The 115,343-nt window shown below is 71.1% G+C and carries 103 protein-coding genes and 2 tRNA genes (1 of these 105 running past the window's edge); 63 read left to right on the forward strand and 42 right to left on the reverse strand.

Features of this window, described 5'->3' with window-relative positions; translation table 11 throughout:
* The 4 genes from CXY01_RS17785 to CXY01_RS17800 all read left to right on the forward strand — a co-directional run.
* On the forward strand, positions 1–1,503 hold a 1,503-nt coding region (locus CXY01_RS17785), incomplete at its 5' end, for a glycoside hydrolase family 43 protein (protein WP_146930142.1).
* A 103-nt stretch (positions 1,504–1,606) separates the two neighbouring features.
* Positions 1,607–3,094: a glycoside hydrolase family 10 protein gene (locus CXY01_RS17790; protein WP_146930145.1), complete on the forward strand. Its 1,488-nt coding sequence runs from the start codon at positions 1,607–1,609 to the stop codon at positions 3,092–3,094.
* A gap of 109 nt (positions 3,095–3,203) precedes the next feature.
* Complete coding sequence (locus CXY01_RS17795; protein ID WP_146930148.1) at positions 3,204–3,911, forward strand: VOC family protein; 708 nt, start codon at positions 3,204–3,206, stop codon at positions 3,909–3,911.
* Between the two features lie 128 nt (positions 3,912–4,039).
* Positions 4,040–5,698 (forward strand): alpha/beta hydrolase, encoded by a 1,659-nt coding sequence (locus tag CXY01_RS17800; protein ID WP_186813454.1) that lies wholly within the window; start codon positions 4,040–4,042, stop codon positions 5,696–5,698.
* A 9-nt stretch (positions 5,699–5,707) separates the two neighbouring features.
* Here the strand turns inward: CXY01_RS17800 and CXY01_RS17805 are convergent, their stop codons facing one another.
* A complete protein-coding gene (locus CXY01_RS17805) occupies positions 5,708–6,727 on the reverse strand; it encodes a zinc-dependent alcohol dehydrogenase family protein (protein ID WP_146930154.1) in 1,020 nt (339 codons plus the stop codon).
* Positions 6,728–6,865: 138 nt separating this feature from the next.
* Between CXY01_RS17805 and CXY01_RS17810 the strand changes: the two genes are divergently transcribed.
* From CXY01_RS17810 to CXY01_RS17820, 3 genes are read left to right on the forward strand one after another with little or no spacing between them, the layout of a single operon-like run.
* Positions 6,866–7,729: a helix-turn-helix transcriptional regulator gene (locus CXY01_RS17810; RefSeq protein ID WP_146930157.1), complete on the forward strand. Its 864-nt coding sequence runs from the start codon at positions 6,866–6,868 to the stop codon at positions 7,727–7,729.
* Positions 7,726–8,364 (forward strand): DapH/DapD/GlmU-related protein, encoded by a 639-nt coding sequence (locus tag CXY01_RS17815; RefSeq protein WP_307724408.1) that lies wholly within the window; start codon positions 7,726–7,728, stop codon positions 8,362–8,364. Before CXY01_RS17810 ends, CXY01_RS17815 begins: the two co-directional genes overlap by 4 nt.
* Positions 8,365–8,380: 16 nt before the next feature.
* The gene (locus tag CXY01_RS17820; RefSeq protein ID WP_146930160.1) at positions 8,381–9,286 is read left to right on the forward strand and encodes an alpha/beta hydrolase; all 906 of its coding nucleotides are present in this window, start codon (positions 8,381–8,383) and stop codon (positions 9,284–9,286) included.
* Between the two features lie 4 nt (positions 9,287–9,290).
* Here CXY01_RS17820 and CXY01_RS17825 read toward each other — a convergent pair whose 3' ends face one another.
* From CXY01_RS17825 to CXY01_RS17845, 5 genes are all read right to left on the reverse strand, one after another.
* A complete protein-coding gene (locus CXY01_RS17825) occupies positions 9,291–12,053 on the reverse strand; it encodes a glycoside hydrolase family 3 N-terminal domain-containing protein (protein ID WP_146930163.1) in 2,763 nt (920 codons plus the stop codon).
* Positions 12,054–12,159: 106 nt separating this feature from the next.
* Positions 12,160–12,507 carry a hypothetical protein gene (locus CXY01_RS17830; protein ID WP_146930166.1) on the reverse strand — a complete coding sequence of 116 codons (348 nt, stop codon included), beginning with the start codon at positions 12,505–12,507 and terminating at the stop codon, positions 12,160–12,162.
* A complete protein-coding gene (locus tag CXY01_RS17835) occupies positions 12,504–12,752 on the reverse strand; it encodes a DUF6406 domain-containing protein (protein WP_146930169.1) in 249 nt (82 codons plus the stop codon). Before CXY01_RS17835 ends, CXY01_RS17830 begins: the two co-directional genes overlap by 4 nt.
* On the reverse strand, positions 12,749–14,218 hold the full coding sequence (locus tag CXY01_RS17840) for a C2 family cysteine protease (RefSeq protein WP_146930172.1): 1,470 nt from the start codon (positions 14,216–14,218) through the stop codon (positions 12,749–12,751). Before CXY01_RS17840 ends, CXY01_RS17835 begins: the two co-directional genes overlap by 4 nt.
* Entirely contained in the window at positions 14,215–14,544 is a 330-nt protein-coding gene (locus CXY01_RS17845; RefSeq protein WP_146930176.1) for a hypothetical protein, read from the reverse strand. Before CXY01_RS17845 ends, CXY01_RS17840 begins: the two co-directional genes overlap by 4 nt.
* Positions 14,545–14,621: 77 nt before the next feature.
* On the opposite strand from CXY01_RS17845, the gene CXY01_RS17850 reads away from it, so the two are divergent.
* A complete protein-coding gene (locus CXY01_RS17850) occupies positions 14,622–15,080 on the forward strand; it encodes a VOC family protein (RefSeq protein WP_146930179.1) in 459 nt (152 codons plus the stop codon).
* On the opposite strand, the gene CXY01_RS17855 is transcribed toward CXY01_RS17850, so the two are convergent.
* Positions 15,067–15,723 (reverse strand): hypothetical protein, encoded by a 657-nt coding sequence (locus CXY01_RS17855; protein ID WP_146930182.1) that lies wholly within the window; start codon positions 15,721–15,723, stop codon positions 15,067–15,069. The genes CXY01_RS17850 and CXY01_RS17855 overlap by 14 nt on opposite strands.
* A 237-nt stretch (positions 15,724–15,960) precedes the next feature.
* Between CXY01_RS17855 and CXY01_RS17860 the strand changes: the two genes are divergently transcribed.
* The gene (locus CXY01_RS17860; RefSeq protein ID WP_146930185.1) at positions 15,961–16,584 is read left to right on the forward strand and encodes a DUF4126 domain-containing protein; all 624 of its coding nucleotides are present in this window, start codon (positions 15,961–15,963) and stop codon (positions 16,582–16,584) included.
* 15 nt (positions 16,585–16,599) lie between these two features.
* Here the strand turns inward: CXY01_RS17860 and CXY01_RS17865 are convergent, their stop codons facing one another.
* Entirely contained in the window at positions 16,600–17,457 is an 858-nt protein-coding gene (locus CXY01_RS17865) for an aldo/keto reductase (RefSeq protein WP_186813455.1), read from the reverse strand.
* Between the two features lie 184 nt (positions 17,458–17,641).
* Here CXY01_RS17865 and CXY01_RS17870 point away from each other — a divergent pair, with 184 nt between their 5' ends.
* Together CXY01_RS17870 and CXY01_RS17875 are read left to right on the forward strand one after the other, a co-directional pair.
* A complete protein-coding gene (locus tag CXY01_RS17870; protein ID WP_146930188.1) occupies positions 17,642–18,526 on the forward strand; it encodes a helix-turn-helix transcriptional regulator in 885 nt (294 codons plus the stop codon).
* Between the two features lie 244 nt (positions 18,527–18,770).
* Complete coding sequence (locus CXY01_RS17875; RefSeq protein WP_146930191.1) at positions 18,771–19,193, forward strand: flavodoxin; 423 nt, start codon at positions 18,771–18,773, stop codon at positions 19,191–19,193.
* A gap of 93 nt (positions 19,194–19,286) precedes the next feature.
* On the opposite strand, the gene CXY01_RS17880 is transcribed toward CXY01_RS17875, so the two are convergent.
* The 3 genes from CXY01_RS17880 to CXY01_RS17890 all read right to left on the reverse strand — a co-directional run bounded on the left by CXY01_RS17880 (position 19,287) and on the right by CXY01_RS17890 (position 21,596).
* On the reverse strand, positions 19,287–19,724 hold the full coding sequence (locus tag CXY01_RS17880) for a hypothetical protein (protein ID WP_146930194.1): 438 nt from the start codon (positions 19,722–19,724) through the stop codon (positions 19,287–19,289).
* Between the two features lie 173 nt (positions 19,725–19,897).
* Positions 19,898–20,560 (reverse strand): Type 1 glutamine amidotransferase-like domain-containing protein, encoded by a 663-nt coding sequence (locus tag CXY01_RS17885; protein WP_146930197.1) that lies wholly within the window; start codon positions 20,558–20,560, stop codon positions 19,898–19,900.
* Positions 20,561–20,621: 61 nt separating this feature from the next.
* Complete coding sequence (locus CXY01_RS17890; protein WP_146930201.1) at positions 20,622–21,596, reverse strand: helix-turn-helix domain-containing protein; 975 nt, start codon at positions 21,594–21,596, stop codon at positions 20,622–20,624.
* 236 nt (positions 21,597–21,832) lie between these two features.
* Here CXY01_RS17890 and CXY01_RS17895 point away from each other — a divergent pair, with 236 nt between their 5' ends.
* Positions 21,833–22,558, forward strand: coding sequence for an alpha/beta fold hydrolase (locus CXY01_RS17895; protein ID WP_146930204.1), 726 nt, complete (start codon positions 21,833–21,835; stop codon positions 22,556–22,558).
* A 48-nt stretch (positions 22,559–22,606) separates the two neighbouring features.
* Positions 22,607–23,419, forward strand: coding sequence for an alpha/beta hydrolase (locus tag CXY01_RS17900; RefSeq protein WP_146930207.1), 813 nt, complete (start codon positions 22,607–22,609; stop codon positions 23,417–23,419).
* A gap of 88 nt (positions 23,420–23,507) precedes the next feature.
* Here the strand turns inward: CXY01_RS17900 and CXY01_RS17905 are convergent, their stop codons facing one another.
* Positions 23,508–23,693 (reverse strand): hypothetical protein, encoded by a 186-nt coding sequence (locus CXY01_RS17905; protein ID WP_146930210.1) that lies wholly within the window; start codon positions 23,691–23,693, stop codon positions 23,508–23,510.
* 132 nt (positions 23,694–23,825) lie between these two features.
* Between CXY01_RS17905 and CXY01_RS17910 the strand changes: the two genes are divergently transcribed.
* Positions 23,826–24,206, forward strand: coding sequence for a VOC family protein (locus CXY01_RS17910; protein WP_146930213.1), 381 nt, complete (start codon positions 23,826–23,828; stop codon positions 24,204–24,206).
* Positions 24,207–24,258: 52 nt separating this feature from the next.
* Here CXY01_RS17910 and CXY01_RS17915 read toward each other — a convergent pair whose 3' ends face one another.
* Positions 24,259–25,287, reverse strand: a complete 1,029-nt coding sequence (locus tag CXY01_RS17915; RefSeq protein WP_146930217.1) for a LacI family DNA-binding transcriptional regulator — start codon at positions 25,285–25,287, stop codon at positions 24,259–24,261.
* A gap of 232 nt (positions 25,288–25,519) precedes the next feature.
* Between CXY01_RS17915 and CXY01_RS21330 the strand changes: the two genes are divergently transcribed.
* The 13 genes from CXY01_RS21330 to CXY01_RS17975 all read left to right on the forward strand — a co-directional run bounded on the left by CXY01_RS21330 (position 25,520) and on the right by CXY01_RS17975 (position 40,014).
* A complete protein-coding gene (locus tag CXY01_RS21330; RefSeq protein WP_281285332.1) occupies positions 25,520–25,645 on the forward strand; it encodes a hypothetical protein in 126 nt (41 codons plus the stop codon).
* A 131-nt stretch (positions 25,646–25,776) separates the two neighbouring features.
* A complete protein-coding gene (locus CXY01_RS17920; protein ID WP_146930220.1) occupies positions 25,777–28,857 on the forward strand; it encodes a glycoside hydrolase family 13 protein in 3,081 nt (1,026 codons plus the stop codon).
* Positions 28,858–29,122: 265 nt separating this feature from the next.
* Positions 29,123–30,163, forward strand: coding sequence for a serine hydrolase domain-containing protein (locus CXY01_RS17925; protein WP_146930223.1), 1,041 nt, complete (start codon positions 29,123–29,125; stop codon positions 30,161–30,163).
* A 93-nt stretch (positions 30,164–30,256) separates the two neighbouring features.
* Entirely contained in the window at positions 30,257–30,547 is a 291-nt protein-coding gene (locus CXY01_RS17930) for an ArsR/SmtB family transcription factor (RefSeq protein ID WP_281285336.1), read from the forward strand.
* Positions 30,544–31,026 (forward strand): SRPBCC family protein, encoded by a 483-nt coding sequence (locus CXY01_RS17935; protein ID WP_146930227.1) that lies wholly within the window; start codon positions 30,544–30,546, stop codon positions 31,024–31,026. The genes CXY01_RS17930 and CXY01_RS17935 overlap by 4 nt, the downstream gene beginning before the upstream one ends.
* Before the next feature lies 1 nt (position 31,027).
* Entirely contained in the window at positions 31,028–31,474 is a 447-nt protein-coding gene (locus CXY01_RS17940; RefSeq protein ID WP_146930230.1) for an SRPBCC family protein, read from the forward strand.
* A 244-nt stretch (positions 31,475–31,718) separates the two neighbouring features.
* Complete coding sequence (locus CXY01_RS17945; RefSeq protein ID WP_222594588.1) at positions 31,719–33,155, forward strand: DUF1996 domain-containing protein; 1,437 nt, start codon at positions 31,719–31,721, stop codon at positions 33,153–33,155.
* Positions 33,156–33,452: 297 nt separating this feature from the next.
* Positions 33,453–36,113 carry a discoidin domain-containing protein gene (locus tag CXY01_RS17950; RefSeq protein WP_146930233.1) on the forward strand — a complete coding sequence of 887 codons (2,661 nt, stop codon included), beginning with the start codon at positions 33,453–33,455 and terminating at the stop codon, positions 36,111–36,113.
* A gap of 207 nt (positions 36,114–36,320) precedes the next feature.
* A complete protein-coding gene (locus CXY01_RS17955) occupies positions 36,321–37,406 on the forward strand; it encodes a lytic polysaccharide monooxygenase (protein ID WP_146930236.1) in 1,086 nt (361 codons plus the stop codon).
* Between the two features lie 171 nt (positions 37,407–37,577).
* Complete coding sequence (locus CXY01_RS17960) at positions 37,578–38,024, forward strand: hypothetical protein (RefSeq protein ID WP_246125474.1); 447 nt, start codon at positions 37,578–37,580, stop codon at positions 38,022–38,024.
* 102 nt (positions 38,025–38,126) lie between these two features.
* Entirely contained in the window at positions 38,127–38,711 is a 585-nt protein-coding gene (locus tag CXY01_RS17965; protein ID WP_146930239.1) for a SigE family RNA polymerase sigma factor, read from the forward strand.
* Complete coding sequence (locus CXY01_RS17970; protein WP_146930242.1) at positions 38,708–39,676, forward strand: hypothetical protein; 969 nt, start codon at positions 38,708–38,710, stop codon at positions 39,674–39,676. The genes CXY01_RS17965 and CXY01_RS17970 overlap by 4 nt, the downstream gene beginning before the upstream one ends.
* A complete protein-coding gene (locus CXY01_RS17975) occupies positions 39,673–40,014 on the forward strand; it encodes an adenosylhomocysteinase (protein WP_146930246.1) in 342 nt (113 codons plus the stop codon). The genes CXY01_RS17970 and CXY01_RS17975 overlap by 4 nt, the downstream gene beginning before the upstream one ends.
* A gap of 37 nt (positions 40,015–40,051) precedes the next feature.
* Here CXY01_RS17975 and CXY01_RS17980 read toward each other — a convergent pair whose 3' ends face one another.
* The gene (locus CXY01_RS17980) at positions 40,052–40,405 is read right to left on the reverse strand and encodes a hypothetical protein (protein WP_146930249.1); all 354 of its coding nucleotides are present in this window, start codon (positions 40,403–40,405) and stop codon (positions 40,052–40,054) included.
* A gap of 258 nt (positions 40,406–40,663) precedes the next feature.
* The gene (locus tag CXY01_RS17985; RefSeq protein WP_146930251.1) at positions 40,664–41,542 is read right to left on the reverse strand and encodes a hypothetical protein; all 879 of its coding nucleotides are present in this window, start codon (positions 41,540–41,542) and stop codon (positions 40,664–40,666) included.
* A gap of 459 nt (positions 41,543–42,001) precedes the next feature.
* Here CXY01_RS17985 and CXY01_RS17990 point away from each other — a divergent pair, with 459 nt between their 5' ends.
* Positions 42,002–42,454 carry a hypothetical protein gene (locus CXY01_RS17990; RefSeq protein WP_146930254.1) on the forward strand — a complete coding sequence of 151 codons (453 nt, stop codon included), beginning with the start codon at positions 42,002–42,004 and terminating at the stop codon, positions 42,452–42,454.
* Between the two features lie 80 nt (positions 42,455–42,534).
* Here the strand turns inward: CXY01_RS17990 and CXY01_RS17995 are convergent, their stop codons facing one another.
* Together CXY01_RS17995 and CXY01_RS18000 are read right to left on the reverse strand one after the other, a co-directional pair.
* Positions 42,535–43,242, reverse strand: a complete 708-nt coding sequence (locus CXY01_RS17995) for a cation diffusion facilitator family transporter (RefSeq protein ID WP_146930257.1) — start codon at positions 43,240–43,242, stop codon at positions 42,535–42,537.
* Positions 43,239–43,568, reverse strand: coding sequence for an ArsR/SmtB family transcription factor (locus tag CXY01_RS18000; RefSeq protein WP_146930260.1), 330 nt, complete (start codon positions 43,566–43,568; stop codon positions 43,239–43,241). Before CXY01_RS18000 ends, CXY01_RS17995 begins: the two co-directional genes overlap by 4 nt.
* A 171-nt stretch (positions 43,569–43,739) precedes the next feature.
* Between CXY01_RS18000 and CXY01_RS18005 the strand changes: the two genes are divergently transcribed.
* The 3 genes from CXY01_RS18005 (at position 43,740) to CXY01_RS18015 (ending at position 45,295) form a co-directional block, all read left to right on the forward strand.
* Positions 43,740–44,282 (forward strand): GNAT family N-acetyltransferase, encoded by a 543-nt coding sequence (locus CXY01_RS18005; RefSeq protein ID WP_146930263.1) that lies wholly within the window; start codon positions 43,740–43,742, stop codon positions 44,280–44,282.
* Between the two features lie 125 nt (positions 44,283–44,407).
* Positions 44,408–44,611, forward strand: coding sequence for a hypothetical protein (locus tag CXY01_RS18010; RefSeq protein ID WP_146930266.1), 204 nt, complete (start codon positions 44,408–44,410; stop codon positions 44,609–44,611).
* A gap of 246 nt (positions 44,612–44,857) precedes the next feature.
* A complete protein-coding gene (locus CXY01_RS18015) occupies positions 44,858–45,295 on the forward strand; it encodes a protein-tyrosine phosphatase family protein (protein WP_146930269.1) in 438 nt (145 codons plus the stop codon).
* A gap of 150 nt (positions 45,296–45,445) precedes the next feature.
* Here the strand turns inward: CXY01_RS18015 and CXY01_RS18020 are convergent, their stop codons facing one another.
* Positions 45,446–45,628: a hypothetical protein gene (locus tag CXY01_RS18020; RefSeq protein ID WP_146930272.1), complete on the reverse strand. Its 183-nt coding sequence runs from the start codon at positions 45,626–45,628 to the stop codon at positions 45,446–45,448.
* A gap of 783 nt (positions 45,629–46,411) precedes the next feature.
* Here CXY01_RS18020 and CXY01_RS18025 point away from each other — a divergent pair.
* The 3 genes from CXY01_RS18025 to CXY01_RS18035 all read left to right on the forward strand — a co-directional run bounded on the left by CXY01_RS18025 (position 46,412) and on the right by CXY01_RS18035 (position 53,234).
* Complete coding sequence (locus CXY01_RS18025) at positions 46,412–50,638, forward strand: DUF7933 domain-containing protein (protein ID WP_146930274.1); 4,227 nt, start codon at positions 46,412–46,414, stop codon at positions 50,636–50,638.
* Between the two features lie 88 nt (positions 50,639–50,726).
* Positions 50,727–52,250, forward strand: a complete 1,524-nt coding sequence (locus CXY01_RS18030) for a SpaH/EbpB family LPXTG-anchored major pilin (RefSeq protein ID WP_146930277.1) — start codon at positions 50,727–50,729, stop codon at positions 52,248–52,250.
* Positions 52,251–52,370: 120 nt separating this feature from the next.
* Positions 52,371–53,234, forward strand: a complete 864-nt coding sequence (locus CXY01_RS18035; RefSeq protein WP_146930280.1) for a class C sortase — start codon at positions 52,371–52,373, stop codon at positions 53,232–53,234.
* Positions 53,235–53,278: 44 nt separating this feature from the next.
* On the opposite strand, the gene dnaB is transcribed toward CXY01_RS18035, so the two are convergent.
* The gene (gene dnaB / locus CXY01_RS18040; RefSeq protein WP_146930283.1) at positions 53,279–55,870 is read right to left on the reverse strand and encodes a replicative DNA helicase; all 2,592 of its coding nucleotides are present in this window, start codon (positions 55,868–55,870) and stop codon (positions 53,279–53,281) included.
* Between the two features lie 336 nt (positions 55,871–56,206).
* Here dnaB and CXY01_RS18045 point away from each other — a divergent pair, with 336 nt between their 5' ends.
* Positions 56,207–57,562: an MATE family efflux transporter gene (locus tag CXY01_RS18045; RefSeq protein WP_146930286.1), complete on the forward strand. Its 1,356-nt coding sequence runs from the start codon at positions 56,207–56,209 to the stop codon at positions 57,560–57,562.
* Between the two features lie 56 nt (positions 57,563–57,618).
* On the opposite strand, the gene rplI is transcribed toward CXY01_RS18045, so the two are convergent.
* From rplI to CXY01_RS18070, 5 genes are all read right to left on the reverse strand, one after another.
* Positions 57,619–58,068 carry a 50S ribosomal protein L9 gene (gene rplI / locus CXY01_RS18050; protein WP_055915966.1) on the reverse strand — a complete coding sequence of 150 codons (450 nt, stop codon included), beginning with the start codon at positions 58,066–58,068 and terminating at the stop codon, positions 57,619–57,621.
* 14 nt (positions 58,069–58,082) lie between these two features.
* The gene (rpsR, locus tag CXY01_RS18055) at positions 58,083–58,319 is read right to left on the reverse strand and encodes a 30S ribosomal protein S18 (RefSeq protein ID WP_028051084.1); all 237 of its coding nucleotides are present in this window, start codon (positions 58,317–58,319) and stop codon (positions 58,083–58,085) included.
* Between the two features lie 77 nt (positions 58,320–58,396).
* The gene (locus CXY01_RS18060; RefSeq protein WP_146930289.1) at positions 58,397–58,936 is read right to left on the reverse strand and encodes a single-stranded DNA-binding protein; all 540 of its coding nucleotides are present in this window, start codon (positions 58,934–58,936) and stop codon (positions 58,397–58,399) included.
* Between the two features lie 81 nt (positions 58,937–59,017).
* A complete protein-coding gene (gene rpsF, locus CXY01_RS18065; RefSeq protein WP_055915972.1) occupies positions 59,018–59,311 on the reverse strand; it encodes a 30S ribosomal protein S6 in 294 nt (97 codons plus the stop codon).
* Positions 59,312–59,531: 220 nt separating this feature from the next.
* The gene (locus CXY01_RS18070; protein ID WP_146930292.1) at positions 59,532–61,922 is read right to left on the reverse strand and encodes a transglycosylase domain-containing protein; all 2,391 of its coding nucleotides are present in this window, start codon (positions 61,920–61,922) and stop codon (positions 59,532–59,534) included.
* Between the two features lie 315 nt (positions 61,923–62,237).
* Between CXY01_RS18070 and CXY01_RS18075 the strand changes: the two genes are divergently transcribed.
* Together CXY01_RS18075 and CXY01_RS18080 are read left to right on the forward strand one after the other, a co-directional pair.
* A complete protein-coding gene (locus tag CXY01_RS18075) occupies positions 62,238–62,888 on the forward strand; it encodes a PadR family transcriptional regulator (RefSeq protein WP_146930296.1) in 651 nt (216 codons plus the stop codon).
* Positions 62,885–63,976, forward strand: a complete 1,092-nt coding sequence (locus tag CXY01_RS18080; RefSeq protein WP_146930299.1) for an inositol-3-phosphate synthase — start codon at positions 62,885–62,887, stop codon at positions 63,974–63,976. The genes CXY01_RS18075 and CXY01_RS18080 overlap by 4 nt, the downstream gene beginning before the upstream one ends.
* Before the next feature lie 157 nt (positions 63,977–64,133).
* Here CXY01_RS18080 and CXY01_RS20940 read toward each other — a convergent pair whose 3' ends face one another.
* From CXY01_RS20940 to CXY01_RS18100, 4 genes are all read right to left on the reverse strand, one after another.
* The gene (locus tag CXY01_RS20940) at positions 64,134–65,570 is read right to left on the reverse strand and encodes a hypothetical protein (RefSeq protein WP_186813457.1); all 1,437 of its coding nucleotides are present in this window, start codon (positions 65,568–65,570) and stop codon (positions 64,134–64,136) included.
* On the reverse strand, positions 65,563–66,108 hold the full coding sequence (locus CXY01_RS18090) for a sigma factor-like helix-turn-helix DNA-binding protein (RefSeq protein WP_246125475.1): 546 nt from the start codon (positions 66,106–66,108) through the stop codon (positions 65,563–65,565). The genes CXY01_RS20940 and CXY01_RS18090 overlap by 8 nt, the downstream gene beginning before the upstream one ends.
* A gap of 148 nt (positions 66,109–66,256) precedes the next feature.
* On the reverse strand, positions 66,257–67,699 hold the full coding sequence (locus CXY01_RS20945; protein WP_186813458.1) for a hypothetical protein: 1,443 nt from the start codon (positions 67,697–67,699) through the stop codon (positions 66,257–66,259).
* Positions 67,689–68,243 (reverse strand): RNA polymerase sigma factor, encoded by a 555-nt coding sequence (locus tag CXY01_RS18100; RefSeq protein ID WP_146930302.1) that lies wholly within the window; start codon positions 68,241–68,243, stop codon positions 67,689–67,691. The genes CXY01_RS20945 and CXY01_RS18100 overlap by 11 nt, the downstream gene beginning before the upstream one ends.
* A 147-nt stretch (positions 68,244–68,390) precedes the next feature.
* Here CXY01_RS18100 and CXY01_RS18105 point away from each other — a divergent pair, with 147 nt between their 5' ends.
* Together CXY01_RS18105 and CXY01_RS18110 are read left to right on the forward strand one after the other, a co-directional pair.
* Positions 68,391–69,695, forward strand: coding sequence for an MFS transporter (locus CXY01_RS18105; protein ID WP_146930306.1), 1,305 nt, complete (start codon positions 68,391–68,393; stop codon positions 69,693–69,695).
* The gene (locus CXY01_RS18110) at positions 69,692–71,380 is read left to right on the forward strand and encodes a SpoIIE family protein phosphatase (RefSeq protein WP_146930309.1); all 1,689 of its coding nucleotides are present in this window, start codon (positions 69,692–69,694) and stop codon (positions 71,378–71,380) included. Before CXY01_RS18105 ends, CXY01_RS18110 begins: the two co-directional genes overlap by 4 nt.
* On the opposite strand, the gene CXY01_RS18115 is transcribed toward CXY01_RS18110, so the two are convergent.
* Positions 71,355–72,863, reverse strand: coding sequence for a CCA tRNA nucleotidyltransferase (locus CXY01_RS18115; RefSeq protein WP_146930312.1), 1,509 nt, complete (start codon positions 72,861–72,863; stop codon positions 71,355–71,357). The genes CXY01_RS18110 and CXY01_RS18115 overlap by 26 nt on opposite strands.
* A 192-nt stretch (positions 72,864–73,055) precedes the next feature.
* Between CXY01_RS18115 and CXY01_RS18120 the strand changes: the two genes are divergently transcribed.
* The 8 genes from CXY01_RS18120 to CXY01_RS18155 all read left to right on the forward strand — a co-directional run bounded on the left by CXY01_RS18120 (position 73,056) and on the right by CXY01_RS18155 (position 83,190).
* Positions 73,056–73,610: an NUDIX hydrolase gene (locus CXY01_RS18120; protein WP_146930315.1), complete on the forward strand. Its 555-nt coding sequence runs from the start codon at positions 73,056–73,058 to the stop codon at positions 73,608–73,610.
* Positions 73,607–75,727 carry a DUF6049 family protein gene (locus CXY01_RS18125; RefSeq protein WP_146930318.1) on the forward strand — a complete coding sequence of 707 codons (2,121 nt, stop codon included), beginning with the start codon at positions 73,607–73,609 and terminating at the stop codon, positions 75,725–75,727. Before CXY01_RS18120 ends, CXY01_RS18125 begins: the two co-directional genes overlap by 4 nt.
* Positions 75,724–77,370: a murein biosynthesis integral membrane protein MurJ gene (gene murJ / locus CXY01_RS18130; RefSeq protein ID WP_146930321.1), complete on the forward strand. Its 1,647-nt coding sequence runs from the start codon at positions 75,724–75,726 to the stop codon at positions 77,368–77,370. Before CXY01_RS18125 ends, murJ begins: the two co-directional genes overlap by 4 nt.
* A 28-nt stretch (positions 77,371–77,398) precedes the next feature.
* Entirely contained in the window at positions 77,399–79,303 is a 1,905-nt protein-coding gene (locus CXY01_RS18135) for a hypothetical protein (RefSeq protein WP_146930324.1), read from the forward strand.
* A gap of 93 nt (positions 79,304–79,396) precedes the next feature.
* A complete protein-coding gene (gene trxB / locus CXY01_RS18140; protein WP_146930327.1) occupies positions 79,397–80,392 on the forward strand; it encodes a thioredoxin-disulfide reductase in 996 nt (331 codons plus the stop codon).
* The gene (trxA, locus tag CXY01_RS18145) at positions 80,389–80,721 is read left to right on the forward strand and encodes a thioredoxin (RefSeq protein ID WP_146930330.1); all 333 of its coding nucleotides are present in this window, start codon (positions 80,389–80,391) and stop codon (positions 80,719–80,721) included. The genes trxB and trxA overlap by 4 nt, the downstream gene beginning before the upstream one ends.
* A 96-nt stretch (positions 80,722–80,817) precedes the next feature.
* Positions 80,818–82,164, forward strand: coding sequence for an aminotransferase-like domain-containing protein (locus CXY01_RS18150; RefSeq protein WP_146930333.1), 1,347 nt, complete (start codon positions 80,818–80,820; stop codon positions 82,162–82,164).
* Positions 82,165–82,236: 72 nt separating this feature from the next.
* The gene (locus CXY01_RS18155; protein WP_146930335.1) at positions 82,237–83,190 is read left to right on the forward strand and encodes a D-alanine--D-alanine ligase family protein; all 954 of its coding nucleotides are present in this window, start codon (positions 82,237–82,239) and stop codon (positions 83,188–83,190) included.
* Between the two features lie 502 nt (positions 83,191–83,692).
* Here CXY01_RS18155 and CXY01_RS18160 read toward each other — a convergent pair.
* The 8 genes from CXY01_RS18160 to rpmH all read right to left on the reverse strand — a co-directional run bounded on the left by CXY01_RS18160 (position 83,693) and on the right by rpmH (position 94,815).
* Positions 83,693–84,889 carry a ParB/RepB/Spo0J family partition protein gene (locus CXY01_RS18160; protein WP_146930338.1) on the reverse strand — a complete coding sequence of 399 codons (1,197 nt, stop codon included), beginning with the start codon at positions 84,887–84,889 and terminating at the stop codon, positions 83,693–83,695.
* Positions 84,886–86,502, reverse strand: a complete 1,617-nt coding sequence (locus CXY01_RS18165; RefSeq protein WP_307724412.1) for an AAA family ATPase — start codon at positions 86,500–86,502, stop codon at positions 84,886–84,888. Before CXY01_RS18165 ends, CXY01_RS18160 begins: the two co-directional genes overlap by 4 nt.
* 370 nt (positions 86,503–86,872) lie before the next feature.
* Positions 86,873–87,547 carry a 16S rRNA (guanine(527)-N(7))-methyltransferase RsmG gene (gene rsmG, locus CXY01_RS18170; protein ID WP_146930340.1) on the reverse strand — a complete coding sequence of 225 codons (675 nt, stop codon included), beginning with the start codon at positions 87,545–87,547 and terminating at the stop codon, positions 86,873–86,875.
* A gap of 4,767 nt (positions 87,548–92,314) precedes the next feature.
* Positions 92,315–92,830, reverse strand: coding sequence for a Jag family protein (locus CXY01_RS18180; RefSeq protein WP_146930347.1), 516 nt, complete (start codon positions 92,828–92,830; stop codon positions 92,315–92,317).
* A 35-nt stretch (positions 92,831–92,865) separates the two neighbouring features.
* Positions 92,866–93,975, reverse strand: coding sequence for a membrane protein insertase YidC (yidC, locus tag CXY01_RS18185; RefSeq protein ID WP_146930350.1), 1,110 nt, complete (start codon positions 93,973–93,975; stop codon positions 92,866–92,868).
* Positions 93,976–93,996: 21 nt separating this feature from the next.
* Positions 93,997–94,293 carry a membrane protein insertion efficiency factor YidD gene (yidD, locus tag CXY01_RS18190; protein WP_146930355.1) on the reverse strand — a complete coding sequence of 99 codons (297 nt, stop codon included), beginning with the start codon at positions 94,291–94,293 and terminating at the stop codon, positions 93,997–93,999.
* A gap of 7 nt (positions 94,294–94,300) precedes the next feature.
* Entirely contained in the window at positions 94,301–94,666 is a 366-nt protein-coding gene (gene rnpA, locus CXY01_RS18195) for a ribonuclease P protein component (protein WP_146930358.1), read from the reverse strand.
* An 11-nt stretch (positions 94,667–94,677) separates the two neighbouring features.
* Positions 94,678–94,815, reverse strand: a complete 138-nt coding sequence (gene rpmH / locus CXY01_RS18200; RefSeq protein WP_010849920.1) for a 50S ribosomal protein L34 — start codon at positions 94,813–94,815, stop codon at positions 94,678–94,680.
* Positions 94,816–95,305: 490 nt separating this feature from the next.
* Here rpmH and dnaA point away from each other — a divergent pair, with 490 nt between their 5' ends.
* From dnaA to gyrA, 7 genes are all read left to right on the forward strand, one after another.
* A complete protein-coding gene (dnaA, locus tag CXY01_RS18205; RefSeq protein WP_146930361.1) occupies positions 95,306–96,850 on the forward strand; it encodes a chromosomal replication initiator protein DnaA in 1,545 nt (514 codons plus the stop codon).
* A 707-nt stretch (positions 96,851–97,557) separates the two neighbouring features.
* Entirely contained in the window at positions 97,558–98,688 is a 1,131-nt protein-coding gene (gene dnaN / locus CXY01_RS18210; protein ID WP_146930364.1) for a DNA polymerase III subunit beta, read from the forward strand.
* Positions 98,689–98,760: 72 nt separating this feature from the next.
* Positions 98,761–99,690 carry a phosphogluconate dehydrogenase (NAD(+)-dependent, decarboxylating) gene (gene gnd, locus CXY01_RS18215; protein ID WP_146930367.1) on the forward strand — a complete coding sequence of 310 codons (930 nt, stop codon included), beginning with the start codon at positions 98,761–98,763 and terminating at the stop codon, positions 99,688–99,690.
* A 10-nt stretch (positions 99,691–99,700) separates the two neighbouring features.
* Positions 99,701–100,882, forward strand: coding sequence for a DNA replication/repair protein RecF (gene recF / locus CXY01_RS18220; protein WP_146930370.1), 1,182 nt, complete (start codon positions 99,701–99,703; stop codon positions 100,880–100,882).
* The gene (locus CXY01_RS18225; protein ID WP_246125477.1) at positions 100,872–101,432 is read left to right on the forward strand and encodes a DciA family protein; all 561 of its coding nucleotides are present in this window, start codon (positions 100,872–100,874) and stop codon (positions 101,430–101,432) included. The genes recF and CXY01_RS18225 overlap by 11 nt, the downstream gene beginning before the upstream one ends.
* Before the next feature lie 182 nt (positions 101,433–101,614).
* Complete coding sequence (gene gyrB, locus CXY01_RS18230; protein ID WP_146930376.1) at positions 101,615–103,651, forward strand: DNA topoisomerase (ATP-hydrolyzing) subunit B; 2,037 nt, start codon at positions 101,615–101,617, stop codon at positions 103,649–103,651.
* A gap of 102 nt (positions 103,652–103,753) precedes the next feature.
* A complete protein-coding gene (gene gyrA / locus CXY01_RS18235) occupies positions 103,754–106,360 on the forward strand; it encodes a DNA gyrase subunit A (protein WP_146930379.1) in 2,607 nt (868 codons plus the stop codon).
* Between the two features lie 64 nt (positions 106,361–106,424).
* Here the strand turns inward: gyrA and CXY01_RS21240 are convergent, their stop codons facing one another.
* Positions 106,425–106,646, reverse strand: a complete 222-nt coding sequence (locus tag CXY01_RS21240; RefSeq protein ID WP_246125478.1) for a hypothetical protein — start codon at positions 106,644–106,646, stop codon at positions 106,425–106,427.
* A gap of 175 nt (positions 106,647–106,821) precedes the next feature.
* On the opposite strand from CXY01_RS21240, the gene CXY01_RS21245 reads away from it, so the two are divergent.
* The 7 genes from CXY01_RS21245 to CXY01_RS18265 all read left to right on the forward strand — a co-directional run bounded on the left by CXY01_RS21245 (position 106,822) and on the right by CXY01_RS18265 (position 110,998).
* Positions 106,822–107,286: a DUF3566 domain-containing protein gene (locus CXY01_RS21245; protein WP_246125479.1), complete on the forward strand. Its 465-nt coding sequence runs from the start codon at positions 106,822–106,824 to the stop codon at positions 107,284–107,286.
* Between the two features lie 70 nt (positions 107,287–107,356).
* Positions 107,357–107,430: transfer RNA gene (locus tag CXY01_RS18245), tRNA-Ile, on the forward strand.
* A gap of 22 nt (positions 107,431–107,452) precedes the next feature.
* Positions 107,453–107,572 (forward strand): DLW-39 family protein, encoded by a 120-nt coding sequence (locus CXY01_RS21090; protein WP_222594589.1) that lies wholly within the window; start codon positions 107,453–107,455, stop codon positions 107,570–107,572.
* 25 nt (positions 107,573–107,597) lie between these two features.
* A tRNA-Ala gene (locus tag CXY01_RS18250) sits at positions 107,598–107,673 on the forward strand.
* A 200-nt stretch (positions 107,674–107,873) separates the two neighbouring features.
* The gene (locus CXY01_RS18255) at positions 107,874–108,425 is read left to right on the forward strand and encodes a hypothetical protein (RefSeq protein ID WP_146930385.1); all 552 of its coding nucleotides are present in this window, start codon (positions 107,874–107,876) and stop codon (positions 108,423–108,425) included.
* 197 nt (positions 108,426–108,622) lie between these two features.
* A complete protein-coding gene (locus tag CXY01_RS18260) occupies positions 108,623–109,342 on the forward strand; it encodes a hypothetical protein (protein ID WP_146930388.1) in 720 nt (239 codons plus the stop codon).
* A gap of 180 nt (positions 109,343–109,522) precedes the next feature.
* Positions 109,523–110,998, forward strand: coding sequence for a ricin-type beta-trefoil lectin domain protein (locus CXY01_RS18265; RefSeq protein ID WP_146930391.1), 1,476 nt, complete (start codon positions 109,523–109,525; stop codon positions 110,996–110,998).
* Between the two features lie 42 nt (positions 110,999–111,040).
* On the opposite strand, the gene CXY01_RS18270 is transcribed toward CXY01_RS18265, so the two are convergent.
* From CXY01_RS18270 to CXY01_RS18280, 3 genes are read right to left on the reverse strand one after another with little or no spacing between them, the layout of a single operon-like run.
* Positions 111,041–111,319, reverse strand: a complete 279-nt coding sequence (locus tag CXY01_RS18270; protein WP_146930394.1) for a hypothetical protein — start codon at positions 111,317–111,319, stop codon at positions 111,041–111,043.
* 18 nt (positions 111,320–111,337) lie between these two features.
* Complete coding sequence (locus CXY01_RS18275; protein WP_146930397.1) at positions 111,338–111,952, reverse strand: hypothetical protein; 615 nt, start codon at positions 111,950–111,952, stop codon at positions 111,338–111,340.
* A complete protein-coding gene (locus CXY01_RS18280) occupies positions 111,949–112,725 on the reverse strand; it encodes a hypothetical protein (protein WP_146930400.1) in 777 nt (258 codons plus the stop codon). The genes CXY01_RS18275 and CXY01_RS18280 overlap by 4 nt, the downstream gene beginning before the upstream one ends.
* A gap of 362 nt (positions 112,726–113,087) precedes the next feature.
* Between CXY01_RS18280 and CXY01_RS18285 the strand changes: the two genes are divergently transcribed.
* Positions 113,088–113,816, forward strand: coding sequence for an AfsR/SARP family transcriptional regulator (locus tag CXY01_RS18285; RefSeq protein WP_186813459.1), 729 nt, complete (start codon positions 113,088–113,090; stop codon positions 113,814–113,816).
* Here the strand turns inward: CXY01_RS18285 and CXY01_RS18290 are convergent.
* Entirely contained in the window at positions 113,801–114,487 is a 687-nt protein-coding gene (locus CXY01_RS18290; RefSeq protein ID WP_146930406.1) for a DUF4386 domain-containing protein, read from the reverse strand. The two genes, CXY01_RS18285 and CXY01_RS18290, sit on opposite strands and share 16 nt — an antisense overlap.
* A 161-nt stretch (positions 114,488–114,648) precedes the next feature.
* On the opposite strand from CXY01_RS18290, the gene CXY01_RS18295 reads away from it, so the two are divergent.
* Positions 114,649–115,343: the 5' portion of a sensor histidine kinase gene (locus tag CXY01_RS18295; protein WP_146930409.1), read on the forward strand. Its footprint extends 508 nt past the window's final position; only the first 695 of its 1,203 coding nucleotides appear in the window; its start codon is at positions 114,649–114,651; its stop codon lies beyond the right edge, outside the window.

A 115,343-nucleotide genomic window follows, 5' to 3' on the forward strand; every position in this document is an offset into this window, starting at 1 on the left:
CCCACCGGCACCTTCACCAACCCCGTGGTCTGGCAGGACTTCGCGGACGGCGACATCATCCGCGTCGGTGACGCGTACTACTACTCGGCGTCGACCATGCACTACTCGCCCGGTGCGCCGATCCTGCGCTCGTACGACCTGGTGAGCTGGGAGTACGCGGGGCACTCGGTGCCGCGCCTCGACTTCGACGACAGCGGCTACGACCTCACGGGCGGCCGCAAGTACGTCAAGGGCATCTGGGCGTCGACGCTGGGCTACCGGAAGAGCAACAGCACCTACTACTGGCTCGGCTGCACGGAGTTCAACCGGACGTACGTCTACACCGCGCCGGCCGTGGACGCCACGTGGACCAAGAAGGCCCGGATCAACGGCTGCTACTACGACGCGGGCCTGCTGATCGACGACAACGACACCATGTACGTCGCGTACGGCAACGGCACGATCAGCGTCGCGCAGCTCAACGCCGACGGCACCGCGCAGGTGCGGGCGCAGCAGGTGTTCCAGACGCCGTCGAGCGTCGGCACGCTCGAGGGCGCCCGGTTCTACAAGCGCAACGGCTACTACTACATCTGGCTCACGCGGCCGGCAAACGGCCAGTACGTCCTGCGGTCCAGCTCTCCCTTCGGCCCGTACGAGATGCGGGAGGTGCTGCTCAACCTGCCCGGCCCGATCTCCGGCGGGGGGGTGCCGCACCAGGGTGGCCTGGTCCAGACGCAGGCGGGCGACTGGTGGTACATGGCGTTCACCGACGCCTACCCGGGCGGCCGGATGCCGACGCTCGCACCGATCAGCTGGACCGCCGACGGCTGGCCGACCCTGCAGACGGTCAACGGTCGCTGGGGCACCACGTACAACCGGCCGAACATCACGACCACCAAGACCGTCGCGTCGATGATCGGCCGGGACACGTTCGCCGGTCCCACGCTGGGCCACCGGTGGGAGTGGAACCACAACCCGGACACCAGCCGGTTCAGCGTCAGCAACGGGCTCCGGCTCCAGACCGCCACGGTCACCACCGACCTGTACAGCGCGCGGAACACGCTCACCCACCGCATCCAGGGTCCGTCGTCGACGGCCACCGTCGAGCTCGACTACTCGGCGATGGCCAACGGCGACCGGTCCGGGCTCGCGATGCTGCGGCAGTCGTCGGCGTGGATCGGCGTGGTGAGGACCAACGGGTCCACCCGCGTGGTGATGACCGACGGGCTCTCGATGAACAGCTCGTGGGCCACCACCGGCACCGGGGTGGAGCGCGCATCGGCCGCCGTGTCGGGCGGGCGGATCTGGTTGCGCGCGACGGCCGACATCCGTCCCGGCTCGGGCCGGACGGCGACCTTCTCGTACAGCACCGACGGGACCACGTTCCTCCCGCTCGGACCCGCGTTCACCCTGAACAACGCGTGGGAGTTCTTCATGGGCTACCGGTTCGGGATCTTCAACTACGCCACGCAGGCGCTCGGCGGAGCCGTCACGGTCCGCAGCTTCGACCTGACCACCCCCTGACACCTCACCCCTGAGACCTGGTCAAACCCCTGACCGGGGCGATCGCCTCGATCACCCGACGACGTCACGCGTGCCCGCGTGCCGTCTCCACAGAGAGCGAGACATGATGCGAACGACGCCCGAACAGCTCACCCGGCACGGATGGGGACGCCGCACCGCAGCGCTCGCCGCCACGGCCGGCCTGGTGCTGACCATGCTCGTCGCGCTGGCGAACCCGGCCCAGGCGGCCTCGACGCTCGGCGCGTCGGCGGCCGAGAAGGGCCGCTACTTCGGCACCGCGATCGCGGCCGGCAGGATGAGCGACTCGACCTACATCGGGATCGCCAACCGCGAGTTCAACATGATCACGGCGGAGAACGAGATGAAGTGGGACGCGACGGAGCCGTCGCAGAACTCGTTCAGCTACGGCCGCGGCGACCAGATCGCCAACTGGGCCCGCAGCAACGGCAAGCAGGTCCGCGGTCACGCCCTCCTGTGGCACGCGCAGATGCCCGGCTGGGCGCAGAACCTGTCCGGCACCGCGCTGCGCAACGCCGCGATCAACCACGTGACCAAGGTGGCCACCTACTACCGCGGCAAGATCCACTCCTGGGACGTGGTCAACGAGGCCTTCGCCGACGACGGCCGCGGCAGCCGTCGCGACTCCAGCCTGCAGCGCACCGGCAACGACTGGATCGAGGCCGCGTTCCGCGCCGCCCGCGCCGCGGACCCGGGCGCCAAGCTCTGCTACAACGACTACAACACGGACGGCATCAACGCGAAGTCCACGGGCGTCTACAACATGGTCCGCGACTTCAAGTCCCGTGGTGTGCCGATCGACTGCGTCGGCTTCCAGGCGCACCTCGGCACCAGCATGCCCGGGGACTTCCAGGCCAACCTGCAGCGCTTCGCCGACCTCGGCGTCGACGTGCAGATCACCGAGCTGGACATCCAGCAGGGCGGCAACCAGGCGAACATGTACGCGGCCGTGACCAACGCCTGCCTCGCGATCGCGCGCTGCAACGGCATCACCGTGTGGGGCGTGCGGGACAGCGACTCCTGGCGCACCGGGGCCAACCCGCTGCTCTTCGACGCGTCCGGCAACAAGAAGGCGGCCTACACCTCGGTGCTGAACGCGCTCAACGCGGGCGGCGGCAACGGCGGTGGCGGCAACGGCTCCATCGACACGGGCGCCTGGTACGTGCTGGTCAACCGGAACAGCGGCAAGGCGCTCGACGTCTACAACCTGTCCACCGCGGACGGCGCGCGGATCACGCAGTGGTCCCGCAACGACGGTGCCCAGCAGCAGTGGCAGTTCGTCAGCTCCGGCGACGGCTACTACCGGCTGAAGTCGCGCCTGTCCGGCAAAGTGCTCGACGTGACCAGCCGCTCCACGGCGGACGGTGCCGCGCTCATCCAGTGGCCCGACGCCAACTCCGCCAACCAGCAGTTCAGCATCCAGACCATCGACAGCTACGTGCAGCTGATCAGCCGCAACAGCGGCAAGGCGGTCGAGGTGCAGGGTGCGTCCACCGCCGACGGCGGCAACATCGTCCAGTACTCCGACTGGAACGGCGCCAACCAGCAGTGGCAGCTCGTCCGCGTGGGCTGACCCACCGGCTCGGCTGAGGCGGGGCGGGGCGCCGGTCCTGGCGCCCCGCCTTCGCGCTGTCGTCGAAAAGAGCGTGTCCTCGTGGCGGGGGGCGGCCTAGCGTCCGAGCATGACCAGCCGGCTGGTGGCCCTCGTCGTCGAGGCGCACGACCCCGCACGCCTGGCGCGCTTCTGGGCCGACCTGCTCGGGCGGACGTCCGTCGAGGACTCCCACGGCGTCCTGGTGCCCGGCTCCGCGACCCAGCTCGGCCTGCGGTTCGTCGCGAGCACGTCGGCACGGGTGGGACCGGACCGGATGCACCTGCACCTCACCAGCACCGACCCGGCCGACCAGCAGCACACGGTGGACAGGGCGCTCGATCTCGGCGCGCGCCACCTCGACGTCGGCCAGCGTCCCGACGAGGGGCACGTGGTGCTGGCCGACCCCGAGGGGTACGCGCTCTGCGTCATCGAACCCGGCACCGCCTTCCTCGCCGGGTGCGGCGCTCTGGGCGAGGTGACCTGCGCCGGGAGCCGGGCGGTCGGCCTGTTCTGGGCCGCCACGCTCGGCTGGCCGCTGGTGTGGGACAACGGTGCGGAGACCGCCGTCCAGTCTCCCCGCGGCGGGACCAAGGTCTCGTGGGACGGTCCGCCCGTGCCACCGAGGCACGGGAGGAACCGTCAGCGGTTCGAGCTCGCGGTGCAGGCGGACGACCTGCCGGACGAGGTCGACCGCCTGGTCCGCCTCGGCGCCGCACGCCTCGCCGGCGCCGAGCCCGGTGCAGTGGAGCTGGCCGATCCCGACGGCAACGAGTTCTCCCTGCGTCCTTCCCGGTAGGCCGCCAGCGGACGCGCGAGGGCCCACGCCGTCAGACACGGCCGGTCCACCCCCCGGGAACCGGGTAGCACGAGACCCGCGCCCTTGGCATGGTGGAGGCCTCGACCGACGACGCCCGGGGAGCCACGATGACCGCCCTTCGCCGGACCGGGGGGCTCGCCCTCCTGACCACCGCCCTGCTCGCGACGACGCTCGCGGCACCCCCCGCGCTCGCCGCCGGCGCGCCCGCCCAGGTCGACGCACCCGTACCGGTGCTGGACTGGCAGCCGTGCGGCCCAGGACTCGAGCCGTTCCTCTGCACGAGCGCCGAGGTCCCGAGGGACTACGACCGCCCGAACGGCGCGACGACGACGATCGCGCTGACGCTGCTGCCCGCCAGCGGCGACCCCGCGGAGCGCGTCGGCACGCTGTTCACCAACCCCGGCGGCCCGGGCGGCAGCGGCGTCGAGTTCGTCCAGCAGGCGGGCCCGTACATCTACCACCCGGACGTCCTCGCACGCTTCGACGTGCTCGGGTTCGACCCGCGCGCGGTCGCCGGCTCCGACCCCGCGACGTGCTTCCGCACCGCCGAGGACGAGGCGTCGTCGCCGCTGCTCGCGCAGGCGTACCCGATCACGCCGCGCGAGGAGGTCCGCTACACGCTCGAGTCCCTCGCGCTGGCGACCCGCTGCCAGGTGACGTCCCCGGTGCGGTTCGCGACAGCGTCGACCGCGAACGTCGCCCGGGACATGGATCTGCTGCGCCAGGCAGTCGGCGACGAGGAGCTGTACTACGCGGGCTACAGCTACGGCACCTTCCTCGGCGCGACGTACGCGCGGCTGTTCCCGGAGCGGGTCGGCCGGTTCCTGCTGGACGCGACGGTCGACCCGGTCGCCTGGACCGGCACCGGGGCGGGCGACGCCGCACCCTCGGTCCCGCTCGGCATCCGCATCCGCCAGGGCCTCGGAGCGCACGAGACGTTCGGGGAGTTCACGCGCCTGTGCGCCGAGGCCGGGCCGGCGACGTGCCCGCTGGCCGCGCTCGGCGACCCGGCGACGGTCGCCTACGAGACGTTCGACCGGCTGGCGACGCAGCCGGTCGAGGTCCCGCTGCCCGACGGCACCTCCGTGCTGGTGACGCAGCAGGTCGCGGTCGCGTCGACGTTCCAGTCGCTCTACTCGCCGTCGCTGTGGCCGGACCTCGCGGCCCTCATCGCGGCGCTCGCGGCGCCGGTCCCGGACCCCGCCGCGGTGGCGTCCGCGGGCGCCGGCACCCGGTCCGCGCTGGGCGCGCGCCTGCGCGGCGAGGACTACCCGTCCATCGGCGGCGGTCTCGCGAGTCTCTGCGTGGACACCGCGTCGAACGGCCGGGTCGACCGCTACCCGCGCCTGATCGACGCGTACGACCAGACCGCGCCGTACTTCGGCCGGTTCCGCGGCTGGGTCGCGCTGCCCTGCGAGACGTGGCCGATCCAGGACCACGACGCGTTCACCGGGCCGTGGCAGCAGACCACGACCGCACCGGTGCTCGTCGTCGGCACCCGTTTCGACCCGGCGACGCCGTACCAGCAGACCCAGCCGTACCGCGACCTCTTCCCCGCCGGGCACCTGCTCACGCTCGACGGCTGGGGCCACACCGCGCTGGGCAAGAGCGTGTGCGTCGACGAGCACATCGCGACCTACCTGGTGACCGGTGCACCGCCCGCCGACGGCACGGTCTGCGCGCCCGACGCGGTGCCGTTCGCTACGGCGCCGGGCGCCCGCGTCGCCCCGCGGATCGACGTCCCGCCGGGGCTGCCGTTCTGGTGACGGACCGGCTCACACGGTGAGCAGCACCTTGATCGCGCGGCGCTCGTCCATGGCCCGGTAGCCCTCCGCGGCCTGGTCGAGCGGCAGCGTGAGGTCGAAGACCCTGCCCGGGTCGATCTCGCGGTCCCAGATCAGCTGGATGAGGTCGGGCAGGAAGCGACGCACCGGTGCCGGTCCGCCATGCAGGTGGACGCCGGAGAAGAACAGCTCCTCACCGGGCAGCGACACGTCGTGGGCGACGCCGACGTACCCGACGTGACCGCCGGCGCGGGTCGCGCGGATGGCCTGCATCATCGACTCCTGGGTGCCGACGGCCTCGATCGTGCTGTGCGCGCCGAGCCCGCCGGTGAGCTCCTTGATGCGGGCCACGCCCTCGTCGCCACGCTCCTCGACGATGTCGGTGGCTCCGAACTCCCGGGCGAGCGCCTGGCGGTCGGCGTGCCGGGACATGGCGATGATCCGCTCGGCCCCGAGCTGCCTGGCCGCGAGCACCCCGAGCAGGCCGACCGCGCCGTCGCCGACCACGGCCACCGTCTTGCCCGGGCCGACCTCGGCCGCGACCGCGGCGAACCAGCCGGTGCCGAGCACGTCGGAGGCGGCCAGGAGCGAGGGGACCAGGTCGTCGTCGGGCATGCCGGGGGTCGCGACGAGCGTGCCGTCGGCGTGCGGGATGCGCGCGTACTCGGCCTGGGCGCCGGGCACCGCACCCGGTCCGCGGTGCACGCAGTGCGTCTGGTAGCCGGCCCGGCAGATCTCGCAGGTGTTGTCGGAGGAGAAGAACGTGCCGACCACGAAGTCGCCGACCGTGAGGCTGGTGACCTGCGAGCCGATCTCCTCGACGACGCCGACGTACTCGTGGCCCATCGGCTGGTGGTCGACCTCGTCGTCACCGCGGTACGGCCACAGGTCGGAGCCGCAGATGCAGGTCGCGGCGAGCCGGATGATCGCGTCGGTCGGCTCGACGATGGTCGGCCGCTCGGTCTGGTCGACCCGGACGTCGCCCGGGGCGTACATGACGACTGCGCGCATGGTGGTGCCTCTCTGTCGGTGTGCCACCAGGGAACCGGACCGCGAGCGCGGCGAGGAGTCCCTGCCGAGGGGTGTACCGGCAGTGCACCTCTCCGCACGGACTCCCTCGCCGACGCCACCGGGCCTACCGTCGGGAGCATGGACAACCGAGCGGACGTGCGCGAGTTCCTCATGTCGCGGCGCGCCAAGGTGAGCCCCGACGCGGCCGGCGTCATCGGCGGCGCCAACCGCCGGGTCCCCGGCCTGCGCCGCAGCGAGGTCGCGGTCCTGGCGGGCGTGAGCGTCGAGTACTACGCCAAGCTCGAGCGGGGCGCGATCGGCGGGGCGTCGGCGTCGGTCCTGGACTCGGTCGCGCGGGCGCTGCAGCTCGACGACACCGAGCGTGCGCACCTGTTCGACCTCGCGCGCGCGGCGGACGGCATCCCGTCCTCGGGCCGGCCGCGCCGCCGCGTGACCCGCTCCTCGACGCCCCGGCCCAGCCTGCAGTGGGCGCTGTCGGCGATCACCGACGGGGTCGCCTTCGTGCGCGACCAGCGTCAGGACCTGCTGGCGGTCAACGCGCTCGGCCGGGCCTTCTACTCGCCGGTCATCGGCGACGGCGGCCGCACCCCGAACCTGGCCCGGTTCCAGTTCCTCGACCCGGCGTCACGCGACTTCTACCCCGACTGGGACCTGTTCGCCGAGATGTGCGTCGCGATCATGCGGTCCGAGGCCGGCCGCGACCCCCACGACAAGGGGCTGCAGGACCTCGTCGGAGAGCTGTCGACGCGCAGCGAGACCTTCCGCCGGCTGTGGGGTGCGCACGACGTCCGCACCCATGGATCCGGGACCAAGCGGTTCCACCACCCGGTGGTCGGGGAGCTGACCCTCGCCTACGAAGAGCTCGCCATCACGGCCGAGCCCGGCCAGGTGCTGCTCGTGTACACCGCCGAGCCGGGCTCCCCGTCGGCCGAGCGGCTGCGCCTGCTCGCGTCGTGGGCCGCCGAGAGCGCCGTCCGATGAACCTCGAGGACTTCCTGGCGCACGTGCGGACCGGTGCCGTCCTGGTGGGTGGCTCCGCGGAGCACGCCTTCCTGCACCAGGCCGCCCAGGACGCGCTGCAGATCACCGCCGAGCTCAACACGGGCTACCGCACGCCGGAGGAGGTGCGGGCGCTGCTCTCGCGGCTGACCGGCCGGACGGTGCCGGAGTCCGTGGCGGTCTTCCCGCCGTTCCACTGCGAGTTCGGCAAGAACCTCACGCTCGGCGAGGACGTCTTCATCAACATGGGCTGCACGTTCCAGGACGCCGGCGGCATCACGATCGGCGACGGCACGCTCATCGGTCACGGCAGCACGGTGGTGACCCTGAACCACGCCGTCGATCCCGCCCACCGCGCCGACATGCTGCCCGCACCCGTCGTCATCGGCCGCAAGGTCTGGCTCGGGGCGAACGTCACCGTCGTGCCCGGCGTGACCATCGGCGACGGCGCCATCGTCGGTGCCGGCGCGGTCGTCACCGCGAACGTGCCCGCCGACGCGACTCGTGGCGGGCGTCCCGGCCCGGCTGATCCGCAGCACGGGGTTCGACGCGGCACACGGGTAATCGCGGCGGCCGGTCGCCGCCGCGGCATGATGAGCACGCCCTGCCCGACCTGACCGGCGTGGAGACGTGATGGAGATCGACCGGGTGCTGCCCGAGCTGCGCGAGCCGATGCGCCGGGCGCAGGTGACGCTGCCCCGCTGGTTCGTCCGTGCGGCGGTGCGGCTGATGCGGGTCCCCCGCTCGGAGCACGTCACCGTGACGACGAGCCGTGCCGGGTCCGTGCGGCTCCGGGTCTACGCGCCGGTCGGTGCGCGCAGCGGGGCGGGCCTGCTGTGGATCCACGGTGGTGGCCTGCTGTTCGGCGACGCGCGCCAGGACGAGGCGCTGTGCCTGTCCACGGTCGAACGGCTCGGCGTCGTGATCGTCTCGGTCAACTACCGCTTCGCACCCGAGCACCCGTTCCCGGCTGCGCACGACGACGTCCGCGCGGGCTGGCGGTGGTTCCTCGAGCACGCCGAGGAGCACGGCGTGGACCCGCGCCGGATCGCGATCGGTGGCGAGAGCGCGGGCGCCGGGCTCGCGGCGGCGCTCGTGCACCGCGTCCACGACGAGGGAGGCACCCAGCCGGTTGCCCAGTGGCTGTTCGCGCCCATGCTCGACGACCGCACCGCGGCCCGGCGCGAGCTCGACGCCGACGCGCACTTCGTCTGGGACAACCGCGCCAACCGCGAGGGGTGGAGCGGCTACCTGGGCGCCGAGCCAGGTCTCGCCTCACCCCCGCCCTACGCCGTCCCGGCCCGGCGCACGGACCTGACCGGGCTCCCGCCCACCTATCTCGCCTACGGCGACATCGAGCTCTTCGCGACGGAGGACGCCGCGTACGCGGACGCGCTCGAGGCGGCCGGTGTGCCGGTGACCGCCGACGTGGTCCCCGGCGCTCCGCACGGCTTCGAGAACTGGGCGCACGGCACCGACGTCGCGCAGGCCGTCGTCTCCCGTGCCCAGTCCTGGTTGGCGTCCGCGGTCGAGCCCTGACGCCTCAGCTGCCGACGCAGGTGAGCACGGGAGCCGGGGCTCCCGACGTGGTCGTGCCGTGCAGCCCGAACGACGTCGAGGCCGACGGTGCGAGCGAGCCGTTGTAGGGCTGGTTCGCCGCCGTCTGCGTGCCGCCGCTGCGGGTGAAGGCGGCGTTCCAGCCGTTGGCCAGCTGCGCACCGGCGGGCCAGGCCCACGTGACCTGCCAGCCGCGCAACGGAGCCGTCCCGGTGGACCGCACCGTGACCGTCGCCGTGAACCCGCTGCCCCAGCTGTTGTCCGTGCGCCAGGTCGCCGTGCACGCCGTCGCCGTGCCCGTGGACCCCGGCTGCGTCGTCGCCGTCACCGCGGCGGACGCCGCCGAGACGTTGCCGGCAGCGTCCCGCGCGCGGACCGTGTACGAGTACGCGGTCGACGCCGCGAGGCCCGTGTCGGTGTACCTGGTGCCGGTCGCCGTCGCGACCCGGGTGGTGCCGCGGTAGACGTCGTAGCCCGTCACCCCGACGTCGTCCGTCGCGGCCGCCCAGGAGAGCGGGACCGACGTGGTCGTCGTCGTGCCGGCGGTGAGCCCTGCCGGGACCGTGGGCGCGGTCGTGTCGACCGGCGCCGAGGCGGTCGTCGCGGTCGCGGTCGCCGAGGTCGACGACACGTTGCCCGCCGCGTCCCGCGCGCGGACCGCGTAGGAGTACGCGGTGCCCGGTGCGAGGCCGGTGTCGGTGAACGTCGTGCCGGCGGTGGTGCCGACGAGCGTGCCGCCGCGCAGCACGTCGTAGCCGGTCACGCCCACCGCGTCGGTCGACGCCGTCCACGCCAGCGACGCGGTCGTCGTCGTGGTGCCGGAGACGGTCAGCCCGGTCGGTGCCGAGGGGGCCGTCACGTCACCCCCGCCGGTCGACCACGTCAGGCCGGCGCCGAGCGGGAAGAGCGGCGTCTGCCCGTCGCCGGCATTGACGGGCTGCTGCGTCGCGGAGGCCGGCCACGTGACCGGCAGCTTCCCTGTCGGCGCCACCGTGCCGAACAGCACGTCCGCGACGCCCGCACCCTCGCTGCCCGGCAGCCACGCGGCGTCGAACGCGCTGACCCACGGCAGCACCCCCGAGATGTCGAGGGGCCGCCCGGAGACCAGCACGGCGACCGTCGGGACACCCGAGGTCCGGATGCGCTGGAGCGCCGCCGTGTCGGTGGCGTCGAGCGAGAGACCGCTCGGCCGGTCGCCCTGGCCCTCGGCGTACGGCGTCTCGCCGATGACGGCGACGGCCACCGAGCAGGACGCGTCGACGTTGCTCGCGTCCGCGGCGAACGTCGTCGTCCGACCGCCGGCCAGGACCTGCTGGATGCCCTGCAGGATCGTCGTGCCCGGCACGGTCGCGCCGCTCGCACCCTGCCAGCTCAGGGTCCAGCCGCCGCTCTGGTTGCCGATGTCGTTCGCGTTCCTGCCGGCGACGCAGACCTTGCCGCCGGTCGTCGCCAGGGGCAGGACGCCCGTGTTCTTCAGGATCACCTGCGACTTCTGCACCGCCGTCCGGGCGAGCGTCCGGTGCGCCGCGCTGCCGACCGTCGAGGCGTACGAGCGGTCGGCGTACGGCCGCTCGAACAGCCCGAGGTCGAACTTCTGCGTGAGGATCCGGCTGACGGCGTCGTCGACGCGCGCCGTCGGGATGGCACCGTTCTGCACCCCCTGCCGCAGGTACGTCAGGAACGTCCTGTACTCGTTGGGCACCATCACCATGTCGATGCCGGCGTTCACCGACGTCACGACCTCCTGGGCGGTGAAGCCGCGGGCGCCGTCGAGCTGGTCGATCGCCGCCCAGTCGGACACCACGATGCCGTCGAACCCGAGCTCACCCTTGAGCACGTCCGTCAGCAGGTAGCGGTTGCCGTGCATCTTGACGCCGTTCCAGCTGCTGTAGGACACCATCACCGAGCCGACGCCCTTGTCGATCGCGGCCCGGAACGGCGGAAGGTGGATCGCCCGGAGCTCCGCCTCGGTGGCCCGCACGTCACCCTGGTCGTCGCCGAGCGCCGTGCCGCCGTCGCCCAGGTAGTGCTTGGCCGTCGCCAGCACGGAGGCCGGTCCGCCGAGCCGCTCGCCCTGGAAGCCGGTGACCATCGTCGCCATCGACGACGGGATCGCCGGGTCCTCGCCGAACGACTCGTACGTGCGCCCCCACCGGTCGTCGCGCGCCACGCACAGGCAGGGCGCGAACGTCCAGTCCACGCCCGTGGCGGAGACCTCCTCCGCGACGGCCCGGCCGATGTCCTGCACGAGCGCCGAGTCGCGCGTCGCGCCCAGCCCGATGTTGTGCGGGTAGATCGTCGCGCCGAGCGCGTTGTTGTTGCCGTGCACGGCGTCGATCCCGTACAGCATCGGGATCTGCAGCGGCGTCGCCATCGCCCCGCGCTGGAGGCCGTCGTAGAGGTCCGCCCAGCCCGCCGTGGTGTTGGACGACGGTGCCGAGCCCCCGCCCGAGAGCACCGACCCCAGCCGGTACGTCGTCATGTCCGACGGGCTCACCACCGCACGCTCGGCCTGCGTCATCTGGCCGATCTTCTCGTCGAGCGTCATCCGGCCGAGCAGGTCCGCGACACGCGTCGCCGTCGGCAGCGTCGCGTCCTGGTAGGGCGCACCGGAGGCCTGCGCCGGCGAGCCGGCGAGCGCGACACCCAGCCCGGAGGCCGTCAGCGCGACCGCGAGCGCCATCGACGTCCCACGTCGGCGCCGCCGTCCGGTGCCGGCGGGTGCGTCGGGCAGCGCAGAGCGAGACATCGAGCGACTCCTTCGTCGGGCCGGTCCGGCCCGTCGTCGGGCCGCGGCTGCACCGATGATCCGGCGCGCGCGCCGGCGCCACCAGGACGGAATCGTTTCGCAGACCTCAGTCCGTGCTCGGCAGCACGTCCACCCCGGCCTCACACACCCGCACGACCTCGTACGTGGTGCCCTCCGCGTCGAAGGTCGTGCCCACCGAGACGTCCTCCCGCAGCGGCTCCTCGAGGGACGGCGCCGTCACGCTGAGGTCGGCCGTCGGCGGGGAGGCGGCCATGTCCACCTCGGCCGCGACGGCTCGCCCGCCGCCCGACAGCGGTGTCGGGACCATCACCGCGATGCGCTCGGCGGCCTCGTGCACCTCGCCCACGCAGTCCGGGGGGTCGGTCGGCTCGGTGCACCCGGCCAGGACGAGGAGGCACACCGCTGCCACCGGCACGACCTGTCGCGCTCTCACGTCGCCGCCTCGAGGTCGACGCGGGGGCGGGGCGACGCCTCGACGCGCACCACCGTCCAGGCGAGCCCGGCGAGCTCGACGTGGTCGCCGAGGCGGAGCTCGTGCTCGACCGTGCGACGGTTCCGCACCACGCCGACGGTGGCGACGGGTGGGTCGTCGCTGACCTCCTTGAGCGCCAGAGCGACTGCCGCGTCGCCCTCGCCGAGCCGGTACGGGATGCCGGGGCGGACGGTCAGCCGGGTCACGGGGTGCCTCCCAGGTCGATGGCCTGGGGAGAGTCGAAGTGCGCCTCGAACTCGGCCGGGGTGAGCCGCAGCGGCTCGTAGTCGTCGCCCCAGGGGTTGGCCAGCAGGACGTGGTCGTCGGTGATCTCGGTGACGTAGTAGACGTGCCGCCCGAAGTACCCGGCCTGCAGGTGCTCCGGCACGTCGTCCTTGTCGTCGGAGGACGCCACGATGACCGGCGAGCCGGAGTCGAAGGCGCTCTGCACGTCCTCGAAGCTCACGTCGAGCCCACGGGACTCGTTCCCGGAGACGTACGGGGGCGCCTTCTCGGTCCAGTCCCACTCCAGCGCGCCGTACGTGCCCTGCTCGGACCGGTCGTAGAGCGGGTCGCCGTCCTTCCCGTCGGGGGCGCCGCCCTTGTCTCCCTCGTAGAGCAGCGCGAACGCCTTCTCGTAGTAGGCCGGCCACAGCTCGCCGTCGCCGTGCGCACCGAGCGGCGTGCCGTCGTCGGCCAGCGGGAGCTCGCGCGTCATCGTCACCCAGCGCTCCGTCCCGTCGCGGTCCCAGAGCCGCACGGAGATGGTGCCGTTGGGGTTCTCCCGGATGTTGCGGGCGATGAGGTCAGGATCCATCTGCGTCGACGCCGCCAGGCTGGCGATGAACCAGCAGTCGCCCAACCGCCCCTGGTAGACGTCCGTGCTGGACACCCCGTCGGCGAACAGCGGACCCTCGGGGACCCCGTACGTGATGCCGCTCGCGTCCTCGCCGGTCTGCGGGTTGGCGCCGTCCAGGAAGACGTCGGTGGTGTCGAAGCCCGGCGTCATCCACGGGAAGGCGGACGCCACGTCGTCCAGGTGCGTCGGCCCGGCGAGGGACAGCAGCGTGCTGGCCAGGGCGATGCGCTCTCCCACGGGGAGGCCGTTGTGGTCGAACGGCGACCACCCGGAGTCGGAGGTGTCCGCGACGGCGTCGCCGAAGGCCCGGAGGTCGTCGGCGGAGGCGTCGTCCAGGAACAGGTCGAGCTCGGCTGCCGTGAGGCCGGCGAGCAGGTCGGCGATCCGACGGAGGTCGTCACGGTTGCCGTTGATGCCCGCGTCCAGGTCGGCGAGCCCACGGAGCGCGTCGAGCGCGTCCTGGACGGTGGTCGCGTCGGGCGGCGGGGCGTCCTCGAACGCGAGGTGGGCGTGCACGTGGTGCCCGTCCTCGAACAGGACCCGGCAGGCCTCGAGGTGGTCGCACCTGCGCTCGATGCTGCCGGCCACCTCCGGCAGCGACCAGGCCAGCGACGACGGCAGCCCCCACGGGAGGAAGCCCTGCGTCCGACGCAGCGCCGGGCTGCTGGTGGCGGGCCGGCCGCGCAGCGCCCTCTCGGCGTCGTCGAGGACCGCTGCGACGTCGCGGCGGAGGTCGCCGACGCTCGACCCCGTCCGGCGCAGGTGGACGGCGAACGTCCGCAGGCGTTCGACGTCGAACCCGGTGTAGCTCATACGGCTCCCGCCGGCGCGGCCGCCGCGCGCTCCACCTCGTCGGCGAGGTCCTCCAGGCGCTGCGCCTCGGTGATCCAGGAGCCCGTGTCCGCCACCAGGTCCTCGGCCATCCGCTGGAGCGCGTCGCGCTGCTCCTCGAGGACGGCCGTCGTGTCCCGGGCGTAGGTGCCGTACCAGAGGCCGGCCGACCGGGCGGTCTCGACGTCGGCGTCCAGGCGCGTCCCGAGCGAGCCCGCGATGCGCCGACCCCGGTCCGCCGCATCACGCAGCGCGGACGCGCGCCGGCGCAACGACGCTGCACTCTCCCCGTCGGTGAGGGGCAACATGGCGATCTCCCTCGTCAGCGCTGCGCGGTGCCGGTCACCTTACCGGGGAGCCGCGGCCTGCTCGCTAGCATCGATCGATGACCATCACGCTCGAGAACGTCGGCATCGCCGTCCGCGACCTCGAGGCGACGATCGCCTTCTTCACCGACCTCGGCCTCACGGTCGTCGGCCGCGACACGGTCAGCGGTGAGTGGACCGACACCGCTGTCGGCCTCGACGGCAACCACGCGAAGATCGCGATGCTCCAGACGCCCGACGGCCACGGCCGGCTCGAGCTCTTCGAGTACCTCCACCCGGACGCCATCGAGACCGAGCCCACCCGTCCGAACGAGATCGGCATGCACCGCGTCGCCTTCTCGGTCGACGACCTCGACGAGGCCCTCGAGATCGCCGCCCGGCACGGCTGCTTCCCGCTCCGTGGCGTGGCGACGTACCAGGACGTCTACAGGCTCACCTACGTCCGCGGACCGAGCGGCATCCTGGTGATGCTCGCCCAGGCGCTGCGCTCCGACCCGACAGGGGTCAGTGCTCGCTGACCAGGGTCTTCGCGTACGCGCCGACCGTGACGCCCGCGCGTGCTGCTGCCGCCACCAGCCCACGTCGAGCGACGTAGCCGTCGATCCCGTCCCGCGCCATCAGGTAGCCGACCGCCAGCTCCACGGCCTTCGTCTCCGCCAGGCGTTCCGGACCGTCGCGGGCGTCGTCGAGGCTCCGCATCGGCAGGTCGTCGTTCAGCACCGCAGTCTGCGCCGGTGCACCGACCAGCGCGAGGATCACGTCGGCGTGCGCCGAGAACGCGTCCGGCTCGGTGGCGTAGGCGGTCAGCTGCCCCGTGACGTGCTCGTGGTCGTGCTCGTGGAACGCCACGGCCAGGCTCGAGGCGCACCGGGACTCGGCGTCACCGGCGCGCTCACGCTGCCAGCGCTCCTCGGACAGCACGTCCCCGCCGTCCGGCTCCTCGCCGTCCGGGCGCCGCAGCGGGACCGACCGGTCCAGGGCGACACTCGGGTCAGCGAGGGCCACCGTCAGACCGGCCGGCTGCACGCGTAGGCACACCGCGACGCACGACGGCACCAGCTGGACGATGAGGGCCGCCCGCAGCAGCAGCGAGTCGGCCAGGCCCGGGGCCTCGGTCCTGAGCTCGTCCAGCACACGCTGGCTCTCAGGGATGAAGCGCACGACGACCCCGCGAGGAGAGGGTGGGCGTGCGCGACGCACGGGTGTGCATGGAACCGTTCCTGGCGGACTGCGAACATCCGGCACGTAGCCGTTCATCGCAGACGGTCCGCTCAGGGGGGGAGCGACTCGGATTGGCCGACGACCCTCCCAGCATGCGCTCCCGTGTCAAACCGGGGCTGCCGGTCCCGCGCCTCCGGAGCGACGCAGCGGTGCGGGTCGCGATGGGATGCTGGCCGCATGCTCGAGGCGCTCACCGGCACAGGCCTGGCCACCGCGGCCGGTCTCAACGCCTATATCCCGCTGCTGGTCATCGGCGCGCTCGCGCGGTGGACGGATCTCATCAACCCGCCCGCGGGCTGGGAGTGGCTGGCGAACGGCTGGGTCCTGGCCGTGCTGGCGGTGCTGCTGGCGCTCGAGGTCGTCGCCGACAAGGTCCCCGGCGTCGACTCCGTCAACGACGTCGTGCAGACGGTCGTGCGGCCCGTCGCGGGTGGCATCGCGTTCGGCGCGGGCTCCAGCTCGCAGACCGCCGTCGTCACGGACCCCGCAGCCTTCGTCGAGTCCGGCCGATGGGTGCCGATCGTCGTCGGGATCGTCCTGGCACTCGTCGTGCACGGCGCCAAGGCCACCGTCCGTCCCGTCGTCAACGTCGCGACGCTCGGCGCAGGGGCACCCGTGGCGAGCACCGTCGAGGACGCGACGAGCGTCGGGCTGTCGTTCGCGGCGATCCTGGCGCCGCTGCTGGTCCTCGTCGCGCTGATCGGGCTCGTCGTCGTGTGGCTCCGCTTCCGCGCCCGGCGCCGTCGCGGCGAGACGGCCGCCGGCGAGGTGTCGGGTTCACCCCCGGTCGATCTCCCGTAGGCGCTGCGTCTCGGCTCAGCGGTCGCGACGGCTGTTGAGCCAGCTGACCATCGCGGGGTCGCGATGGTCGAAGGCCACGCTCTTGCCGGTCTCCAGGGTGGCGATGCGGTCCATCTGGTCGTCGGTGAGCTCGAAGTCGAAGACGTCGATGTTCTCGGCCATGCGCTCCTGCTTGGCGGACTTGGGGATGACGACGACGCCGCGCTGGACGAGCCAGCGCAAGGTCACCTGGGCCACGGACCTGCCGTGCACCTGGCCGATCTCGGTGAGTACCGGGTTGGTGAAGATGTCGTTCTTGCCCTCAGCGAGGGGGCCCCAGGACTCGATCTGGATGCCCCGCTCGGCCATGACCTGCTGGTCGGTGGTGCGCTGGTGGAAGGGGTGGGTCTCGATCTGGTTGACCGCCGGGACGACCTCGTTGTGGTCGACGAGGTCCACGAGCCGGTCGGGGTGGAAGTTGGAGACCCCGATCGCGCGCACGACTCCCTGCCGGTTCAGGTCCTGCATGGCGCGCCACGAGGAGTAGTAGTCACCGAGCGGCTGGTGGATCAGGTACAGATCGAGCCGGTCCAGGCCGAGCTTGCTCAATGACGACTCGAAGGCGCGCTCGGTCCCGTCCTCACCGCCGTCGTGGATCCACAGCTTGGTGGTGACGAACAGCTCGTCGCGGGGGATGCCGCTGGCGGCGATGGCGCGGCCGACGGCCTCCTCGTTGCCGTAGGCGGCGGCGGTGTCGATGTGCCGGTACCCGGTCGCGAGCGCGTCGGTGACGACGCGTTCGGTCTCCTCGGCCGGCACTCGGAAGACCCCGAAGCCGAGGATCGGCATCGTGACGCCGTTGTTCAGGGTGACCGTGGGGATCTCGATGGACATGGATGAAGCCCTTCGTCGTGTCGGTGCTCGCCCGTGTCGGGGCGGGTGTGGGTCGAGCCGCGACGTTCCGCACGCACGTCCACCTGACCACCACATCACCGGATCCGCGCGGCAGGAACGCACTGCCGAGACGTGTACTGCCAGGTCGTGGCTACCGGGCTCGGGCCGACCTACCGTCGAGGGCATGGACCAGCGAGACGAGGTACGGGACTTCCTGGCGTCGCGGCGGGCGCGGCTGAGTCCGGCGGACGTGGGTCTGCCGCCGGGCTCCGGGCGCCGGCGGGTGGCCGGGCTGCGCCGCGACGAGGTGGCGATCCTGGCCGGAGTGTCCTCGGAGTACTACGCACGCCTCGAGCGAGGCAACCTCGCCGGGGTCTCCGACTCCGTCCTGGACGCCCTGGCCGGCGCGCTGCGCCTCGACGAGGCCGAGCACCTCCACCTGCGCAACCTCGCCCAGGCCGCGAACCAGCCCGCCCGTCGGCGTCGCTCGCCCGCCAGGGCCGCTTCGGTTCGTCCGTCGCTGCTCCGGGTCCTGGACGGCATGTCCACGACCCCGGCCTACGTGCGCGACACCCGCATGGACATGGTCGCCTCCAACGCCCTCGCCCGGGAGCTGCACGCCCCGGTCTTCGAGTTCGCACGCCTGACCGGCACCCCGCCGAACACCGCGCGGTTCGCGTTCCTCGACCCCGGCGGGCGGGCGTTCTACCCGGACTGGGAGCAGGTCACCCGCGACTGCGTCGCCGCTCTGCACGCCGCGGCCGGGCAGAACCCCTACGACAAGCCGCTCGTCGGGCTGATCGGTGAGCTGTCCACGCGATCCGAGGCGTTCCGCGTCCTGTGGGGGACGCACGACGTGCGCCTGCACCGCACCGGGGTCAAGCGCCTGCGCCACCCCGACGTCGGCGTCCTCACCCTCGACTACGACGTCATGGAACTCACCCAGGACCCCGGCCTCGTCTTCATCGCCTACAGCGCCGCCCCCGCCACCCCCGCCGCCGACGCCCTGTCCCTGCTCGCGACCCTTGCCGCGACCCGCACCGAAGCACTGACCGAACCAGGCACATGACGAGCCCGACCATCGGCCGCCGGACGTTCTTGCGCGGCACCGTCGCCGCCGGGTTGCTCGCGCTGGCCGGCTGCAGCAGCGAGGCGTCGGACCCGACCACCCCACCCCAGGAGTTTCGCACCGTGACCACCCCACCTCCGAGCACGGCGCGACCCTGCTCGCGTACTTCTCCCGCCCCGGGGAGAACTATTGGTACGGCGACCGGCGCGACCTCGAGATCGGCAACACCCAGGTCCTGGCCACGATGATCGCCGAGCGCACCCGGTGCGACACCTACCGGATCGAGGCGGCAGACCCGTACCCCCACGACTACGACGAGACCGTCGCACGGAACGTCCGCGAGCAAGACCAGGACGCCCGCCCGGCGATCGCCGACCCGGTGCCCGACCTTGCCGCCTACGACACGGTGATCCTGGCCAATCCCATCTGGAACGTCCGGCCCCCGATGATCATGTCCACCTTCATCGAGGCTGCACCTCCGGGCACCCGACGCCTGCTGCCCGTCACCACCCACGCCATGAGCGGTCTGGGCCGCGCCCTCGAGGTCTACGGCGACCTCGCACCCCAAGCCGAGATCGGCGACGGGCTCGCCGTTCGCGGCGAAGAGGTAGCCGACGCCGGACCCGCTCTCGATCGATGGCTACGGGGAGCAGGCCTCATCGGCTGACCCCAGACGCCCCACCGTGGGCGTCGCAGACGCAGCAGGGGCGCCAACGACCAGGCCCGACGCCGAGCGTGCGGCGACTCCGCGGTGGCGACGTCAGGCGCGCGGCGCGTACGGGTTGCCGTAGACGGGAGGCGTCGACGGCCGATCGCCCTGCCCGGGCATGTGGGCGCGCTGCGGCTGGGCGGGCTCGGGCCGGTGCCGGCGGACCCGGCTCAGCACGAGGACGTTGGCCAGGTGGAACGCGCCGAGCAGGAGCGCCACCGCGCCGAGCTTGGCGGCCAGGGTCTCGATCGCTTCCTGGGACGAGGTCACCGGCTGGCTCACCCGGAGCATGAGGGACACGAAGCCGAGGTTCACGAGGTAGAAACCGACGACCAGGAGCCGGTTGGTCGCGGCCGCGACCTTCTCCTCGCCGTGGAAGACGTCGACGAGGAAGATCTCCCCGTTCCGAGCCAGGGTCCGCGCGACCCAGACGGTCAGCGCGACGCTGGCCACGATGTAGACGAGGTAGGTGATGACGGTGGGGTTCATCGGATCGCTCCTGGTCCAGGGCGTCAGCCGAGTGGTCGTCGGCCAGTTGAACGTGTTCAACAGTTCGATGCTAGCCGCTGTTTGAACATGTTCAACGTGATGCTGGTCACGACGTTGCCCACGGGCGCCGACTCAGAGGCCGCACAGGTCGGTGCGCCCCCCGGTCCCGTCGATCACTGGTCGAACCGCGTCCACTGCCCCTCGGAGACGACCTGGACACGGCCGTCGACCACGACGATGGCCGTCTGCTCGTCGATGGCGTAGGCCGGGACTCCGATGTCCGCGGCCCACCGCTGCGCGTGAGCCATCGTGTTGGTCGGGAAGGCGTCGAGGTGCGGGAAGATCGAGAAGTCGACGACGCCCAGCGTGCGGTCGTCGGGAGCGGACGGCCACTCGACGAAGGACGCGCCGATCCTGGGCGTCATCACCATGCTTCCGGCGCTCACCCCGACCCAGACCGTGTCCGCCAGCGACGGCAGCAGCTCGGCCAGCCCGGACTCGCGCACCCAGTGGCTCAGGTACGTCGCATCGCCGCCGTCGACCAGGAGCACGTCGGCCTCCCGCACCCAGGGGACCCACCGGTCCGCACCGATGGTGGGCAGGGCCGTGAGCTCCAGGACCCCGAGCGACGCCCAGCCCAGACCGGAGAGGTGTCGGGAGTCCGGATCGGCCGCCACGACGCGCCGAACCGACGTCGGTCCGCACATGGGGTGACCCCACTGCGCAGTCGGGACGATGAGCGCGGCGCACTCGGCGACCGGCTTGCCGAGAAGCTGCACGAGCGCGGCGTGGATGCTGGGGTTCGTGACGCCGCCGGACGTCAGCAGGAGCTTCACGGTGCCTCCGAGGTCACGCGCGGACGAAGGATGAGGACGGTCTGTCGATCACACGGTCCGGTCAGGCTCCGGCCGACTCGGAGAGAGCGATACGACGCCAGTCGCGCGGGGTCAGGCCGTAGGTCGCCTTGAACCGGCGCGTGAAGTGCCCGGGGTCGCGAAATCCCCAGCGGCGGGCGATCGACGAGATCGGGACCGTCAGGTCCGAGGCTCGAGCCAGGTCGCCGTGCGCGCCGACGAGGCGCCGGCTGATGATCCACTGCTCCAGGCTGAAGTCCGCTGCGGCGCAGACGCGGAACAGGTGCCGCTCCGACACGTTGAGCGCCCGCGCGACCGAGGCAGGGCTCAGGTCCCCGTCGCGCAGGTGCTGCTGGACGTGCGCCCGGACCTGGACGAGGAGCGTCGTCGCCGTCGTGCTCCGTTCGAACCGCACGTCGTGCGCGGCGGACGCGAGCAGGGCGCGCAGCAGCTCGACCGAGGCACTGGCCACGCCTCCGGCGGCCGGGTCGGAGGCGACCGCGTCCGTGTTGTGCGCCAGGCCCAGCAGGTGCCGCTGGAACAGGCCGTACAGCGGGCTCGTCCGCAGCTGGCGCGAGGCGGTGCGGACGACGTGGTCCGGCAGCCCGACCTGCTCGGCCGGTACGGAGATGCAGAAGGCCGAGCCCAGCCCGCGCCAGGCATAGTCGTACGGCTTCGTCAGGTCCACGCAGATCAGACCACCGATCCCCGCGCGGACGTCGGGGTCGGCGTCGTCGTAGTTGATCAGCGACTGACCGGCCTCCTGGACGGCGATGGCGACCCGGCCGTCCGGGTCCGCCCGCAGGTGGCGGTTCTCACGCGTCATCCGCATGCCGGAGGCCTCGTTGCGCCACACGTCCAGGCCGCCCAACCGCCACGCCTCGATACGCGTGAAGACACGCTCCGGGGCGTCGTCGTAGCGGACCTCGCACGGAGCGGTCGTGCCCTCCAACGCCGCCGAGATCGCCGGCAGCCGGTCCGCGGACGCGACGGTTCGGGTGTCCAGCAGCACCACCATGCCGCCCGCCCCTCTCGCTCGAGGCCGCGCGCGGGTCGCAGGGCCAAGGGCATCTTCGCGCCATCCGGGACGGAGCCGCACCCCTGGCTTGCCTGTGGCTGCCAACACCAGGTCCCACGCTGACCCGAGCCGGGCGGAGGCGCTCCTCCAGACCAGTGTGGACCCCGTCGGGACCGGGGCCAGATCCGGCCGGCACCAGCTCCGCCGGCTCCACCTCAGACCGCCCGGGAGCAGTCATGGACGAGCACCGCACACCCACGATCGTGCTCGTCCACGGCGCCTTCGCCGATACCGGCAGCTGGGCCCCCACCACCGAGCTCCTCATCGAGGCCGGCGCGGACGTCACCGCCATCGCCAACCCCTTGCGTGGCCTGCACCACGACGCCACCTACGTCGCCAGCGTCATCAACCAGATCCCCGGACCGGTGCTCGCCGTCGGCCACTCCTACGGCGGTGCGGTGATCACCAACGCCTGCACCTCCACGCCCAACGTCGTCGGTCTCACCTACGTCGCTGCCTTCGCTCCCGACGAGGGCGAGACCATCGTCGACCGCGTCCGCGGGTCGCGCGACAGCATGCTGATGACCGCGCTCGTGCCGAGCGACTACCCCACCGGAGCCGGCGACGCGACCGCCGCCGAGGTGGTGATCGACCCCGCACGCTTCCATGCCGTCTTCGCCGCCGACCTCCCGCCCTTCCGGTCCGACGTCTTCGCCCGCTCGCAGCGCCCGGTCGCGGTCGGGTCCTTCAGCGAGGAGACACGAGCACCTGCGTGGAGGCGTCTCCCCGTCTGGGCGGCGGTCGCCACCGCCGACACCGCCGCGGGCAGCGACCTCGTCCTGTCGATGGCCCACCGAGCCGGCGCGACCGTCACGGAGATCGACGGATCCCATGCCATCGCGATCTCCCAGCCGGAGGCCGTCACCGAGGTCATCCTCAGCGCCCGTCGAGCCGTGACCTGACCCGATCGCCGTCACCAACTCACCGAACACCCGAGAGAGGACCGAACCATGACCACCATCGTTCTCGTGCACGGCCTGTGGATGACCCCGCGCAGCTGGCGCGGCTGGAAGGAGCGCTACGAGGCGCTCGGGCACACCGTCCTGGTGCCGGGGTACCCCGGGTTCGAGATCGAGGTCGAGGCGCTCCGCGAGAACCCCGACATCATCGCGAACCTGACCGTGCCGGAGACCGTCGACCACCTCGCAGCCCAGATCCAGGCGCTCCCCGAGCCACCGATCGTCATCGGTCACTCCTTCGGCGGCACCCTGACCCAGCTCCTGCTCGCCCGAGGGCTCGGCGCGGCGGGCGTCGTGGTCGACTCCGCACCGACCGAAGGCGTCCACGTCACCCCGTTGTCCCAGGTCAGGTCGCTGTTCCCGGCGTTGAAGAACCCGGCGAACATCCACCGTGCCGTCGGGTTCACCCAGGAGGAGTTCCACTACGCCTTCGCCAACACGATCTCCCGCGAGGACTCCGACGCGGCCTGGGCGGAGTTCGCCATCCCGGCGCCGGGCAACTGGGTGTGGGCGTACGGCCTCATCGCGAACTTCAAGCCCGGCAAGCAGGAGACGTGGGTGGACTACGACGCCGACCGGGCGCCGCTCCTGTTCATCGGCGGCGAGAAGGACCACATCATGCCGCCGTCGGTGAACAGGTCGAACGCGAAGCACTACGCCAAGTCACCGGCCGTCACCGAGTACCACGAGTTCCCCGGCCGGTCGCACTGGATCTGCGCCGAGCCGGGCTGGGAAGAGGTCGCCGACCACGCCCTGGAGTGGGCGCTCGCCCACGCCCGTCCCGCCTCCGTGCCGTCGGCCTAGCCGGAACGGCACCGACCGTGGGCCCCCGACCAGGCGCATGACGCGGTCGGGGGCCCACGGTGCTCGTCGGGCCGACGAGCGGGAGGGTTCAGTCGGTCGGCTCGGCCGCCGACGGGTCCTCCACCGGGTCGCCCGGCGTCGACTCGTCACCGCCGTCCTCGTCGGACCCGGCACCGGCCTCCAGCACCTCCGGGGTGACCTCCTGCTCGAGGGTCGGGTACCCGTAGCCGCCTTCCTGCGTCCCGGCGTCCGGGTCCTGCGGTGTGTCGCTCATGGTCGCCCTTCCTGCCGTGCTCGGACCGTCGCTGAGTAGGTCGTCCCATCGTCGGCGTCCGCCCCGCACACCGCCATCGGAGGTCACCTGGACCGACGCACGGCGGTTCCCCGGTACCCCTAGGCTCGCGCCATGATCCGCCTGCGCGACGTCACGTACCTGGTCCGCGACCACGCCGAAGCACTCGAGTTCTTCGTGGACGCCCTGGGATTCGCGGTCCGTCAGGACGAGACGTTCGACGGCGGGTGGCGGCGCGTCGTCGTCGGCCCGCCCGGCGGTGGCACCGGGCTCGTGCTCGCACTGGCCGACGACGGAGCACCGGTCGGGCGGCAGGCCGGCACCGATGTCGCGTTCTTCCTGGAGACCGACGACTTCGCGGCTCAGCACGAGCGGATGCTCCGCCACGGCGTGCACTTCCGTGAGGAGCCCCGCCGGGAGCCGTACGGCACGGTCGCGATCTTCGAGGACCTCTACGGCGGTGCCTGGGACCTGATCGAGCCGCCGAGCGCCTGAGCGCCCTGGGGGTCGCCCTCGGTCGGGCTCGCCGTGCGGGCAGGTCAGGTGACTACGCCAGGCGGCGCGGGGGTGGACCGGTCGTGCCCCGGACGACGAGCTGCGTGGGCAGCGTGACGTAGGGCGAGCGTGCGCCACCGTCCTGGACCACCTGCTGCACGAGCCGACCCGCCTCCCGGCCCTGCTCGTCCACCGCCTGGTGCACGGTCGTGAGGTCCAGCACGTCCGCGAGCGCGTGGTCGTCGATGCCGACGACCGACATGGCGCGCGGTACCGGGACGGCGGCGCGGCGCAGCGTGCGGAGCGCTCCGAACGCCATCTCGTCCGAGAACGCGACGACCGCCGTGGGCGGGCGGGTCAGGCTCAGGAGGCGGCTCATGCCCTCGGCACCGCCGGTGCTTCCCCACCGCTGGTGCACCACGAGGTCTGCGTCCACCTCGAGGCCCGCGTCGTGGAGCGCCTCGGTGAAGCCGCGCAGGCGCTCGCTCGGCGCGGCGTACTCGAGGGTCCAGTGGCCGGTGGCGTTGATCATCGCGACCCGCTCGTGTCCCGCGGCGAGGAGGTGGGCGGTCGCCTGCCGCCCCGCGGCGACGTCGTCGATGCGGACGTGGGGGTGCTCACCGAGCGTCCCGCCCGCCATCACCACCGGCACGCCCATGAGGTCGAGCCGGCGATGCTCGTCGGCGCTGATCGGCAGGGCGATGAGGACGAGCGCGTCGACCTGGCGGCGAGCGGGGAGCTCGTCGAAGAAGCGTCGCCGCTCGCGTTCCTCCTGGACCTCGTACAGCAGCACGTCGAGGTCCGAGTCGTGCAGCGCGGTCACGATGCCGTCGAGCATGGAGGCGTAGAACCAGTGGGCGACGTCCGGCGTCACGACGGCGACGCGGCCGTTGGAGCCGCGGGCGAGTCGGGCCGCGTCCGGCGACACCGTGTACGAGAGGTCCTGCGCGAGGCTCCTGATCCGCGCCCGCGTCGCCTCGGACACCCCGGGCGCCCCGCTGAGTGCCCGCGACACGGTGGCGATGGAGACGCCCGCTCGCTCCGCGACGTCCGCCATGTTCAACGTCGCCTTCCGGCCCACGTCGTCACCGTACCGCCACGGGACCGTCGTGCCCGAGAGGGCGTCGCACGCACGCGTCCGCTGTCGAGGGAGCGCGTACGGCCGAGCTCCGGTGCGGGGTTGACACCTCTCAGAGCGCGGCGGATCCTCGACGTAAGCGTTTGCGCAGAAGACCCCACGGGTACGGGTGCCACACCCCGTCTCCCCGGAGCGCGAAGCCACGGGGCCGACGGATCACACACGAAGGGCCGTCATGCACTTCCCGTACCCGGTGCCGCGCGCCCGACCGCTGACCACCTCGGTCGGCTTCCCGTTCACGAACGAGAGCGCCGCGGTCGGACGCCCGTCGCCCGTCCGCGCTGATCCCGGCTCCGACTGAGCGGACGGAAGGGAGGACGTCTGGCGTGGCGGCGGGCCACGCCACGGCGCAGCGCCGCGCCCGAGGACCTCGCAGACCTCTGGTGGGTTGCTGACGCCGCCGAAGAGCTGACCTCAGCAAGGAGGCTGAAGATGCGAACGTCCCTCCGCGCCGGAACGGCTGCCGTTGCCGCAGTCGCACTGGCGCTCCTCGTCGGCGTGACGTCGAGTCCCGCCCCGGCCACTGCGGCCGACGGCCCCTGCATCGACAATCCCTTCGGGGATCGCGCGATCTACCTGCGGGGCGGGTTCAGCAGCTGGAACGCGTTGCCGGAGTACCAGATGGTCTACGACTGCAACCAGTTCGAGCTGCTCCTCGAGCTCAGCGGGACCAGCTCGTTCAAGGTCGCGGACGCCACCTGGTCCGCCGATGCCGACTTCGGCGGGGGCAGCGCCGGGAGCGAGCTCGTCGCCGGCGAACCGCTCCCCCTGGCCCTGCACGGCTCGAACCTGACCTTCGCCTTCGACGGCACGCAGCAGGTGGTGCTCGACGTGTCCACGTCGGCGCAGTCGCCCACGCTCACCATCACCCAGTGCCCCGCGCCGCCGCTGGGTGACGCGCTCCTCGCGCTGAGCGGCAGCCCGAACGGCGGCCGGCCCGCCCCGGCGGACTACTTCGTCTACAGCTGCGACGCCTACTACCTCAACGTCGACCTCGACGGGACGCAGACGTTCACGATCGCCGATCCGCTGGGTCCGCCCGCGGCGACCTTCGGGGCGCCGGACGCCGAGCACGACGTGGTGACGGCAGGCGAGCCGTTCCCCCTCGTCTCGGCCGAGGAGGTCGGACAGGTGACGCCCCTGGAGTTCGAGTTCGCCGGCGAGCACACCCTCCGCGTCGGCTTCGAGGGCGAGGACGCCGCGCCCGTGCTCACGATCGGCGACCGCACGTTCGTCAACCCGGGGATACCGCTCCCGGTGACGGACCCCGTCCTGCGCCGGGTCCGCTTCGACTCGCGCGACCCGTCCTTCAAGTCACCGTTCGGCGCCAACCCCACGGGTACGCCGATCGAGTTCGCCATCGAGGCGCCCGCCGGCCTGGACGCCGCCACTCTCGTCCTGGAGACCCGCGTGCTCGAGGGCAACCAGGAGGTCCTCGAGTACCGCGATCCTGTCCGGATCCCCTTGACTCGCCAGCCCGCCGCCGACGTCGAGCGGTGGACGGCGTCGTACACGTTCGAGAACGCCAGCGTGTACGGCTACTACGTCGAGCTGGTCAACGGCGAGCGGACCTACGTGTACGAGAACAACACGGACACCATCTACTGGACGCTCGAGCGCGGCTCCGGCGGGGTCGGACGGGTCGACTTCCTGCCCACGGACCGCTCGGAGATCCGCCGGTACCGGCACACCGCCTACAGCCCCGACTTCACGGTCCCGGACTGGGCGGCCGACGCCGTGTACTACTACGTGTTCCCGGAACGCTTCCGGAACGGCGACCCCGCCAACGACCCCCGACCCGACCAGGACACGTACCTCGACGGCCCCGTCGAGGTCCACGAGGACTGGCTCGACACGCCCTGGGTCCCCGGGGAGGGCGACGGGTCGACCACCGACGACGACCAGTACAACAACGACTTCTTCGGCGGCGACCTGACCGGGATCATCCAGAAGCTCGACTACCTGGACGACCTGGGCGTCAACACGCTCTACATCAACCCGATCTTCGAGGCGGGGAGCAACCACAAGTACGACACGGCCGACTACCTGCAGGTCGACGACTCGTTCGGCACGAACAGGGACGTCTCGCGGCTGACGCGGGAGGCCGAGAAGCGAGGCATGCGCGTCATCCTCGACACCTCGCTGAACCACACGGGCAGCGACTCGGTGTACTTCGACCGCTACGCCAACTTCGACGAGCTCGGGGCGTTCGAGGACGCCACCATCACGCCGTCGTCGCCGTACGCGGACTGGTACCGGTTCTTCCCGGAGGAGACCGAGCCGGATGGCCAGTACGCCGGATGGGCCGGTGTCTCGACCCTGCCGGAGCTGACGGAGTCCGACAGCTTCAAGGACTTCGCGTTCCGGGGTCCGGACTCGGTCATGCGGACGTGGCAGGAGCGCGGGGTCGACGGCTGGCGCATGGACGTCGCGCCGTGGGTCAGCGACCAGTTCTGGCGGGAGTGGCGGACCGCGGTCAAGGCCACGGATCCCGAGGCGCTGACCATCGCCGAGACGTGGTTCGACGCGTCGAAGTACTTCCTCGGCGACACCTTCGACTCGACGATGAACTACATCTTCCGCAACTCGATCCTCGACTACGCCGACGGTCGGGACGCCGGCGAGGTGTACGAGAACATCGAGCTCATGCGGGAGCAGTACCCGCCGCAGGCCTTCCAGGCCCTGATGAACCTGCTGTCCACGCACGACTCCGCCCGAGCCCTGTACCAGTTCGGCTACACGGGCACGTCGACACCGCCCGAGCAGGTCGCCGAGGCCAAGCAGCGGCTCCGGCTCGCCGTGCTGTTCCAGATGACGTTCCCCGGTGCCCCGACCGTGTTCTACGGGGACGAGGTGGGCGTCACCGGCGGCGAGGACCCGTTCAACCGGGCCACCTACCCGTGGGCCGACGAGGGCGGCACTCCGGACACCGCACTGCTCGACGACGTCAAGCAGCTCATCGCCCTGCGCAACGACCACGAGGTGCTGCGTCGAGGCTCGCTCGGCGCGCCGTCGCACGTCGACGAGCACCTCATCGTCCTCCAACGGGAGCACGACGGCGTCCGGGCCGTGACCGCGTACAACAACGACACCGAGGCGCACGACGTGGCCGTGACTGTCCCCGCAGGGGACCAGGCCTATACGGACGCCCTCACCGGGACGGTCGTCAGTCCGGTCGACGGGACGCTCTCCGTCACCGTGCCGGCGCTCGGCGGCGTGGTGCTCATCACCGGTGAGGAGGCGGCTCCGACCGTCGATGCGCTCCGGGCCGACCTGCGGGCCGCCCAGAAGTCGGGGGAGATCACGGGGCCGGTCTCCAGTCGCCTGACCCGCGACCTCGACGCGGCCGCGCGGCACTACGAGCGCGACCGCATCCCCGCGGCCGTCCGGCAGCTCGAGAGGTTCATCGACCACCTGGGCTCACCTGGCCGGAACAGCACGGTCGCTCCGGAGGCCGGTGCGCGACTTCGCGCGCAGGCGGAGGCGCTCATCGCAGCCTGGTCGGGGGCCTGAGCCAGCGCTGCACCGTCGAGCGCGAGACGGCGGCGTGCACCGTCCGGCAGGCGCCGGGCGGTGCACGCTGCTGCGCGGGTCACGGCACGACGCTGAGCCCGGCGGTGCGGCAAAAGTGCTCGTGCCGGGCTGTGCGCGGTTGCTAGCGTCCCTACCGGTGTCGCTGCCAGCCCCAGGACGGGCTGCTGAGCGGACAGGAGCCCTCGGAGTCGCGCCTGCCATCGCCCGACCTGAACCTGCGACTCCCCACCGACGGAGTCTCACCATGACCGTTCCCATCACCCCCGAGGCGCTCGACGCCGCCATCGAGGCGGAGTCGTTCACCGGCGTGCTCACCATCGACGTCGGTGACACGCGCACGCTCGAGCGCTGCGAGGGGTACGCGAACCGCGCCCTCGGGGTCCCCCACACCGCGAGCACCCGCATCGCGTGCGCGAGCGGCAACAAGGGCTTCACCGCCCTGGTGATCATGCGGCTCGTCGAGGCGGGCACGATCGGCCTCGGAGACCTCGTGCGTCCGATCCTGGGCGAGGACCTGCCCCTCGTCGACGACCGGGTCACCATCGAGCATCTGCTCACCCACACCTCCGGCATCGGTGACTACATCGACGAGGAGGGCGACGGGGAGATCGACGACCATATCTTCTCCGTACCGCTGCACGAGCTCGCCGAGACCGAGGCGTTCCTGCCCGCCCTCGACGGCTTCCCGCAGAAGTTCCCGCCCGGCGAGCGCTTCTCGTACTGCAACGGCGGGTACATGGTGCTCGCGCTCGTCGCCGAGCGCGTCAGCGGCCACACGTTCCATGACCTCGTCCAGACCGAGGTCTGCGACCGGGCCGGACTCACCGGCTCGGCGTTCCTCCGGTCCGACGACCTGCCTGGGGACGCCGCGCTCGGCTACCTGGCCGAGGAGGGCAACCGCACCAACGTCCTGCACCTCCCGGTCCGGGGCAACGGAGACGGCGGCATGTACCTCACCGCCGACGACCTGCACCGGTTCTGGAACGCCCTGCTGGACGGCCGGATCGTGTCGCCCGACACGGTCGCCGAGATGATCCGGCCCCGCGTCGACGTGCCGTCCGAGCACAAGCGGTACGGGATGGGTTTCTGGCTCGGCCGCCGGAGCTCGTCGCTGATCCTCGAGGGGTACGACGCCGGCGCGTCGTTCCGGTCCACGCACCTCCCGGAGACACGCACGACCGTGACCGTGCTCGGCAACAGCTCCGAGGGCGCGTGGCCGGTGATCTACGCCCTCGCGGACGCGATGGACGGGACCGTCCGAGGGAAGTTCCCGGACGAGAGCTGACGGGCCAGCACCGACTGGCGTGTGTTGACGGACCCTTCCGTAAGTCATAACTTACCGTTCGTGGAAACTTACCAACCCGCGAACGGCTGGGACGTGCTGGGCGACCCCCGCCGGAGGGCGATCGTGGCGTCCCTGGCCGAGCGTCCGCGATCGGTCGGGGAGCTGGCCGCAGAGCTGCCCATCAGCCGCCCGGCGGTGTCCCAGCACCTGAAGGTGCTCAAGGACTCCGGAGTGGTGGTGGATGAAGCCTCGGGGGCTCGCCGGGTCTACCGACTGGATCCGGTGGGCATGACCGCCTTGCGCGATCAGCTGGAGACCTTCTGGAACCGCGCGCTGAGCAGCTTCCAGGAGGTCGCGGAGCGACCGTCGGAGGAGACACCATGAGCCAGCACGCACCAGACGCCGTGATGACCGGGATCGTCGTCGACGCTCCGATCGAGCGAGCGTTCGCGATGTTCACCGAGCGTTTCGGGGACTTCAAGCCGCGGGAGCACAACATGCTCGGCGTGCCGATCGCAGAGACCGTGTTCGAGCCGCGCGTCGGTGGGCACATCTACGACCGCGGCGTCGACGGCAGCGAGTGTCGCTGGGCGCGCATCCTCGCCTTCGACCCGCCGGAGCGGGTGGTCTTCAGCTGGGACATCAGCCCGCAGTGGCAGCTGGAGACCGACCCCGGCGTCACCAGCGAGGTCGAGGTGCGCTTCGTCGCCGAGACCCCGCACCGCACCCGCCTCGAGCTCGAGCACCGTCACCTGGACCGCCACGGCGGCTCCTGGCAAGAGCTGCGCGACGGTGTGGCCGATGCCGACGGGTGGCCGCTGTACCTGGCTCGCTATGCCGACCTGATCGCCGAGGTCGGCTGAGATGGGTGCGGTCACCGTCACCACCGAGGTCGCGCGGTCCGCGCAGGAGGTCTTCACCTACGCCACCGACCCCACGACGTTCCACGAGTGGCAGGACGGCGTGCGAAGCGGGCACATGGACCGGCCCGGGGTCCCCGTGCCGGGCGCGGTGTGCACAACCACGCGCAGGATCGGGTTCACCGATCGCACCAGTCACTCCGTCGTCACCCACGTCGACCCGCCGGCGAGGTGGGGGACGCGGGGAGACGACGGGCCGATCAGGGCCGTCGTCGACGTCACCGTCGAAGCCCTCGGCCCCGAACGCTCTCGTCTCACGATCTCGGTGGACTTCACCGGTCACGGCATCGGCACCCTGCTGGTCCCGCTGGCGGTCCGGCCCGCAGCCCGCAAGGAGATGCCGGGCAACCTGGCCGCCCTGAAGAAGCGGCTCGAGTCGGCTCCGCGATGAGGTCTCGCCGCCACGGTCAGGGCGGGTCGTCCTGCCACGAGTCTCGCGAGGCCGGTCCGATCGCTGGGAGCGGAGCATCGTCGTCATGCGCATCGCAGGGAGCGCTCTCTCGTATGGGGGGGGATGCGGTCCCTAAGCGGGTGAGGGCCCGCCCGATTGCGCTTCGCATACCGCTCGACCATTGAGAGAGCGCTCCCTGGCGAGTACGGTCGCTGTGTCCATTTCATCCGAGCTCGGAGGAATCGTGAACAGCAGACACAAGCGGACGGCAGCGTCGCCGCCCGCAGCAGGGGGCGGCCCGACGTTGCGGGCACGCCATGCGGTGGCCGTCCTGACCCTCGCCGTCGCCGGCGCCCTCGCCGTGACCGTCGGACCGCTCAACGCAGCATCCGCGGCAGAGACCGTCACGGTGCAGGCGGAGTCGTACAGCGCCCAGTCGGGCGCCCAGACCGAGAACACAGGCGACACGGGCGGCGGCAGGAACGTCGGCTGGCTCGCGAACGGCGACTGGCTCCGGTACGACGACGTCAACCTCGGGCTGACGGGTTCCCACAAGGCCAGCCTGCGCCTGGCCTCCGCGAGCACCGCCGGTGGCACCGTGGAGCTGCGTGCGGACTCGCTCACCGGGCCTCTGCTGGGAACGTTCGCCGTCTCGTCCACAGGCTCATGGCAGACGTGGACGACGAGGACCGCGAGCTCGATGACGATGGCCACCGGCGCGCACACCGTCTACCTCGTCGTGCGCAGCCCTGCGGCCGGCGACGTCGTGAACCTCAACTGGTTCACGATCACTGCGGACGAGTCGCACACGATGCCCCCGATGCCGACGGCGGGCTGGGTCCCCGTCGACGCCGCCCAGCAGGCCGCTGACACCGCGGCGTTCTTCGCCCTCACGCCCAGGCCGATCACCAACAACCCGGTGCGGGTTCCGGAGTTTCACGCCCTGTGCCAGGTGAGCCACCACCTCGACGACGACCCGATCGTCGTCCCGAACCAGCCCGGCGCCTCGCACAACCACACGTTCATCGGGGCCACGACCACCAACGCGGCCTCGACGCTCGCCTCCCTCAAGGCCGGCGGCACGAACTGCAACCCGGTCGAGGACAAGTCGGCCTACTGGGTCCCGACGCTCTACTCGAACGGCAAGGCCGTCGACCCCGTCGGCGGGGTCATCGTCTACTACGGGTCGAGCGTCCAGGACCCGAGCAAGGTTCAGCCCTACCCGGAGGGCTTCCGGATGATCGTCGGCAACGCCAAGCAGCAGACCGACACCCCCGACAAGCAGGGGAACCGCTTCTGGTGCGCAGGCATCGGCGGAGCGACCGGCCGGACCGCGGACGGCGTCATGCCGATCTGCGCGCCCACCGCCCAGCTCACCTACCACCTGGTGTTCCCTCAGTGCTGGGACGGCAAGCACCTGGACAGCCCGGACCACAAGGCCCACGTCGCGGACCCGGTCTCGGGAGCCTGCCCGACGACCCACCCGGTCCCACTCCCGCACCTGTCGTTCGTCATGTCCTGGCCGCACGGCATGGACACGACGAACGTCACTCTCGCCTCGGGGTCGACCTTCTCGATGCACGGTGACTTCTTCAACGCCTGGGAGCCTGCCGCCCTGGCACAGCGGGTGCGGACCTGCATCAACCAGTCCGCGAAGTGCAACGCGGCCGGCGGTTTCTGACCCCTCGTGACCCTGGAGACCCGGTCCGGCCACTGACCGGGCCGGGTCCTCCGGCGCTCAGCTGGTCGGGACGTGGCGCGCCAGGCCTCTGGCGCAATCGGACATATCCACTTACTGTCCAGTCAGTAAGCCATCCGGGACGAGGCTGCGGACCTCGTCCTGACGAAGTGCACCGGACTCACAAGGTCGTGACCGTCCCGTGCGCGCAGGTCGACCCCTGCCCGCACAGCGCCTCCCCGCCGCAGCAGTGCGGCGGTGCATCCGCCCACCTTCTGCGAGCTCCCAAGGAGCATCACCATGACCCGATCTGCTGGGACCGCCAGTCTCATGGCGCCCACACCCCTGACTCGACGTCTGCTCGTCATCGCGTTGACCGTGATGGCGATGCTCCTGTCGTACGCGACCGTCACGCCGCTCGTCCCCACCGCGCACGCCGCGGGCCCACTGATCTCGCAGGGCAAGCCCGTGACGGCCTCCTCGGTGGAGAACGCAGGAACCGCCGCGGCGAACGCGGTCGACGGCAACGCCGGCACCCGCTGGTCGAGCGCCTTCTCCGACCCGCAGTGGATCCAGGTCGACCTGGGCGCGACGGTCGCCATCGACCAGGTGGTCCTCAACTGGGAAGGGGCGTACGCCCGCGCCTACCAGATCCAGATCTCCACCTCGGCGACCGGACCGTGGACGAACGTCTACTCGACGACGACGGGTGACGGCGGCGTCGACACGCTCGCGGTCGCCGGCTCCGGCCGGTACGTCCGCATGAACGGCACGCAGCGCGCGACGGGATACGGCTACTCGCTGTGGGAGTTCCAGGTCTTCGGCGCCGGCGACCCGCCGCCCCCGACCTGCAACACGGCCGTGAACGCTGCGTTGAACAAGCCCTCGTCCGCCTCGTCGACGGAGAACGGCGGCACCCCCGCCGCGAGCGCCTTCGACGCCAGCACCACCACCCGGTGGGCCAGTGCTCCCTCCGACCCTCAGTGGGTCCAGGTCGACCTCGGCAGCACACAGAGCATCTGCCGCGTGGTGCTCAGCTGGGAGGCGGCGTACGGCCGCTCGTACCAGGTCCAGTCGAGCGACTCGCCCACAGGCCCGTGGACGAACCTCTTCACGACGACGACCGGTGACGGCGGCGTCGACACCCTGACCGTCACCGGCAGCGGACGCTACGTGCGCATGACCGGCACCGTCCGCGGTACGGGCTACGGCTACTCGCTCTGGGACTTCCAGGTCAACGTCGGAGGCACGGCGCCTCCCACCACCTGCGCCTCCCAGCCGACCGTCCCCAACTTCGGCCCGAACGTCCGCATCTTCGAGGACAGCACGCCGGACGCCACGATCCAGACGTCGCTGAACGAGGTGTTCGAGGCACAGAAGAGCACGCAGGCCCACCAGTTCCACGACCGGCGTGACGCGCTCCTGTTCAAGCCCGGGTCGTACGACGTGTACGCGAACATCGGCTTCAACACCTCGATCCAGGGCCTCGCGCAGAACCCCGACGGCGTGACCATCAACGGCGCCGTCACGGTCGACGCGTTCAACGCGAGCGACGCCGGCAACGCGACGCAGAACTTCTGGCGCAGCGCCGAGAACCTGACGATCAACACGAACGGTGGGCGCAACCGCTGGGGCGTGTCCCAGGCCGCACCCTTCCGCCGGATGAACGTCAACGGTGGCCTCGACCTGTTCCCGGCGTCGTACGGCTGGTCCTCGGGTGGCTACATCTCCGACACCCGCGTCACGGGCTCCGTCGAGTCGGCGTCGCAGCAGCAGTGGTACAGCCAGAACAGCACCTTCGGCAGCTGGAGCGGCTCCAACTGGAACATGGTCTTCTCCGGGGTGAACGGCGCTCCGGCGACGAACTTCTCCACCGCACCGAGCGGCGTGCACCACACGAACGTCGGCACGACGCCGGCCGCGCGTGACGTCCCGTACATCTACTTCGCCAACAACGAGTACCGCCTGTTCCTGCCGAGCCTGCGCACGAACGCCAGCGGTCCCAGCTGGGCCGTCGGCGCACCGACCGCCGGGACGTCCGTCAGCTTCGCCCAGGTCTTCGTGGCACGTCCGTCGGACAGCGTCGCGACGATCAACGAGCGCATCGCGGGTGGCTGCCACGTCGTGTTCTCGCCCGGCGTCTACAACCTCGCCGCCCCGATCGTCGTGAACCGGCCCGACACGGTCCTGCTCGGCATGGGCTACGCCACGCTCGTCCCGCAGGGCGGTGTCACGGCCATCTCGATCGGCGACGTCGACGGTGTCCGCGTCAAGGGCATGTTCATCGACGCCGGCACCACCAACAGCAGCTCCCTGATGACGGTCGGCACCACCGCGGGCATCGGCACCAACCGTGCCGCCAACCCCGTCACCGTGCAGGACGTGTTCTTCCGCATCGGCGGCCGCGTGGCCGGGAAGGCGACCAACTCCCTCGTCGTCAACAGCAGCAACACGATCGTCGACCACACCTGGATGTGGCGGGGCGACCACGGCAACGCGGGCACCATCGGCTGGACGATCAACACGGCCGACACCGGGCTCGTGGTCAACGGGAACAACGTCCTTGCGACCGGCCTGTTCGTCGAGCACTACCAGAAGAACGAGGTCATCTGGAACGGCCAGGGCGGACGGATCATCTTCTTCCAGAACGAGAAGCCCTACGACCCGCCGAACCAGGCCGCGTGGATGAACGGCTCGACCCAGGGCTACCCGTCGATCAAGGTCGCGAACAACGTGACCTCGTTCCTCGCCCAGGGCCTCGGCAGCTACGTGTTCTTCCAGGCGGACCCGTCGGTCAACGTGTTCAGCACCTTCGAGGCGCCCGTGAACCCGAACGTGCGCTTCCAGAACATGGCCATCGTGTCCCTCGGAGGCGTCGGCAACATGTCCCACGTCATCAACGGCACCGGCCCGGGGGTGAACAGCGGCACGAACAACGCCTACATGCTCAGCTACCCGTGACGACGGGCATCACCCTCGTCACCAGGCGCAGCAGGTGACGTGCGCCGGCCGGCCCTGTCTGACGGGCCGGCCGGCGGCATCTGCGCCTCGTTGCGCGCCTGGGTAGGTCGGTCTGCGGTCTGGAAACGATTCGGGTCATTGTCATGCCGGACACCGCACCGGAGGGTGCCTGTACATCCCGGCAGCCCTAGCCCTGGAGAGGGACTCATGACCCGCATCTCACCGCTCCGCCGCGTGACCGCCGCGCTGTCCACGCTCGCGGTCGGAGCCGCGACGCTCGTGGGCGTCGCCATCCTGGCCACACCGGCGTCCGCCCACGGCGCCGTGACCGACCCGCCCACCCGCATCTACGGCTGCTGGGAACGGTGGAGCTCCGGCCACACCAACCCGGCGATGGCGACACAGGACCCCGCGTGCTGGGCCGCCTGGCAGGCGAACCCCAACGCCATGTGGAACTGGAACGGCATCTTCAAGGAGGGCGCCGCGGGCCGCCACGAGCAGTCGGTCCCGAACGGCAAGCTCTGCTCGGCCGACAACCCCATCTACGCCGCCGCCGACGTGCCCGGCCCCTGGAAGACCACCCCCAAGCCGTACGACTTCCCGCTGACGCTGACCGACCCGTCGAACCACGGCGCGGACTACCTGAAGATCTACGTCACGAAGCAGGGCTACGACCCCACGACCGAGCAGCTCGACTGGTCCGACCTGGAGCTCATCAAGACGACCGGCCGGTACGCCCCGTCCAGCCCGTACGTCACCGACGTGAGCATCCCGCGTGACCGCACGGGCCACCACGTCCTCTTCACCATCTGGCAGGCCAGCCACCTCGACCAGCCGTACTACCAGTGCAGCGACATCCAGCTCGGCGGCGGGACCACGCCCACCCCGACCCCGACGCCCACTCCGACTGCGACGCCCACCCCGACGCCGACCGTGACCCCCACGGCGACCCCGACGCCGACGGTCACGCCGACGCCGACGCCCGCCGGGACGGGTGGATGCACCGCGAGCTACGCGAAGCACGGTGAGTGGGGCAGCGGCTTCAGCGGCGAGGTGAGGGTCACCGCCGGCACGGCCCCGATCAAGGGCTGGCAGGTGTCGCTGACGTGGCCCAACGGTCAGCGAATCACCAACATCTGGAACGCCAGCGCCACCTCCAGCGGGTCCGCGACCACGGCGAGCAACCTGTCCTACAACGGCAGCCTTGCGGCGAACGCCAGCACGACCTTCGGGTTCAACGGCTCGTGGTCGGGCAGCAACGGCAACCCGGCCGTCGCCTGCACGGCACTCTGACGCACCGCAGGGCCGCTCGTCCTTCCGGACGGGCGGCCCTGCGCGTCCAGCTGTGACGGCCGAGGGCCTGCGCTCCCGTACCGTCCCGTCTTCGGGTGGTGCGCGTACGGCCCCCGCTCAGGAGCGGCAGCGGGAGATGGCCCCGACCGCGGGACGGATCGGAGTCGGGTCGTGACATCGTCGACAGGCGGACCGGAGCAGAGCCTGCCGGGTGGCGCTGCGCCGCGCGGGAGGGCGTCGGCCGCGTGGCGCACCGCGCTGGTCGCGGTGCTGAGCGCCGCGTGCTGGTTCGCGTGGTTCGGGTGGGACACCACGTACCAGGTCGACCCGGCGACGGGCGTCGCGAGCGGGCCCTACGAGGCGTGGCAGGTGCTGGGGTGCGTGCTCAGCCTCGCGGCGGTCGTCGTGCTCGGGTCCCTGGTGCTCGGGCCGTGGTGGACGGTGCTCACCGCGACCGTGGCGTTCACGACCGCCTTCTCGGTCACGGCGAGCAGCGACGAGACGGGGCTGTGGGGCGTCGGGGCGGTGCTCGTCGCGTTCGGGGTGGCCGCCGGATCGACCGTCCTGGCGACGGTCATGTCGCTGGTGGCGAGCCGCCGTCGCGCCCGGGCGGCCTAGTCCAGTGCCCGCGCCGGTTCCGGTGACGTTCGTCAGCACACGGAGGACCACTCGCCCGGGGTGGAACCTTTCGCCGAGATGCTGCGTGTTGAGGGTGTGACGATGACCGGGGACGCCTCAGCGGTGCTCGCCGAGGGCGACCCCGCGCGTCAGCACGACGATGGTGCGGACTGGGTCGTGGTGGCCACCGGTGCCACCTACGAAGACGAGTTCGTCGCGTTCGTCGCCGCAGCTCGTGATCCGCTGTTCCGGATGGCGTACCTGCTCTGCGGGGACCGGCACCGCGCCGAGGACCTGACCCAGCAGACCTTCGAGAAGACCTGGCGGACCTGGCGCAGCGCCCGACGCGGCGACCCTCTCGTCTGGGCACGGCGGATCCTGGCCAACCAACGCATCGACACCTGGCGACGCACCCGACGAGAGGTGCTCACCGGGCTCGAGCAACCGGACGCGACGACCCGGTCGTCGACGAAGTCCGTCGACGACCGTGACGCAGTGGTGCGGGCGTTGCTCCTGCTGCCGATCAAGCAGCGTCGCGTGGTCGTGCTGCGGCACCTCCTGGAGCTGTCGGAGGCGGAGGTCGCCGCCGAGCTGGAGATGCCGGTGGGGACCGTGAAGTCATCGGCAGCGCGGGGACTGGCTCAGCTGCGGCGCACGCTCGACGAGACGCGGTCGGAGGACTCATGACGCTCACGACGGAGGAGCAGTACGCCGCCCGGCTGCGCTCCGCGATCCACATCGACGACCTCCACTCCGACGCGCAGCCCGAGCAGGTCCTGCACGCCAGCCGGAGTGCACAGCGGCGTCGGGCGTTGCGGACCTCGGCCCTGGTGCTGTGCGGCGTCGTGGGCCTGGGGTTGGCGGCACCAGCCCTCATGGAGGAGGTGCGCCGGAATGCCGACGTGCCCCCGGCGACGCAGCCGGAGGATTTCGAGGTCGTCGTCGACACGACCAACGGAACCATCACGTTGCCGTGGGACCGCTACCGCCTCAGCGAGTCCGAGCAGTCCGAGGTCAGCCGTGCGAGCGCGCTGGCGATGCGCGCCTGCGCCGCAGAGCGGGGGTACGACATCCCCGAGCAGTCCAGCGGCGGGGACATCCCCTACGACCGGCGGTACGGCATCTGGTGGATGCCACAGGTCGAGGTGTTCGGGTACGACGTGCCGACGACGCCGGCGATGGCCGCGTGGCAGGCCGCAGGCGGCGACCAGGGCACGACGACCGACGAGCAGATGGCGATCCTCGAGGGCTGCAACGCGACGCCCGACGTCAAGCAGTTCTGGCCCACGACCCAGCTCAGCATCAGCGGGGCCACCCCCCGCTTCGAGGAGCAGGTGTTCGAGAGCGAGGCTGGCCGAGCGGTCTTCCAGGACTGGGAGGAGTGCCTGGTCGCCCACGGGCTGCAGAGGGACGAGTCGGGCAGCCCGTGGGGTGTCTCCGACGGCACCGGACAGCAACCGCCCGGTGTCGCTACCGCGGTGATCGACGCCCAGTGCAAGGCCGACGTCGACTACATCGAACGGCTCGCCCGGCTGCAGGCCGACGTGCAGGCCCCCTACATCGCCGCCCACCGCGGCGAGCTCACGGCCATGCGCGCGACCCTCGACGAGTCCCTGCGCCGCGCACGCATCTACGTCGCCGAGCACGGATGACCGCGATCCGCCGACGGCCGGGTGCTCTCGTGCTCAGCGTCCTGGCAGCCGTCTCGGCAGTGAGCGCGTCGTCGTGCTCAGATCGCAGCACCGACGGCTTCGCCGTCATCAACGACAGCGACGTCGCCGTCACCGTGGAGTTCGTCGACGAGCTCCACGAGCTCACGGTCCAACCCGGGCACCGCGAGGTGGTGCGCATGGACGACTGCCTCGGCACCGCCGTCCTGGTCACCGCCACCGGCCAGCGGGACATCACGCTCGACGGATCGGCGTGCCGCGGTTCCGTGCTCTACGTCCTCGAGGACCACACCGCGTTCATCGAGTCGATGTACGCCTGAGAGCCAGACCATCGGCGCCGTGGAGGCGGGGCGTCCGTCAGGCGGTCACCGTGATCCTCTGGCAGTACCAGGCGTTCCGGTTGGAGGTCATGTAGATCCAGTCGCACACGTCGACCTCCAGCCGAACCCCGTCGGGGATGTTCTGGAGCCACGTGCAACCGTTGTAGACCCACGTCGAGTGCCCGAGCGAGGTGCTGATGTGGGCGCCGTCGCCGTCACGGTCGACGACGTCGCACAGGCGCAGCGTGTTGGCCGAGTCGTTGTAGTAGACGCTGGACTTCCACGTCGTGGAGTGGATGGTGAAGTCTGCGGCCTGCGCGGGTGTGGCGATCATGACCATGAGCAGCGAGATGGCGGCGGCCGCGACGGCCGACCTCTTCCTGACCTTCAAGACGAACCTCCGGACGGCGAATGCACCCGGGCGGGCGCGCGTGGAAACGCTAACGCCCAGCACCGTGTGACGCTCGCGGACTCATTCCGGCCGGCGCAGCAGCGACCGGGCGAATAGACAGAGTCATGTCGAGATGCATGACAGATCGAGCGCCACTGAGCGCCATTCCGCTGACTTGCTGCCGTCTCGACCGGCCGTCGGGGCCAGTGAAAAGAAGCGTTCGCGGGGACACCGGCATGCCGTGCATTTCTCCGCTCGTCAGCGCCGGTTCACCTGCCAGCTGTCGTCATCGACGCGGTGCCATCGCTGGTCGACCTCGGGTGCTGGCGGCGGAGTGGTGAACCAGAACGTCTCATCCGGGTTCCAGCCGGCCAGGACCGAGCTGGTGCCTGGCTCGACTGCGACTGCTCGACCGGCCGTGCTGAGGTAGCCGGCGGTCGTCACGTGGACTGCGTCGACGTGGGCCGCCGCGCGCGCCCAGTCAGGGACCACCCAGCGGTCGGTGACGCCGGTGGTGCGGAACCAGTCGTGGCGCCGGGATGCGGTGCCCTCGAGAGGAAAGCGCCGGCAGAGCAGCGCCCACGCCTCGGGCCCGTCCACCTCGTAGACGGTGGCCTCTGCCGGAGTGGCGACCCATCGCACCAAGGCCTGGTCCCAGCCGTAGGCGTCCTCGACCAGCCGGAGCCCGACAGGCCCGTACGGGTCGACACTTCGCGTGGTTCGCGTCAGATCGCGCGGCGGGGTGGACCACCACGTTCCGCCGAAGGCAGCTCGTGGGTCAGCGGGCCGTTCGCGCTGCGCCCTGGCCTCCTCCTCACGAGTGGCGTCCCGCCAGCGAGACAGGACCCGGTCGGCAACCTGATCAGAGGGGTTGGTCGGCGACGCAGGGTCATCGAAGACGACACACGCCTGCGCCGTGCGGTCGATCGGTGCCGACCACCACGCGGGCGGGCCGAACGAGGCGATGCGGGCAGCGACCCGGGACAGCGCGCCGTGCACGTGCGGGGTGGCGGCGAGCACGTCCTCGCCGTCCGGCTCCTGCCAATAGCGCGCACTGTCGACCGCCGCGGTCAATCCGACGAGCAGGATGTCGGTGCTGAGCTCGCCCAGTGGCACGGCATCCAGGAACCGGGCCACGTCCGCAGGTGTGGGCGTCCGCTCTGCTCCCTCCGGTCCACCGGATCCGGCGCGCAGGATCACCCGCGAGGTGCCGGAGCCTGGATCGAGGTGGTGAGCCGAGAGGAACGCCGCGTGAAGGTACTCCTGAGCCGCCGGCCCGGCGGTCACACGCGCGAGGGCCGCCGCGACCTCGAGGCACAGGCGCCGCCCACGCGGCCCGGCCATGAGGTCGCCGCTGCCAGTCACGAACTCACCGTAGAGCCGCCGACGACCGCGGGCGTCTCGTCCGCCACACGACGTCGTCGATGCTCGACCTCGCTGCAGCGACGACCGTGGTGCGTGCCTGGCGTGGGAAGGAGGACTGGTCGAGTCACGCATCGATCGCGCTGACGGGAGCCTGCGGCCGTAGCGATTCGCAGGCGCTCGACGAGGGCATCCAGCATCGACGTGAGCCGAGGCGAGCGACCACACTTCGGCATGGACAGCGCCGCTCCAGACTGGGACGCCATCGACTTCCCGGCTGCCCGCGCCACAGCAGCCGACCCGAGCACGGCGGACCTCGTCGCCGGCGACCGAACCGCGGGGTGTGCCCTCTCGCTGGTCGCCGACAGGGCCACGGGCTGGCTGGTCGTCGTCATCGCACACCCGGTCACCGGAGAGACTTTCGTCCCCCAGGTGGTCAACCGGCATGACCACACGCGCATGCGCGGATCGGTAGACGCTGCGTACGGCCGAGGGCCGCGGCTGCACTACGCCCTCGCGTGCGCTCCTGGGATCCGAGGCCTGCGAGCTCGGGTTCCCGGCGGGACGTGGCGCGTCCGGCTCGTCGCACCCTCGGGCTGGGCCGCGATCTGTCTCGCACTCGAGGACGTCACCCTGCCGCTCGAGGTCGCCGTCCTCGAGGATGACGCCTGGGTCGAGCTGGACTAGTGAGACCCACCCGTTCGGCCTGGCCGACCTCTCGCGAGCCGACCAAGGCCGCGCGACGCACCTGGTGTCCAGGTGCGCGGTCAGTCGTCGCAGCAGCCGTCGTCGCAGTGCTGGTCGTCGCAGTGCGCCTTGTCGCCGCCGACGAGCTGGGAGACCGGTGTGCAGCACGCCTCGCCCTTCCAGGCCTCGATCCCCTCGCGGATCGCGAACGCGGCGATCACCACAGCGGCGATGGGGTCGGCCCACCACCAGCCCAGCGTGCTGTTCAGCACGAGGCCGACGAGCAGGACTGCGGACAGGTAGGTGCAGATGAGGGTCTGCTGGGAGTCGGCGACCGCGGAGGCGGACCCGAGCTCACGCCCGGTCCGGCGCTCGAACCAGGAGAGGACCGGCATCACGGCGAGGCTGACTGCGGCCAGGATGATCCCGACGGTGGAGTGCTCCGGCTCGGTCGCGTTCAGCAGCGTGCGGGTCGCGTCGACGGTGACGAACGCCGCCAGGCCGAAGAAGGACAGCGCGATGGTCCGCATCGCGGCGCGCTCCCGGGTGTGCGGGTTCGGGGCGGAGAACTGCCACGCGATCGCAGCCGCGGACAGCACCTCCACGATCGAGTCCAGCCCGAACCCGATCAGCGCCGACGAGGAGGCGAGCCGGCCCGCCACCAGGGCGATGACAGCCTCGATGACGTTGTAAGCGATGGTCGCGGCCACGACCCAGCGGATCCGCCGCTCGAGCAGGGCGCGACGGTCCGGTGCCAAGGGACGGGGACCGATCGAGATGCTGCTCATGCGCAGCTGCAGTCCGGGCCGCAGCACGTCGGGTCGACTGCGAGCACCAGCTGCAGCAGGTCACCGAGCCCGGACGCCAGGTGCGGGTCCGCCAGCCGGTACCACGTCCGCCGGCCGTCCGGGATCGACTCGACCAGGCCACAGCCGCGCAGGCAGGCAAGCTGGTTCGACATCACCTGCCGTGAGACGCCCAGCGCGTCCGCCAGGTCCGACGGGTACGCCGGAGCCTCCCGAAGAGTCAGCAAGATCCGGGTGCGCGTCTCGTCGGACAGGGCGTGACCCAGTCGGGCGAGTGCAGAGGTGTGCGTGAGCGTGGCCGTCTCCATGAGCGCGACCGTACATGACACGCTGTATTCAGCGGAAGGTGTACTTGCCCGTCGCTCGAGCGCTCGGTTCCCCCAGCAACCGATCCACGTACCGGTGGGCAGCCACAGGAGGAGTGGGCACCGTGCAGGGCGTCGAGCGCACCGTCACGGCCGTGTACGTACTGTCGGGGCATGGCAGAGCTTGGGCGCGTCACGTGGCCACCCGGACCGATCGCCACCGATCGACTCCTGCTCCGGCCGCCGGAGGCGCGCGATCGCGCGGCCTTCGTCGAGCTGTACACATCACCCGACGTCGGGACCTACGCGGGCGGAGCACGATCGCGTGAGGCGGTCGAACGCGCGCTCCCAGCGGCTCCGCAGGGGCGTCCCGGTCATTTCGTGATCGACGTCGACGGAGCAATGGTCGGCATCGTTCAGCTCGAACGCCGCGACGTCGACTACGAGGTTCGCCAGGCGGCGGGCAACGTGGACCTCGGGTACCTCCTTCTCCCGGAGGCATGGGGACGGGGATACGCCACCGAAGCGTGCGACGCCGCACTCAGCTGGTTGGCCGGCGCACTTCCCGGTGAAGCCGTCGTGCTCGTCACCCAGAGCGCGAACGCGCCGTCGATGCGCCTGGCAGCGAGGCTGGGGTTCGTCGAGGTCGAGCGGTTCGAGGCATACGACGCCGAGCAGTGGTTCGGCAGGTGGACACCGCCGACAGCGACCGGCTGAGTCCCTCGAGGCCCTTCTCCAACTAGCGGTCGTCGTGACCGTGGGCCATGATCCGGGTGCTTCCGAATCACCGGAAGCATCACCCCTTCCGGCAGGCTCGCCGGACCCCTTCCCCTGGAGTGCCCATGCTCGCGCTCGTCGCTGCCGCGATCTTCGCCCTCGCCCTGCTCCTCGACCTCGTCGAGGCGAACGTCGGGGACGCTCTGACCCCCCAGACGCTGATGTTCGCCGGTCTGTTCTTCCTCGCGCTGCACCTGGGAGGAGTCGGCGGATCGTCGCCGGTGAACGGCGGCTGGCGGGGGCGTGGGGGGAGTTCGCGCCGGCGGTAGGGGCTCGTACCACGTCCTGCAGAATCTCGTCCGCATCCACGTCGGGACACCTCCGGCGCGCGACAGCGTGGCTGCGATCAAGCGTCGTCCTCTGACGGATCGGGTCGAGAACTGAGCCGGCGGGCACAGCAGGGCCGCCTGTACGGCCAGCGGTCGCAGTCTCGGTGCTGTGCGCGTCGACCGACAGGGATGTCGAATGACCGGTACGGGCACTCGGGCCCGCCAGGCAAACGACAGAGTGTGTCCATGAGCGGCTGGAGCACGATCACGACGGGTGTTGTCGAGCTGCCGGACGGACGCCGCGTCCGCGGGCGGGCTTTGGCTGCCGGGCCGCCGGCGGGGCCGGAGCTGCCCGACTTCGGGCTCTATCTCACCGCTACGCCGCACCACGAGGAGGGTTGGGAGTCGCGCTGGGTCTGCTGGCCCGACTTCCGCCTGCCGCGCTCGCCCTCGGATGCGCTTGCCGCGATCGCGGACGCCTACGAGCGCTCGGCCTCGTCGAAGGTCGAGATCGGCTGCGATGGCGGCACCGGCCGGACTGGCACGGCGATCGCTCTCCTCGCCCGCTACGCGGGGGTGCCGGAGCGGGACGCAGTCCGGTGGGTGCGCGCCAACTACCGACCACAAGCGGTTGAGACGCCCTGGCAGCGCCGTTTCGTCCGTAGCGCCGCTCTCTCCCGATGACGGCGGTCGTCCATCGGGCACACATCGGAGGCGGCAACGGAAACAACGCAACCTGATTCTCGAGTTGTCTTGCACCTCGCATTGTCGAGATGCAAGATGTCTCAACAAATCGGCCTGGATACTCTGCCTACCCGACCCGTCCTGGCGCGCCTAGGGCGTGAGGCGACGCTTCACCATGCTGGCCGCGGCAAACCCGAGGAGCAGAGCCGGCCCAGCCATGGCCGCGAAGAAGGCAAGATCATCGAGACTGAAGGCCGCCGCGACAAGGAATCCGCCAATACAGCCGACGGTGCCTCCGACCACGGCAGCCAGAGGTGGAAGCCATTCCTTCACGATGCATCCTCTCTCCGCCGACGGCCAGGCGCACTCGGTGACCGCCTGGGGCGCCGCGCGTCGTGCTGCCGGCAACCGACGCCAGCGTGACTGACCCGTCGGGCACAGCGTCGGCGGAGCCGAGCACAACGCTCAGGTCGGGGCAATCTGTCGCGCGCATCTCGACACTCGCATCTCGACAGGAGAGGCGTCGTGGTGGTGTCGAGCTACGGCGTGCATTCCCGGCTCCCCTGCAGGCTACGTCCGTCGACAGGGCGTCCACAGCGACGTTCGGTCGACGTACGGCACAGCAGCCCGAGGGGGGTCTTCGCCGCCAGCAGGGCGAAGGACGACGCAATCGACAGGGCCGACAGGGCGCTCTCGGCGGGGGTCGAGGACCAGCGTCACGGTCAGTCCCGCGCTCGTGCGGATCGGGCCGTGCGCGGTGGACGCAGGCCGCGCGGGGATGGCGCGGAGTCGCGGCGACCCGCTCGAATCCGGTCTCCACCGGCATTCATCACCATGATTCCGGCATCTCCACCGAATTCCGGACAGAATACCGTCCGCGACTCACTTCAGCCCCTCTCGGGGTGCCTCGGTGACGATCCTGTGGTGATATGAGCGCCAGCATGAACGGCGTTGCGCAGAAAAGGTGCAATTCCGGTGTCGAGTTCTTGATGTCCCGATCACGCGCTCTCCCAGAGTCGAGCGCCGTAGTCGTGCTGATCGTGCGTTCCGGGGGGGCCGCAGTTGTTCTTTCGCTTGACCAGCGGCGCTCGTCGCGATGCGATCCGCCGTATCGGGATGACTGCGGCCGCCACAACAACAGTCGTCGTCCTGGCACTGAGCGGCGCTGCCCCCGGAGCGGCGTCCGCGACCGTCCCGCCTACGGACGCACCCGAGCCTTCTGCATCGTCGTCACCGGACCCGTCGCCCGCGACGCCCCCTCCAACTCCCGAGCCGACACCGCGGCCGGTCCTCGAGGATGCCGAGCAAGCGTCTCCGACCGTCACGGCACCGGCGGCGGAGCCGACTGCGTCCGAGCCGAGCGGTCCCGAGGCGCCGGCGCCGGGTGAGAGCTCTCGCCAGGCGACGTCCGCCCTGGCGGCGGCCTCCGACGTCTCGGTCCTCGCCGCGGGCGTCCCCGAAGCGCCCGCCCAGCTCTGGCTCGAGGACTTCGAGGGGAGCGCGACGCCGGCGCAGCTCGGCACCTACGCCTCCAACCGGTACACCGCGGCGGCCTTCTGGCTGAGCTACACCAACTGCAACGGCGTGATCGTGAACTACACGGCGACGTTCCCGGCGACCGGCTTCTGCGGCGCCGCGACCGACGTCGTGCCCCGTAACCAGGTGCGACGCATGGCCGACGTCCTCGGCCAGTACCGCCTCGGCGTGGTCGGCGGCACCACCAACACCACACCGGTCAACGGCTCCACCTCGGGTGCTTCCGGGTCCCAGGCGAACCGGGCCGTCGCCGCGCTGACGATGACGGGTGGCACGACGACGGCGAACCAGACGCTCATCGAGTCCGCAGCCGCCGTCGGCCTGACCGCCACCGCCGACCGCTACTACGCGGCGTCCGTCGACGTCGCGGAGGACTCGTGCTCGGCCCGGCCGGGCGGGGTCAACAACAACTCGCGGCTCGACGTCGCCCTGGTCGTCGGGACGACCGTGTCACCCCTCACCGCGGCGCCGGTCATCGCCTGCAACGTCACCGGCGGTCGCTACACCTCGCCCACCCTGACGGGCGGGTTCGGCACCGAGACGTCGGTGCGCGCGGGCCGGTTCTTCACGGACAGGGCCGTCCGGCTCACCGCGACGCAGGCCGCGCAGGCGCGGATCCGCGTCAGCAACCAGATCTCCGCCTCCGACGGCAACGACGTCGCGATCGACAACCTGCGGATCGTCGATGCGACACCGAGCCTCGACAAGGCCTTCGCGACCGACGTCGGCACGGCGGGCACGCCGACGACGCTGACGTTCACGGTCACGAACACGGCCGAGCTGGCCGCCAAGACCGACTGGAACTTCACCGATGCCCTGCCGCAGGGTCTCGTCGTCGCCCCGACGCCGGCGGTCGGCGGCACGTGCGCCAACGTCACCGGCACGGCGTTCTCCGTGCAGGCCGGAGCCGGCGCCACCTCGGTCGTCGTCACCGGGGGCGACCTCGCGGCCAACGCGGTGAGCTGCACCATCACCGTCAACGTGGTGGCGCCCGCCCCCGGCACGTTCGTGAACGGTCCGGCCAACGTCACGACCGTGCTCAACGCCCCCGAGAGCGCGACGTTCGTCGCCGAGGCGCCGGCTCGCATCACGATCCGGAAGAACGTGACGGGGCGAGCCACCGTCGGCGACCAGTTCCGCCTCGCTCTGAGCCTCGGTGCGACCGAGGTCGCGACGGCCACCACGACGGGGGCCACCACCGGGCTCCAGACCGCGCAGGTCGGGCCGGTCAACGTCACGCGCGGGAGCGTCTACACGATCTCCGAGACCATCGTCTCCACGGCCACGCTGAACACCTACACGACGAGCTACCAGTGCCTGCGGGGCACGACCACGATCGCCACGGGTACCTCGATCTCGGGCCCGATCACCGTCCCGAACGAGGCAGGCGCCGAGATCGTCTGCACCTTCACCAACACCCCGCAGACGGCGAGCCTCTACTGCGACGGCACGTACTACTACGCCGTCCGCACGGACGGGTCGATCGTGCAGGTGAGCTCCACCAGCACCGCCGCGCCGACGCAGCTCGTCGGCGCCGTGACCGGTGCGACCGACGTCAACGCCCTCGGCGTCAACGGCGACGGCACGCGCGCCATGGCCATCGACCGCACGGGCACCAACGGCGTCAACGCCGGCGGCATCATCAACTACGCCATCGTCGGCAGCGCGCTCCAGGGCACGCGCACGGCCTTCACGGGCACCCAGGGGTCCTTCCTCGACCGCACGGGTGCGTCGCTCGACGGCACGATCATCGCCGGTGCTGTCGACCCCATCAACGGGCGACTGGTGGTGGGCAAGTCGGTGGTCGGTTCGGTGCGGCTGTGGGAGTACACGCCGACCACGCTCAACAACGGCAGCCGGTTCCTCTACCTCGGACAGGTGGCGACGGGAACCACGACCGGGGAGAACGGCGACATCTCCTTCGACGCGCAGGGCAACCTGCACGTCGTGCAGACCGCTGCCGACTCCAGCAGCGTCGGCATGTTCAGCGTCACCCGGGAGGCGCTCCTCGCCGCGTCCGGCGGCACGATCCCGGCCAGCGCCACCGTCCGCCGGGCGCTCAGCGGCACGGACACCGGGTTCGCCCTGGCGGCGGTCAACGGCATGGCCTTCTCCCCGACCGGCGTCGTCTACCTCGGCAACGCGACGTCGGCGTACCAGTTCGACCCGGTGACGTGGGTGCGCGTGCCGAACAGCCCGCGCGCCACCATCGGCACGACGGCACCGAGCACCGCCACCGACCTTGCCGGCTGCGCGTCGCCGTCGACGATCTCGGTCGAGAAGAACGTGGTCGGCCGGCTGAACGCCCTCGACCAGTTCCGTCTCGCTCTGTCGGGCGGGTCGCCGCTCGCCGAGTCGTCCGTCGCGACGACGACCGGGACGGCCACGGGTGTCCAGGCCGCACGGATCGGGCCGACGCCCGTGCAGATCAACACGTCCGTCACCATCTCCGAGACCATGGCCACCGGCTCCGTGTCCCCGCTGACCGCCTACACCACCGTCTACGAGTGCTGGGCGGACGGGGTGCGGATCCTCACGGGGACGAGCAAGTCCGCCGCGATCACCATCCCGAACCGCCTGAGCGTCGGGGTCGCGTGCACCTTCACCAACTCGCCGGCACCGTTCGCGACCGTGCGCGTGACAAAGCTGGTCGAAGACTGGAGCGGCGGCAACCGCACGCCCACCGCCGGCTGGACGATGACGACCACAGCCACCGCCACCACCGGCAGCACCGTCAGCGTCCTCCCCGCGCGGGACCCCTCCCAGGTCACCGGAGCGGACGGGACCGCCACCTGGCAGGTGCTCTTCGGTGGCGCGTCGCAACGCGGCCGCGTGACCGTGGCCGAGACGGCTCAGTCGGGATTCCGCTACCAGAGCCTCGTGTGCACGGTGAACGGCACGGCCGCGAGCACCACGGTCACGACCGTCGGCAACCAGGTGCGAGGTGCGATCAACGTCGACGTCGCGCCGGGGGGCGTCGTGGAGTGCGTCTACGCCAACCGGCCGGTCGCCACGCTGTCGCTCGTCAAGAACGTCTCCTTCGGTGGCGCAGCGCCGTCGCTGTGGCAGCTCGCCGCCACGCGCAGCCTGTCCACGGCACTCGCGGGACCCAGCGGCGCCGGCGGCAGCGGCGCGGTCACCGCGGTGACCGTGTCGGCGGAGACCCCCTACCGGCTGTCGGAGACGGGCGGCCCCGCCACCTACGTGCAGGTGGGTGGCTGGTCGTGCGTCACCGCGTCCGGAGCAGTCGTGCCGGTGACCACGGCAGGAGACGTGAGCCTGACCCGCGGGACCGACGTGACCTGCACGGTCACGAACGCGACAGCCGCACTGACCCTGCTGAAGAACGTGCAGAGCCCCTCGACGGGGTTCGTGCCGGCCACCTGGAACCTCACCGCGACGCCGGCCGCGCTGAGCGGGTTGAGCGCGACGACCGTCAGCGGTGCGGACTACGCGGCCCTCGGCAACCCGACCAGCACGATCAGCGTCCGGCCCGGGCACACCTACACCCTGAGCGAGGCGCTCGCGCAGAGCGGGGCGCGGCTCGCCTACCGGCAGCTGCGCCTCGAGGTGCGTCAGCCGGACGGCAGCTGGACCGCGGTGACGTCGCCGACCATCACGGCCCCGGCGGCCGGGCAGACCGCGGTCTACCGCTTCGTCAACGCCCCCGTCTCGCCCCCTGTGCTCCCGCTCACCGGCGGGACGAGCAGCGACGCCTTCGTCGTCGGCGGAGGGGCGCTGCTGGTGCTCGCGATCGCGATCGCCGTGTGGCAGCGACGTCGTCGCAAGGGAGGGAGCGTGATGTGAGCCGTTGACCACCCCACCAGCGCTTCCCCGTCCTCAGATCCGAACGACCACCCCGCAACACCACTTCTCACCCATGGCAGGAGCCACAATGTCCAGGTCCTTCACCAGGCGGTTCACCGCCGCGATCGGCGCCGTCGTCCTGGCCGCCGGCGCGGCGATGGTCGCCGTCGCACCCGCGCAGGCGGTCACCCTGCCCGGCAACATCGACCCCGACCAGCCGCGCAGCCTCACGGTGCACAAGTTCGCGCTCGGGCCGGGCAACGGTCAGAACGCCGGTACGGGTCAGGAGCTCCCCTCCACGGCCGGCCTCGGCACGCCGCTCCCCGGCGCCGTCTTCACCGCGACGCAGGTCGCCGGTGTCGACCTGACGACGCCCGAGGGCTGGGCGATCGCCAACAGCCTGAGCCCGCAGGCGGCGTCGACGCGGCTGACCGGCACGCCGTACACGTCGACCGCCTCGGCGGCGGACGGTACCGCGACCTTCCCGACCGGGATGCCGCTCGGCCTGTTCTACGTGCAGGAGACGGTGCTGCCCGCCGACGCGACCAACGCGACGGCGCCGTTCCTCGTCTCGCTGCCGCTGCCGACCGGACCCTCCGGCGCTCCGGCCAACCAGTGGGTCTACGACGTGCACGTGTACCCGAAGAACGCCGTCACCGAGACGACGAAGACGCGTGTCCCGGCTCCCGCAAACTCGGAGGAGGCGCGCAACCCCGACCTCATCCGCTGGTCGATCGCGTCGAGCATCCCGACGCTCGCCGCAGGTGACACGATCACGACGTTCACCCTCACCGACACCGTTCCGAGCGCACTGGTGTTCCCCGCCACGCCTCCCGCGGGTGTCTCGCCGTCGACCGTCACGGTGACGAACGCCGGGGGGGTGGCTCAGAACTTCGTCGCGGGCGTGGACTACACCATCGTCAGCACGGCTGCGACGTCGACGACGGACGCGACGTCGGTGCTCACCTTCACCACGGCGGGTCTGACCCGTCTCACCGGTCTGCAGGGGGGTCTGGTGTCGTTCAACGTGCTGACCCGTGCCGTGTCGATCCCGTCGAACGGTCTGATCACCAACTCGGCGACGGCCAACATCAACGGCTCCACGGAGACGGTGACGGGCACCACCCCGATCGGTCAGCTCACCGTGTTCGCGTTCGAGAGCAACAACGGTGGCCCGCGCACGCCGCTGGCAGGCGCGGTCTACCAGGTGTACCTGAACCAGAACGACGCGAACAACCAGCAGAACCCCGTCTCGATCAACGGCACCACCGACTGGACGACCGGCGCCAACGGCTTCGTGGCGATCCCGATCATCACGCCCGGGAACTACTACGTGCGCGAGATCACGCCGCCCGCCGGCTACAACGTGCCGCAGAGCAACCCGGTCCAGGCCGTGGTCGTCGCGGGTCCGACGTCGACGGTCCCGCCGGTGCAGAACTACGTCGAGTTCAACCACACCCAGGTGTCCGTGGCGAACTTCCTCCTGCCGTACACGGGTGGCGACGCTGGTGTGTGGTTCAAGACCGGTGGCATCGCGCTGCTGGCGATCGCCCTCGGTGCCGCGATCCTCGTGGCGCGCCGGCGTGCGCTCTCCGCACCCACGCACGCGTAGCCTGACGTGATGACGACGGAGGCGGGGCGTCCTTCGGGACCCCCGCCTTCGTCGTCCCCGGACGGCTCCGGGACGACGACGCTCATAAGGCCGGCAAGCCGCCGAACAGGGGGATGGCGGATGCCGTGGATCGCGCTCCTCGTCGCCCTGATCGCGGTGCTGGGCGCCGGCCTCCTGCTCTTCCCCACCGTCGTGTCGTGGTTCAGCCAGTACGAGCAGTCGCAGCGCATCGACGACCTGACCGCGGACGTCGCCGACCTCGGCTCCGCCAAGCTGCAGGAGGAGCTCGACCGCGCCCGCGCGTACAACGAGGACATCGTCGGCGGAGGAGCGAACCTCGTCGCGAACGGGCGCCTGCCGGTGGCTGACGAACCCGATCCGGCTGGGGAGTACGACACCGTCCTGCGCGCCGACAGGACGGGCCTGATGGCTCGCCTCAAGATCCCGGCGATCGACGTCGACCTGCCCGTCTCCCACGGCACGAGCGGGGACGTGCTCGAGCACGGCGTCGGGCACCTCGAGGGCACCGCTCTCCCGGTGGGCGGGGAGTCCACCCGCTCGGTCCTCACGGCTCATCGCGGCCTCGCGACCGCGGAGCTGTTCACGCACCTCGACAGGGTGGAGGTGAAGGACACCTTCACCATCGAGGTGTTCGGAGAGGTCCTGACGTACCGCGTCGTCGACACCCGCGTCGTCGAGCCCACGGACGGGGAGAGCCTCTTCCCGGTCGAGGGGCGGGATCTGCTCACCCTCGTGACCTGCACGCCGCTCGGCGTGAACAGTCACCGCATCCTGGTCACGGGCGAGCGCGTCATCCCCACGCCGCAGGCCGATCTCGACAGCGCCGGTCAGAGCCCGGAGATCCCGACCTTCCCCTGGTGGGTGCTCATCGCCACCGGCGTGCTGGTCACGGCCGGCGTGTACGTCGAACGGTCCGGACGATCGCGCGCTCGTCCCGCCGTCGCCACGGGTGGCCAGGAATAGCGGAAACTCGGCCACATGGCACGCGAAACTCGATTGCAGTCGCCTCAGGCCTGCATGTCCACGAAGCGCGAGTAGTGCCCCTGGAACGCCACGACCAACGTGTCGGTCGGGCCGTTTCGGTGCTTGGCCACGATCACGTCGGCCTCCCCGGCGCGGGGTGACTCCTTCTCGTAGGCGTCCTCACGGTGGAGCAGGATGACGATGTCGGCGTCCTGCTCGATCGAGCCGGACTCACGCAGGTCGCTCATCTGCGGCCGCTTGTCGGTGCGCTGCTCGGCGCCACGGTTCAGCTGGGAGATGGCGATGACCGGGACCTCGAGCTCCTTGGCCAGCAGCTTGAGCGCTCGGGAGAACTCGGAGACCTCCTGCTGCCGGGACTCGACGCGCTTCCCGGAGGACATGAGCTGCAGGTAGTCGATGACCACGAGCTTGAGGTCGTGCTTCTGCTTGAGCCGCCGGCACTTGGCGCGGATCTCCATGAGGGACATGTTCGGGGAGTCGTCGATGAACAGCGGCGCCTCGGAGATCTTGCCCATGGTCGCGGCGATCTTGGCCCAGTCGTCCTCACCCATCTGACCGTTGCGCAACTTCTGCAGGTGCACACGCGCCTCGGCGGACAGCAGACGCATGGTGATCTCGTTGCGGCTCATCTCGAGCGAGAAGACGACCGACGTCATGTTGTGCTTGATCGACGCCGACCGGGCGATGTCGATGCCCATCGTCGAGTTGTGCGTCGGGATCATCGCTCGGCCGGCGAGGTACAGGTGCGAGGGGTGTGCGATCTCGACGCAGCGAACCGGCACGCTGTCGATCGGCTCGACGGACACGATGAATCGCTGAGTCAGACGCGCGGTCGACTGGCGGCGGCGTTCCTTGTGGACGAGTCGCTTGCGCTCGAGAGCGAACACCTCGTCGTCCGTGGTGAACGTCAGCGTGTAGGCGATCGACGAGGCCTCGGTGCGGCCCGCGACCCGCTTGGTGGACCATCCCGTGCGGTATCCCAGCGAGTGCACGAGCTCGCGCACGTCCTCTGCAAGACGTCGGCTGGTCAGGGAGATCTGCGGCGAACCCGTCGGGTTCACGGTGCCGTCCGTATCGAGGAGCCCCGCAAGCAGGTCGCGTCGCTGCTGCTCGCTCGCGCGCAGATAGGCCCCGGGGATGTGCTTGTTCCCCAGGACACCGAGCGTGCGAAGTCGACCGTGAACGGTCCCGTTCGCGTCGTGGCACGGCTGGCACCGAAGGAGGCCGCTCGTCTCGACGCCGCAGTCCGGGCAGGTCGGCACGGGCACCGGGCCGGTGAGCGTCTTCACCTTGCCGCCGCAGGAGCGCCCGCAGGTGCGGACGTGCGAGCGCCTCGGAACGAACGAGGCGCCACAGACTTGGCACGAGCGCTCGCCGACCATGGCAACCGGCAGCTGGATCGAGTACAGCCGCGCGGGCCCTGAGGCCGAGCCGGCTTCCCGGGCGACGAGGCCACGACCCTCGATCAGCATGGCGATCTCTGGGTCAGCGCTGGTGAAGCGCGCCGAGGCCGAGTGACCGTCCCCGAGCCACACGCCGAGCGCGTACGGGTCGATCGGAAGCTCCGCCTCCGGCAGACGCAGCGCGGTGGCCGTGGCGACCGAGTGGTTGGCGCGGCCGTCGGCGGTCGCGCACCGCACGCTCGCGTGGATCTCCTCGGTCGTGCGGATCGCCGAGAGCCCCTGGTTCCGTCGGCGCTCGGCCCGGGTGCTGGTGGCCCACTGGTGCAGAGCGTCCGCGACGATCTCGCTGCCGTCGTCGAACGTGACGCGGTAGGTCGGCCGACCGACGAGCACCTCGGTGGCACCGACGACGCGCGTCGGCGTGCCGTCGGCGGCGAGGAGCTCGTCGCCGACGCGGACCTCGCCCATCGTCATCCAGCCCGTCGGTGTGGGCAGAGGCGTGTCGAGCGCGAGCGCCTTGCCGATGGCGGGACGCGCCGCGAGCACGATCATCTGTCCGGGGTGCAGCCCGTTGGTCAGCCGGTCCAGGTCCGAGAACCCCGTCGGGACGCCGATCATGCCCTCGCCGCGGTGGCCGGCGGCCTCGATCTCGTCGACGGCGCCGCCGATGATGTCGCCGAGGATCAGGTAGTCCTCCGACGAGCGCCGCTCGGTGACCGCGTAGACCTCGGCCTGGGCGTTGTTGACGATCTCGTCGACGTCGCCGCCGTCGGTGCCGTAGCCGAGCTGGACGATCCGGGTGCCGGCCTCGACGAGCTTGCGGAGCACGGACCGCTCACGCACGATCCGCGCGTAGTAGCCGGCGTTCGCGGCGGTGGGGACCGACGAGATGAGGGTGTGCAGGTACGGGGCGCCGCCGATGCGCTGGATCTCGCCGCGCTTGGTCAGCTCGTCGGCGACCGTGATGGCGTCGGCCGGCTCGCCGCGGCCGTACAGGTCGATGATCGCGTCGTACACGACCTCGTGCGCCGGCCGGTAGAAGTCGGTGCCGCGGATCTGCTCGACGACGTCGGCGATGGCGTCCTTCGAGATCATCATGCCGCCGAGCACGCTGCGCTCGGCGTCGAGGTCCTGCGGCGGGGTGCGGTCGTAGCCGCCGCCACCGCGGTTGGTACCCGACGGCGCGCCGTACTCGAGCTCCTCGATCGTCATCCTGATCCCCACCGTCGTCGTCCGAACACATGTTCCATGGGGGGTCTGACATCCGCGCCCACACGAGTTCCCAGGCGCAGCTCCGGGTCCTCGCACTCGCGACGTTAGGTGCTCCGACGCCCTCGTCCAAACACGCTCACGAGCCTGTGGGGAACTGCACGCACACCTGTGGGTGAGGGTGTGGACTTCTGTGGAGCGAGCCCTCGCCTACTGTGAGCGGAGCTGTGGATCACGTCCGATTTTGTCCACAGGCCGTGGACAGGGGTGTGGACGGCCGGGTGAAGTTCCGTCCCGTTCCGCTTCGTCACCCGCACGAACGCTGTGCACCTGCTGTGGATGCGAGAAAGGTTGGCCGCGATTTCATCTGTCGGACATCGCCCGCCCGGCATCGACCGCCAGATACTGGCGCTCGCCGTGCCGGCCCTCGGGGCACTGGTCGCCGAGCCGCTCTTCGTGCTCGTCGACTCCGCCGTCGTCGGCCACCTCGGCACCGCCCCGCTGGCCGGTCTGGCGCTCGCCTCGACGGTGCTGATGACCGTGATCGGGCTCTGCGTCTTCCTCGCCTACGCCACGACCGCGGCCGTCGCGCGTCGCCTCGGTGCTGGGGACCGCAGCGGCGCGCTCCAGGTCGGGGTTGACGGGATGTGGCTGGCGCTCGGGCTCGGCCTCGTCCTCGCGGCGGCCACCTGGCTGAGCGCCCCGTGGCTGATCGAGGCCCTCGGTGCTTCCGGCGAGGTCGCGCGGCAGGCGGTGACCTACCTGCGCTGGTCGGCGCCGGGCCTGCCCGGCATGCTCCTCGTGCTTGCGTCCACCGGCGCCCTGCGCGGCCTGCTGGACACCCGCACACCCCTGGTCGTCGCCGCGTCCGGGGCGGTCGTCAACGCCGTGCTCAACGTGGTGCTCGTCTACGGGGTCGGCATGGGGATCGCCGGGTCCGGCCTCGGCACCGCCCTGACGCAGCTGGGGATGGCCGTGGCGCTCACCGTCGTGGTCGTCCGAGGCGCCCGAGGTGCGGGGGCCCACCTGCGACCGGCTGCCGGCGGCATCTGGGCCAACGCGCGCGCCGGCACCCCCCTGTTCGTCCGCACGCTGTCGCTGCGGCTCGCCATCCTGCTGACCGTGTGGGTGGCCACGGGTCTCGGGGCGGTCGAGCTCGCCGGGCACCAGGTGGTCAACGCCGTGTGGGGGCTCGCGGCGTTCGCGCTGGACGCGCTCGCCATCGCCGCGCAGGCCCTCGTCGGCCACGCCCTGGGAGCCGCCGACGTCCCGCGGGTCCGCGCGATCCTGCGCCGGACCCTGCAGTGGGGTGTCGGCGCCGGGGCAGCGCTCGGCCTCGTCGTCGGCGGGCTCTCGTGGGTCTACGTCCCGCTCTTTACGTCCGCCGACGACGTGCGCCTCGCCGCCGTCGCCGCCCTCGTGGTCGCGGCCGTGACCATGCCGATGGCCGGCTGGGTCTTCGTGCTCGACGGCGTCCTGATCGGCGCCGGCGACGGCCGCTTCCTCGCCTGGGCGGGCATGGCCACGCTTGTCGTCTACGTGCCCTTCGCGCTGGCCGTCCGGGAGGCGGCTCCGCCCGGTGCCGCGGGTCTGGCGTGGCTGTGGGCCGCGTTCGCTGGCGTGTTCATGCTGGCCCGCGCAGTCACCACCGGCTTGCGCGCCCGCGGCACGGCCTGGATGGTCACCGGCGCCTGAACGCAGGAGCGCCCCGCTCCCACGAGGGGAACGGGGCGCTGCTGGTGCTGCTCAGCTCAGGCTGCGACGACCTTGACGGTCACCGTCGCGGAGACGCCTGCGTGCAGACGGACCGACACCTGGTACTCGCCGAGGGCCTTGATCGGCTGACCGATCTCGACCTTCCGCTTGTCGATCTGCGGGGCGCCCGACTTCTTGACCGCGTCGGCGATCTCGGCAGTCGTGACGGCACCGAACAGACGGCCCGACTCGCCGGCCTTGGCCGACACGACGACCGGCTTGCTCTGCAGCGAGTCGCGGATCGCCTTGGCGTCGTCGAGCGTCGCGATCTCACGGGCCTTGCGGGCCTTACGGATCGCGGTGACGTCCTTCTCGGCGCCCTTGGTCCAGGGCGTCGCCAGGTTGCGCGGGACGAGGAAGTTCCGGGCGTACCCGTCCTTCACCTCGACCACGTCGCCGGGCTCACCGAGACCGGTGACCTCGTGGGTCAGGATGATCTTCGCCATGATGGTCCCCTTTCTCAGCGCGCCGACGACGAGTACGGCAGGAGTGCCATCTCGCGGGCGTTCTTGACGGCACGCGCGATCGCGCGCTGCTCCTGGACGGACACACCGGTCACCCGGCGAGCGCGGATCTTCCCGCGGTCGGAGATGAACTTGCGCAGCAGCGCAGTGTCCTTGTAGTCGACGACATCGATCTTCGCCGCCTTGAGCGGGTTCTGCTTCTTCTTCGGCTTGCGGACCACGGCCTTGGCCATCGTGGTGCTCCTTGTCTGCTGGAGCCCTGGGCGTTGCCGTGCCCAGGGATGGGGAGTGTCTGAGTGTCAGGCGCCGATCAGAACGGGGGCTCGTCGGAGTAGCCGGCACCGCCAGCACCACCTGCGGGCGTCGCCCACGGGTCGTCCTGCTGGTTGCCGCCACCGCCGCCGGAGCCGCCGTACCCACCGCCGCCGCCACCGTTGTTGAAGCCGCCGCCCCCGCCGCCGAAGCCACCGCCGCCGCCACCCGAACGCTGGGTCCGGGTGACCTTGGCCGTGGCGTAGCGCAGGGACGGGCCGACCTCGTCGACCTGGAGCTCGTACACGGTGCGCTTCTCGCCCTCGCGGGTCTCGTAGGAGCGCTGCACGAGCCGGCCGGTCACGATGACGCGGGTGCCCTTGGTGAGCGACTCGGCGACCGACTCGGCCGCCTCACGCCAGATCGAGCAGCGGAGGAACAGCGTGTCGCCGTCCTTCCACTCGTTGCTCTGGCGGTCGAACGTACGGGGGGTGGACGCGACGGTGAAGTTCGCGACAGCCGCCCCCGAAGGGGTGAAGCGCAGCTCGGGATCCCCGGTCAGGTTCCCGATCACCGTGATGACGGTCTCACCGCTCATGCCCAGCTCCTCGTTCGTTCGATCAGTCGGATGATCAATGGATGGTGGGACCGCACGCTAGCTGCGGCCACCCACAGGTGATCAGGCGTCGGCGCGCAGGACCTTGGTCCGCAGGACGACCTCGTTGAGGCCGAGCTGGCGGTCGAGCTCCTTGGCGGTCGCGGGCGTCGCGTGGAAGTCGATGACGGCGTAGATGCCCTCGGACTTCTTCTGGATGTCGTAGGCAAGCCGACGACGACCCCAGATGTCGACCTTGTCGACAGTCCCACCGTCGGTCTTGATGACCGTCAGGTACTTGTCGAGCGACGGAGCGACGGTGCGCTCTTCGATCTCGGGGTCAAGGATGATCATGAGTTCGTACTGACGCAGGCTCATACCCACCTCCTCTGGTCTTCGCGGCCACGGTCGATCCGTGGCAGGAGGGTGTGTGCGTCGCTGGCCGGACGGTGCCGTCCATGACGACGGTCCCCTCCGGGCACAGCAATCTCCTAGGCTACCCGGCCCGGAGCCACCGCCGAAATCGGCTGTGGACGGGCGCGGACCTGGAAGCTCCGGCGAGGGGCGGTGACCACCGTGGTCCGCCCCTCGCCAGGAATCATTGGGTCGGTTCGGGCGCCGGTTCCGGCGGTTGCGTCGGCTCGGGGGTGGGCACCGGTTCCTGGGTCGGGACCGGCTTGGGTCCGCTCGAGACGACGAGCGTCACCGATCCGCCGGGTGCCAGCAGCGTGCCGCCCCGGGGGTCCACCCGGATGACCCGACCGGTCGTCACGGTGTCCGACGGCTCCACGACCACGTTCACGACGAGCCCGGCGTTGACGACCGACGCGGTCGCGTCACCCTCGAGCTTGCCCTCGAGCCCCGACGGGACGGCGATCTCCGTCGGCGCCTCCACCGTGGGCTCCTCCGTCGGCGCGACCGTCTCGGTCGGCACCGTCGCGCTCGGCGACGGCTTCTTCCCGACGTTGGCCCGGGCGGGGAACTGGAGGACCTCGGAGTACTGCGGCTGCGCGAAGACCTCCTTCATGTACGACTGCCACAGGAACGCCGGCCACGTGCCACCGGTCACCTGCTTCGGCCGTCCGAAGGGCTGGATCGTCTCCAGCGACTTGTTGTCCTCACCCACCTGGCTCAGCGACACCTCGGTGACGATGTTGGGGGTGAAGCCGACGAACCAGGCCGACTTGTTGTCGTTCGACGTGCCGGTCTTGCCGGCGATCGGCCGGCCCAGCGGCTTGATCCAGTCCTCGCCGGAGCCCTTCTCCACGACCTGCGTCATCGCGTAGGTGGTGTCGGCGATCACGTCCGCCGCGAACGGCCGCTCGGTCGGGTCCTTGTGCTCGTAGGCGACCTTGCCGTCGTCGTACGAGACGGAGCGGACCATGTAGGGGTCGATGCGCACGCCGCCGGAGGCGATCGTCGCGTAGGCGCCCGCGACGTCGAGAGGCCGCACGGCGTCGGTCCCGAGCACGTTGGCGCGGTTGGTGTCCACGGGCGTCTTGATCCCGGCGTCGGCCGCGACCTTCGCCGTCAGCTCCGGGCCGATCTGGAGGTTCAGCTGTGCGTACACGGTGTTCACCGACTGCGCGGTGGCCTCGACGAGGTCGATCGTGCCGAACTGCCCGCCGCCGAAGTTCGGCACCTTCCAGTCACCGAAGGTCTGCGGGGAGTGCCCGTCGAACCTCGTGGTGAGCGGGACGCCCTGCTGGAGGGCGGCGATCAGGGTGAACGGCTTGAACGTCGACCCCGCCTGGATCTTGTCGTAGGTCGTGGTGCTCCTCTGGTCGACGAGGAAGTCCGCCCCGCCGTACATCGCGACGATCGCGCCGTCCTTCGGGTCGACCGACGTGAGGGACACCCGGGTGCGCTCGAAGGGGACGGCGCCGTCCTGCTCGGGCAGCGAGCCGGCGCGGAACGCCGCGACGTGCTCCTGGGCGGCGACCTGCAGCGGCTGCTGGATCGTGGTGACGACCTTGAGGCCGCGACGGTTGATCTCGTCGTCGGAGAAGGCGAGCGGCTCGTCGTTCAGCTCGTTGCGCACCTTCTCGAGCAGGTAGCCGACAGGGCCGCCCATCGCGTCGGACCGCTTGTACTCGATCGTGGGCGGGAACACCATCGGCGCACGCTCGGCCGCCGTCAGCCAGCCCTCCTCCTCCATGGAGTCGAGCACGATGTTCCAGCGGGCCAGCGCCTTGTCGGGCGCCTTGGCCGGGTCCCAGTTGTTGGGCGACGGGATGATGCCGGCCAGCACGGCGGCCTGCTCACGGGTCAGCGCCGCGGCGTCGACCCCGAAGTACGCCTGAGCAGCGGCCTGGATGCCGTACGAGTCACGACCGAAGTAGATCGTGTTGAGGTACCGCTCCATGATCTCGGTCTTCGACTCCACCCGGGCGATCTTGATCGCCAGGAGGGTCTCCTTGAACTTGCCGACGTAGTCCGTCGTCGTCTTGTCGACGTAGTACCGCTCGACGTACTGCTGCGTCAGGGTCGAACCACCCTGCGTGGGGCCGCCGCGCAGGTTGTTGATCAGCGCGCGGCCCATGCCGGTGATCGAGATGCCGCTGTTGTTGGTGAAGAACGTCTTGTCCTCCGCGGCGGCGACCGACTGGCCCACGTACTCGGGGAGCGTCTCGTACTCGACGATCGTGCGCTTCTGCGCCGCGAACGTGCCCATGACCGGTCCGGGGGAGCCGTCGGGGTTGTTGGCGTAGTAGACCGTGGTCGTCTGGGACCGGGTGTCGTCGGCTTGGTTGGGGATCGTCGTGCTCGCGTACGCCGCGACGACCGCACCGGCTCCGAGGAAGCCGATCGCGAGGATGGTGCCGACGGTGAACCGCCACGACGGCAGCCAGCGGTGCAGGCCCTCGTAGCCCGAGCGCGGGTAGTCGAAGAAGCGTCGCTTGGGGGCGCTGCTGCGCGACGAGGTTGCCGTGCCGCGGGGCGCTGCGCGCTTGCCCCGGGCGGGAGCCCTCCGATTCGTGCCTGCCAACGCTCTGCCTTCCGTCCGACGACCAGGTCCGGCCTCGCCCGCCCGCGTCGGTCCTCGGACCGGATTCGGGCAGGCGTCAGCCGCGGAAGCCAGTATGGGGGACCTCGCTGAGCGCGCGCGGCGTCCCGAAGCGCGGAGCCGACGAGCCTTCACACGATCGGCACGGCGCGCGCGAACCGCCGCCGCACCCCGGTCCCGATGCACACAGGCGGTGTGGTCCAGGTCACCGACTTGCTTGGTTCGTCGTATCCGACATACTCTCCGGATGTATCGAGTTGATACATCGAGAACCCCACAAGCTGAGGAGGTGCCCCCGTGCGCGGTCGTTCCGACGTGCTCGAGCCGGCCATCCTCGGCCTGCTCCACGAGTCCCCCATGCACGGGTATGAGCTGCGCAAGCGCCTCAACCTCGTGCTCGGCTCGTTCCGGGCACTCTCGTACGGCTCGCTGTACCCCTGCCTGAAGTCGCTGGTCGAGCGCCACTGGATCGAGGGCACCGAGTCCGCCGTGACACCGCACGCGGTGTCGTCCAAGCGGGCACGCATCGTCTACCAGCTGACCGCCGACGGCAAGGAGCACCTCCAGCAGGTGCTCGCGTCGTCCGGACCGGCCACCTGGGAGGACGAGAACTTCGACGTCCGGTTCGCCTTCTTCGGGCAGACCGACGCCGAGACCCGGCTTCGGATCCTCGAGGGTCGGCGCACGCGCCTGACCGAACGACTCGAGACGATCCGCCTGTCCTTCGCCCGCACCCGCGAGCGCATGGACGAGTACACCCTCGAGCTCCAGCGGCACGGCCTCGAACAGGTCGAGCGTGAGGTCCGCTGGCTCGACGGACTGATCGACAACGAGCGCGGCCTTCGTCGCACCCGTCCTGCAGGCACCGGTCGTCCGACCGCTGCTGACACACCCGCGGAGATCGACGACGTCGCCCCCGCGCGAACCACCGAGAAGGAGCGAGGATGACCTCCATCCGCGTCGCCATCGTCGGCGTCGGCAACTGCGCCGCGTCGCTCGTCCAGGGCGTCCACTACTACGCCGACGCCGACCCGAGCAGCACCGTGCCCGGCCTGATGCACGTGCAGTTCGGCGACTACCACGTCCGCGACATCGAGTTCGTCGCGGCGTTCGACGTCGACGCGAAGAAGGTCGGCTTCGACCTGTCCGAGGCCATCGGTGCCTCGGAGAACAACACCATCAAGATCGCCGACGTCCCCCCGCTCGGTGTGACGGTGCAGCGTGGCGTGACCAACGACGGTCTCGGCAAGTACTACCGCGAGACGATCACCGAGTCCGACGCCGAGCCGGTCGACATCGTCGCCGCCCTGCGCGAGGCCAACGCCGACGTGCTGATCTGCTACCTGCCCGTCGGGTCCGAGATCGCCGCGAAGTACTACGCGCAGTGCGCCATCGACGCCGGTGTCGCGTTCGTCAACGCCCTGCCCGTCTTCATCGCGTCCGACCCGGTCTGGGCCGCGAAGTTCGAGGCTGCCGGCGTCCCGATCGTCGGTGACGACATCAAGTCGCAGGTCGGCGCCACCATCACGCACCGTGTCCTCGCGAAGCTCTTCGAGGACCGCGGCGTCGTGCTGGACCGCACGTACCAGCTGAACGTCGGCGGCAACATGGACTTCAAGAACATGCTCGAGCGCGACCGCCTGGAGTCCAAGAAGCTCTCCAAGACGCAGGCCGTGACCTCCAACCTGACCGGCCCCCTGGGCGGCAAGAAGGAGGACCGCAACGTCCACATCGGCCCGTCGGACTACGTCGCCTGGCTCGACGACCGCAAGTGGGCCTACGTCCGCCTCGAGGGTCGCGCCTTCGGTGAGGTGCCCCTGAACCTCGAGTACAAGCTCGAGGTCTGGGACTCGCCCAACTCGGCCGGCATCATCATCGACGCCCTGCGCGCCGCGAAGATCGCCAAGGACCGCGGCATCGGCGGCCCGATCCTGTCGGCGTCGACGTACTTCATGAAGTCCCCGCCCGTCCAGATGGAGGACACCCTCGGCCGCGCCGAGCTGGAGGCCTTCATCAACGGGTCGAACGAGCGCTGATCCTGCAGTGCAGCGACGGGTGGGGGCGCGCGAGCGCACCCGCCCGGAGCGGAACGGAAGGTCAGCGCGACCACAGGAACGAGCGCTGAGCTCGTCGTCGCCGGGCTGACGAAAGGCGCGCATCCCCATCAGGGGGTGCGCGCCTTCGTCATTCTCGTCAGCGAGCCGCCACCCATGAGGTCATGCCGGCGGTCCACTCCAGCCCGTCAGGACGGGGTGCCGGTGCCGGTGCCATCACGACCGGTCCGCTCGGCCCGAGTGCCGTGAGGACCTCCGCGCTCTCGTTGTCGCACCCCGACATCGCCGTCACGTACACACGCCCGTCGACAGACGTCGCGTGCGCGTACGAGTCCGTCGGGAACGTCATCAGGATCGTCGGGACACCCGACGACCAGGTGTAGACGCCGTCCGGGCAGCCGTCGCCGAAGCGCGTCGAGTATCCCGGCGATGCCAGGATCCCGTCTGAGATCCAGGCGTCGCTCCACACCTGCGGAGACTTGTCGTCGGGCCCGAGCTCCCGCAGGAGCGTCATGGTGAACGGGTCCGACGACACGTCGACGTCCCACAGTCCCGTGGTCGCGTTCCTCGTGTCGTCGTCGGAGCACCCCGTCAGGAGGGTGTTCGCATCGGACCATCCGACCACGGTGCAGAGCCGGCCCCCGGCCTCGAAGGCGTTGACCCGGACGTCGCCGGTGCCCAGGTCAACGATGCCGAGTCCCGGTTCCCCACCGGTCGACGCGTCCAGCCACGTCGAGAACGCGGCACGCGTGCCTGTGGGGTCGAGCAGGAAGAGATTCCCTTCTCCACCGGCACCGCTCAGCGTGGCGACGAGCCGCGCGTCTCCGTCGCGGTCGACCGTCAAGAGGTCGTTCTCGCCGCCCGCTGGTGCGGGCTGCGTCCACACCTCCGCGCCGGACGCGTCCTGGCCGACGTAGAAGGCTGACCGAGACAGGCCACGCCCGTCGTCGGTGATCGTGCCCGTGGCGAGGTCGAGGATCGCGCGGGCCGTGGGTGCGTCGGGCGAGAAGACGTTGACCACGGCCGTCGACGACCCCGCGACCCAGTGGGACAGGTTCACGGTCGTCAACGGGTCGACCGCAAGGTCGACAACCCGGTAGAGGGTGCCCTCCGGTGAGCTGAGCAGGACGGACGACATGACCGGCTCCTCGTCACCGCCCTCGACGAAGGTCCCGGACCGGTAGATCGACAGCACCCACCCGGGTGTCGTCTGCTCCAGGAGGCCGGCCGGCATCGCGTAGGTCGGCGGGAGGCCGAGGATGTCGTCGGCCACGGCGGTCGGCGTCGGCGACGGTGTGGGCGTGGGTGTCGGCGACTGGGTGGGCGACGGGGTCGCCGACATCGTGGGGCTGATCGCCGGCGCCGGGTCGTCGCCACGGTTCACGCCGAACCAGGTCGTCGCGCCGAGCACGGCGACCGCCGCGGTGGCGCCGCCCGCCTCCAGGGTGTGCCGGCGAGCACGGCGGAACCGGACCTTGCGGTGCAGCCGGTCACCGACCTGCGCGGTGGGCAGGTCCGCCAGCGAGCCGGAGCGCTCCGCCAGCGCGTCGTTCATCAGATCTGCCAGCTCACGCATCGTGGACGCTCCTCTGCGACGTCAGGACCTGCACCGTGTGGTCGTTCACCGTGGCCTGCGTCCCCAGCAGGTCGTTCAGCATCCGGATGCCGTCGGCGGTGTAGCGCTTGACGGCCCCGTCGCTCACCCCGAGCAGCGCAGCGGTCTCCCGGACCGGGACGTCGTCCAGGTAGCGCAGGACCACGCACGCACGCTGGCGCGGGCTGAGCTGTGCGAGCGCCGCCTCCAGCCGGTCGGCGACGCCACCGGAGGGCGGGACCGCGACCAGCGGCGCATGGCCGACCTGGTTTGCGAGCGCCCGCTCACGGCCACGACGACGGGTGCCGTCGATGAACCGGGAGACGATGGCGCGCCGCACGTACTGCTCCGCCTCCGCCACCGTCGTGAAGCGCGCCCGGCCGGAGAACGTCGAGAGCAGGGCCTCCTGCACGACGTCCTCGGCGTCCGAGCGCGACGAGCACAGCAGCATCGCCCGCGCGACGAGCTGTGAGTAGCGCTCCTCGACCATCTGCTCGAGCAGAGGCTCCCATCGACTCACGCCAACCCCCTGGTCGGTGTCTGCGGCACCGACGTGGTGCCTCGCAGGAGAAGAACGATCCTCAGGAGGGCTCAGGTTGTCGCCGGTGCCGACGAGTTCTCACGGGACACGTCGGCACCTCCCTCACGCTGGCGCGAGGTCCCGGTCGTCAGCGGTCGGTCGCAACCACCCAGGAGCCGACGCCCCACAGCCACTCGGGGACCTCCACCGTCGGGGACGGTGCGGGGAGCAGGTCCGTCCACCGAGACCCGGCCAGCGTCGAGACGTGTCCCGGAGGTCCGTCGTCGTCGCACGCCGTCCACAGCTCCGCGTACAGCAGGCCTCCGTGCGAGCTCATCCTTCCCGCGGTGTCGTTCTCTCCGCGCAGAGGCGTGACCGACCCCGCCTGCCACAGGTACGGGTTGTCGTTGCACCCTGTCCAGCCCCGGAGCGTCTCGGTCGAGCCGTCGAACGCGATCACACCCGAGCTGATCCACGTCCCGCTCCATGCTTGCGGGCGCAGCTCGGCCGGATCAGCTGCTCCGAGGAAGGTCGTGGTCGGCGAGGCTCCGCCGACGTCGACGCGGTACCAGGCGGGATGTGCGGCGGCGTTCGTCGCAAGGTCCCCGTCGTTGGTGTCAGCGCAGTAGGCCAGGAACGCGTCAGGGTCGAGCCAGCCGACCGGGTCGCACATGGTTCCCGGAAGTCCGTACTCGTGCACGGTCTGACCGCCGGCCACGACGTCGATGAGGCTGAAGCTGGTCTTGCTGAAGGTCCCTTCGGGCGTGACCACTCGACGACCCGTCGGGTCGAGCGCCATCGCGTAGCCGATCACCCCGAGGAGCGCAGGTGTGCCGTCGCCCTGCACGGAGTACAGCTCCGAGGCGACCGCGTCCGTGGCGATGGACTGGGCCCACAGCTCCGCGCCCGTCGCCGTCGTTCCCTGGTAGTACGTGTCGGAAGGGAAACCTCGGTCGTCGTGCTGGATCTCACCGGTCGTCAGGTCGAGCACCGAGCGCACCGAGATGGCAGGGGCGGAGTCCCCCGGGGAGAGCACCCGGACGAGGGCTGTCGTGGAGCCCGGATCCCAGCGCACGAGCTCCACCCCCAGGTCCAACGGCAGGTCGACCACGCGGTAGAGCTCCCCGGCAGGACTGGCGAGCACCACGGAGTTCACCAACGGCTCGACCGGATCACCCGCCGGCCCGGGCGTCGACTGGTAGATCGCCAGCACCCATCCGGCGGTCGTCTGCTCCAGCATCCCCGGCGGCATCGGGCGTGTCGGCGGGAGCCCGACGATCTCCTCCTGCGGCACCGTCGGGGTCGGGGTCGGGGTCGGTGTCGTGGTGCTCGTCGGCGACGGGGTCGTGCTCACCGACGGTGACGGGGTGTCCGCCGGGGTCGGCGGGCTGACGCGGGACAGCCCCGCCCAACCGGCGACGCCGACCGCGCCGGCGGCAGCGACCCCGACGACGGACTGGACGGCGTGCCGCTGGGTCCGGCGACGCCGCACGGACCGCACGACGCGCGCCAGGCCGGGGTCGTCGGCGGCGTGCGGCGCACCCAGCTCGTCCCGGGCCTGCCCCAGCAGGTTCCTCAGGTCACTTGCCATGCTGCACCTCCGTGGTGTCGACGAGCCGCACCGCGGTCGTCTCCAGGTCCGTCGTCATGGTGCCCAGCGCGGCGTCGAGCCGGGCCGTGCCGTCGGCGGTGTACCGCTTGACCGCGCCCTCGCTCAGGCCGAGGGTCGCGGCGGTCTCCCGCACGGAGAGGTCCTCGAGCTGGCGCAGGACGACGCAGGCGCGCTCGCGGGGCGACAGGGACTGCAGCGCTCGCTGGACGTCGGCGCCGAGCCCGCGCTCCTCGACGAGCACGGGTGCGACAGGTCGGGCCTCGAGCCGCTGGGTCGCCGCGCGCTCACGGGTGCGGCGGCGGGACTCGTCGATCGAGCGGCTGACGATGGCGCGGCGCACGTACAGCTCGGCCTGCCCGACCGAGTCGAACCGTGCCCGGCTGGAGAACGTCGACACGAGCGCGTCCTGGACCAGGTCCTGCGCGTCGTGGCGCGACGACGTCATCAGCAGCGCGTGCCCCACCAGCCGCGCGTAGCGCTCACGCACGAGCTGCTCGAGCAGCCCTTCCCATGCGACGTCCACTGCGCCCCTCTCGCCCGCGGTCCGCCCACCGGGCCGCACTACCAACGAGAACGACACGGCGGCGGATCCGGTTGGGGGTCGCCGTCCCGTGTCCTCATCGGCAGCCGGATGGGCCAACCTGAGAGCACCGGGTGGGAGGATGACACGGTGCAGGTGATCGACGACCTCAAGGCCCTGTGGCCTTTGCGGGACTTCCGCAAGCTGTTCGCCGTCCGGCTGGTCAGCCAGACGGCCGACGGGATGTTCCAGGTCGGGCTGGCCACGCTGTTCTTCTTCTCGCCGGAGAACGCCAGCACCGCCGCCGGCGTCGCGACCGCCTTCGCTGTGCTGCTGCTCCCGTTCACGATCGTCGGCCCGTGGGCGGGCGTCCTGCTCGACCGGTGGCGGCGGCGGCAGGTGCTCTTCGTCGGCAACCTGGTGCGCGTCGGGATCACGGTCGTCATCGCGCTGCTCATGGCCACGGACGGCGTCGGCCCCGCGGTCTACGTGCTCGCGCTGGTCAACCTGTCCATCAACCGCTTCCTGCTGTCGGCGCTCAGCGCGTCGCTCCCGCGCACGGTCGACGGCCCGCTGCTCCTCACCGCCAACTCCCTGACCCCGACCCTGGGCGCCGCGGCCGCCGGGGTCGGCGGGGCGATCGGCCTGGTGCTCAGCCTCGTGCTGCCCGCCGGGCGCGGCCGGGACGCGACGGCGCTGTTCCTCGCGGCCGCGGTCATGGCGACCGCGGCGGCGCTGGCCACGCGGCTGGGCAAGGACCGGCTGGGTCCCGACGAGCGCGCCGACGCCGCCCAGCTGCGTGCCGCGCTCGGCATGCTCGCGCGGGGCCTGGTGGCCGGGGCGCGGCACCTGGTCGAGCGCCGCACCCCCGCACGGGCGCTCGGGATCATGGCGGCGCACCGGTTCCTGTACGGGGTCACGTTCATCGCCAGCATCCTCATCGCCCGCAACCTGCTGTCCGACCCCACGGACGCCGACGAGGGCCTGCGGACCTTCGGGCTGGTGCTGGGGGCGTCGGCGCTCGGGTTCGTCATGGCCGTCGTGCTCACCCCGGTGCTGTCGCCCCGCACCGGCCCGCACGTGTGGATCGTCCTCTGCCTGGGGCTCGCGGCCGTCAGCCAGCTGCTGCTGGTCGCGTCCGACGCCCGGATCGCCGTGCTCGTCGCCGCCGGCTTCCTCGGCCTGGCCGCGCAGGGCGCCAAGATCGCCGTCGACACCATCGTGCAGCGCGACACCGACGACGCGTTCCGCGGCCGCGCGTTCGCGCTGTACGACGTCCTCTACAACGCCGCGTTCGTCGGCGCCGCCGCGCTCGGGGCCGTCACCCTCCCGGACACCGGCTACTCGCAGGGGCTGTTCCTCGCGCTCGCCGTCGCGTACGCCGGGTTCGCCGCGCTCTACGGCTCCGCCTCGCGACGCGTCCCTGCCGCACAGGTTGCCGAGGTCACGGTATGAGCAGCGACGACAAGGTGGTCGGGCAGCAGGACGACCTGCCGCTCAACGCGGTCCTCGGCAGCGACCTCGCGCTCTCGATCTCCGACGCGATGCGCGAGGACGACCCGTTGGTCTGGGTCAACGGGGCGTTCACCCGGCTCACCGGGTACCCGGCGGAGGAGATCCTCGGCCGCAACTGCCGGTTCCTGCAGGGAGCGGAGACCGATCCGGTCGCCGTGGCCCGGATCCACACCGCCCTGGACCAGCAGCGGGCGGTGGCGACGGTCATCCGCAACTACCGGCGCGACGGCACGCCGTTCTGGAACCAGGTGGTCATCAGCCCGGTCGTCGACGAGACCGGTCGGGTCACCCACCACATCGGGATCCAGGTCGACGTCACCGAGCGCGTCGTCTCGGACCGGGCGCGGGACCTCGAGATCGACGTGCCGCACGAGGCCACGGCTCGACTCGACCTGCTGGCGCTGATCAGCGACGAGCTCGCCCAGCGCCTCGAGTACGACGACGCGGTGGACGCCCTCGGTGACCTCGCGATCCCGGCGCTGGCCACCTGGGGCTTCGTCGCGGTCACCGACGACCGCGGCCGGTTCGACCGCATCCACCTCGTCGCCGCCGACCCGGACGACGAGCAGACCGCCCGGGCGCTCGCCAACGAGGACATCAGCTGGCTCTCGCGCTCGCCCTCCGTCACGGAGGCGCTGACCAGCGGTCCGGGCTTCGTCGCCACGCCCTTCGCGGTCGACCAGGAGGGTCTCCCCGGCCGGACGACGCCCACGCAGCTCGAGCTGCTGCGCCGGCTCGGCCTGGGCAGCGCGATGGTGGTCCCGCTGCGCGCGCGCGACCGCGTCCTGGGCGTGCTGACCCTCGTCGCCGTCGACGGGTTCACCGCCGACGCGGTGGTGACCGCCGCGCACCTGGGGCGTCGCGCCGGCCTCGCGCTCGACAACGTCCGGCTGTTCCTCGCCGAGCGCACCGCGGCGCTGACCCTCCAGCGCAGCCTCCTGCCGGAGATTCCCGAGGTCCCCGGCCTCGACATCGCCGCCGCGTACATCCCGTCCGCCCGCAGCGCCGAGGTGGGGGGTGACTGGTTCGACGTGCTCCCGCTGCCCGACGGTGCGATCGGGCTGGCCGTCGGCGACGTCGTCGGGCACGACCTGCAGGCCGCGGCGGCGATGGGCCAGCTCCGCTCGCTCCTGCGGTCCTACGCGTGGGAAGGATCGTCGCCCGGGCAGGTTCTCGGCCGCGCCGACCAGCTGGTCCGTGGCCTCGACATCGCCGACATCGCGACCTGCGCCTACCTGCGCTGGCGGTCCGGCGACGACGGCGCGCAGGTCACCTACGCACGCGCCGGGCACCCGCCCCCGCTGCTGCGGCTCGCCGGCGGCGACGTCCGGTCGCTCGACGGCGGCCTCTCGACCCCCATCGGGCTCGACGGCTCCGAGCGCACCGAGGCCACGATCGACGTGCCCGTGGGTGCGACGCTCGTCCTCTACACCGACGGGCTGGTCGAGCGACGTGACCGCGGGCTCCGCGAAGGCATCGCGGCGCTCACCGCCGAGCTCAGCGGCATCCCCGACGACGCGGACGCCAAGGCCGTCCGCGACCGGCTGGTCGCGACGTTCATCGGCGAGCAGCAGGAGGACGACGTGTGCCTGCTCGTCGTCAGCCCCGCGCCGCCCACCACCTGAGCAGCTCCTCGCGGGCGACGTCCGGGCCCAGCGGACCGCGCTCCATCCGCAGCTCGAGCAGGTGCCGGTAGGCCTCGCCCACCTCACGCCCCGGCGTCAGGCCGAGGACCTCCATGATCTGGCCGCCGTCGAGGTCGGGCCGGATGGCGCTGAGCTCCTCCTGCTCCCGCAGGCGCGCGATCCGCTCCTCCAGGTCGTCGTACGCCGCGGACAGCCGAGCCGCCTTGCGCAGGTTCCGCGTGGTGCAGTCCGACCGGGTCAGCCGGTGCAGCCGCTCCAGCAGCGGACCGGCGTCCGTGACGTAGCGGCGCACCGCCGAGTCCGTCCACCCGCCCTCGCCGTAGCCGTGGAACCGCAGGTGCAGCTCCGTCAGCCGCGCGACCGCCTGCACCGTGGCCTTGTCGAACCGCAGCTCCTTGAGCCGCTTGGCGACGAGCTTCGCGCCGACCATCTCGTGGTGGTGGAAGCTGACGCCGCCACCCTCCTCGAACCGTCGCGTCCTCGGCTTGCCGATGTCGTGCAGCAGCGCCGCCAGCCGGAGCACCAGGTCCGGACCGGGCACCGCACCGTCGGGACCGGTCTCCAGGGCGATCGCCTTGTCCAGCACGGTCAGCGAGTGCTCGTACACGTCCTTGTGCCGGTGGTGCTCGTCGATCTCCAGCCGCAGCGCCGGCAGCTCGGGCAGCACGTGCTCCGCCAGACCCGTGTCGACCAGCACCTCCAGACCCGCCCGGGGCTGCGCCGAGACCAGCAGCTTGCTCAGCTCGTCGCGCACCCGCTCCGCCGACACGATCGTGATCCGCTCGGCCATGTCCACGATCGCGGCGTGCGCGGCGGGGTCCACCGCGAAGCCCAGCTGCGCGGCGAACCGTGCCGCGCGCATCATCCGCAGCGGGTCGTCGTCGAACGACTGCCGCGGGTCCACGGGGGTCCGCAGCACCCCCGCCGCCAGGTCCGTGAGGCCGTCGAACGGGTCGACGAACGTCAGGTCCGGCACGCGGACCGCCATCGAGTTCACCGTGAAGTCACGCCGGGACAGGTCGCCCTCCAGCGAGTCACCGAACGCGACCTGCGGCTTGCGCGACGTCGGGTCGTACTCGTCGGACCGGTACGTCGTCACCTCGACGACGACGTCCTCCGCCAGCGACGACCGCCGGCCCGCGAACCGGCGGGCGCCGATGGTGCCGAACTCCTTGCCGATGTCCCAGTGCGCGTCGCCCCAGCGGGCCAGGATCTCCTGCGTCTCGTCGGGGGTCGCCGACGTCGCGAAGTCGAGGTCCGCCGACGCCCGGCCCAGGAACGCGTCCCGCACCGGACCCCCCACCAGCGCCAGCTCGTGCCCGGCCGCGCGGAACAGCTCGCCCAGCTCCAGCGCGTCGGCGGGCAGCCCTGCCAGCACGCTGAGCGCACGCTTCTGCAGCGCCACCAGCGCGGCGCTCAGGTCAGGGGAGTCGGGACCGACGGACGGATCGAGGGAGGGCACTCGTCCAAGCCTGCCAGATCTGGAGCGGGTGGACGGAGTGCAGCGGAGGGTGGGGGCGCGCCAGCGCACCCGCCCGCAGCGGAACGCAGCCCACCCGCGACCAACAAGTATCGCGCGGTGGACGGAGCGAAAGGTGGCGCACCGGCGACCGTCAGGCACGGACCGTGCCGCCCAAGTCGTTACAGTGTCGATATGTCGAGCCCGGCGCGTCCACCCGTCCCCGGGGGCGTGCCAGCGCCGCCGGGCGGTCATCCGCTGCGCATCGACCCCCGCCACAGCATCACGCGGGTCCCGTCGACCCCGCTTCCCGTCGTCGACGAGACCTCCGCGGGCGGCATCGTCGTCAGCCGTCGTGAGGGCGTGGACCACGCCGCGGTCATCGCACGTCGCAACCGCGCGGGCCGTCTCGAGTGGTGCCTGCCGAAGGGTCACCTCGAGGGCGACGAGACGCCCGAGGAGGCGGCCGTCCGCGAGATCGCGGAGGAGACCGGGATCACGGGAGAGGTCCTGCGTCGCCTGGGGGTCATCGACTACTGGTTCAGCGGCGACGACCGCCGCGTGCACAAGGTCGTCCACCACTTCCTGCTGGGCGCCACCGGCGGGTTCCTCACGGTCGAGGGCGACCCGGACGGCGAGGCCGAGGACGCCGCGTGGATCCCTGTCGCACAGCTGAACGGGGTGCTGGCGTACCCGAACGAACGGCGTCTCGCCGAGGCAGCACTCGTCGTGCTCGTCGGCGAGGGATGAGCGCCCGCTCGCGACGACGCCGGGTGCTCAGTGCGGCCCTGGCCCTCGTCGGCGCCGTCGCGCTCGTCGTCCCCGTCAGCGGTGCCGCGGTCGCGCCCACCCCGAGCCCGGACCCGGACCTCCCGGTGGCCGTGCAGGTCGTCGACGTCGCGCCGAGGGTCCTGCGTCCCGGCGAGGACCTGCGCGTGCGGGCGACCCTGCGCAACGACGGCGACGAGGTGATCGAGCGACCCGGTGCCGCCCTGCGGATCAGCCGCTTCCGCGTGAGCTCACGCGACGACGTGGACGCCTGGGCGTCGGCCGGGACCTCCGGGCTGACCCGCACGAGCCGAGACGTCACCACCCGGGTCGACACCCCGCTGCCGCCCGGCGGGACCGTCACGGTCGAGCTCGTCGTGCTCGCCGCGGACATGGGGCTGCGCGACGGCGCCGACACCTGGGGCCCACGCGGACTCGCGGTCGAGGCGCTCGACGGCTCGACCCGCGTCGGCATCCAGCGCACCTTCCTGCTGTGGCTGCCCTCCGACGACGTCCCGCGCACCCCGGTCTCGGTGCTCGTGCCGATGGTGGGCCCCCCGTCCGCTCCCGCGCCGGGCGGCGCCGGCCCCAGCGCGGCGACGGTCGCCGGGCTCGACGAGCTGACCCGGCCGGGGGGCCGGCTGCGGGAGCTCTCCGCGGCCGTGGCCGTCGCGCCGCAGATCGGCGTCGCCGTCGACCCGGCACTGCTCGCCGCCGCGTCGGCGGGGACGCCGGGCACGCAGGACTGGGGCTCCGACGTCACCGACGAGCTCCGCGGCCACGACGTCGTCGCGCTGCCGTGGTCGGACCCGGACATCGCCGCGGCGGCGCACGCCGACCACGAGGACCTCGTGCAGCTCGCGATGGAACGCACCGCGCAGACCGGCATCCCGGGTCTGTCGGCGCCGTCGGGGCTGCTGTGGGCACCGGGTGCGGGGCTGCCGGACGAGACGACGGCCGCCGTGACGTCCCAGGTGGGTGCGGGCGGGATCGTCCTGCCACCGACCACCGACGAGGGCGGCGACGACACGCCCGGTGCCGCGCAGCGGGTCGAGAGTGCCGACGGTTCGGTGACCGCGTACGCACCGGACGCGGTGCTCACCGGCCTGTTCGCGGCGCCGCTGGGGATCGACGCGGGCGCGACGACCGCCACCACCGTCCAGCGGGCGCTCGCCGAGCTCGCGGTCATCACGCGGGAGACGGAGTCCGACCAGCCGCACCTGCTCATCGCGCCCGGACGCGGCTGGAACCCCGACGTGACCAACGTCGCGGCGCTGGCGACCGCGTTCGCCGATGCCCCGTGGGTCCGCCTGGCCCCGGTGGGCACCCTCCTGGACGACGACGAGGCGAAGGCCCGCGACGCCCTGCCCGCGAGCGCGGCGGACCCCGACGAGCTGGCCCCGAGCAGCGTCGACGCGCTGGCCGCCGCCCGGGCGCGTGCCGTCGCGTTCGCCGGGGTGACCAGCGAACCGGCCGTCCTGCTGGCGGGGGTCGACGACGAGATCCTGGCGCCGATGTCCGTCGCGTGGCGCGTCGCCCCCGCCGGTCGGGACGCCCTGGTGGCATCCGTGGTCGCGGACGTCGACGCGCGGTCGACGGGGCTGAGCATCGCCCCGGTCAACGACCTCCTGGTGACCGCGGCGGACAGCCCCCTGCCGCTCGTCGTGCGCAACGACCTCACCGTCCCGGCGACCGTGCTGCTGACCGTGACCCCGCGCAAGGCGTGCCTGGAGGTCGGGGAGATCGACCCGGTCGTGGTCGAGGCGCAGAGCGAGACCAACGTCCGTGTGCCGCTGCACTCCCGCGCCAACTGCTCGGTCGTCGTCTCCGCGCAGCTGACCGCGCCCGACGGGCTGCCCGTGTCGCCCGCGGTCCGGTTCACCGCACAGGTCGCTCCCACGATCGAGAGCATCGGCACGATCGTCGTGGGCGTCCTCCTGGCCCTCGGCCTGGTGCTCGGCATCGTGCGCACCGTGCGACGTGGGCAGAGTGCCCGCCGCGGCGCCCGCACCGAGGCGGAGGCCGGGACGTCGACGTCGCTGCCCGTCCTCGGCGGCGCCGCGCCCGAGGACGACCCGGGCGAGCAGGAGAACCGATGACCGACGACGGGACCCGTCGGGGCGCTGCCCTGATGGCGTCGGGCACCGCCGTGTCCCGGATGCTCGGGCTCCTGCGCGCCATGGTCATGGCCAGCGCGATCGGGGCGACCGGCCAGGCCGCCGACGCGTTCGCCGTGGCCAACAAGCTGCCCAACGTCCTGTACATGCTCCTCGCCGGCGGGGTGCTCAACGCGATCCTCGTGCCGCAGGTCGTGCGCGCGTACAAGCGCAAGGCCGGTCAGGAGTACGTCGACCGCCTGCTGACGCTCGGCTTCGCGGTGCTCGCCGGCGCGACCGTCGTGCTGACGCTCCTCGCGCCGGTGCTCGTCGGCCTGTACTCGAACTTCGGCAACCCGACGCAGAACGCCCTGGCGACGACGTTCGCGTACTGGTGCATCCCGCAGCTGTTCTTCTACGGGGTGTACGGGCTGCTCGGGCAGGTGCTCAACGCGCGCGGCTCGTTCGGTCCGTACATGTGGGCGCCCGCCGTGAACAACCTGGTCGCCATCGCGGGGTTCGGTCTGTTCATCGCGGTGTTCGGGGTGTGGAAGACGTCCGGCGTCGTGGACGCCTCGACGTGGACCGGCGGGCAGGTCGCCCTGCTGGCCGGTGCGGCCACCCTCGGCGTCGTCGCCCAGGCCGTCGTCCTGATCCCGGCCCTGCGGCGCGCCGGCGTGCACTACCGTCCGCGCTGGGGGCTGCGCGGGTCCGGCCTCGGAGCAGCGGGCGGCGTGGCCACCTGGACGCTCGCCGGCCTCGGCGTCGGGCAGCTCGGCTACCTCGTCGTCTCGCGCGTCGCGTCCGCCGCACCCGATGCCGCCGTCGCCGACGGCGTGACGGGCACCGCGGTCGCGGGCCCCGCGGCGTACGACGTCGCGTTCCTCATCTTCATGCTCCCGCACTCGCTGGTGACGGTCTCCCTGGCGACGGCCCTGTTCACCCGGCTCTCCGCCCAGGCGCACGACGCCGACGTGGCGGGCGTGCGAGCCACGCTGTCCTCCGGCCTGCGCGTGGTCGGCGTGTTCACGGTGTTCGCGACGGCCGCCATCGTGGTGCTCGCGCTGCCGGTGACCCGGGTCATCCTCGCGACAGCGTCCGCAGGCTCGGCCGACGCGGTCGCCTCCGTGGTCATCGCCATGGTCCTCGGCCTGCCCGCGTTCGGTGCCTGGTCGATGTTCCAGCGGGCGTACTACGCCTACGAGGACGCTCGGTCGATGGTGCCCATCCAGGTCGCCATGGCCGCCGTCGTCGCCCTCGGAGCCTGGGCCTCCCAGATGCTCCTGCGGCCGACGCTGTGGGTCGCCGGTGCCGGTGCCGCCATGACCGTGTCCTACGTCGTCGGCGCGGGCATCGCCCAGTGGCAGCTGCGCCGCCGGCTCGGTGGCATCGACGGAGCCCGCGTCCTGCAGGTGATGGCACGGGCTACCCTCGCCGCGGTGGTGTCGGCTGCTGTCGGGTTCGGCGTGCTGCTCCTGCTGCGGATCTGGCTGTCCACAGGCCTGATGGCGTCGATCATCCAGTGCGCCGTCGTCGGTACCCTGATGGGCCTCGCGTACGCCGCCGCTCTCCGGCTGCTCCGCGTGCGGGAGCTGGACAACCTGCTCATGCCGGTCCTGCGGCGTCTGCGCGGGGGACGTCGCTGATCGGCCCGTCTACCATGCAGGTGTCCTGGTGCGGGTTCTCGACATGGAGGTGCTGGTGAGCGAGGTCGTCGGACGGGGCACGGTGCTCGCGGGCCGCTACCGCGTGCTGTCCCCGGTGGTGTCCGACCTCGAGGGCGCCAGTGCGTGGGAGGCGACGGACCAGATCCTCGACCGCCCGGTCCGCGTGCGCATCCTCGAGCACGGTGCCGTCGCACCCGCGCTCGACGCCGCCCGCCGCGCGGCCCTCGTCACGGACGCCCGGCTGGTGCGCGTGCTCGACGTCGGCACCCACGAGGGGTACGGCTACGTCGTCTCCGAGCAGCTGGTCGGTCAGTCCCTCGCGCGCCTGGTCGCCCAGGGGCCGCTGACCGCCGACCAGGCCCGGGCCGTCGTCGGCGAGGCCGCGTCCGCGCTGGAGATCGCCCGCCGGCGCGGTGTCCACCACCTCGCGCTCCGCCCGTCCGTCCTGCACGTGAGTCCCGACGGGCGCGTGCTGCTCGGTGGGCTCGCCCTCGACGCGGCCCTGCTCGGCGACTCCGGCGGTGACGCCCGTTCCACCACGCGCGCCGACGCCGTCGGACTGGTCCGGCTGCTCTACGCCGCCCTCACCGGGCTGTGGCCCGCCGACCCGCGCGCACCGCAGACGCCGGGCGGGGAGACGCTGCCCCCCGCGCCGATCGTCAACGGCGCACCCGTCGCACCGGCCGACCTGGTCCCCGGTGTGCCCAACGACCTCGACACGCTCTGCGTCGTGACGCTCGGACCGAACGACGACGGACCCCACAGCCCCGGCGAGCTCGTCCGCGAGCTCGAGCCGTGGGGCGAGATCCGGACGTCCGCCGCCGAGACCGCCGCCCTCGGAGGACCCGTGACCGCCCAGTTCCCGCCGACCGGAGCCGCCGCGCCAGGTGGAGGTGTGCCCGTGCCCTCCGAGCACGACGACCAGGACACCGCACCCGTCACCGTGCAGCGCCAGTCCGTCCGGACGGCGTTCGCGCAGCAGGACCCGCCGGGAGCCAACCGGCCCGGCACACCCCCGCCCGCGACCCCCCGGCGGGCGACCGGCCTCGGCGCGGTCCCCTCGGACGCCGAGACTCCCCCCACCGGGCAGCCCGCCGTCGCCGGCCCGGGCGTCGCGCAGCCCGCCGCGCCCCCGCCTCCCGTGGTCCCGGCCGTCGTCCGGCGACCCGTCGCCCAGGCGGCGCCGCCGCCGCCCGAGCCGGCCGAGGAGCACCTGGACGCGTTCGGCTTCGGTGACGTCATCGGGTCGCAGGACGTGTCCACCAGCACCCGCCGGTTCGACCCGACCGCGCTGATCCTGATCCTCGTCGTCATCGCGGTGATCGTCGGGGTCGTCTTCGCCTTCAGGGCGCTGTTCTCCTCCCTCGACCCCAGCGGGTCGTCCGCGGACCCGGACCCGTCGCCGAGCGCCTCGGCTCCCGCCGTCGCGGGCGAGCCGACACCGGAGCAGCCCGCACCCGAGGAGCCCGTCGCACCCGTCGGCGGACCGCCCGTGATCGCCTCCACCACGTCGATCGACCCGTCCGACGCCGACGGTGAGCACGAGGAGGACGTCGCCAAGGCCTACGACGGCGACCCGGCAACCTTCTGGTACACCCAGACCTACAAGCGGGACGACTTCGCCGGGTTCAAGGACGCCGTCGGCTACGTCATCAACCTGACCCAGAAGACCACGGTCAGCACGGTCACGCTGCGGACCAACAGCAACGGCGGCAACGTCGAGATCCGGGCCACCGACGCGTCCGACCCCACCGGCGGGCCCGTGCTCGCGTCCGGACCGTTCGGCCCGGAGACCGTCTTCACCCTCGACCCCGCCACCGAGACCCAGTCGCTGGTCCTGTGGATCACGCAGCTGCCCACGGCCGCCGACGGCGCCTTCCGGCTGGAGGTCACGGAGATCGCCCTGTCCTGACGCGGGCCGAGGAACAGAACCCGCCTAGGATCGGTTGATCCCGTCAGCCCCCGCCGGACCGTCTCCGGCACGCCGAACACGCAAGGACCTCACGTGACCGACCAGTCCAGCACCGTCCGCGACCTCGTCATCGTCGGGTCCGGTCCTGCCGGGTACACCGCCGCGATCTACGCGGCCCGTGCCGGCCTCGCTCCGCTGGTGATCGCCGGTTCCGTGACGGCCGGCGGCGCCCTGATGAACACGACCGAGGTGGAGAACTTCCCCGGTTTCCCCGACGGCGTCCAGGGCCCCGAGCTGATGGAGGGTCTGCAGAAGCAGGCCGAGAAGTTCGGCGCCGAGGTGCTGTGGGACGACGCGTCCTCCCTGGACCTCGAGGGCGACATCAAGACGATCAAGACGCTGGGCGGCGAGACGTTCCAGGCCCGCTCCGTCATCCTGGCCACCGGTTCCGCGTACCGCGAGCTCGGCCTCGACGACGAGAAGCGGATGTCCGGCCGCGGTGTCTCGTGGTGTGCCACCTGCGACGGGTTCTTCTTCCGCGACCAGGAGATCATCGTGGTCGGCGGCGGCGACTCCGCGGTGGAGGAAGCCACCTTCCTCACCCGGTTCGGCAAGCGCGTCACCCTCGTGCACCGCCGTGACCACCTGCGCGCCTCCAAGATCATGGCGGACCGCGCCGCGAACGACCCGAAGATCGAGTTCGCCTGGAACAGCGAGGTCGTCGCCATCCACGGCGAGAACAAGGTCACCGGCGTCACGCTGCGGGACACCATCACCGGCGCGACGCGTGAGCACCCCGCCACCGGCGTGTTCGTCGCCATCGGCCACGTGCCTCGCTCCGAGCTTCTCGTCGGGCAGGTCGACCTGGACGACGAGGGGTACGTGCAGGTCGTCGGCCGGTCGACGGCCACCAACGTGTCGGGCGTCTTCGCCTGCGGCGACCTGGTCGACCACACCTACCGGCAGGCGATCACCGCCGCCGGCTCGGGCTGCGCCGCCGCGCTCGACGCCCAGCACTTCCTGGCGTCGCTCGGTGACCTCGTGCACCCGATCCCGCCCATCGAGCAGTACGTCGAGGAGATCTCATGAGCACCACCACGGCCGTCACCGACGCGACGTTCCAGGCAGAGGTGCTCGAGTCCGAGATTCCCGTGGTCGTCGACTTCTGGGCGCCGTGGTGCGGACCGTGCCGGATGGTCGCGCCCGTGCTCGAGGAGCTGGCAGGCCAGTACGAGGGCCGCGTGAAGATCGTCAAGCTCAACTCCGACGAGAACCCCCAGGTCACCGGCGACTACGGCATCGTGTCCATCCCGACGCTGAACTTCTACGCCGGCGGCGAGCTGGTGAAGTCCGTCGTGGGCGCCCGGCCCAAGTCGATGATCGCCGAGGACATCGAGAAGGTCCTCGCCGACGCCTGATCCTCGTCCCGAGAGCCCCCTGCCCTGCGGCGGGGGGCTCTCGTGTCGCTGGGACGGTGCACGAGCCATCGACGTCCGCGTGCGAAACTCGGCTGCATGACCACGCACCCGGTTCCCGACGGCGAGACGTCGGGCCCTCCCACGTCCTCCGCCGCCGGCACCGGAACGCGCCTCGACCGCTGGCTCGGCTCCTACGCCGAACGCACCCACGGCATGCGCTCCTCGGAGATCCGCGCGCTGTTCGCCGTCGCCAACCGGCCCGAGGTCGTCTCGCTCGCCGGCGGCATGCCGTTCCTCGAGGGTCTGCCCCTGGACGTCCTGGGTGACCTGGCGCAGCGCGTCGTCGCCTCCCGTGGGCTGCAGGCGCTGCAGTACGGCTCCGGGCAGGGCGACCAGACGCTGCGCGAGCAGATCCTCGACGTCATGGCGCTCGAAGGCATCGACGCTCATCCCGACGACGTCGTCGTCACCACCGGCTCGCAGCAGGCCCTCGACCTGGTGACCCGCATCTTCATCAACCCCGGCGACGTCGTCGTGGCAGAGGCGCCCTCGTACGTCGGCGCCCTCGGCGTCTTCCGGGCGTACCAGGCGGACGTCGTCCACGTGCCCATCGACGCGGACGGCCTGATCCCCGCTGCGCTCGAGTCCACGCTCGCCGCCCTCGCCCGCGACGGACGACGGGTCAAGTTCCTCTACACGGTGCCCAACTTCCACAACCCGGCCGGTGTCTCGCTGTCCGTCGAGCGCCGCCCGCAGGTCCTGGAGATCGCCCGCCGCTACGGCGTGCTGGTGCTCGAGGACAACCCGTACGGTCTGCTCGGCTTCTCCACCGAGCCCGTACCCGCCCTGCGGTCCCTCGACGACGAGGGTGTGCTGTACCTCGGCTCGTTCTCGAAGACCTTCGCCCCCGGCTACCGCGTCGGCTGGGTCGTCGCCCCGCACGCCGTCCGCGAGAAGCTGGTCCTGGCCAGCGAGTCGGCGATCCTCTGCCCGTCCAACGCCTCGCAGATCGCGATCTCGACCTACCTGTCCACGTGCGACTGGCGTGGTCAGATCAAGTCGTACCGCGAGCAGTACCGCGAGCGGCGCGACGCCATGATCGCCGCACTCACCGAGCACCTTCCCGAGGCGTCGTGGAACGTTCCCGACGGCGGCTTCTACACCTGGGTCCGCCTTCCGGACGGTCTCGACGCCAAGGACATGCTGCCGCGCGCCGTCACCGCGCGCGTCGCCTACGTGCCCGGTACCGCCTTCTACTTCGACGGCTCCGGTGCCGACCACATGCGGCTCTCCTTCTGCTATCCCACCCCCGACCGCATCCGTGAGGGCGTCCGACGGCTCGCCGGCGTCGTCGCCGGTGAGCGCGAGCTCGTCGAGCTGTTCGGCACCACCGGGTCGGGCGGTCACGCGGACGTGCAGCAGCCCGGACCGGATGTCACCTGACCTGCAGGTTCGTCCCGTACAGCCGCTCGCCCGTCCCCTGCTGGCCCGTCCCGTCATCGGAGTCCTGTTGCCGTGAGCACCACACCGTCGTCGCCCCGGGTCGTCGTCCTCGCCGGCGGCCTGTCCCACGAACGCGATGTCTCGCTGCGGTCCGGCCGACGGGTCGCCGACGCGCTGCGGTCCGTCGGTGTCGACGTCTCCGTCCACGACGTCGACGCCGACCTGGTGCCCGCCCTCGTCCAGCTGCAGCCCGACCTGGTCTGGCCGCTCCTGCACGGGACCAGCGGCGAGGACGGCTCCGTGCGCGACGTCGTCCAGCTCCTCGGGCTCAGGCTCCTGGGCACCGGGCCGCGCGAGAGCCGGGTGGCGTGGAGCAAGCCGATCGCCAAGACGGTCGCCTCGCGCGCAGGCTTCGCCACACCCGAGTTCGTGACGCTCCCGCAGTCGCTCTTCCGGGAGCTCGGTGCGCGTCAGGTGCTCGATGCGATCGTCCGTACCCTCGGCCTCCCCGTGGTCGTGAAGCCCTCGCGCGGCGGGTCCGCCCTGGGCGTCACCCTCGTGACCAGACCCGACGCCCTCCCGCAGGCGATGGTGGACTGCTTCGCGTACAGCGACACGGCTCTCGTCGAGCGAGCGGTGCTCGGCACCGAGGTCGCCGTGAGCGTCGTCGACACGGGCTACGGACCGTTCGCGCTCCCCGCCGTCGAGATCGTCACGGACGGCCCCTACGACTTCGACGCCCGCTACAACCCCGGGCGCACCGAGTACTTCACGCCGGCTCGCCTGTCCCCCGACTCGGCCCGGGCCGTCGCTGACCTCGCCGTCGCCGCCCACCAGGCCTTCGGGCTGCGCAGCCTCTCCCGTACCGACCTGATCGTCGACACCGACGGCACGCCATGGTTCCTGGAGGTCAACGTCGCGCCCGGGATGACGGAGACGTCACTCCTGCCCCAGGCGGCGGAGGCTGCGGGACTGTCGCTCGGTGAGCTTTACCGGTCCCTTGTGGAGGCGGCGCTAGCGCGCTGACCTGCAGTTCTGGGCGGATTGTACGGGTACGACTACGAGAAACGTACATATCGCCGTTGTCGTACCGCGTTGTGGGATCAGTTGGTCCATCGGGCTGCTGCAGGTGCCGTGGACTGCGCAACTCATCGGCGTGAATTCCGAGCGACAGCGAGCCGACGCTGCCCATCCGCTGCTCACAAGGGAGCCGCGCGTGAGCCAGATCGGCGAAGGCCTACTGTGCACGTCTCCAGCGAACGGACGTGTCCCCGTCCGATGCGCTCCGAGTGCCGGCGTCGACGGCGGCTTCGCCTCTCCCCGCTCGTGCGTCGTGGTCGGGCAGGCCCGGAGGATCCTCCGCTGGCTCACGGCCCGGACGCCGCTTCCGCCTCACCAGATCCGCCCGTGACAGAGCGAGAGCCGCTCGAGCCTTCGCACGCCGCGCCGCACCGCCGCGTCGCCCACCAGCAGGGCACCATCCGCTCCCGTGACCAGCCAGCTACGCCAGGATGATGCTTCCGCCCGGTCAGCCCTTGAGCAGACCCGGGTCCTCCGGCGCGAGGCTCGCGAGGATCCGGTTCAGGTCCTGGACGGAGGCGAACTCGACAGTCAGGCGACCCCGCGACTTGCCCAGGCTCACCTTGACCCGGGTCTCGAACCGGTCGGACAGCCGCGCCGCCAGGTGGTCGAGGGCCTCGTTCTTCACGCCCGCCCGCGGGGCTGCACGACGAGCCGTCGGTTCCGCGTCCCCGCCGAGCGAGACGATCTCCTCGACCGCACGGACGGACAGCCCTTCCGCCACGATCCGCTGCGCGAGCCGCTCGATCGCGGCCCCGTCGCTGAGCCCGAGCAGCGCGCGAGCGTGCCCGGCGGACAGCACCCCCGCCGCGACCCGGCGCTGCACGAGCGGCGGAAGCTTCAGCAGGCGAAGCGTGTTCGAGATCTGCGGCCGCGACCGCTGGATGCGAGTCGCCAGCTGCTCGTGGGTGCAACCGAAGTCGTCGAGCAGCTGCTGGTACGCAGCGGCCTCCTCCAGCGGGTTCAGCTCCGACCGGTGCAGGTTCTCCAGGAGCGCGTCGCGCAAGAGGTCGGAGTCGTCCGTGTCCCGGATGATCGCCGGGATCGTCGCGAGACCGGCCGCCTGCGTCGCACGCCAGCGCCGCTCGCCCATGATCAGCTCGTAGCCGTCGCCCGCGTCGCGCACGACGATCGGCTGGAGCACCCCGACCTCGCGGATCGAGCCGACCAGCTCCTCGAGCGCGTCCTCGTCGAATACCGTGCGCGGCTGCTTGGGGTTCGGACGGATCTGACCCACGGGCAGCTCAGCGAACCGTGCACCCGGAACGGGAACCAGGCCGTCACCGTCGCTCACGGCCGAGGGCTCGGACTCGGCGCGAGTCGGCTCCGCTGCGGTCGCCTCCGCACTGCTCTCCGAGGCTGCCCCGACCGTGTCGGTCACCTCCGCGCCCGGCGCCTCTGCCTCGGTGACCGGCCCGGTCTCCGCCGGCCGTCCCTCCGGCGCCGTCTCGGTCTGCGCGGGCCGCTCCTCCGTCACCGTCGCCGTTGCTGCGGCAGCGGCCGTGGTCGCCTCGCCGTTCTCCCGCTTCGGGTCCGGGAAGAACACGTCGACGGGACGTTCGGCGCCGGTGGGGCGCTGGCCGTCCAGACCTGTCGGGATGAGGGCTCCCAGGCCCCTGCCCAGGCCGCGCCGCTTCTCGCTCACTGTTCCTCCTGAAGGACGGGCGATGCCGCCTGGTGCTCGTGGTCTGTCTGCTGAGTGTCACTGGACGACGTCTGGCCGTCGGCGCCGTCGGTCGCGAACTCCATCGCGCCTCGTTCCGCCACCTCGCGCGCCGCCTCGAGGTACGCCAGCGCACCGGACGACCCCGCGTCGTACGTCATCACCGTCTGCCCGTAGCTCGGCGCCTCCGAGATCCGGACGGAACGCGGGACGGTCGTGCGGAGCGTCCGCTCCGGGAAGTGCGTGCGAACCTCGGTCGCCACCTGCTGCGCAAGGTTCGTCCGTGCGTCGTACATCGTGAGCAGGATCGTCGAGACGTGCAGGCTCGGGTTCAGGTGCGCCTGGATGAGCTGGATCGTCTTGAGCAGCTGGCTGAGGCCCTCGAGCGCGTAGTACTCGCACTGGATCGGGATGAGCACCTCACGGGCGACAACGAACGCGTTGACCGTCAGCAGCCCGAGGCTCGGCGGGCAGTCGACGAACACGTAGTCGATGCGCTCGTGGCCGTTCGCGACCCGCCACTCGAGGTACGTGTCGAGCGCGTTCCGCAACCGGGTCTCTCTGGCGACCATCGACACCAGCTCGATCTCGGCGCCCGACAGGTCGATCGTCGCCGGGAGGCACCAGAGATTCGGGACGTCCGGGCTCTCCTGCACCGCCTCGGCAAGAGGTGCTCCGTCGACCAGGACCTCGTAGATCGACGGTGTCCCCGCTCGGTGCTCGACGCCGAGCGCGGTCGACGCGTTCCCCTGCGGGTCGTTGTCGAGCACGAGCACGTTCAGACCTGCCTGAGCGAGGGCTGCCGCGATGTTGACGGTGGTCGTCGTCTTGCCGACGCCGCCCTTCTGGTTCGCGACCGTGATCACGCGTGTCTGCGCCGGACGCGGGAACCGACGCCCCTGCAGCTCGATCCGGCGCCGTGCATCCTGCTTGAGCTCCGCCATCAACGGCGTCTCATCGGTCACGGCGGGCAGGCTCTCGACCAGGGCAGCGCGTCGCGTGTCCTCAGGATCGAGGTCGTGTCGGGGCGCCATGGGCGCGATGGTGTCACGCTCGCCGTCGACTTCTTCGGCATCAGGGCCGTCTGCTACGGGCGCGTCGGGTGTGACGTTCCCCGCAGGCGCGGCGACAGGCGAATCGAGCTCCGTCGGTGCGCCGGCTTCCAAGCCCTGACCTGCACGGACGTCCGTGTCATCCCATGAACCGGTGGAACCTCCGGTAGGGCTCTCGCCCTCCCCCTCCATGGGTGTTCCACGTGAAACAGGGGCGGTCGGCACCGGTGCGCTCACCATCGGGATGTACGGCTCTCCCGCACTCACCGGCTTGCGGTCGGCCGTGCGCAGCTTCGCTGATGCGCCGCCCCCCTCGGGCGCCGATCGATCGTCAGTCGGGACCGAAGCTGTCGACGTCGTCGAGCCAAAGCCCTCGGACTCTGGCGCCGCGAAACTCTGCGAAGCATCAGCGCCCGGACTGGGCGATCCGTCGGTGCTCGCGGCGCCAACCTCGAGTGGTGCCGACGTTTCCTGCCCCGCCGGCGGCTCTTGGGAGCTGGCCGCACCCGACGACTGCGGTGCCGACGAACCGTGCTCAGGCAACGGCTGACCGGCGCTGGCGGCGACCTGGAGCGGTGAGCGGGACAGAGTCGGAGCTGTATCGGCCCCGGTCTGTGGCTGAGCCGGTGTCGCCGACGCGGAGAGCGGCTGCGACAAGGCGGCGGGCGCCGGCGTCGCCGACTGCGAAGGCGCGGAGGGGAACGCGGTCGCCTGCTGCGCGCCCTGAGGTTGGGGGGATGCGAAGGACGGCTCGGCGGTTGGCACCGCGGGCTGAGTGGTCGGCGCCAACGGCGCTGCTGGACCAGCTGGCTGAGGCGTCCACTCAGCGGGTGCGTTCTGCTCTCCGCTCACCTGGCTCGGGGGGACCTCGGTCGCCTGAGTGGCAACGGCCTCTTCCTGTCGTCTCTTCTTCCTACCGAACACCAGGCACTGCCTCCCGTACGACGCGAACCACCCTCGTCACCTCGACTCCCTCGATCGTGGGCGCATCGACGACGGATGCCACCCCTGCCCCGAGCTTGCGACCGACGTGCTTGGCCGCTTCGATCTCGTCTTCCGCCTTCGACCCCTTCAGCGCCACCAGCGTCCCGCCCTGACCGAGCAGCGGGATCGCCCAGCGGTACAGCTTGTCCAGAGCCGCGACCGCCCGCACGGTGACAGCGTCCCCGACCAGGTTGCCGTGCTCGTCCTGCGCCCGCCCACGGCGAACGACGACATTGTCGAGTCGCAACGTCTCGGCAACCTCGCTCAACCAGTCGGTCCGTCGCTCCATCGGCTCCAGAAGCACCACTTCAGCCGTCGGCACCATCGCGGCGACGACGACCCCGGGTAGGCCTGCTCCGCTCCCCAGGTCGATGATCCGACCCTCCGTGGGAAGGAACGGCACCACAGCAGCCGAGTTCAGGAGGTGGCGCTCCCACAGACGTGAGAACTCTCGCGGGCCGACGAGACCTCGGAGCTCACCTTGGTCAATCAGTAGGTCGTGGAAGCCCTTCACCGCTGGCCAGGCAGGCCCGAAGAAGGGTTCGAGTCGCGCATCGCCGTCGAGCGGGTCTGCTCCGTCGGTCGTGGCCGACTGAGCTTCCATCACCGCGACATCCCCTAGGTTTCACGTGAAACGAGAACGCATGAGCCGCTTCCTCCAGCTCCACACGCCGCGCGACGAACCGCACTTGGCTCGCCGCGGCCCTACCGTACCGTGCTGCGCTCCGCAGACCCTCCTGTCCACACGGGCCACGCCTTCGGATCTCCGAGCCGACTTCCTGCCGTGCACGGTGCGCGGTTGCTGCGGATCGGGCCCATGCCTCGCGGCACCATCGCTGCGGCACCGCCCTGATCCGCCCTGATCCGCCCTGTTCCCTGGTGGCTGAGTTCACCAACAATCGGAGCGGTCCTCGCCTGCCCACGTTCTCGACACAGCGGTCCCCTGACACCACCTCAGGCGCGCCCGCATACGACGCCTCATTGCGCGCTCGACTCTCTGCATGCACTAGCCGACGCCGATTCCTGCCCGCCAGTCGCAGAACCCAGTAACACCGCACCATTGGAACTGCGGAGGCCCATCGGGCGGCATGAGCCCTCGCGTGAACCCGTACCTGACAACGTGTCCCCGCCGGGGGTGCGCATCTCTTCGACATAACAGTCGCTCCGGGACCTCGCCCCGGAGAGACAAGCGCGCGGCTCCGTCTGCGGTCGACTGGTGCCCCTGCCGGGAGCAGAGATCGCGTCGGCTAGCTCGACGCTTCCCACCTACGGTCCCCCAACGGGTCCAGCCGGTGCGGAGGGCGCTAGCTACGCCCGCGCATCGCAGGGTGAGCCGATCGCGTGGAAGTTGTCCTGCAAGCCTGCGCGCAGGGGATCCCCCATCCCCGGCTCCACGAGCGACGTGCGCCTGTGCGTGTCGATGCTGTCCTGGGCCGGCACGCCCGGGACCATCGCGAAATGAGATCCGTCTTGGCGGTGGCCCCGCTTCGGTGTGGAAGGGCGAATGGTGCACTCTCCGATGACGAGTTCGGGCGGGCCACTCAGCAAGTTGTTTCACGTGGAACGACGATCGGCGTAGCCCGCAGCGCAGGCACCTCGCGGTGACCGCGTACTCACCAGCTCCACGTGTCCGCGATGCTGGGCTCGGCTCCCCCTCGAGCGAGCGCGCAGTGCGCATGGAGCAGGAACGGGACGGAAGATACTCGCTTCCCCTAGCGGTTCCGGCTCAGCGTCACTCGCCCCGGCTCAGCGGCACTCGCCGGCTCGGCGGCACTCGCCGGCTCGGCGGCACTCGCCCCGGCTCGGCGGCACTCGCCCGGCTCCGCCGCAATGGCATGACTCCGCGGCACCGGCCCGGCTCAGGCGGTATGGCCCGAAACAGCGATACCGGTCCGGGTCATCGCCTGATGTCCGGCTCAGCGGCAGCGATCACCTCACCGGTCGTTACGCCCGTCGCCACGGTGGGAAGGTGGTCGCGGCGCTTGGAGGTTGGCATCCCATTGCCCGAGAGGACAGGCTGGTCAGTCGCCTGACGTCGGGATGTCGGTAGCCCGCACCTCGCGCGAATTCCGGCTCAAGGGCAAAGGCCGGGCTCAGGCGGCAACGGTCGGCTCCCCAGCGCCGGTCTCAGGGGCAGCGGTCGGCTCCCCAGCGCCGCCCCTGTATGACGGCGACAGACAGCCCAGCGACACCGGCCGGCCCACGTCGCAGCGGTCCGTACGAGGACGCGACTATCGCCAGCTTCGCGACAGGCCACACGCTGACCAGCGATGGCTGACAGCCCGCCAGCCGTCCGTCGCGTCGACGAGGCCTCGGTCCTTGCGATCGACGGGCGCGCATGGCTCGGCAGCGGCGGCCGCCCGGCATGAGGAGACTCTTCCGGCGGACGGTAGCGTTCTGGCTTCGCGCCAGGAGACCGGCTGATGGCGGCCGCCCGGCACGGCAGCCGCCCGGCACGGGACACTTCCCATCGGGCGGCAGCGTTCCGGGTTCGGGCGAGATGCTCTCTGACGGCAGGCGCCCAGTGCGGCGGGGCGCTCAGCGCGAACACCCTCCCGGCCGACGGCAGCGTTCCGGCTTCAGGGCAAGCCGGCAGACGGCGGCTTCCCGGCGCTACGACAATCTGACGGCCACCCGGCGACGTCCGCGTGCGCAGGTCTCTCGACACCCGCGAGTTGCGCCTGGCGGGCCTCGACAGAGACTCAGCGTCATTTCCAGGGCTACGTCCCGCGATGATCAGGGCGTCGGTGGAGGGCAGGTCCGCGTTCGTTTCACGTGAAACGGCAATCCGGGAGCATTCTGCTGGCCCACTCCCTGGGTAGGTCAGTTCAGGCCAAGAGTTGGACGCCCGAGCTGTGCGCCGTCAGGCTCGTGCAGCGGGTGACCTGGAGCAGCTCTCACGTTCCAGTAGGTGGACGCCGGACCGCCAACGGGCTCCGCGGCCGGCGTCGAGTAGTTCTCAGCCCACGTTGCGCTCAAGGCTGGTCGCCACGTCCTGCGTGCACAATGGTCGCGGGTGGCAGGCGCTCCGGAACCTTGTCGGTGGTTCGTGCAACGCGCGGCCGAGTACCAGGGCGAGGACGAGGACGGGATGGTGTCGCGCAGCGTCGACGCCCCGCGCGGCACTTCCCCACTCCACCAGCAGTTCAATGACCGCCCGCGCCGTCCGAGCGTCTTGCACGCGCCTCCCGTGTTCAACTGGCCAGCGGCACGGTGCGCTTCAGGGGGATGCAGACTCGAAAGAAGGCATCGCAGCGGCGACATTTCCCGTGGCACTGGTAGCGCTGCGACACCGGTATACCTGGATGCCTGACGCCTGACGCCTGAGGCCTGAGGCCTGACGCCCAACGCCTCACACCACACACATCACGCCACACGCCTGATGCCTGATGCCTGATGCCTGGTGCTTGGTGCCTGGTGCCTGGTGCCTGGTGCCTGGTGCCTGGTGCCTGGTGCCTGGTGCCTGGGTGAGTGGACCAGCAGAACTGCGATGTTTCACGTGGAACCGGGCGGCACGTCAGATCGCTTCCAACCCCCGCCCCGAGCCCAGCGCGATGCCGCCGCGGCGCTGCGACGCCCCGAACCACTCCGGTTGGACGGAACGAGGGCCAGCTCCCACGTTGTCTTGGCCCTCGGGGAGGCGGCCTCCGCGGAGCACGTCCGTCCTGGTCCCGAAGCGGGGGATGATGCCCGGCGCACCATCGGATGCGTCTCTGATGTCAGTCGCGCGAAGCGCGATCCTCGTTCCAGATCGTGGGCGTCAACCTTGCCAGGTTCCGGCTCTAAGTCGTGAGCCGCAGGCGTTCGGCCACACGGCTCAGTGTCCGATTGGCCGTCTGCATGAACGGCTACGGGCCATCTCGCGAAGCGCTCGATCCGCAAGCGACGGATCGACCTACCATCCACGGCCTCCCGCGAGAGCCACGGCTCGTCACAGCACGACTGGTCTCCTCCCAACCAGCACTGTTCCAGAGCATCGAAGTGGATCGCCCCGATGCGTCGATAGAACGATCGGTCGGTCGCGTTTCACGTGAAACACGGCAACTGAGGCGGGTGGAGAGCTCGGAAGAGGATTGGCCTCGACCGCGTCGTGCACGGCTACACCTTGGACAATCGGCACGGCGGCGCGTGTGCCGTCGATCCCCGGTTCGAGGACGTCCCTGTCATGGTTCCACGTGAAACAGCGAAGCCCGGCTGCTGACCGGGCGTGGACGCCTCGGCGGCTGGAGGTGGACCGATGAGGTTCTTCAGCTGACGCATCGTCACCGTGCGGTGATGATCCTCCGGCAGGACTGCGACCCTCGCCGTAAACGACCCTGCACGGGACAGATCGTGTTCCGGATGCGCGACGCGGAGGCTTCCTTTCGCTGATCGCATCGCCGTCGACGCTCCTGGGCACTCAAGTAGTTCCGGACGCGCGCGTCCCGCCGAGACGGGTACCTCACCCCTGTGTCTACTCCGCCGGGTGTGCTTGCTGCTCTCTCCGCCTCCGCCACGCGCCGGCCACCACCTGCTGTCCGACGCTCTTTGCGTCCCCCACGACAGCACATCGCTGCATCCGAACGCACCGCCGTGCCATCGACCCGTTCCAGTGTGTTTCACGTGGAACGATCCTGCCCCCGCGATCCGAGCGGGCAGCTGACACGTGGGGTCCCGGGCGACGACAAGCACCGGCGCGCTACGCGCGAGCACACGGCCATGAGGACGCCACTCTCCCGTCCACAGAGCTCAGCCCGGTTCGACTACATCGACACCCCGGTCGGCGCATACGTCGCACGGAGGACACGAGGCGCCGTGCACACCGAACAGGGTGTTCGAACTCCTACCAGCGAGTCCACCCGTTCCACGGCAGCTCCCCGTCCCTGTCGGTGAAGACCTGTCAGCCGGGCCACCACCGGCACCGACCACCCTGCAGCGCCCAGACGATGCTGCGACCGACGATGAGGCGGGGGTTGGAACGCGCGCTCCGCGTCGGCGACGACGACGATGCGCCGCCCGATCCGTGCCTGTGCGAAGCCGGTGGGTCCCCACTGAATCCCCGCTACTCGCGCAGGGCGGACGGGCACGAGAGCGTGCCGAGTTGTCACCATGGCCAGCGCTCCAGGGCTGACAGCGAAGGACCTCATCAAGACGGCACATTCACGTCCGCTGAGTCATGCGGCGACGGCTGCTGGGGCGGGCGGCACGACTCACATTGAACGTCGTCGCACGTGACCCCCGCGCACCCCGGATGTTTCACGTGGAACCAGCGAGCGCTCCACATCGGCAGCTGAGCGGAGAGGCGCCTGCCGAGGAGCGGCCCGGCACACGGGGAAACGACGAAGGGGCGGGCCCGCAGGCCCACCCCTTCATTTCCGTGCAGGAACACGCATCATGCGGGTCGAATCACCACGTGGCGGTTCGGCTCGACGCCGTCGGAGTCGCTCGACATCCCCGCAGAGGCGACGGCGTCGTGGACAACCTTGCGCTCGAAGGGGTTCATGGCATCGAGGGCGACGGCCTCGCCAGACTCCTTGACGCGTGCGATGGCCTCTTCGGCCACGGCGACCAGCTCCGCCCGGCGCGCGGAGCGGTATCCGGCGACATCGAGCATGAGACGGCTGCGCTCACCGGTCTTGGCCTGGACGGCGAGACGGGTCAGCTCCTGGAGGGCGTCGAGGACCTCCCCGTCGGGGCCGGCCAGGCGCGAGAGCGACCGGTCGGCCGGGTCCTCGGAGACGATCTCCACGGCGGCTCTGCCGTGGTCGATGTCGATGTCGATGTCACCGTCGAGGTCCGCGATGTCGAGCAGCTCCTCGAGGTAGTCGGCTGCGATCTCGCCCTCTTCCTCGAGGCGCTTCGTGCTGGTGCTCTCGACGGATTCGGCGTCGGGCTGGGTCGAGGTCATGGAGTTCTCTCTCCGATCAACGTCGCGCGGGTGCGCTACTTCTTTGGCTTGGTGGGCTTGCCGGGCGCAGGTGTACCGGGTCCGTCGCCGTCCTTGGGAGCGGCCGGCTTGGGAGAGCCTGGCTTCGACGATGCCGGCCTCGGAGTGGCCGGCTTAGGAGCGGCCGGCTTGTCCTGGATCTCCTCGATCACGGGCCGCGGCTTGTTGCGGTCCTTGCGCTTCGGCTGCTCGCGCTGTCCGCGCGGCTTCTCCTCGATGATCACCGGGGCAGCGGCGTCTTCCTCGATGACACCGTGCGCCTTGGCCTTCTTCGCCTTGCGCTCCTTCATGGCGATCTCCGCCTGGGAGCCGGGGGCCGGCATGCGACGGATCGTGTAGAACTGCTGGCCCATCGACCACAGGTTGGTGGTGGTCCAGTAGATGAGGACACCGATGGGGAAGTTGACGCCGGAGAACGCGAAGATCAGCGGCAGCACGTAGAGCAGCACCTTCTGCTGCTGAGCCATCGGGCCCTGGAGTGCGGCCGGCGGCATGTTCTTCATGGTCAGCTGACGCTGCGTGAGGAAGGTGGTGGCCGACATCGCGATGATCAGGACGACCGTGACCACCTGGATGTGCCAGTTGCCGTCGGCCCGCATGAACGTGCCGGAGAGCGGGGCACCGAAGATGGTGGCGTTCTCGGCCTGCTCGGCGAGCTCCGGGGTCAGCGGGCCGATCTGCGGGTAGCTGCCGTTCGCGATGCGCGGCAGCTCGATGAGCACTCGGAACAGCGCGAAGAAGATGGGGGACTGCAGGAGGATCGGCAGGCACGATGCGAACGGGTTGGTGCCGTGCTCGCGGTAGAGCGCCATCGTCTCGCGGCTCATCGCCTCGCGGGACGCGGGGTCCGTCTTGCCCTTGTACTTCTTCTGGATCGCCTGCATCTCGGGTGCCAGCAGCTGCATGCCGCGCGACGCCTTGATCTGCCGGAAGAAGAGCGGGATCAGCAGGATCCGGATGACGATCACGAGGCCCACGATGGACAGCGACCAGGCGGCGCCCCCAGCGGGGTCGAGGCCGATCGCGGTGAACAGCGAGTGGAACTGGACCATGATCCAGGCCACGACGACCATGATCGGTTTGAGCAGACCGTCGAACCAGTCCATCGGGCAGAACTCCTCGGGGGGTCAGTGTGTGGACGGGGCCACGTCGTGATGGTGATGGACGGGACGTGCTGGTGGAACGTCGTCCACGCCACCCAGGTTCCAGGGGTTGCAGCGGAGCACCCGCCAGACGGCGAGCCCTGTCCCGCGGATCGCGCCGTGGCGCTGCACCGCGATGACGGCGTACTGCGAGCAGGACGGGTAGAACTTGCAGGTCGGTGGTGTCAGCGGCGAGATGAACCGCTGGTACCCCCGGAGCAGGAGGAGCAGGAGCCGGCCTGGAGCACGGACTATCGCGTGGACGACGGGATGAGTAGTCATGGGATGACTACGCCTCGGTCCGTCGTCGAGACCGCCGTGCCGCTGTCTCGAGCGCCGCGTCGAGGTCCGCGCCCAGGAGGGCGAACGGCCGGGTGGCGGCAGGCGGCAGGGCGCGGACGACGATGCCGGCGTCAGCGGGCATCGATGCCAGCCGAGCACGGACCAGCTCGCGCAGACGACGCTTCACCAGGTTCCGCGTCACCGCGGTCCCGACCGCCTTGGACACGACAAGACCGACCACCGGCCCGGAGGGCGAGTGATCGGTCCTGGTCGTCAGATGCACCACGAGGGTGTCCCGTCCGCCGCGCGCGCCTCGGCGCACCGCCTGCTCGAAGTCGGCAGCGCGGCGCATGCGGTGCGCAGCGGACAGCACCGACGGTGGTGTCAGGCCGAGAGCTCCGCGCGGCCCTTGCGACGGCGAGCCGCCAGGATCGCGCGGCCGGCGCGGGTACGCATACGCAGACGGAAGCCGTGGGTCTTGGCCCGGCGCCGGTTGTTCGGCTGGAAGGTGCGCTTGCTCACGAGAGTCTCCAAGTACATCGGGTGGGTCTCGCATGTGCCGCGCGACCAGGTTCAGGCTGCCGAGATCGAACTGCTCCCAGGACACGCATCGCGTGCGTGCGGCGTCAGGGCGCGCCAGCAGGGGCCATCGAGAAGGCTGCAATACCGTACTTCCCGCCGTACTGGCCGGTCAAATGCGCGCGACTCGCCGGGACGATCCTCTCACGTGGGTCGTCGACGTCACCCCGCAAGGCCCTCCCCGGGCCAGCCCGCGGCCACTAGCATCGGTCATCGTCGCCGGGGGCACGCAGCCTGTGGACCACGACGTCGTGGACGGCTGCCGGGTGCGACGACGAGCAGCTCCAGAACGGCGCCCGACAGGCCGTCCTCATCGTGTCTGAGCACCTATGACATCGCCGTGACCAACTGCTCACAGGTGTGGACAAGTGTGTGGACAACGCCGGTCGTGCGAGACTCGACCACCCACGCGATCGAACAGCTGAGGTAGCACGTGTCACAGGACGAAGAGCTCTCCCGGGTCTGGGGTCACGTGGTGTCGACCCTGGAGTCGAGTCCGGACATCACACCCCGCCAGATCGCCTTCGTCAGGCTCGCGCGGCCGCTGGGGCTCCTCGACGGCACGCTCCTGCTGGCTGTCGGCAACGACCTCACCAAGGACTACCTCGAGTCGCGCGTCCGCGGTGAGGTCACCGCGGCCCTGAGCTCGGCCCTCGACCGCGAGGCGCGGTTCGCCATCACGGTCGACCCGGACCTGGCCGAGGACGCCCCACCGGCGCTGCGCGTCGTCGGCTCCAACGGGGACCAGCGGCACGAGCCGTACAGCCAGTCGCGCGACGAGCGGGAGGCCGACGAGGCCGACGCTCGCCGGGAGGCCCGTCCCGACCTGTCGCTGGTGTCGGACGACGGGGAGGACGACCGCGACGACCAGGTCCGTGAGCGCCGGTACGGCGGCCGCAACGACGACCGTCCCCCGCCGGCGAACCGGCGCATGCCTGCGGAGCCTGCCCGACTGAACCCGAAGTACCTCTTCGAGACGTTCGTCATCGGGAGCTCGAACCGCTTCGCGCACGCCGCCGCCGTCGCGGTGGCCGAGGCGCCGGCGAAGGCCTACAACCCGCTGTTCATCTACGGCGACTCCGGGCTGGGCAAGACGCACCTCCTGCACGCGATCGGGCACTACGCGCAGAACCTCTACCCGAGCGTGCGGGTGCGGTACGTGAACTCGGAGGAGTTCACCAACGACTTCATCAACTCGATCAGCGAGGGCAAGGCCGGCGCGTTCCAGCGGCGCTACCGCGAGGTCGACGTGCTCCTCATCGACGACATCCAGTTCCTGCAGGGCAAGGAACAGACGATGGAGGAGTTCTTCCACACGTTCAACACCCTGCACAACGCGAACAAGCAGGTCGTGATCACGTCCGACCTGCCGCCCAAGCAGCTGAACGGCTTCGAGGACCGGATGAGGTCGCGCTTCGAGTGGGGGCTGATCACCGACGTCCAGCCGCCCGACCTCGAGACCCGCATCGCCATCCTGCGCAAGAAGGCGGGCAGCGAGCGGCTGCAGGCGCCACCAGACGTGCTCGAGTACATCGCGAGCAAGATCTCGACGAACATCCGCGAGCTCGAGGGTGCGCTGATCCGGGTCACCGCGTTCGCCAACCTGAACCGCCAGCAGGTCGACCTGTCGCTCGCGGAGATCGTCCTCAAGGACCTCATCACCGACGACCAGACGACGGAGATCACCGCGACGCAGGTGATCGGCCAGACGGCCGCGTACTTCGGGCTCAGCATCGACGACCTGTGCGGGTCGAGCCGCTCGCGTGTGCTCGTCACGGCACGGCAGATCGCCATGTACCTGTGCCGCGAGCTGACGGACCTGTCCCTGCCCAAGATCGGGCAGGCGTTCGGCGGCCGCGACCACACGACGGTCATGCACGCGAACCGCAAGATCCGTGAGCTGATGGCGGAGCGTCGGTCGATCTACAACCAGGTCACCGAGCTGACGAACCGGATCAAGCAGCAGAACAGAGGCTGATCCGGGCTGAGCCAGCCTCAGTTATCCACAGTTGTCCACAGGTACCTGGGGACACTTGTGACGCGGTTCACCCATTCGGCGCATCGCCCGTTGCTGCCGACCTCAGGTAGCGACCCGACCTGCGGATACGCCATCAAACGGACATCAGGGGACCAATGTGCACGTTCACAAACGGTCATCGCGGGCGTCACGGGATGAGACAACTCTCACCGTCGAAACGATATGAGTCCCTTGACTCGAACCTTCACCCTCCGGATGAGACATGCATGGGACGAATCTCCACACCTGTGTACTCACCTGTGGACGACGGTGGATGACACGCCATCGACGTGTGGACGGCACACCGGCGACCGGTGGACGCAGACGTGCCCGTCGCCGGCCGTCCACGGTCGTCCACCGGGCGTCCGGATCCGCCCACACCCCGGGTGCACAGGCAGATCGCGGCGTGACCTGCACCGACGCCGACGATCCACACAGTGCACAGGACCGATGACGACGATGACACTTCTCTAGGTGGGGGATCCACACACCGCCAGAGGACCCGGGCCGACCCACGGGCCACGACGAACGACACGGCTGTGGTTGTCATCCCCCTGCCCGTACCGAGCGTCGGACCACTCGCGTAGTGTTCGCCTGACGCCTGCCTGCCTGGACCTCGCACGAACCCGTGACGGCAGCCGGCAGGCCAGCTCGACGAGAGGTGAGGTATGAGGTTCCGGGTCGACCGTGACGTTCTCGCGGACGCCGTCACGTGGACGGCGCGCAGCCTGCCCACTCGGCCGCCGGTCCCTGTCCTGGCGGGTGTGCGCCTCGAGGCCGACACCACGGGCACGGTCCAGCTCTCGAGCTTCGACTACGAGGTCTCCGCACGGTCGCAGATCCCCGCCGACGTGAGCGAGGCCGGCACCGTCCTGGTCTCGGGCCGCCTGCTCGCGGAGATCTCCCGCGCCCTGCCGGACAAGCCCGTCGACGTCGTGCTCGACGGCACCAAGGTCGTCGTGACCTGCGGTGCGAGCCGCTTCACGCTCCTGACGATGCCGGTCGAGGACTACCCGAACCTTCCGGTCATGCCTCCGACCACGGGGACGGTCGACGGCGACGAGCTCACCCACGCGGTCGCCCAGGTGTCGGTCGCCGCCAGCCGGGACGACACGTTGCCGCTGCTCACAGGCGTGCGGGTCGAGATCGAGGGCGAGAAGGTCACGCTGCTGGCCACGGACCGCTACCGCCTCGCGCTGCGCGAGCTGACATGGAAGCCGTCCTCGCCGGACATCTCGACGGTCGCCCTGGTCCGTGCCCGGACCCTGTCCGACGCGGCGAAGTCGCTCGGCAGCGCCGGGTCCGTCACGGTGGCGCTGTCCACCGGTTCCGGCGTCGACATGATCGGGTTCGAGGCGGCCGGCCGGCAGACCACGAGCCTCCTGGTGGACGGCGACTACCCCGCCGTGCGACGGCTCTTCCCGGATGAGACCCCCATCCACGCCGTCGTCAGCACGCACGCCCTGGCGGACGCCGCCAAGCGCGTGAGCCTCGTCGCCGAGCGCAACACCCCGATCCGGCTCTCGTTCAGCGAGGGGCAGGTCGTGCTCGACGCCGGCCAGGGCGACGACGCGCAGGCGTCCGAGGCCCTGGAGGCGACCCTCGTCGGGGACGACATCTCCGTGGCCTTCAACCCGCAGTTCCTGCTGGACGGCCTCGGTGCGCTGAGCACGACGTTCGTGCGGCTGTCGTTCACGCACCCGAACAAGCCGGTGGAGTTCACGGGCCAGGAGTCGCTCGAGGGCGAGGACAACCCGGAGTACCGGTACCTGCTGGTCCCCATCCGCTTCGCCAGCTGACCGGCGCGCGGCGAGCCGCGCCTTCTTGCGGCACAGTGAGACGGGCGACAGGCACCGAGAGAGGGCACAAGCATGCACATCGGTCTGGTGGGTCTGGGCAAGATGGGTGCGAACATGCGCACCCGCATCCGCGCGGCGGGCATCGAGGTCACGGGGTACGACAGGAACCCGGACGTCACGGACGTCCCCTCGCTCGAGGCGCTGGTCGAGGCGCTTCCCGCGGGTGAGCGCGTCGTCTGGGTGATGGTGCCGTCGGGCGTCATCACGGACAGCGTCGTCAACGACCTCGCCGGCCTGCTGACCGCGGGCGACATCCTCATCGACGGCGGCAACTCGTACTACCAGGACGACCAGAAGCACGCCGACGTCCTTGCGCGGACGGGTGTCGACTTCCTCGACGCCGGTGTCTCGGGCGGCGTCTGGGGGCTCGAGAACGGGTACGGCCTCATGGTCGGCGGGGACCCGGACGTCGTCGCCAAGGTCATGCCGGTGTTCGACGCGCTGCGTCCGGAGGGCCCGCGGGACGAGGGCTTCGTGCACGCCGGGACGGTGGGTGCCGGCCACTTCGCCAAGATGGTCCACAACGGCATCGAGTACGGGCTGATGCAGGCGTACGCCGAGGGCTACGAGCTGCTGGCCGCGAAGGACCTGGTCACGGACGTGCACGGGACCATGCGGGCGTGGCAGCGGGGCACCGTCGTGCGGTCCTGGCTGCTCGAGCTGCTGGTCAAGGCCCTCGAGCAGGACCCGGGCCTCGGGGAGATCGACGACTGGGTCGAGGACTCCGGCGAGGGTCGCTGGACGGTCGACGAGGCGATCGACCTCGCGGTCCCGGCTCCGGTCATCTCGGCGTCCCTGTTCGCGCGCTTCGCGTCCCGCCAGGAGGAGAGCCCGGCGATGAAGGCCGTCGCGGCGCTGCGTCAGCAGTTCGGCGGGCACGCGGTGAAGCCGGCGGGCACCACGGGGCCGGTCACCGGTACGCCGCCCTCGCAGTCGCTGTAGCCGGGGACAGATGTACGTCGCCCACCTCTCCCTGACCGACTTCCGCTCGTACGCGCAGGTCGAGCTGCCGTTGGACCCGGGGATCACCGCGCTCGTCGGCCCCAACGGGCAGGGCAAGACGAACCTGGTCGAGGCGATGGGCTACGTCGCGACGCTCGGCAGCCACCGGGTCCCGACGGACGCGGCGCTGGTGCGTGCGGGGACGTCCCGTGCGGTGGTCCGAGCCAAGGTGGTCCGCGAGCTGGAGCCCGGACGCCCGCGCTCCACGCTGGTCGAGATCGAGGTCACGCCGGGCAAGGCGAACCGCGCGCGGGTGAACGGCGGCTCGCCCACCCGGGCGCGCGACGTGCTCGGCATCCTGCGCACGGTGCTGTTCGCACCGGAGGACCTGTCGTTGGTCAAGGGCGACCCGGACGGCCGCCGGCGCTTCCTGGACGACCTGCTGGTGCAGCTGACGCCGAGGGTCGCCGGGACGGTGGCCGACTACGACCGGGTGCTGCGGCAACGGTCGGCGCTGCTGAAGTCGGCGGCGGTGGCACGCCGGGGAGCCGGTGCGGACCTGCGCACGCTGGACGTCTGGGACGCCAAGCTGGCGCAGACCGGCGCGCAGATCATCGTCGCCCGGCGCGGCCTGGTCAGGGCGCTGGCACCGCACGTCGAGAAGGCGTATGCGCAGGTCAGTGCCGGTCAGGGCGACGCGATCGTGACGTACAAGGCGTCCCTGGACGCGGTGCTCGAGATCGACGACGAGACGGCCGGCGTCGAGCTGGTCGAGGCGCAGCTGCTCGAGGCGATGGGCCGGCTCCGCAGCAAGGAGATCGAGCGCGGCGTGAGCCTCGTCGGGCCGCACCGGGACGACCTGGTGCTCACGCTCGGCGGGTTGCCGGCCAAGGGGTACGCGAGTCACGGGGAGTCGTGGTCGTTCGCGCTGGCGCTGCGGCTGGCCTCCTACGAGCTGCTGACGCGTGGCGACGAGATCGCGGGCGGTGACTGGGGGCCGGACGGTGAGCCCGTGCTGATCCTCGACGACGTGTTCGCGGAGCTCGACGCGCGTCGTCGTGACCGGCTCGCGGAGCTCGTCGCGCCCGCCCGGCAGGTCCTCATCACGGCGGCGGTGGCCGACGACGTGCCGGCGCCGCTGGCCGGTGCACGGGTCGATGTCATGGGCGGCGAGGTGGCCCGTGTCCTCTGAGGAGCTGTTCCCGCAGCCCAGGGCGACGGACACCCCGCTGCGGGACCTGGTCGACCTGACCCCGCCGCGCCAGGTGGCGCTCGGTGCGCTGGGCCGCGCGAAGGCCGCGGCCGCGCAGCGGGGGTACCGGCCGGGCGACCCCGCGCGTCGCCGGCCGCTGGTCCCGGTGCAGGTGGGGACGGCCGGGCCGGGCGCACGCGACCCCCAGCTCGTCGGCTCGACGGTCAGCGGGCTGCTGGACCAGCTCGGTGGACCGTCGGACCAGGTGGCCGGCGTGCTGAAGCACCGGTGGTCGGAGCTCGTCGGCCCGCAGGTGGCGGAGCACTGCGAGTACGTGTCGTTCGAGGGCGGGGCGCTCACGCTGCGGGCGCACTCGACGTCCTGGGCGACCCAGCTGAAGTTCCTGACGCCGGCGATGCTGGGGCGGTTCGCGGCGGACCTCGGCGACGGTGTCGTCGTGGAGATCACCGTGCTGAACCCCGGCGGGCCTCGGTTCAGGACGGGTCCGAAGCGTGTCCAGGGGCGGGGCGAGCGCGACACGTTCCGCTGATGGAGGACGAAGCCGCGGGTAACACGGTTCTGGCTGCTCCACCAGGTAGACTACAAAGGTCATTCCTGGCGCATCTGTGCCGCCTTCCAGACCAGAACTCCAGCGTCATGGAGTGATCCGATCCGGCGAACCTCGATCGGCGCCCTCCGTCGCGTGTGAGAGCTTGAGGAGCACCACCGCCCGTGGCCGAGCAGAGCACGTCCCCGTCCAGCACGACGACGACCACCAAGGACGGCAACGGCGGGTACGACGCCAGCGCGATCACGGTGCTCGAGGGCCTCGAAGCCGTGCGCAAGCGACCGGGCATGTACATCGGCTCGACCGGTGAGCGCGGCCTGCACCACCTGGTGTCCGAGGTCGTCGACAACTCCGTGGACGAGGCGCTGGCCGGCTACTGCGACCACGTCGAGGTCACGCTGCTGCCCGACGGCGGCGTGCGCGTGGTCGACAACGGCCGCGGCATCCCGGTGGCCATCCACCCGACCGAGGGCCGCCCGACGGTCGAGGTCGTCATGACGATCCTGCACGCCGGCGGCAAGTTCGGCGGCGCGGGCTACGCGGTCTCCGGCGGTCTGCACGGTGTCGGCATCTCCGTGGTGAACGCGCTGTCCACGCGCGTGGAGACGGTGGTCAAGCGCGACGGCTTCACGTGGCAGCAGAACTTCTCCGACGGCGGCAAGCCGCTGGGCGAGCTGCAGAAGGGTGAGCCCACCGACGAGACCGGGACCTCGCAGACCTTCTGGGCCGATCCCGCGATCTTCGAGACCACCGAGTACGACTTCGAGACCTTGCGTGCGCGCTTCCAGCAGTACGCGTTCCTCAACAAGGGCCTGCAGATCTCGCTGACCGACGAGCGCCCGGAGCACGTGGGCACCGGGGACGAGGTCGCGGGCGACGAGGATGCCGCACCGACGTCGCGCAACGTCACGTACAAGTACGACGACGGGCTGGTCGACTACGTCAAGCACCTCAACAGTGCCAAGAAGGTGGAGGTCGTCCACCCGGAGATCATCGACTTCGAGTCCGAGGACACCGAGCGTCGGATCGCCGTCGAGATCGCCATGCAGTGGACCAACGCTTACTCCGAGTCGGTGCACACGTACGCGAACACGATCTCCACCACCGAGGGCGGCACGCACGAAGAGGGCTTCCGCGCCGCGATGACGTCCCTGATCAACCGCTACGCGCGCGACAAGGGCATCCTCAAGGAGAAGGACGAGAACCTCACGGGCGACGACATCCGTGAGGGGCTCACCGCGGTCATCTCCATCAAGCTGGGCGAGCCGCAGTTCGAGGGCCAGACCAAGACGAAGCTGGGCAACACCGAGGCCAAGACGTTCGTGCAGCGCGTGGTGAACGAGCAGCTCGGCGACTGGCTGGACTCGCACCCGAACGAGGCACGGGACGTCATCCGCAAGTCGATCCAGGCCGCGGCCGCCCGCATGGCAGCACGCAAGGCCCGGGAGGCCACGCGCCGCAAGGGTCTGCTCGAGTCGGGCGGCATGCCGGGCAAGCTCCGGGACTGCCAGTCGAGCCGCGCCGAGGAGTGCGAGGTCTTCATCGTCGAGGGTGACTCGGCCGGCGGCTCCGCGGTCCGCGGGCGCAACCCGCGCACGCAGGCGATCCTGCCGATCCGCGGGAAGATCCTCAACGTCGAGCGCGCGCGGCTGGACCGAGCGCTGGGCAACCAGGAGGTCCAGGCGCTGATCACGGCCTTCGGGACGGGCATCGGCGAGGACTTCGACCTCGAGAAGCTGCGGTACCACAAGATCGTGATCATGGCCGACGCCGACGTCGACGGTCAGCACATCCGGACCCTGCTGCTGACGCTCCTGTTCCGGTACATGCCGAACCTCATCACGCACGGCCACGTGTACATCGCGCAGCCGCCGCTGTACCGGGTCAAGTGGGCGAACGCCGACCACGACTACGTCTACACGGACCGGGAGCGCGACGCCGTGGTCGCCGACGGCCAGGCCAACGGCAAGCGGCTGCCGAAGGACAACGCGATCCAGCGGTACAAGGGTCTGGGCGAGATGGACTACCAGGAGCTGTGGGAGACGACCATGTCGCCCGAGCACCGCACGCTCCTGCAGGTCACGCTCGACGAGGCCGCGGCGGCCGACGAGATCTTCTCCATCCTCATGGGCGAGGACGTCGAGTCCCGCCGCTCGTTCATCCAGCGCAACGCGAAGGACGTGCGCTTCCTCGACATCTGAGGAGTGAGCGCAGCGAGCCCCGGAAGATGTCGACAGAGAACGCAGTCATCTGAACCGCCTCGCACCACGGACCACGAGCAAGCACCGACGTAAGGAACAACGTTGAGCGAGACCACCGGCAACGAGATCGAGCACGGCCGCATCGACCAGGTCGACCTGCAGCTCGAGATGCAGCGCTCGTACCTCGACTACGCGATGTCCGTCATCGTCGGCCGTGCGCTGCCGGACGTCCGTGACGGTCTCAAGCCGGTGCACCGCCGTGTGCTCTACGCCATGTACGACGGCGGGTACCGCCCGGACCGCCAGTTCTCGAAGTGCTCGCGCGTCGTCGGCGACGTCATGGGCAAGTACCACCCGCACGGTGACACGGCGATCTACGACGCCCTGGTCCGCCTGGTCCAGGACTGGTCGCTGCGCTACCCGCTGGTCTCCGGCCAGGGGAACTTCGGCTCCCCCGGCGACGACCCGGCCGCCGCCCCCCGGTACACCGAGTGCAAGATGGCGCCGCTGTCCATGGAGATGGTCCGGGACATCGACAAGGACACCGTCGACTTCCAGGACAACTACGACGGTCGGACGCAGGAGCCCGCGGTCCTGCCGTCGCGGTTCCCGAACCTGCTGGTCAACGGCTCGGCCGGCATCGCGGTCGGCATGGCGACCAACATCCCGCCGCACAACCTGCGCGAGGTGGCCGAGGGCGTCCAGTGGCACCTGGACCACCCCGACGCGTCGCGCGAGGAGCTGCTCGCCGCGCTCCTGCTGCGCATCAAGGGACCCGACTTCCCGACCGGCGCGACGATCCTGGGCCACAAGGGCATCGAGGAGGCGTACCGCACCGGCCGTGGCTCCATCACGATGCGCGCGATCGTCGAGGTCGAGGAGATCCAGGGCCGCATCTGCCTCGTCGTCACCGAGCTGCCGTACCAGGTGAACCCGGACACGCTGGCGAAGAAGATCGCGGACCTGGTCCGCGAGAACAAGGTCACCGGCATCGCGGACATCCGCGACGAGACGTCGGGCCGCGCCGGCCAGCGCCTGGTGATCGTGCTCAAGCGGGACGCCGTCGCGAAGGTCGTGCTGAACAACCTCTACAAGCACACCCAGCTGCAGGACACGTTCGGCGCGAACATGCTCGCGCTCGTCGACGACGTCCCCCGCACGCTGAGCATCGACGCGTTCGTGCGGCACTGGGTGACCCACCAGCTCGAGGTCGTCGTCCGCCGCACCGCGTTCAAGCTGCGCGAGGCCGAGGCGGACATCCACATCTACCGCGGGTACCTCAAGGCGCTCGACGCGCTCGACGAGGTCATCGCGCTCATCCGCCGGTCGCCCGACGCGGACGAGGCCCGTGCCGGCCTGATGGCGTTGCTCGACATCGACGAGCTGCAGGCGAACGCGATCCTCAACCTGCAGCTGCGCCGGCTGGCGGCCCTGCAGCGCCAGGAGATCCTCGAGCGCTACGCCAAGCTCGAGGCGGAGATCCTCGAGTACCGGGCGATCCTCGAGTCCGAGCAGCGGCAGCGGGACATCGTGTCCGACGAGCTCGGCGAGATCGTCGCCAGGTACGGCGACGAGCGCCGCACGACGATCCTCCCGTTCGACGGCGAGGTCAGCGTCGAGGACCTCATCGCCGAGGAGGAGATGGTCGTCACCATCACGCGCGGCGGCTACGCCAAGCGGACGCGGTCGGACAACTACCGGGCGCAGCGGCGCGGCGGCAAGGGCGTGCGCGGTGCGCAGCTGCGCGAGGACGACCTGGTCGACCACTTCTTCGTCACGACGACCCACCACTGGCTGCTCTTCTTCACCAACCTGGGCCGCGTGTACCGCGCCAAGGCGTACGAGCTGCCGGAGGGCGGCCGTGACGCCAAGGGGCAGCACGTCGCCAACCTGCTCGCGTTCCAGCCGGGCGAGAAGATCGCCCAGGTGCTCGACATCCGCGACTACACCAAGGCCGAGTACCTGGTGCTGGCGACGCAGCGCGGCCTGGTCAAGAAGACCCGGTTGTCGGACTACGACTCCAACCGGTCCGGCGGCGTCATCGCGATCAACCTGCGCGAGGACGAGGACGGGCTGCCCGACGAGCTGGTCTCCGCACGCCTGGTCGACTCCGACCAGGACCTGATCCTGGTGTCCCGCAAGGGCCAGTCGGTGCGGTTCACCGCCTCGGACGAGTCGCTGCGGCCCATGGGCCGGGCCACGTCCGGTGTCACCGGGATGAAGTTCCGGGAGGACGACGAGCTCCTGGCCATGGACGTCGTGCGCGAGGACGCGTTCCTGTTCACCGTGACGCAGGGCGGGATCGCGAAGCGCACCGCGCTGACCGTGGAGAACTACCGCCAGCAGGGCCGCGGCGGTCTGGGCATCAAGGTTGCCAACCTGCCGGAGGCCAACGGGGACCTGGTCGGCGCACTCGTGGTCGACCCGGACGACGAGGTCCTCGTCATCATGGAGCGCGGGAAGATCGTGCGTTCCGCCACCGCGGAGGTCAACGCCACGGGTCGCACCACGCAGGGCGTCATCTTCGCCAAGCCCGACAACGGGGACCGGATCATCGCGGTCGCGCGCAACACTGAGCGACACCTGGCCGACGAGGCAGGTACCGTGGGCGCTGAGAATGGCCAGGTTTCGGACGTCCCGGATGCTCCCGCCGACGCGGAGGTGCCCGAGACCGAGGCCGTCACAGACCCGTCTGCGGAGGACGCATGACCGATTCCACGCCCCCCTCGATACCGCCGCGCAAGCGCCCGACGACTCCGACGACCACCGGTCGTCAGACGACCTCTGCGCCGCGCACGGGATCCGGACCGACGTGGAGCGACAGCGAGGACGCCGCGACGCAGGTGCCCAACCTCAACGGTTCCAACGGGTCGGCCGCGTTCACGGTTCCGGCGAGCGTGATGCCTCCGACGGCGACGCCGACGCGCACCTCCACGTCGACGGCGCGGACGTCGGCGCCGATCCGTCCGGATCGTCCCGAGACGACCACCGCCACCGCCACATCTCCACAGGATCGTGACACGCCCGTCGCCGCCTCCACCGACGAGCACGACCCGCCGTCCCCGATGATGGTGGCGGTGGACACCGCCACCGTCTGGCTCAAGCGAGCCGGAGTCGCCACGTCCGCCGCGATCGCCGCGGCAACCCGACCCCGCCCCAAGGAGCCGTCCATGACCACCACCCCGGCGGCGCCTCGGACGGCGACCTCGTCCGACAACCTCACGGGTGCGCGGCCGGGCACGGGACGCATCCCGACGGTCGGCTCGCACGGTGCGCCCCGCCGGGTCCGGCTCGCCATCTCGCGAGTCGACCCCTGGTCGGTCATGAAGCTGTCGTTCCTGCTGTCGGTGGCCATCGGCGTGATGATCGTCGTCGCGGCCGCGGTCGTCTGGTTCACGCTCAACGGGCTCCAGGTGTTCACCAAGGCGGACGACCTGGTCACGCAGATCACCGGGACCGAGAGCGGGATCGACATCCTGCAGTACGTCGAGTTCCAGCGGATCATCTCGGGCGCGACGCTCATCGCGGTCATCGACGTCTTCCTGCTCACCGCCCTGGCGACCATCGGCGCGTTCCTCTACAACATCGTGGCGGCGCTGGTCGGCGGCGTGCACGTGACCATGACGGACGAGTGATCGCCGGTTTGGGTGGCGCCCCTGCCCTGGGGTAGTCTCATCCGGCGCCACTGCGGCGCGCGTAGTGCACGGGCCTATAGCTCAGACGGTTAGAGCGCTTCCCTGATAAGGAAGAGGTCACAGGTTCAAGTCCTGTTAGGCCCACTCCCGACCCGTGGGGGAACCGATGAAGAAGCTCCTGCTCCTGGTGGCTGCGGCCGCCATCGGATTCGTCGTGTGGCAGAAGTACACGCAGGATCGCGACGAGCGAGACCTGTGGGCAGAGGTCACCGACACCTTCGAGTGACGGTCCGCCCGCTGGTCGCGGGCACGGGGCCATGGCGCAATTGGTAGCGCACCTGCTTTGCAAGCAGGGGGTTAGGGGTTCGAGTCCCCTTGGCTCCACCATGAGTGGTTCGTAGCGTCCGCGCCGGCCCCCGCCCGCGCGCGCGACGGTGCCGTCCGTCAGGCGCTACCCGATCGCGCCCTGGATCTGCGCAAAAGCCCCAGATCGACCGCCTCGTGTGGGATACGGTCTCGGTCGGACCAGCAGGTACACGGCAGGGGGACTCGTGCGGGCTCGACGTGGATGGCGTGCGGCTGCGGCCGTGGCGGTTGCTGCCGCACTGGCGGCGGGGTGCGGTTCCGGCCCTGGCACACCGACGGCGACCAGCACGCCGACGGCGACGGTCACCGCGAGCCCGACGCCGACCCTCGACCCGGCCCTGGCAGAGCAACAGGAATCGGTCGAGGCAGCGACGGCGACGCTGGCCACCTTCCTGCGGGTCTCCGACGAGATCGCCGAGGCGGGTTACGCCGACTGGAGCGCGATGAGCACGCTGGTCGGCGGCGAGCTGCGCACCAACCTGGTGTCGTTCTTCGAGCAGTCCCGCGACCTGGGTGCGCGGCAGACCTCCCGCGGGACGGTCGAGAGCATCGTGCTGAAGGAGTTCCAGCCCGGGACACCTGGTGCTGGTGGCGAGCGGGTCCTGCTCGACGCCTGCCTCGACAACTCCACGAGCGAGGTCCTCCTGCCCGACGGGTCGTCGGACATCGACCGGTCCTACCCCCAGCGGGTCGTCGTCACCTACACCGTCCAGCACCACGTCGACTTCTGGACCGTCGACGACGCGCAGTCCGACGCCAGCCGCACGTGCTGAGGGCGGCTGTCGCGGCACTGGCGGGTGCGGCGCTCCTCCTGCTCGCGCCCATCGCGACGTCGCCGGCTCGAGCGGTGGCCGAGCCGGGTTGCGACTTCGTCGACCAGCAGGGGAGGTGCAGGTTCCGGGTCGAGTCGCCCGGCTCCCCGGGCGGTCCCTCCGCCCCTTCCGCCCCCGGCGGGGGCGGCAGCGACGTGGTGCGTGTCTGCACCGACTGGAAGGACGACGTGATCGACTGCGTCAACGAGCTCGGCACCTGGTCGGACGCGCGTGGGTGCTACATGGAGCTCGCCGATCCGCAGCCGCCGTTCGAGCACGCCGTGTGGGACGGACGGACGGACGGCGTGGTGTACAGGTGCACGCTGCCCAACCCCGGGACGTCGTCCTGGTGGACCGTCACCGTGTGGCTTCCTACGGCTCAGCCGGGACCGGCACCGCGCGAGCTCGCCGAGCAGGCGATCGCGGAGATGCAGTTCCGTGCGGGGCAGATCGGGATGAGCCCTGCGGTCGATGCACCGTCGGTCGTCGGGCTGCCGACGTGGCTCTGGATCGCGGATCCCGACGAGCACACCGTCGGACCGATCACTCGCAGCGCGACCGCCGGCGCGGTCACGGTCACCGCGACAGGGTCGCTCGAGAAGGTGGTGTGGGACATGGGTGACGGGGACCCGGTCACCTGCGACGGGCCCGGCACCGTGTACGACCCCGCGGTCGGCGGTGAGGGGTCACCGACGTGCGGCTTCACGTACGGCCGGTCGTCGGCGAACCAGCCCGGCCTGGCCTATCCCGTGACGGCGACGTCGCACTGGGTCGTCGAGTGGGCAGGTGGCGGCCAGGCGGGCACGATCCGGCTGCACCTCACGAGCACTGCCGAGGTCCGGGTGGCGGAGATCCAGACCCTCGTCACGCGGGGCTGAGCCCGCACGTCCGCCGGGTCTGTCGGGACGACTGCGCACGTCCTGCCGACAAATCGTTTATCAGACCCGGTCGTCGTTGACCTGGCCGTGGGCCGGTGTGAGCGTTAACACGGCCCCGAGCAGCCGCGGACGGGCAGCAGACGCCGACACGTGCACCGCCGCACAGACAGGGTCGATCCCATGCGCACCTCTCGTTCCCGCCCTCTCCGCCGCGCGATCAGCCTGCTCAGCGCGCTGGCGCTGCTGCCGTTCCTGGCCCTAGCCGCGCCGGAGCCGGCGACGGCCGCGACGGCGCAGTTCCGCGGCATGAACTGGGCGGTGACCGGGGACAACTTCAGCACCGGCCCGCTCGTCATCGACGGCCTGAACAGCTCCGACGGCTACGCCGCCGTGCAGGCGACGGCGAACGCGGTGTTCGACGACATGCAGTCGACGCTCGGCATCAACACGGTCCGGCTGCCGATCAACACCCACACGGTCGGGACCACGTGGTGGAGCAGCTATCGCGGGGTGATCGACGCGGCGACCGCCCGGGGCTGGAAGGTGATCCTCGCGTACTGGGAGGACGGTGCCGCGTCGGGCGGCCGGATCACGAACCTGACGGCGTTCCACGCCATGTGGTCCACCGTGGTGTCGCAGTACGGCTCGAACGGCCTGGTCTACCTCGAGCCGATGAACGAGCCGCACGGCTACACGTCGGCGGAGTGGCGGAGCCTCGCGGCCGACTGGCTGGCCCGGCACTCCTCGGTCCCGGACGGGCGGGTGCTCGTCGGTGGCACCGGCTTCGGCCAGGACCTGCGGGACCTCTGCGCGGACAGCCGGTTCGCGTCGACGCTGTTCTCGTTCCACCACTACGCGTTCTTCTCCGGCTCGAACACCTACGACGGCTGGCGCAGCCACGTCGCGACCCGCCTCGGCAGCTGCGCCGCGCGGGCCGTCGTGACCGAGTTCGGGGCCCCCATGGACAGCGGGCTCGACTACGGGGACGCGGCGAGCGGCGACAACTTCGTGCGGCACGTCCGGGCGGTCACCCAGGTCATGCGGGACAACGCCATGGGCGGCACGTACTGGCCGGCTCTGGGCGGCAAGCCGGGGACGATCGGCTACGACTGGTACTCGATGTACGCGAGGACGGGCAACGGCACGAACGTCGATCTCACCGTCCGCAGCGCGTCGGGTGCGAACCGCCTGCGCTGGGCGTGGGGTGATGCCGTCGACCCGGACACCGGCAACGGAGCTGGTTCCTCGACCGTGCGGATCGTGAACAGGGCCTCGGCCAAGTGCGTCGACGTGGTGAGCGGGTCGACCGCGAACGGTGCCGAGATCATCCAGTACACCTGCGGCGCCGCCACCAACCAGCGGTGGCGGCTGACGGATCGCGGCAACGGGTACGTGAACGTCGTCGCGGTGCACTCCGGCAAGTGCCTGGACGTCAGTGGCGCCTCCACCGCGGACGGTGCGGCGGTCATCCAGTACACCTGCGGCAGCGGCACCAACCAGCAGTGGCAGCTGCGTCCGGTCGGCGGCTCCTCCCAGCTCGTCGCACGGCACTCGGGCAGGTGTCTGGACCTCCCCGGCTTCTCCACCGCCAACGGCACCCGCCTCACGCAGTACTCCTGCAACGGCGGCACCAACCAGCTCTGGAGCACGTCGTGAGCGTGCCCCCGCCGACGTGTCGGCGGGGGCACTCGGTCCGGGTCAGTACGCGTCGAGCCGGACGTCACCCGCGAGCCTGGTCGTCACGGTGGTGCCCACGGGCGGGAACGCGTTCGCGCCGTTGTAGGACGTCCCGATCGCCGTGGCGACCTGGAGGTAGAACTTCGCGGCGTCCTTCTCCTTGATCTTGCTGGCCGGGTCCGGCTCGAACTTGTAGGTGGCGTCCCCCTGGACGCCGTCCAGCCAGATCCTGATGCCCCAGCGGGTCTTGCGATCTGCTCCGTAGCCGAAGGTGTTCGGTCCGACGGTGACCTCGCTCATGGTCGTTCTCCTTCATGGTCAGTGCGTGAGTGGGATGACCTCACCGGCGGCGCCGGCGACCTTGGCGGCGAGCTCGGAGAGCATCGCCGGGGTGTAGACCGCCGGGTTGGTGCTGAGCGACACGTCGTGGACGGTCAGCGTCGCGGCGGTCGTCAGCCGGGTCCACGGGAAGCCCTTGACCGGCACGGCCGGTGCGAGCGACAGATGAACCAGGGCGAGCGTGGGACCCGACGGGGTGGCGGCCGCGTGTGCGACGAGTGCCTCCCGCGAGCCCGGTCGGGTCGACCCGAACGAGTGCCAGGCGTGCAGGGCGTCCGGCGGAGCGGTCCGCAGGGAGTCCACGGCGGTGACACCGGTGTCGCCGAGCGTGGCGCCGGCGGAGTCGAGCGGTGCCCGACCGGCGCGGACGTCCGTCGTCAGGTTCGAGGACGACCCGAGCACCCACCCGAGCTGCGCCAGGGTCGAGACCACGGCGGACACGAGCTCGCCCGGGGTGGCCGGGGTGGCGCGTTCGGCCAGGTGCAGGGCCATGAGCAGGCTGTCGACGATGCCGTCCCGGGTGGCGGCGGGTTGCGCCGTCGGGTCGAGGACGAGCAGCGCACCGTCGACCAGCACGGCCGACGGCCCGGTCACAGGCTCGGCAGGTTCGCGATGTAGCCGATGGCGTGCGTACCCAGCCTGTCCTGCACGTCGGCGCGGATCTTGGCGTAGATCACGTCGTTGAGGCTGAGCGTCGTCGAGCCGTCCTTGATCTCCACGGAGGTCGCCGAGTAGGTCATCCACAGGAACTTCGTGGTCGTCGCCGTGCCGGCGAACGAGAACGCGGACACCTGGAGAGCCACCGACCCGTTGGTCTCGTTGGCCAGGCCGACGGAGAACGCGCCGGCGCCGTTCGTCGTCGAGTGCTGGTCGTAGATCTTCCACGGCGCGCCGCCGGAGTCGGCGGAGCTCTTGAGCGCCTTGACCGCGGCCTCGACGATGCCGAGCGCCGCCGGCGCCACGATCGACCCGAGGATCTCCAGGACGACCTTGTCGATCTCCACGCTCGCGGTCGTGGCGGTGTAGTCGCCGAAGGTGACCCCCTGACCCGTGTAGCCGATCTGCTGGAGGAAGGTCGCGACGTACTGGTAGTAGGCGATGGGGTTGTTGACGGGGTCGTTGCCCTCCTTGACCGCCATCAGCTGGGCCAGGGCCAGCGAGTTGTTCAGGTCGTCCTTGTGCTGGGCGGACACGAGCGCCGAGAACGAGACGAGCGAGTTGCCGACGACCGTCCCGCTCTCGGTGTTGTCCTTCTGGGGGGCGGGGTCGACCGGCGCGCCGGCCGGGACCGCGAGGGCGAACAGACGCTTCCCGCCCAGGTCGACGTCGTCGAGGAACGTGGTGGCTGAGGTGGCCGTGGTGGTCATGGCGTGCTCCTTCGGTCGTGCGGCGGGTGGTGCCTGACGCCGTCATGGGACCGCCGGACGCGCCGCTGGTGCGTCGTCCGGGCGCCTCGTGCGCGTGCAGGAGCGCCTCGAGCGCGTCGCAGGGAGATCGCCGGTCACGACGCGGTCGACGCGTGCCCGCCTGCGCCGCGTGCCGGTCGGCCAGCGTGCGGGGGCGCGCACGAGGAGGCACGGTCCGGCACCGTGACGTTCGCGCCTCCGATCCGGCGGTCGTGACGCGGTCGCCGCCTCGCCTCCGTGCCGTCCACGCACCATTGCCGTGTCCGTGACCTCGGGCCCGATACGTTGTCGGCGGGCTAGTGCGCCGGGGGGCGGGGATGGGCATGGGTCACGTGCTGCAGCTGTTGGGTCCGCTCCGGTTGCGGTCGGACGGCCGGACCGTGCCCCTGCCGGGCTCGTCGTCGCACCTGCTCGCCGCGCTGGCGCTCGTCGGCCCGATGTCACGGGTGCAGGCGGCCGCGCTGCTCTGGCCGGACGCCTCCACCGGCCGAGGACTGTCGAACCTGCGCACCTGCATCTCGCGCCTCCAGCGCGCCAGCCCGGGTGTTCTCGACACGGACGGGACCGTCCTGTCGCTCGCGGAGGACGTGCAGGTGGACACCGATCGGGCGATGGAGTGGATCGTCGCCACGATCTATGACGACACCGCCCCGGTCGACCGCGGCGGTCCACCGCCGGACGTCGCGCGGGAGCTGCTGGCCGGGTGGTCGGACGAGTGGGTGCGGGAGCACCGCGACCGGTGGCAGCTCCTCGCCGGGCAGGCGCTCGAGTCCGCCGCGTCCCGGCTGCTGGCGATGGGTCGCGCCGCCGCCGCCCTTCCGTACGGGCTGGCGGCGGTGGCGGTGGGGCCGTGGTCGGAGAGCGCCAACCGGGTGCTCATCGAGATCCATGCCCGACGAGGTGACCCGGCCGGCGCGCTGCGTCAGTTCGAGCGGCTCAGCAGGGTGCTGCGCAGCGAGCTCGGCGTGCAGCCCGCGCCGGACATCGTGGCCCTGATCCGGCAGCTCTACCCGTTCGGCACGGGCCGGGCCGGTGGTCAGCGCACCGCCTGAGGGACGAGCGGAACAGGGGCGGGTCGGCGGATCCCGCGGACCAGCAGGTACGCGAGCAGGCTGAGCTCCGCGACGGTGGTGACCGTCTCGACGACGACGGTGAGGACGGCGGCGTCGGGGAGACCGAAGACGATGACCGGGTCGGCCACCCAGGCGATGGAGCCGGCGATGACGAGCACGCCGAGCCACGTGGGGAACAGGGTCGTCCGGACGGCCGCCCAGCCCATCGGCAGCAGCCAGAGGCCGAAGAAGATCCCACCGAGCGCGTAGCCGTACGAGTGCAGGTCGAGCAGCAGCAGGGTCGTGGCGGCGTCGTAGGCCGGGTCGGTCGCCGTGATCAGCGCACCGACCTGGAACGTCAGGTTCACCAGGATGGAGCCGGCGCCGACGGCGACGAACACCAGCAGTGCCGTCGCGGCCCGGCGGTGCACGCCGTCCAGCAGCCGGTAGAGCACCAGGCCGAGGAGCACGAAGACGACGGCCATGAGGATGTCCGCCACCAGGCTGAGCCGGAAGAGCGTCTCGTGCTCCACGATGCCGGCGGCGGTGGCGACCGCGTCGTCGGGCACGTACACGGATCCGCGCGCGACGAGCTGCGCCCAGGAGCCGAGGACGGCGAGCAGGAGGTAGAGGGCGCCCGCGGTGCGCGCGAGGGTGAGTGGTCGGGTCATGGGACTGCTCCAGGTTCGGTGGCCGGTGGTCGCCCCCACCGTCCCAGCCGCGCAGGTGCGGCGGCATCGGCGCTGCGGTCAGCCCCGGCTCCACCGGATGGTGGAGGCGGAAGGGCCGGAAGGTGGGCGAGGGTCGCCGACGCACTCCCTAGGCTGCCGTCATGCTCTTCGCCACCCCGACCCCGCCGCAGGCTGCCCTGTCGCGCTGGTCGCGGGTGTGGCGGTACCTGGTCGCGTTCGCCGTCGGGCTGGGTGCGTGGTCGGTCATGGTGGCCGAGCGGACGAGCTTCACCGCCGAGTCGGACGACGTCGTCGCCGTGCTGATGCTCGTCGACCTGGTCCTGGGGCTGATGGCCCTCTGCCTGCTCCCGCTGCGTCGGCGGTACCCCCTGGCCGTCGCGTGCCTGACGATGACCGCGACGACGGTCTCCACGTTCGCCGCCGGTCCGGCGACGATCGCCCTGGTGTCGATGGCCACGTGGCGCCGCCGCTCCTGGGTCGTCATCGTCGGCGTGCTCTCGCTCGTCGTCGGTGTCGCGTCGGAGGTGTACTCCCGAGCCGCGTTCCCCGGCCCGGACGACGCCGACGTCCCGTGGCTGATCGCCGCCGGCGTCATCGGGGTCACGTACTTCGTCGCCACGATGGCCACCGGTTACTACATCGGCACGCGCCGCGAGCTGCTCGCGTCCCTGCACGAGCAGGTGGCGACGGCCGACCGCGAGCGGGAGCTGGCGACGGAGCGGGCGCGCGACGCCGAGCGGACGCGGATCGCGCGGGAGATGCACGACGTCCTGGCGCACCGGATCTCGTTGGTCGCCCTGCACGCGGGAGCGCTGGCCTACCGGGACGACCTGAC

The sequence above is a fragment of the Cellulomonas xylanilytica genome, assembly GCF_007989805.1.
GTDB lineage: Bacteria > Actinomycetota > Actinomycetes > Actinomycetales > Cellulomonadaceae > Cellulomonas > Cellulomonas xylanilytica.

Bases quoted from the DNA above. Each gene is read 5' to 3' on its own strand.
- CXY01_RS17790 (WP_146930145.1), top strand. From the start codon at position 1,607: ATGATGCGAACGACGCCCGAACAGCTCACCCGGCACGGATGGGGACGC.
- CXY01_RS17795 (WP_146930148.1), top strand. From the start codon at position 3,204: ATGACCAGCCGGCTGGTGGCCCTCGTCGTCGAGGCGCACGACCCCGCA.
- CXY01_RS17800 (WP_186813454.1), top strand. From the start codon at position 4,040: ATGACCGCCCTTCGCCGGACCGGGGGGCTCGCCCTCCTGACCACCGCC.
- CXY01_RS17805 (WP_146930154.1), bottom strand. From the start codon at position 6,727: ATGCGCGCAGTCGTCATGTACGCCCCGGGCGACGTCCGGGTCGACCAG.
- CXY01_RS17810 (WP_146930157.1), top strand. From the start codon at position 6,866: ATGGACAACCGAGCGGACGTGCGCGAGTTCCTCATGTCGCGGCGCGCC.
- CXY01_RS17815 (WP_307724408.1), top strand. From the start codon at position 7,726: ATGAACCTCGAGGACTTCCTGGCGCACGTGCGGACCGGTGCCGTCCTG.
- CXY01_RS17820 (WP_146930160.1), top strand. From the start codon at position 8,381: ATGGAGATCGACCGGGTGCTGCCCGAGCTGCGCGAGCCGATGCGCCGG.
- CXY01_RS17825 (WP_146930163.1), bottom strand. From the start codon at position 12,053: ATGTCTCGCTCTGCGCTGCCCGACGCACCCGCCGGCACCGGACGGCGG.
- CXY01_RS17840 (WP_146930172.1), bottom strand. From the start codon at position 14,218: ATGAGCTACACCGGGTTCGACGTCGAACGCCTGCGGACGTTCGCCGTC.
- CXY01_RS17845 (WP_146930176.1), bottom strand. From the start codon at position 14,544: ATGTTGCCCCTCACCGACGGGGAGAGTGCAGCGTCGTTGCGCCGGCGC.
- CXY01_RS17850 (WP_146930179.1), top strand. From the start codon at position 14,622: ATGACCATCACGCTCGAGAACGTCGGCATCGCCGTCCGCGACCTCGAG.
- CXY01_RS17860 (WP_146930185.1), top strand. From the start codon at position 15,961: ATGCTCGAGGCGCTCACCGGCACAGGCCTGGCCACCGCGGCCGGTCTC.
- CXY01_RS17865 (WP_186813455.1), bottom strand. From the start codon at position 17,457: ATGTCCATCGAGATCCCCACGGTCACCCTGAACAACGGCGTCACGATG.
- CXY01_RS17870 (WP_146930188.1), top strand. From the start codon at position 17,642: ATGGACCAGCGAGACGAGGTACGGGACTTCCTGGCGTCGCGGCGGGCG.
- CXY01_RS17875 (WP_146930191.1), top strand. From the start codon at position 18,771: ATGATCGCCGAGCGCACCCGGTGCGACACCTACCGGATCGAGGCGGCA.
- CXY01_RS17880 (WP_146930194.1), bottom strand. From the start codon at position 19,724: ATGAACCCCACCGTCATCACCTACCTCGTCTACATCGTGGCCAGCGTC.
- CXY01_RS17890 (WP_146930201.1), bottom strand. From the start codon at position 21,596: ATGGTGGTGCTGCTGGACACCCGAACCGTCGCGTCCGCGGACCGGCTG.
- CXY01_RS17895 (WP_146930204.1), top strand. From the start codon at position 21,833: ATGGACGAGCACCGCACACCCACGATCGTGCTCGTCCACGGCGCCTTC.
- CXY01_RS17900 (WP_146930207.1), top strand. From the start codon at position 22,607: ATGACCACCATCGTTCTCGTGCACGGCCTGTGGATGACCCCGCGCAGC.
- CXY01_RS17905 (WP_146930210.1), bottom strand. From the start codon at position 23,693: ATGAGCGACACACCGCAGGACCCGGACGCCGGGACGCAGGAAGGCGGC.
- CXY01_RS17910 (WP_146930213.1), top strand. From the start codon at position 23,826: ATGATCCGCCTGCGCGACGTCACGTACCTGGTCCGCGACCACGCCGAA.
- CXY01_RS21330 (WP_281285332.1), top strand. From the start codon at position 25,520: ATGCACTTCCCGTACCCGGTGCCGCGCGCCCGACCGCTGACCACCTCG.
- CXY01_RS17920 (WP_146930220.1), top strand. From the start codon at position 25,777: ATGCGAACGTCCCTCCGCGCCGGAACGGCTGCCGTTGCCGCAGTCGCA.
- CXY01_RS17925 (WP_146930223.1), top strand. From the start codon at position 29,123: ATGACCGTTCCCATCACCCCCGAGGCGCTCGACGCCGCCATCGAGGCG.
- CXY01_RS17935 (WP_146930227.1), top strand. From the start codon at position 30,544: ATGAGCCAGCACGCACCAGACGCCGTGATGACCGGGATCGTCGTCGAC.
- CXY01_RS17940 (WP_146930230.1), top strand. From the start codon at position 31,028: ATGGGTGCGGTCACCGTCACCACCGAGGTCGCGCGGTCCGCGCAGGAG.
- CXY01_RS17950 (WP_146930233.1), top strand. From the start codon at position 33,453: ATGACCCGATCTGCTGGGACCGCCAGTCTCATGGCGCCCACACCCCTG.
- CXY01_RS17955 (WP_146930236.1), top strand. From the start codon at position 36,321: ATGACCCGCATCTCACCGCTCCGCCGCGTGACCGCCGCGCTGTCCACG.
- CXY01_RS17965 (WP_146930239.1), top strand. From the start codon at position 38,127: ATGACCGGGGACGCCTCAGCGGTGCTCGCCGAGGGCGACCCCGCGCGT.
- CXY01_RS17970 (WP_146930242.1), top strand. From the start codon at position 38,708: ATGACGCTCACGACGGAGGAGCAGTACGCCGCCCGGCTGCGCTCCGCG.
- CXY01_RS17975 (WP_146930246.1), top strand. From the start codon at position 39,673: ATGACCGCGATCCGCCGACGGCCGGGTGCTCTCGTGCTCAGCGTCCTG.
- CXY01_RS17990 (WP_146930254.1), top strand. From the start codon at position 42,002: ATGGACAGCGCCGCTCCAGACTGGGACGCCATCGACTTCCCGGCTGCC.
- CXY01_RS17995 (WP_146930257.1), bottom strand. From the start codon at position 43,242: ATGAGCAGCATCTCGATCGGTCCCCGTCCCTTGGCACCGGACCGTCGC.
- CXY01_RS18000 (WP_146930260.1), bottom strand. From the start codon at position 43,568: ATGGAGACGGCCACGCTCACGCACACCTCTGCACTCGCCCGACTGGGT.
- CXY01_RS18005 (WP_146930263.1), top strand. From the start codon at position 43,740: ATGGCAGAGCTTGGGCGCGTCACGTGGCCACCCGGACCGATCGCCACC.
- CXY01_RS18010 (WP_146930266.1), top strand. From the start codon at position 44,408: ATGCTCGCGCTCGTCGCTGCCGCGATCTTCGCCCTCGCCCTGCTCCTC.
- CXY01_RS18015 (WP_146930269.1), top strand. From the start codon at position 44,858: ATGAGCGGCTGGAGCACGATCACGACGGGTGTTGTCGAGCTGCCGGAC.
- CXY01_RS18025 (WP_146930274.1), top strand. From the start codon at position 46,412: ATGACTGCGGCCGCCACAACAACAGTCGTCGTCCTGGCACTGAGCGGC.
- CXY01_RS18030 (WP_146930277.1), top strand. From the start codon at position 50,727: ATGTCCAGGTCCTTCACCAGGCGGTTCACCGCCGCGATCGGCGCCGTC.
- CXY01_RS18035 (WP_146930280.1), top strand. From the start codon at position 52,371: ATGCCGTGGATCGCGCTCCTCGTCGCCCTGATCGCGGTGCTGGGCGCC.
- dnaB (WP_146930283.1), bottom strand. From the start codon at position 55,870: ATGACGATCGAGGAGCTCGAGTACGGCGCGCCGTCGGGTACCAACCGC.
- CXY01_RS18045 (WP_146930286.1), top strand. From the start codon at position 56,207: ATGCGAGAAAGGTTGGCCGCGATTTCATCTGTCGGACATCGCCCGCCC.
- rplI (WP_055915966.1), bottom strand. From the start codon at position 58,068: ATGGCGAAGATCATCCTGACCCACGAGGTCACCGGTCTCGGTGAGCCC.
- rpsR (WP_028051084.1), bottom strand. From the start codon at position 58,319: ATGGCCAAGGCCGTGGTCCGCAAGCCGAAGAAGAAGCAGAACCCGCTC.
- CXY01_RS18060 (WP_146930289.1), bottom strand. From the start codon at position 58,936: ATGAGCGGTGAGACCGTCATCACGGTGATCGGGAACCTGACCGGGGAT.
- rpsF (WP_055915972.1), bottom strand. From the start codon at position 59,311: ATGAGCCTGCGTCAGTACGAACTCATGATCATCCTTGACCCCGAGATC.
- CXY01_RS18080 (WP_146930299.1), top strand. From the start codon at position 62,885: ATGACCTCCATCCGCGTCGCCATCGTCGGCGTCGGCAACTGCGCCGCG.
- CXY01_RS20940 (WP_186813457.1), bottom strand. From the start codon at position 65,570: ATGCGTGAGCTGGCAGATCTGATGAACGACGCGCTGGCGGAGCGCTCC.
- CXY01_RS20945 (WP_186813458.1), bottom strand. From the start codon at position 67,699: ATGGCAAGTGACCTGAGGAACCTGCTGGGGCAGGCCCGGGACGAGCTG.
- CXY01_RS18110 (WP_146930309.1), top strand. From the start codon at position 69,692: ATGAGCAGCGACGACAAGGTGGTCGGGCAGCAGGACGACCTGCCGCTC.
- CXY01_RS18120 (WP_146930315.1), top strand. From the start codon at position 73,056: ATGTCGAGCCCGGCGCGTCCACCCGTCCCCGGGGGCGTGCCAGCGCCG.
- CXY01_RS18125 (WP_146930318.1), top strand. From the start codon at position 73,607: ATGAGCGCCCGCTCGCGACGACGCCGGGTGCTCAGTGCGGCCCTGGCC.
- murJ (WP_146930321.1), top strand. From the start codon at position 75,724: ATGACCGACGACGGGACCCGTCGGGGCGCTGCCCTGATGGCGTCGGGC.
- trxA (WP_146930330.1), top strand. From the start codon at position 80,389: ATGAGCACCACCACGGCCGTCACCGACGCGACGTTCCAGGCAGAGGTG.
- CXY01_RS18150 (WP_146930333.1), top strand. From the start codon at position 80,818: ATGACCACGCACCCGGTTCCCGACGGCGAGACGTCGGGCCCTCCCACG.
- rsmG (WP_146930340.1), bottom strand. From the start codon at position 87,547: ATGGAAGCTCAGTCGGCCACGACCGACGGAGCAGACCCGCTCGACGGC.
- CXY01_RS18180 (WP_146930347.1), bottom strand. From the start codon at position 92,830: ATGACCTCGACCCAGCCCGACGCCGAATCCGTCGAGAGCACCAGCACG.
- yidC (WP_146930350.1), bottom strand. From the start codon at position 93,975: ATGGACTGGTTCGACGGTCTGCTCAAACCGATCATGGTCGTCGTGGCC.
- yidD (WP_146930355.1), bottom strand. From the start codon at position 94,293: ATGACTACTCATCCCGTCGTCCACGCGATAGTCCGTGCTCCAGGCCGG.
- dnaN (WP_146930364.1), top strand. From the start codon at position 97,558: ATGAGGTTCCGGGTCGACCGTGACGTTCTCGCGGACGCCGTCACGTGG.
- gnd (WP_146930367.1), top strand. From the start codon at position 98,761: ATGCACATCGGTCTGGTGGGTCTGGGCAAGATGGGTGCGAACATGCGC.
- recF (WP_146930370.1), top strand. From the start codon at position 99,701: ATGTACGTCGCCCACCTCTCCCTGACCGACTTCCGCTCGTACGCGCAG.
- CXY01_RS21245 (WP_246125479.1), top strand. From the start codon at position 106,822: ATGACCACCACCCCGGCGGCGCCTCGGACGGCGACCTCGTCCGACAAC.
- CXY01_RS21090 (WP_222594589.1), top strand. From the start codon at position 107,453: ATGAAGAAGCTCCTGCTCCTGGTGGCTGCGGCCGCCATCGGATTCGTC.
- CXY01_RS18265 (WP_146930391.1), top strand. From the start codon at position 109,523: ATGCGCACCTCTCGTTCCCGCCCTCTCCGCCGCGCGATCAGCCTGCTC.
- CXY01_RS18270 (WP_146930394.1), bottom strand. From the start codon at position 111,319: ATGAGCGAGGTCACCGTCGGACCGAACACCTTCGGCTACGGAGCAGAT.
- CXY01_RS18280 (WP_146930400.1), bottom strand. From the start codon at position 112,725: ATGACCACCACGGCCACCTCAGCCACCACGTTCCTCGACGACGTCGAC.
- CXY01_RS18285 (WP_186813459.1), top strand. From the start codon at position 113,088: ATGGGTCACGTGCTGCAGCTGTTGGGTCCGCTCCGGTTGCGGTCGGAC.
- CXY01_RS18290 (WP_146930406.1), bottom strand. From the start codon at position 114,487: ATGACCCGACCACTCACCCTCGCGCGCACCGCGGGCGCCCTCTACCTC.